The 82,765-nt window shown below is 70.3% G+C and carries 83 protein-coding genes, 1 pseudogene and 1 riboswitch; of the genes and pseudogenes, 37 read left to right on the forward strand and 47 right to left on the reverse strand.

Annotation, left to right across the window (positions count from 1 at the left end):
• Positions 1–149 precede the first annotated feature (149 nt).
• Complete coding sequence (locus tag HBH26_RS16400) at positions 150–527, forward strand: glycine zipper 2TM domain-containing protein (protein ID WP_168135725.1); 378 nt, start codon at positions 150–152, stop codon at positions 525–527.
• A gap of 100 nt (positions 528–627) precedes the next feature.
• On the opposite strand, the gene HBH26_RS16405 is transcribed toward HBH26_RS16400, so the two are convergent.
• The gene (locus HBH26_RS16405; RefSeq protein ID WP_168135726.1) at positions 628–3,594 is read right to left on the reverse strand and encodes an L-glutamate gamma-semialdehyde dehydrogenase; all 2,967 of its coding nucleotides are present in this window, start codon (positions 3,592–3,594) and stop codon (positions 628–630) included.
• A gap of 112 nt (positions 3,595–3,706) precedes the next feature.
• Here HBH26_RS16405 and HBH26_RS16410 point away from each other — a divergent pair, with 112 nt between their 5' ends.
• From HBH26_RS16410 to HBH26_RS16430, 5 genes are all read left to right on the forward strand, one after another.
• On the forward strand, positions 3,707–4,141 hold the full coding sequence (locus HBH26_RS16410; protein WP_168135796.1) for a MaoC family dehydratase: 435 nt from the start codon (positions 3,707–3,709) through the stop codon (positions 4,139–4,141).
• A gap of 26 nt (positions 4,142–4,167) precedes the next feature.
• Positions 4,168–5,346 carry an acetyl-CoA C-acyltransferase gene (locus HBH26_RS16415; protein WP_168135727.1) on the forward strand — a complete coding sequence of 393 codons (1,179 nt, stop codon included), beginning with the start codon at positions 4,168–4,170 and terminating at the stop codon, positions 5,344–5,346.
• Positions 5,347–5,818: 472 nt separating this feature from the next.
• Positions 5,819–6,340 carry a pyridoxamine 5'-phosphate oxidase family protein gene (locus tag HBH26_RS16420; RefSeq protein WP_168135728.1) on the forward strand — a complete coding sequence of 174 codons (522 nt, stop codon included), beginning with the start codon at positions 5,819–5,821 and terminating at the stop codon, positions 6,338–6,340.
• 75 nt (positions 6,341–6,415) lie between these two features.
• Positions 6,416–7,297 carry an alpha/beta hydrolase family protein gene (locus HBH26_RS16425; RefSeq protein ID WP_168135729.1) on the forward strand — a complete coding sequence of 294 codons (882 nt, stop codon included), beginning with the start codon at positions 6,416–6,418 and terminating at the stop codon, positions 7,295–7,297.
• Positions 7,294–7,704, forward strand: coding sequence for a cupin domain-containing protein (locus tag HBH26_RS16430; RefSeq protein WP_168135730.1), 411 nt, complete (start codon positions 7,294–7,296; stop codon positions 7,702–7,704). The genes HBH26_RS16425 and HBH26_RS16430 overlap by 4 nt, the downstream gene beginning before the upstream one ends.
• Before the next feature lie 6 nt (positions 7,705–7,710).
• On the opposite strand, the gene HBH26_RS16435 is transcribed toward HBH26_RS16430, so the two are convergent.
• From HBH26_RS16435 to HBH26_RS16485, 11 genes are all read right to left on the reverse strand, one after another.
• Entirely contained in the window at positions 7,711–8,943 is a 1,233-nt protein-coding gene (locus tag HBH26_RS16435; protein WP_168135797.1) for a polyhydroxyalkanoate depolymerase, read from the reverse strand.
• 16 nt (positions 8,944–8,959) lie between these two features.
• A complete protein-coding gene (locus tag HBH26_RS16440; protein WP_168135731.1) occupies positions 8,960–10,627 on the reverse strand; it encodes a putative bifunctional diguanylate cyclase/phosphodiesterase in 1,668 nt (555 codons plus the stop codon).
• Positions 10,628–10,685: 58 nt separating this feature from the next.
• Entirely contained in the window at positions 10,686–11,579 is an 894-nt protein-coding gene (locus HBH26_RS16445; RefSeq protein WP_168135732.1) for an ROK family protein, read from the reverse strand.
• Positions 11,579–12,025, reverse strand: coding sequence for a MarR family winged helix-turn-helix transcriptional regulator (locus HBH26_RS16450; protein WP_168135733.1), 447 nt, complete (start codon positions 12,023–12,025; stop codon positions 11,579–11,581). Before HBH26_RS16450 ends, HBH26_RS16445 begins: the two co-directional genes overlap by 1 nt.
• Positions 12,026–12,178: 153 nt before the next feature.
• Positions 12,179–12,781 carry an ABC-type transport auxiliary lipoprotein family protein gene (locus HBH26_RS16455; protein ID WP_168135734.1) on the reverse strand — a complete coding sequence of 201 codons (603 nt, stop codon included), beginning with the start codon at positions 12,779–12,781 and terminating at the stop codon, positions 12,179–12,181.
• A 5-nt stretch (positions 12,782–12,786) separates the two neighbouring features.
• On the reverse strand, positions 12,787–13,749 hold the full coding sequence (locus tag HBH26_RS16460; RefSeq protein WP_168135735.1) for an MlaD family protein: 963 nt from the start codon (positions 13,747–13,749) through the stop codon (positions 12,787–12,789).
• Positions 13,749–14,657 (reverse strand): ABC transporter ATP-binding protein, encoded by a 909-nt coding sequence (locus HBH26_RS16465; RefSeq protein ID WP_168135736.1) that lies wholly within the window; start codon positions 14,655–14,657, stop codon positions 13,749–13,751. Before HBH26_RS16465 ends, HBH26_RS16460 begins: the two co-directional genes overlap by 1 nt.
• On the reverse strand, positions 14,657–15,754 hold the full coding sequence (locus HBH26_RS16470) for an ABC transporter permease (RefSeq protein ID WP_168135737.1): 1,098 nt from the start codon (positions 15,752–15,754) through the stop codon (positions 14,657–14,659). Before HBH26_RS16470 ends, HBH26_RS16465 begins: the two co-directional genes overlap by 1 nt.
• Positions 15,755–15,843: 89 nt before the next feature.
• A complete protein-coding gene (locus HBH26_RS16475) occupies positions 15,844–17,061 on the reverse strand; it encodes a DUF445 domain-containing protein (protein WP_168135798.1) in 1,218 nt (405 codons plus the stop codon).
• Between the two features lie 113 nt (positions 17,062–17,174).
• The gene (locus HBH26_RS16480; RefSeq protein ID WP_168135738.1) at positions 17,175–20,381 is read right to left on the reverse strand and encodes an efflux RND transporter permease subunit; all 3,207 of its coding nucleotides are present in this window, start codon (positions 20,379–20,381) and stop codon (positions 17,175–17,177) included.
• 12 nt (positions 20,382–20,393) lie between these two features.
• Positions 20,394–21,584, reverse strand: coding sequence for an efflux RND transporter periplasmic adaptor subunit (locus HBH26_RS16485; protein ID WP_168135739.1), 1,191 nt, complete (start codon positions 21,582–21,584; stop codon positions 20,394–20,396).
• A 184-nt stretch (positions 21,585–21,768) separates the two neighbouring features.
• Between HBH26_RS16485 and HBH26_RS16490 the strand changes: the two genes are divergently transcribed.
• The gene (locus HBH26_RS16490; RefSeq protein ID WP_168135740.1) at positions 21,769–22,497 is read left to right on the forward strand and encodes an SIMPL domain-containing protein; all 729 of its coding nucleotides are present in this window, start codon (positions 21,769–21,771) and stop codon (positions 22,495–22,497) included.
• Positions 22,498–22,562: 65 nt separating this feature from the next.
• Here the strand turns inward: HBH26_RS16490 and HBH26_RS16495 are convergent, their stop codons facing one another.
• The 3 genes from HBH26_RS16495 to HBH26_RS16505 form a co-directional block, all read right to left on the reverse strand.
• Positions 22,563–22,820 carry a GlsB/YeaQ/YmgE family stress response membrane protein gene (locus tag HBH26_RS16495; protein WP_168135741.1) on the reverse strand — a complete coding sequence of 86 codons (258 nt, stop codon included), beginning with the start codon at positions 22,818–22,820 and terminating at the stop codon, positions 22,563–22,565.
• A 157-nt stretch (positions 22,821–22,977) separates the two neighbouring features.
• Positions 22,978–23,277: a CtrA inhibitor SciP gene (sciP, locus tag HBH26_RS16500; protein ID WP_168135742.1), complete on the reverse strand. Its 300-nt coding sequence runs from the start codon at positions 23,275–23,277 to the stop codon at positions 22,978–22,980.
• Positions 23,278–23,378: 101 nt separating this feature from the next.
• On the reverse strand, positions 23,379–23,552 hold the full coding sequence (locus HBH26_RS16505) for a hypothetical protein (protein WP_168135743.1): 174 nt from the start codon (positions 23,550–23,552) through the stop codon (positions 23,379–23,381).
• Between the two features lie 135 nt (positions 23,553–23,687).
• On the opposite strand from HBH26_RS16505, the gene mnmA reads away from it, so the two are divergent.
• Both mnmA and HBH26_RS16515 read left to right on the forward strand, forming a co-directional pair.
• The gene (mnmA, locus tag HBH26_RS16510; protein ID WP_168135744.1) at positions 23,688–24,785 is read left to right on the forward strand and encodes a tRNA 2-thiouridine(34) synthase MnmA; all 1,098 of its coding nucleotides are present in this window, start codon (positions 23,688–23,690) and stop codon (positions 24,783–24,785) included.
• Complete coding sequence (locus HBH26_RS16515; protein ID WP_168135745.1) at positions 24,782–24,991, forward strand: UvrB/UvrC motif-containing protein; 210 nt, start codon at positions 24,782–24,784, stop codon at positions 24,989–24,991. The genes mnmA and HBH26_RS16515 overlap by 4 nt, the downstream gene beginning before the upstream one ends.
• 40 nt (positions 24,992–25,031) lie before the next feature.
• On the opposite strand, the gene HBH26_RS16520 is transcribed toward HBH26_RS16515, so the two are convergent.
• The 5 genes from HBH26_RS16520 to pdxH all read right to left on the reverse strand — a co-directional run bounded on the left by HBH26_RS16520 (position 25,032) and on the right by pdxH (position 28,320).
• Entirely contained in the window at positions 25,032–25,511 is a 480-nt protein-coding gene (locus HBH26_RS16520; protein WP_168135746.1) for a hypothetical protein, read from the reverse strand.
• 182 nt (positions 25,512–25,693) lie between these two features.
• The gene (locus HBH26_RS16525) at positions 25,694–25,924 is read right to left on the reverse strand and encodes a hypothetical protein (RefSeq protein WP_168135747.1); all 231 of its coding nucleotides are present in this window, start codon (positions 25,922–25,924) and stop codon (positions 25,694–25,696) included.
• Positions 25,925–26,006: 82 nt separating this feature from the next.
• Positions 26,007–26,801, reverse strand: coding sequence for a PhzF family phenazine biosynthesis protein (locus tag HBH26_RS16530; protein ID WP_338057441.1), 795 nt, complete (start codon positions 26,799–26,801; stop codon positions 26,007–26,009).
• Positions 26,798–27,706, reverse strand: a complete 909-nt coding sequence (locus HBH26_RS16535) for a cation diffusion facilitator family transporter (protein ID WP_168135799.1) — start codon at positions 27,704–27,706, stop codon at positions 26,798–26,800. The genes HBH26_RS16530 and HBH26_RS16535 overlap by 4 nt, the downstream gene beginning before the upstream one ends.
• A gap of 35 nt (positions 27,707–27,741) precedes the next feature.
• Positions 27,742–28,320, reverse strand: coding sequence for a pyridoxamine 5'-phosphate oxidase (gene pdxH, locus HBH26_RS16540; RefSeq protein ID WP_168135748.1), 579 nt, complete (start codon positions 28,318–28,320; stop codon positions 27,742–27,744).
• A gap of 238 nt (positions 28,321–28,558) precedes the next feature.
• On the opposite strand from pdxH, the gene HBH26_RS20485 reads away from it, so the two are divergent.
• From HBH26_RS20485 to ligD, 4 genes are all read left to right on the forward strand, one after another.
• Entirely contained in the window at positions 28,559–29,095 is a 537-nt protein-coding gene (locus HBH26_RS20485) for a TonB-dependent receptor plug domain-containing protein (RefSeq protein WP_209308634.1), read from the forward strand.
• 23 nt (positions 29,096–29,118) lie between these two features.
• Entirely contained in the window at positions 29,119–31,764 is a 2,646-nt protein-coding gene (locus HBH26_RS16545) for a TonB-dependent receptor (RefSeq protein WP_239024882.1), read from the forward strand.
• Positions 31,765–31,885: 121 nt separating this feature from the next.
• Entirely contained in the window at positions 31,886–32,770 is an 885-nt protein-coding gene (gene ku, locus HBH26_RS16550; RefSeq protein ID WP_168135749.1) for a non-homologous end joining protein Ku, read from the forward strand.
• Between the two features lie 96 nt (positions 32,771–32,866).
• The gene (gene ligD, locus HBH26_RS16555) at positions 32,867–35,362 is read left to right on the forward strand and encodes a DNA ligase D (RefSeq protein WP_168135750.1); all 2,496 of its coding nucleotides are present in this window, start codon (positions 32,867–32,869) and stop codon (positions 35,360–35,362) included.
• 24 nt (positions 35,363–35,386) lie between these two features.
• On the opposite strand, the gene HBH26_RS16560 is transcribed toward ligD, so the two are convergent.
• Positions 35,387–35,740 (reverse strand): DUF2794 domain-containing protein, encoded by a 354-nt coding sequence (locus HBH26_RS16560; protein ID WP_168135751.1) that lies wholly within the window; start codon positions 35,738–35,740, stop codon positions 35,387–35,389.
• Positions 35,740–36,438 (reverse strand): serine O-acetyltransferase EpsC, encoded by a 699-nt coding sequence (gene epsC / locus HBH26_RS16565; protein WP_168135752.1) that lies wholly within the window; start codon positions 36,436–36,438, stop codon positions 35,740–35,742. Before epsC ends, HBH26_RS16560 begins: the two co-directional genes overlap by 1 nt.
• A gap of 140 nt (positions 36,439–36,578) precedes the next feature.
• On the opposite strand from epsC, the gene HBH26_RS16570 reads away from it, so the two are divergent.
• Positions 36,579–37,352, forward strand: a complete 774-nt coding sequence (locus tag HBH26_RS16570) for a sulfite exporter TauE/SafE family protein (protein WP_168135753.1) — start codon at positions 36,579–36,581, stop codon at positions 37,350–37,352.
• Positions 37,353–37,405: 53 nt separating this feature from the next.
• Positions 37,406–38,323: a hydrogen peroxide-inducible genes activator gene (locus HBH26_RS16575; RefSeq protein ID WP_168135754.1), complete on the forward strand. Its 918-nt coding sequence runs from the start codon at positions 37,406–37,408 to the stop codon at positions 38,321–38,323.
• A 109-nt stretch (positions 38,324–38,432) separates the two neighbouring features.
• On the opposite strand, the gene proS is transcribed toward HBH26_RS16575, so the two are convergent.
• Positions 38,433–39,959, reverse strand: a complete 1,527-nt coding sequence (proS, locus tag HBH26_RS16580; RefSeq protein ID WP_168135755.1) for a proline--tRNA ligase — start codon at positions 39,957–39,959, stop codon at positions 38,433–38,435.
• 64 nt (positions 39,960–40,023) lie between these two features.
• Here proS and HBH26_RS16585 point away from each other — a divergent pair, with 64 nt between their 5' ends.
• The gene (locus tag HBH26_RS16585; protein WP_168135756.1) at positions 40,024–40,926 is read left to right on the forward strand and encodes a DMT family transporter; all 903 of its coding nucleotides are present in this window, start codon (positions 40,024–40,026) and stop codon (positions 40,924–40,926) included.
• On the opposite strand, the gene HBH26_RS16590 is transcribed toward HBH26_RS16585, so the two are convergent.
• The 4 genes from HBH26_RS16590 to HBH26_RS16605 all read right to left on the reverse strand — a co-directional run bounded on the left by HBH26_RS16590 (position 40,905) and on the right by HBH26_RS16605 (position 44,039).
• Entirely contained in the window at positions 40,905–41,924 is a 1,020-nt protein-coding gene (locus tag HBH26_RS16590) for an FAD:protein FMN transferase (RefSeq protein ID WP_239024879.1), read from the reverse strand. The two genes, HBH26_RS16585 and HBH26_RS16590, sit on opposite strands and share 22 nt — an antisense overlap.
• 78 nt (positions 41,925–42,002) lie before the next feature.
• Positions 42,003–42,845, reverse strand: a complete 843-nt coding sequence (locus tag HBH26_RS16595; RefSeq protein ID WP_168135757.1) for a DUF4198 domain-containing protein — start codon at positions 42,843–42,845, stop codon at positions 42,003–42,005.
• Positions 42,846–42,974: 129 nt separating this feature from the next.
• A complete protein-coding gene (locus HBH26_RS16600) occupies positions 42,975–43,448 on the reverse strand; it encodes a DUF2271 domain-containing protein (RefSeq protein ID WP_168135758.1) in 474 nt (157 codons plus the stop codon).
• Between the two features lie 12 nt (positions 43,449–43,460).
• A complete protein-coding gene (locus HBH26_RS16605; protein WP_338057446.1) occupies positions 43,461–44,039 on the reverse strand; it encodes a PepSY-associated TM helix domain-containing protein in 579 nt (192 codons plus the stop codon).
• Here HBH26_RS16605 and HBH26_RS21245 point away from each other — a divergent pair.
• From HBH26_RS21245 to HBH26_RS16615, 3 genes are all read left to right on the forward strand, one after another.
• Positions 43,975–44,109 carry a hypothetical protein gene (locus tag HBH26_RS21245; protein WP_338057443.1) on the forward strand — a complete coding sequence of 45 codons (135 nt, stop codon included), beginning with the start codon at positions 43,975–43,977 and terminating at the stop codon, positions 44,107–44,109. The two genes, HBH26_RS16605 and HBH26_RS21245, sit on opposite strands and share 65 nt — an antisense overlap.
• Before the next feature lie 158 nt (positions 44,110–44,267).
• Complete coding sequence (gene uvrB / locus HBH26_RS16610; RefSeq protein ID WP_168135759.1) at positions 44,268–46,454, forward strand: excinuclease ABC subunit UvrB; 2,187 nt, start codon at positions 44,268–44,270, stop codon at positions 46,452–46,454.
• Between the two features lie 169 nt (positions 46,455–46,623).
• Positions 46,624–47,364, forward strand: coding sequence for an energy transducer TonB (locus HBH26_RS16615; protein ID WP_168135760.1), 741 nt, complete (start codon positions 46,624–46,626; stop codon positions 47,362–47,364).
• A gap of 19 nt (positions 47,365–47,383) precedes the next feature.
• Here the strand turns inward: HBH26_RS16615 and HBH26_RS16620 are convergent, their stop codons facing one another.
• Together HBH26_RS16620 and HBH26_RS16625 are read right to left on the reverse strand one after the other, a co-directional pair.
• A complete protein-coding gene (locus HBH26_RS16620) occupies positions 47,384–47,527 on the reverse strand; it encodes a hypothetical protein (protein WP_168135761.1) in 144 nt (47 codons plus the stop codon).
• Positions 47,528–47,539: 12 nt separating this feature from the next.
• Complete coding sequence (locus HBH26_RS16625; protein ID WP_168135762.1) at positions 47,540–47,908, reverse strand: PRC-barrel domain-containing protein; 369 nt, start codon at positions 47,906–47,908, stop codon at positions 47,540–47,542.
• 99 nt (positions 47,909–48,007) lie between these two features.
• On the opposite strand from HBH26_RS16625, the gene HBH26_RS16630 reads away from it, so the two are divergent.
• The gene (locus tag HBH26_RS16630; RefSeq protein WP_168135763.1) at positions 48,008–48,487 is read left to right on the forward strand and encodes a hypothetical protein; all 480 of its coding nucleotides are present in this window, start codon (positions 48,008–48,010) and stop codon (positions 48,485–48,487) included.
• Positions 48,488–48,856: 369 nt separating this feature from the next.
• Here HBH26_RS16630 and gcvPB read toward each other — a convergent pair whose 3' ends face one another.
• The 5 genes from gcvPB to HBH26_RS16655 all read right to left on the reverse strand — a co-directional run bounded on the left by gcvPB (position 48,857) and on the right by HBH26_RS16655 (position 54,610).
• Complete coding sequence (gene gcvPB, locus HBH26_RS16635) at positions 48,857–50,431, reverse strand: aminomethyl-transferring glycine dehydrogenase subunit GcvPB (RefSeq protein ID WP_209308635.1); 1,575 nt, start codon at positions 50,429–50,431, stop codon at positions 48,857–48,859.
• Between the two features lie 117 nt (positions 50,432–50,548).
• On the reverse strand, positions 50,549–51,922 hold the full coding sequence (gcvPA, locus tag HBH26_RS16640; protein WP_168135765.1) for an aminomethyl-transferring glycine dehydrogenase subunit GcvPA: 1,374 nt from the start codon (positions 51,920–51,922) through the stop codon (positions 50,549–50,551).
• A gap of 123 nt (positions 51,923–52,045) precedes the next feature.
• Positions 52,046–52,417, reverse strand: a complete 372-nt coding sequence (gene gcvH, locus HBH26_RS16645; protein WP_168135766.1) for a glycine cleavage system protein GcvH — start codon at positions 52,415–52,417, stop codon at positions 52,046–52,048.
• The gene (gcvT, locus tag HBH26_RS16650; protein ID WP_168135767.1) at positions 52,417–53,592 is read right to left on the reverse strand and encodes a glycine cleavage system aminomethyltransferase GcvT; all 1,176 of its coding nucleotides are present in this window, start codon (positions 53,590–53,592) and stop codon (positions 52,417–52,419) included. Before gcvT ends, gcvH begins: the two co-directional genes overlap by 1 nt.
• Before the next feature lie 160 nt (positions 53,593–53,752).
• Positions 53,753–53,854: riboswitch (glycine riboswitch) on the reverse strand.
• Between the two features lie 84 nt (positions 53,855–53,938).
• A complete protein-coding gene (locus HBH26_RS16655; protein WP_209308636.1) occupies positions 53,939–54,610 on the reverse strand; it encodes a hypothetical protein in 672 nt (223 codons plus the stop codon).
• Between the two features lie 101 nt (positions 54,611–54,711).
• Between HBH26_RS16655 and ispH the strand changes: the two genes are divergently transcribed.
• The 3 genes from ispH to rnhA all read left to right on the forward strand — a co-directional run bounded on the left by ispH (position 54,712) and on the right by rnhA (position 57,169).
• Complete coding sequence (gene ispH, locus HBH26_RS16660; RefSeq protein ID WP_168135768.1) at positions 54,712–55,674, forward strand: 4-hydroxy-3-methylbut-2-enyl diphosphate reductase; 963 nt, start codon at positions 54,712–54,714, stop codon at positions 55,672–55,674.
• A 95-nt stretch (positions 55,675–55,769) separates the two neighbouring features.
• Positions 55,770–56,723, forward strand: coding sequence for a homoserine kinase (thrB, locus tag HBH26_RS16665; protein ID WP_168135769.1), 954 nt, complete (start codon positions 55,770–55,772; stop codon positions 56,721–56,723).
• Positions 56,720–57,169, forward strand: a complete 450-nt coding sequence (gene rnhA, locus HBH26_RS16670; protein ID WP_168135770.1) for a ribonuclease HI — start codon at positions 56,720–56,722, stop codon at positions 57,167–57,169. The genes thrB and rnhA overlap by 4 nt, the downstream gene beginning before the upstream one ends.
• A gap of 140 nt (positions 57,170–57,309) precedes the next feature.
• Here rnhA and HBH26_RS16675 read toward each other — a convergent pair whose 3' ends face one another.
• On the reverse strand, positions 57,310–58,395 hold the full coding sequence (locus HBH26_RS16675) for an FAD-dependent oxidoreductase (RefSeq protein ID WP_168135771.1): 1,086 nt from the start codon (positions 58,393–58,395) through the stop codon (positions 57,310–57,312).
• Entirely contained in the window at positions 58,392–59,330 is a 939-nt protein-coding gene (locus tag HBH26_RS16680) for an alpha/beta fold hydrolase (RefSeq protein ID WP_168135772.1), read from the reverse strand. The genes HBH26_RS16675 and HBH26_RS16680 overlap by 4 nt, the downstream gene beginning before the upstream one ends.
• 51 nt (positions 59,331–59,381) lie before the next feature.
• Between HBH26_RS16680 and HBH26_RS16685 the strand changes: the two genes are divergently transcribed.
• Genes HBH26_RS16685 through HBH26_RS16720 form a run of 8 tightly spaced genes read left to right on the forward strand, consistent with a single transcriptional unit; the run spans position 59,382 to position 66,973 of the window.
• Entirely contained in the window at positions 59,382–59,861 is a 480-nt protein-coding gene (locus tag HBH26_RS16685; protein ID WP_168135773.1) for an A24 family peptidase, read from the forward strand.
• 45 nt (positions 59,862–59,906) lie between these two features.
• Positions 59,907–60,929 carry a Flp pilus assembly protein CpaB gene (gene cpaB / locus HBH26_RS16690; protein ID WP_168135774.1) on the forward strand — a complete coding sequence of 341 codons (1,023 nt, stop codon included), beginning with the start codon at positions 59,907–59,909 and terminating at the stop codon, positions 60,927–60,929.
• 1 nt (position 60,930) lies between these two features.
• Complete coding sequence (locus HBH26_RS16695) at positions 60,931–62,658, forward strand: type II and III secretion system protein family protein (protein WP_168135775.1); 1,728 nt, start codon at positions 60,931–60,933, stop codon at positions 62,656–62,658.
• A 29-nt stretch (positions 62,659–62,687) separates the two neighbouring features.
• Positions 62,688–63,323, forward strand: coding sequence for a CpaD family pilus assembly protein (locus HBH26_RS16700; protein ID WP_338057445.1), 636 nt, complete (start codon positions 62,688–62,690; stop codon positions 63,321–63,323).
• Positions 63,320–64,609, forward strand: coding sequence for a pilus assembly protein CpaE (locus HBH26_RS16705; RefSeq protein ID WP_168135777.1), 1,290 nt, complete (start codon positions 63,320–63,322; stop codon positions 64,607–64,609). Before HBH26_RS16700 ends, HBH26_RS16705 begins: the two co-directional genes overlap by 4 nt.
• Before the next feature lie 3 nt (positions 64,610–64,612).
• Positions 64,613–65,587 carry a type II secretion system F family protein gene (locus HBH26_RS16710; protein WP_168135778.1) on the forward strand — a complete coding sequence of 325 codons (975 nt, stop codon included), beginning with the start codon at positions 64,613–64,615 and terminating at the stop codon, positions 65,585–65,587.
• A gap of 4 nt (positions 65,588–65,591) precedes the next feature.
• Positions 65,592–66,596 carry a type II secretion system F family protein gene (locus HBH26_RS16715; protein WP_168135779.1) on the forward strand — a complete coding sequence of 335 codons (1,005 nt, stop codon included), beginning with the start codon at positions 65,592–65,594 and terminating at the stop codon, positions 66,594–66,596.
• Positions 66,597–66,646: 50 nt separating this feature from the next.
• Entirely contained in the window at positions 66,647–66,973 is a 327-nt protein-coding gene (locus HBH26_RS16720; RefSeq protein WP_168135780.1) for a hypothetical protein, read from the forward strand.
• A 203-nt stretch (positions 66,974–67,176) separates the two neighbouring features.
• Here HBH26_RS16720 and ppdK read toward each other — a convergent pair whose 3' ends face one another.
• The 4 genes from ppdK to HBH26_RS16740 form a co-directional block, all read right to left on the reverse strand.
• A complete protein-coding gene (gene ppdK / locus HBH26_RS16725) occupies positions 67,177–69,879 on the reverse strand; it encodes a pyruvate, phosphate dikinase (protein WP_168135781.1) in 2,703 nt (900 codons plus the stop codon).
• 84 nt (positions 69,880–69,963) lie between these two features.
• Complete coding sequence (gene glyS, locus HBH26_RS16730) at positions 69,964–72,033, reverse strand: glycine--tRNA ligase subunit beta (protein WP_168135782.1); 2,070 nt, start codon at positions 72,031–72,033, stop codon at positions 69,964–69,966.
• Positions 72,034–72,037: 4 nt separating this feature from the next.
• Complete coding sequence (locus HBH26_RS16735) at positions 72,038–72,307, reverse strand: hypothetical protein (protein ID WP_168135783.1); 270 nt, start codon at positions 72,305–72,307, stop codon at positions 72,038–72,040.
• Positions 72,295–73,176 carry a glycine--tRNA ligase subunit alpha gene (locus HBH26_RS16740; RefSeq protein WP_209308637.1) on the reverse strand — a complete coding sequence of 294 codons (882 nt, stop codon included), beginning with the start codon at positions 73,174–73,176 and terminating at the stop codon, positions 72,295–72,297. Before HBH26_RS16740 ends, HBH26_RS16735 begins: the two co-directional genes overlap by 13 nt.
• Positions 73,177–73,259: 83 nt before the next feature.
• On the opposite strand from HBH26_RS16740, the gene HBH26_RS16745 reads away from it, so the two are divergent.
• The 3 genes from HBH26_RS16745 to pth all read left to right on the forward strand — a co-directional run bounded on the left by HBH26_RS16745 (position 73,260) and on the right by pth (position 75,726).
• Positions 73,260–74,141 (forward strand): TraB/GumN family protein, encoded by an 882-nt coding sequence (locus HBH26_RS16745; protein ID WP_239024880.1) that lies wholly within the window; start codon positions 73,260–73,262, stop codon positions 74,139–74,141.
• 249 nt (positions 74,142–74,390) lie between these two features.
• Positions 74,391–75,077 carry a 50S ribosomal protein L25/general stress protein Ctc gene (locus HBH26_RS16750; protein WP_168135785.1) on the forward strand — a complete coding sequence of 229 codons (687 nt, stop codon included), beginning with the start codon at positions 74,391–74,393 and terminating at the stop codon, positions 75,075–75,077.
• Positions 75,078–75,156: 79 nt separating this feature from the next.
• Entirely contained in the window at positions 75,157–75,726 is a 570-nt protein-coding gene (pth, locus tag HBH26_RS16755) for an aminoacyl-tRNA hydrolase (protein WP_168135786.1), read from the forward strand.
• Positions 75,727–75,837: 111 nt separating this feature from the next.
• Here pth and HBH26_RS16760 read toward each other — a convergent pair whose 3' ends face one another.
• Both HBH26_RS16760 and HBH26_RS16765 read right to left on the reverse strand, forming a co-directional pair.
• Positions 75,838–76,584, reverse strand: coding sequence for a TorF family putative porin (locus HBH26_RS16760; protein ID WP_168135787.1), 747 nt, complete (start codon positions 76,582–76,584; stop codon positions 75,838–75,840).
• Positions 76,584–76,991 (reverse strand): hypothetical protein, encoded by a 408-nt coding sequence (locus HBH26_RS16765; RefSeq protein ID WP_168135788.1) that lies wholly within the window; start codon positions 76,989–76,991, stop codon positions 76,584–76,586. Before HBH26_RS16765 ends, HBH26_RS16760 begins: the two co-directional genes overlap by 1 nt.
• Positions 76,992–77,171: 180 nt before the next feature.
• Here HBH26_RS16765 and HBH26_RS16770 point away from each other — a divergent pair, with 180 nt between their 5' ends.
• The gene (locus tag HBH26_RS16770) at positions 77,172–77,756 is read left to right on the forward strand and encodes a TIGR02466 family protein (protein ID WP_168135789.1); all 585 of its coding nucleotides are present in this window, start codon (positions 77,172–77,174) and stop codon (positions 77,754–77,756) included.
• A gap of 283 nt (positions 77,757–78,039) precedes the next feature.
• On the opposite strand, the gene HBH26_RS16775 is transcribed toward HBH26_RS16770, so the two are convergent.
• Together HBH26_RS16775 and HBH26_RS16780 are read right to left on the reverse strand one after the other, a co-directional pair.
• On the reverse strand, positions 78,040–78,336 hold the full coding sequence (locus tag HBH26_RS16775) for a hypothetical protein (protein WP_168135790.1): 297 nt from the start codon (positions 78,334–78,336) through the stop codon (positions 78,040–78,042).
• Positions 78,337–78,387: 51 nt separating this feature from the next.
• Positions 78,388–78,837 carry a DNA/RNA non-specific endonuclease gene (locus tag HBH26_RS16780; protein WP_168135791.1) on the reverse strand — a complete coding sequence of 150 codons (450 nt, stop codon included), beginning with the start codon at positions 78,835–78,837 and terminating at the stop codon, positions 78,388–78,390.
• 93 nt (positions 78,838–78,930) lie between these two features.
• Here HBH26_RS16780 and ychF point away from each other — a divergent pair, with 93 nt between their 5' ends.
• On the forward strand, positions 78,931–80,031 hold the full coding sequence (gene ychF / locus HBH26_RS16785; RefSeq protein ID WP_168135792.1) for a redox-regulated ATPase YchF: 1,101 nt from the start codon (positions 78,931–78,933) through the stop codon (positions 80,029–80,031).
• Here ychF and HBH26_RS16790 read toward each other — a convergent pair.
• A complete protein-coding gene (locus HBH26_RS16790; RefSeq protein WP_168135793.1) occupies positions 80,021–81,754 on the reverse strand; it encodes a bifunctional metallophosphatase/5'-nucleotidase in 1,734 nt (577 codons plus the stop codon). The genes ychF and HBH26_RS16790 overlap by 11 nt on opposite strands.
• Before the next feature lie 85 nt (positions 81,755–81,839).
• On the opposite strand from HBH26_RS16790, the gene HBH26_RS16795 reads away from it, so the two are divergent.
• A complete protein-coding gene (locus HBH26_RS16795; RefSeq protein WP_168135794.1) occupies positions 81,840–82,289 on the forward strand; it encodes a MaoC family dehydratase in 450 nt (149 codons plus the stop codon).
• A 9-nt stretch (positions 82,290–82,298) separates the two neighbouring features.
• Here the strand turns inward: HBH26_RS16795 and HBH26_RS16800 are convergent, their stop codons facing one another.
• Positions 82,299–82,562, reverse strand: coding sequence for a hypothetical protein (locus tag HBH26_RS16800; protein ID WP_168135795.1), 264 nt, complete (start codon positions 82,560–82,562; stop codon positions 82,299–82,301).
• 95 nt (positions 82,563–82,657) lie between these two features.
• Positions 82,658–82,765 (reverse strand): annotated as a pseudogene (locus HBH26_RS16805) (IS5 family transposase); the annotation flags it as partial.

The following is an 82,765-nucleotide window of genomic DNA, read 5'->3' on the forward strand; positions in this document are numbered from 1 at the left end:
TCTTGGGAAAGAACGGCCGCAGCCGCTCCATCTGCTCGTCGGTCAGCCAAAACAGGTCGCTCATTCCGGTCTCCTTGCGGAGCCTGAATCAGATCGCAACGCTCACATCAATGGGTCCTGACCCTAGTCGAGGCGAAAGGAATTCCACGATGAAACTTGCCCTCCTCTCCGCCGCGCTGTTCGCCACCGTCGCGGTGCCGATGACGACCGCCCCCGCCGACGCGCAGCGCCGCGACCGCGAGTGGCGCGAAGACGATCGCGACTGGAACCCGCGCGACAGCTATCGCCGCGGCAATTATCGCGAGCGCCGCCTGGGCGCCAACGACCGCGTCTACCGCGGCGACGACGGGCGCGTGTACTGCAAGCGCAACGACGGCACGACCGGTCTGGTCGTCGGCGGCCTGGCCGGCGGCGTGCTGGGCAACGTGGTGGGCGGCGGAACGCTCGGCACGCTGCTGGGCGCGGGCGGCGGCGCGCTGCTCGGCCGCTCCGTGGAGCGCAACAAGAACCCGGTGCGCTGCCGGTAATCCCCTCGCACCCCCGCGCAGGCGGGGCCCACGGCCACGGGCGTCAGCGTTCGCGGCCCCTGGGCTCCCGCCTTCGCGTGAGCACCCGAGGCGCGACGCCTCAAATCCCCCCTTCGTCCAGGCTCAGCAGCGTGGCGTTCCCGCCCGCGCTGGTCGTATCCACCGACACGGCCCGCTCCGCGCAGAAGCGGTAGAGATAGTGCGGCCCGCCCGCCTTCGGCCCGGTGCCGGACAGCCCCTCGCCGCCGAACGGCTGCGATCCCACCACCGCACCGATCATCGAGCGGTTGACGTAGAGGTTGCCGACCGCCGCCTCCGCCTCCGCCACCTCGCCCGCGCGCGCGATGCGGCTGTGCAGTCCCATCGTCAGGCCATAGCCCTTAGCGTTCACCCGCGCGATCGTCTCGCTCAGCGTTCCGGCCTTCCACGTCGCGACGTGGAGCAGCGGGCCGAACCATTCCTGCGTCAGCGCCTCCACGCTCTCCAGCCGGATCAGCGTCGGCGGCACGTAGAGGCCGTCCTGCGGCACCGCGACCGTCTTCAGCCACCGATCCTGCACCGACTGGCGGTAGGACATCAACCGGTCGTAGGCGGCGCGGTCGATCACCGGGCCGACGTCGGTGCGCGGATCGGCAGGATCGCCGATCGTCAGCAGGTCCATCGCGCCCTTCAGCATCGCGATCAGCCCGTCGGCGATATCTTCCTGCACCAGCAGCAGTCGCAGCGCGGAGCAGCGCTGGCCCGCGGAGCGGTACGCGCTGGTGACGACGTCGGCGACGACCTGCTCGGGCAAGGCGGTGGAATCGACGATCATCGCGTTGATCCCGCCCGTCTCCGCGATCAGCGGCACGATCGGGCGCGCGTCGTCTTCCAGCAGGGCGCGCGCGATCCTTCTCGCCGTTGCGGTGGAGCCGGTGAAGGCCACGCCCTGCACCCGCGCGTCGGCGGTCAGCGCGGCGCCCACCTCCGGCCCGCCGGGGACGAGGATCAGCGCGTCCTTCGGCACGCCCGCCTCGTGCGCCAGCGCGACCGCGGCGGCGGCGATGGCCGGCGTCTGCGGCGCGGGCTTGGCGACGACGGTGTTCCCCGTCACCAGCGCGGCGACGGTCTGACCGAGGAAGATCGCGAGCGGGAAGTTCCACGGCGCGATCGTCGCCCACACGCCGCGTCCGTCGAGGTGGAGCGTGTTGCGCTCGCCCGTGGGCCCCGGCAGTTCGACCGCGTGCAGCTTCGCGCGCGCCTCGGCCGCGTAGTAGCGGCAGAAGTCCACGGCCTCGCGCACCTCGCCCAGCGCGTCGGCGATGCTCTTGAACGCCTCCTGCACGCAGATCGCCATCAGGCGCTCGCGATCGCGCTCCAGCAGGTCGGCGAGCCGGTCGAGACAGGCCGCGCGCTCGTCCACGGGAGTCGCCTGCCACGTGGGGAAGGCGGCGTGGGCGCGGGCGATCGCGCCCGAGACGTCGACCGTCGCCGGTGCGGCGATCCCGACCGGCTTCGCGACCTTCGCCGCGATATCGTCCAGCACCGCGGGATCGGCGAGATCGATGCCGTCCGAGTTGCGCCGTCCGTCGCCGAACAGCGCGGCGGGCAGCGGGATCGACGGGTGGCGCGTGCCGCCCACCGCCGCGATCTTCGCCACCGGATCGGCCAGGATGTCGTCCTCGCTCAGCCGCTCGTCGGCGAGCTGGTGGACGAAGCTGCTGTTCGCGCCATTCTCCAGCAGGCGGCGGACGAGGTAGGCCAGCAGGTCGCGGTGCCCGCCCACCGGGGCATAGATGCGGCAATGGTAGCCGTGCTCGCGCACCAGCCGCTCGTACAGGCCGTCGCCCATGCCGTGCAGTCGCTGGAACTCGAAGTCGCGGCTGTTGCCTGCCCACTCGACGATGGTCGCGACGGTCAGCGCGTTGTGGCTCGCGAAGGCCGGGCGGATGTTCGGCGCCTCCAGCATGTCCTTCGCGACGGCGAGATAGGAGACGTCGGTCGCGGCCTTGCGCGTGAACAGGGGATAGTCGGACAGGCCCTCGACCTGCGTCCGCTTGATCTCGCTGTCCCAATAGGCGCCCTTGACGAGGCGCACGTTCATCACCCGGCTGAGCCCGTCCGCCCAGTGGACCACCGGCCTCGCGCGCTTGCCATAGGCCTGCACCGCCATGCCGAAGCCCTCCCATCCCTTCAGCGACGGCAGCGCCGCGACGGTGCCGATGATGTCCAGGCTCATCTCCAGCCGCTCGCTCTCCTCGGCGTCGACGGTCAGGGCGATGCCGTGGCCGGCGGCCTGTACCGCCAGCGCCTCCAGCAACTGCGTCAGCGCCGGCACGCAGGTGTCGCGCTTCGCGACCTCGTAGCGCGGATGGAGCGCGGACAGCTTCACCGACACCGAGTGGCCCGCGGCGGGATCGCGCCCGACCGCGTCGATCGCGTCGACATAGGCGCGGAAGTAGCGTTCGGCGTCCTCGGTGGTGCGCGCCGCCTCGCCCAGCATGTCGAAGCTGGCGGTGAAGCCGCGGTTCTCCGGCTTTCGCATCCGCCGCATCGCCTCGTCGATGGTGCGACCCATCACGAAGATCTCGCCCATCATCCGCATCGCCGCGCCCACCGCCTGGCGCACGAACGGCTCCCCCGCGCGGCTGATGAGCCGGCGCAGCGGCCCCGCCTCCCCCTCGCCCACCAGCACGCGGCCGACCACCAGGCCCCAGGTCGCGGTGTTGACGAGGCGCGAGGCGGACTGGCCGGTGTGCGCGCGCCAGTCGGCATCGCCCAGCTTGTCGGCGATCAGCAGGTCCGCGGTCTCCGGATCGGGCACGCGCAGGAACGCCTCGGCCAGGCTCAGCAGGGCTACGCCCTCCGACGAGTTGAGCCGATATTCCTGCAGGAACCGGTTCACCCACCCCCGCGCCTGCGCGGCGCGCAGGTCGGCGAGCAGGCCCGACGCGGTCGACAGCGTGCGGCCGCGCGCCGCCGAATCGCTCCGCGCCCGCTCCAGCAACGGTTTTAGAACATCGGGTTCGCTCGCCCGATGCAGCGCGCGCAGGGCGGCAAGGGTGTCGGACGTTACGGCAGCGGGCATCTTCAAGCTTTCGGTTCGTTTGGCCTTGCGAGCCGGGGGGCGGCGCGCCTATTGCGTGCCGAGCGCTCTAGCGCGTCCGGCAAGGGGAGGAAAATCCGTGACCGCCGACGAGATGAAGGCCGCCATCGGCCAGGAGACGGTGTCCGAGTGGATCACCGTCTCGCAGGAGATGATCGACAAGTTCGCCGATGCCACCGGTGACCATCAGTTCATCCACATCGACCAGGAGAAGGCGAAGCTGACGCCGTTCGGCACGACGATCGCGCACGGCTTCCTGACGCTGTCGCTGCTGCCGCAGATGGCCATGAAGAACGCCGACGCCCCCCGGCTGGACGGCGTGAAGATGGGCGTCAACTACGGCGGCAACAAGGTCCGCTTCCTCGCCCCCGTCCCCTCCGGCTCGCGCGTGCGCGGCCGCTCGAAGATCACCGAGTTCGAGGAGAAGCGGCCGGGCCAGTACCAATATACGACCGAAACGACGGTGGAGATCGAGGGCAGCGAGAAGCCGGCGATGATCGCCGAGTGGATCACCCAGGTCTTCGTCTGATCGCCATCTCATAAAGGACTGATTCCATGCGCTCCGCCGTTATCGTCTCCACTGCCCGCACACCCATCGGCCGCGCCTATCGCGGCGCGTTCAACAACCTGCCCTCGCCCACGCTCGCCAGCCACGCGATCAAGGCCGCGGTGGAACGCGCGAAGATCGACGGCGCGGAGGTGGACGACGTCGTCTTCGGCTCCGCACTTCAGCAGGGGCATCAGGCCGGCAACATCGCGCGCACCTCGCTGCTGCGCGCTGGGTTGCCGACGAGCGTCAGCGGCATGTCGCTCGACCGCCAGTGCGCGTCGGGCCTGATGGCGATCGCCACCGCGGCCAAGCAGGTGATCGTCGACGGCATGGACGTGGCGATCGGCGGCGGCGTCGACTCCATCTCGCTCGTGCAGACGCCGCAGATGCGCGTCGCTCCCGACAAGGAGCTGGTGGCGATGCACAAGGACATCTACATGCCGATGCTGCAGACCGCCGAGGTGGTCGCCAAGCGCTACGGCATCAGCCGCGACGCGCAGGACGAATACGGCCTGCGCTCGCAGCAGCGCACCGCCGCGGCGCAGGCCGCGGGCAAGTTCGACGACGAGATCGTGCCCGTGACGGCGACGATGGCGATCACCGACAAGGAGACCAAGGAAGTCTCCTATAAGGAAGTGACGCTCTCCAAGGACGAGGGCAACCGCGCCGACACCACGCTGGAAGGCCTCAAGTCGCTGAAGCCCGTGCTGGGTCCCGACCTGAACATCACCGCCGGCAACGCCAGCCAGCTGTCCGACGGCGCCTCGGCCAGCGTGCTGATGGAAGAGAGCGTGGCGGCCAAGAAGGGGCTCACCCCGCTCGGCCGCTACGTCGGCATGGCGGTGGCCGGCACCGAGCCCGACGAGATGGGCATCGGCCCGGTCTTCGCCATTCCGAAGCTGCTGGAGCGTAACGGGCTGAAGATGGACGACATCGGCCTGTGGGAGCTGAACGAGGCGTTCGCCGTGCAGGTGCTCTACTGCCGCGACAAGCTGGGCATTCCGGACGAGCTGCTGAACGTGAACGGCGGCGCGATCTCGATCGGCCACCCCTACGGCATGTCGGGTGCGCGCATGACCGGCCACGCGCTGATCGAGGGCAAGCGCCGCGGCGCGAAGTACGTCGTCGTCACGATGTGCGTCGGCGGCGGCATGGGCGCGGCGGGGCTGTTCGAAGTGCTGTGATTGAACCGGCAGCCGGTTTCCGCTACATGGAAGCCCGGCATTGACATGGTGCCTTTCTGTGCGAGCCCCGGTCGTTGCAGCGGTCGGGGCTCTTCACGTTTGGGGCTCGGGTTGCAGCCCGAGCCCCGCCCGTGCACTTACTTCCGGCTGACCTCGATGACCTTCACGATCAGGGTCGCGAAGGCGAACAGAGCGCCCAGAACCAAGCACAGATCGGCAAGAGACATGGTGTCGTTCCTTTCCGTGCGCTGACGGCAGGATTGCCGCCGCCGTGACCTTGGCCCTGCCGGAACCTGTCCGCGACCGCCGCCACTTCCCTCCGCTGACGCGCTGTTGGAGGACGTAGGACAGCCAGGCTTTCACTTTCTCTTTGATTTGCATCACCTTACCCGCCGTCGATGGCACGTGTGCCGCACAGGCAACCATCGCCCGCCCCTCTCGTTCTCCGGTGGAGACAGAGGAGACGATCACGATGGCGCAGGACCCGAAGAAGGACGAAGGCAACGCGGACCCGCAGCAGCTGAAGACCGACCTGTGGAAGAAGATGGCGGACAGCCCGTTCGTGATGGTCGGCCCCGCGGACGGATCGACGCACAGCGAGCCGCTGACCGCGCAGCTCGACAAGGACCAGGTCGACACCTTGTTCTTCTTCATCGGTAAGGACAATCGCGTTGCCGGCAAGGACAAGCTGATGCTGCAGTTCGTGTCGAAGGGGCACGATTACTTCGCCTGCCTGTCCGGCAACGGGCGGATCGACAACGATCCCGCGCTGATCGACAAATTGTGGGACAAGCAGGTCGAGGCGTGGTTCCCCGGCGGGAAGAGCGACCCCAATCTGGCGCTGCTGCGTGTCGACATCGACTCGGCGGAGCTTTGGGAGACGGACATGTCGCTCAGCGGGCGCGTGAAGATGCTGTTCGGCGGCACGATCAAGCCGAGCGAGAGCGGCAGCCACGCCAAGGTGCAGACCACGGCGGAGGGTAGCCCCGCCTGATCGGGCTTCAATCGCCCTTGCGGCGCCCCCGCGTTGCGACGATGATGCCTCCCATCGCCAATGATGGGGGGCATCATGCGTCTGAAGACTTCACTCGTACTCGCCGCGGGCCTGTTCGCCGCGCCCGTCCTCGCACAGGACGGCATGAAGGAATTGCGCGCCGAGCAGGCGGCGGTGCCCAAGCCGACGCTGGTCGAACGCTACGGCACCGACGACCTGCGGTCGGGCGAACTGCGGCTGCCCGCGGGCAAGGGGCCGTTCCCCGTCGTCGTGCTGATCCACGGCGGATGCTGGACCGCGTCGTTCGACACGCGCGCGGGCACGACCCCGCTGGCGCAGGCGCTGCGCGCGCGCGGGATCGCGGTGTGGAACATCGAATACCGCCGGCTCGGCGATCCCGGTGCTGGCTGGCCCGGCACGTTCGACGACGTCGCGAAGGGGGTGGATCACGTCGCCGTGCTGGCGAAGAAGCATCCGCTGGACCTGAAGCGCGTCGCGATCGCCGGCCATTCGGCGGGCGCGCATCTCGGATTATGGGCGGCGTCGCGCCCGCGGCTGGCGGCACCCCATGGACCGGGTGCGATCCGGCCGGTGTCGGTGGTGGCGATCGACGGGCCGGGCGCGCTCGCTCCCTTCGTCGGAATCGACCAGCAGGTCTGCGGCCAACCCGTCATCGTGCCGTTGATGGGCGGAACGCCGGCGGAGAAGCCCGACGCCTATCGCATCGCCAGCCCGGCGGACCATCTGCCACTCGGCACGCGGCAGCTGCTGGTCGAGGCGGAACTCGGGCTGCTGATGAAGCCCTATGCCGCCGCGGCGAAGGCGAGCGGCGACACGGTGGAGGAACTGGTCCCGCCGAACGCGAACCATTTCGACATCATCACGCCCGGCTCGGCCAACGGGAAGGCGGTGGCGGACTGGATCGCGGCGCAGGCGTTCGCGGGCAAGGGCAAGTGATCCGCGCGTCCGTCGCGGCGCTGGCGCTGCTGGCCGCGGCCGACGTGCCGCCGGACCTGGACGCCGTCGCCGCGGCGCCGCGCAATCACAAGGTGCTGCTGGAGAACGACGAGGTGCGCGTTCTCCAGGTCGAGGTGGCGCCCGGCGAGACCGAGGCGATCCACGAGCATCGCTGGCCCAGCGTGATCCACATCCAGCAGCCGCAACCGGGGATCGACGTCCGCTACGCGGTGAAGGACGGGCGGCTGGTGGAGGTCGAGCGCGGGCGTATTCCGGACGGTCCCGCGCCGCCCGCGATCTGGGTGCCGTCCGAGCCGCCGCACGCCGTCACCAACCTGGGCAAAGCGCCGTTCCGGCTGTACCGGGTCGAGCTGAAGCGCGCGAAGGGCATGCCACCGCGGCGCTGATCCCGCTCACCCGTGGGCGGCGATCCATTCCTCCACCACCGGAGCGATGCGGTCGCGCCACTTGCTGCCGTTGAAGATGCCGTAATGGCCGACGCCCTCGGCCATGTGGTAGCGCTTCTTCTCCGCCGGCAGGCCGGTGGCGCAGGTGAGCGCCGCCTTCGTCTGGCCCAGGCCGGAGATATCATCGCGCTCGCCCTCGATCGCCAGGATCGCGATGTCGTCGATCGCGGACAGGTCGACGCGGCGGCCGCGGTGGAACATCTCGCCCTTGGGCAGCGAGTGGTTCTGGAAGACGACGTCGATCGTCTGGAGATAGAATTCTGCGGTCATGTCGCAGACGGCGCGATATTCGTCGTAGAAGGACTTGGTGGCGTCCGCACTCTCGCCGTCGCCGGCCACCAGATGCTTGAACATCTCCCAGTGGCTCATCATGTGATTGCCCAGGTTCATCGTCATGAACCCGCTCAATTGCAGGAAGCCGGGATACACGCGCCGCCCCGCGCCGGGATAGGTCATCGGCACCGTGGCGATCACGTTCTGCTCGAACCAGGCGAAGGGCCGCTCGGTCGCCAGCGTGTTGACCGCGGTGGGCGCCTCGCGCGTGTCGATCGGCCCGCCCATCATCGTCAGCGTCTTCGGCCGGCACGGGTGCCGGTCCGCGCTCATCAGCGCCGCGGTCGCGAGGCTGGGCACCGAGGGCTGGCAGACCGCCAGCATGTGCGTGCCGCCCTGCCCCTCGTTCGCGCCCATGGCTTCGAGGAAGGCGACGAGATAGTCGACGTAATCGTCGAGGTCGAAGCGTCCGTCCTCCATCGGCACCATCTTCGCGTCGCGCCAGTCGGTGATGTGGACGTCGGCGAACGGCAGCATGCGCTCCACCGTGCCGCGCAGCAGCGTGGCGTAATGGCCCGACATGGGCGCGACGATCAGCAGCTTGGGCCCGCCCTCCACGCCGTCGCGCCTGAAGCGCTTCAGCTGGCCGAACGGCTTCTGCAGCACGATCTCCTCCACCACCGCGACCTGGCGACCGTCGATGGTCGTGTGGTCGAGGCCGAAGGCGGGTTTCCCGCGAGAGGCCGCGGCATGGGCGAACACCTCCAGCGCGCTGGCCATCACCGGGCCGCCGCCGAGATAGGCGAAGGGATTGGCCGGGTTGTTCAGCCAGTCCGCACTGACGCTGGCCCAGGCGCTGGCGGAGGCCAGCCAGGTCCGCTGAACCTCGTAGGCGTCGTAGAGCATGTTCTTCATCGCCTCGTTATGCGCTTCGCTGCGGTGCAGCGCAATCGGGCGCGTCCTGTATGATCGAACGGGCGATGGCGCATTTCGACGCATCGTCGCGGGTCAGCGGATACCCGAAATGGAAGCCTTGCAGGTGCGAAACGCCGGTCGCGCGTAGCAGGTCGACCTGCGCCGGCGTTTCCACCCCCTCCGCCACCACGTCGAGGCCCAGCGCACCGGCCAGGTGCACCACCGCCTGCACCGCGGCGGCCGCGGCGGGTTCGCGCACCATGGCATCGACGAAGCTGCGGTCGATCTTCAGCACGTCCAGCGGGAACTTGCGGATGTTGTAGAGCGAGGAATAGCCGGTGCCGAAATCGTCCAGCGCGATGCGGAAACCCATCTGGCGCAGGCGATACAGCGTGTCCGCGGCGTGATCGACGTCGTCGAAAATCGCCGTCTCCGTGATCTCGATCTGCAACCGCGACGGCGCGACGCCCGCGCGCTGGCACCGCTCCACCACGTAGCCGACGAAATTGGGACGGCGGAACTGGCGCGGGCTGAAGTTGACGGAGACGTACTGCCCCGGCCAGTCGGCGACGGCGGCCAGGCTGCGTTCCAGCACCCAGTCACCCAGCGCATGGATCAGCGCCGTCTCCTCCGCCACCGGGATGAAGGTGGCGGGGCTGATCGTGCCCCATTCCTCCGTGTCCCAGCGCAGAAGCGCCTCGAACCCCGCGACGTCCAGCCCGTCGCGCGCCAGGATGGGCTGGAACACCATCGCCAGTTCGCCGCGGCCGATCGCCTGCGCCAGCCCGCTCTCGATGCGGTGGCGTAGCCGCAGCGCCTCGTCCAGCGCCTCGTCGAACAGACAGACGTGGTTCTGCCCCTGCGACTTGGCGTCGCCCAGCGCCAGATCGGCGCGGCGCAGCAGGTCGTCGGCGTCGGCGTCCTGCGCGCCGCCCAGGATCACGCCGGCACAGGCAGCGCCCTCCAGCAGATGCCCCTCCACGTCGAAGCTGGCGCCGCACGCGCGGACCAGCCGCTCGCATTCCATCGCCGCGGCAGGGGCGCCGGCGGCATCGAAGAGCAGGCCGAACTCGTCCGCGCCCAGCCGCGCGACCAGGCCGCCGGGCAGGCCGTCGCACAGCGCACGGGCGGTGGCGCGGATCAGGCCGTCGCCGATGCGGTGGCCCAGCGTGTCGTTGACCAGGCGGAAGCGGTCGAGGTCCAGCATCGCCACCGCGAACCGGCCTCCATCCAGAATGCGTGCGGCCACAGCCTCGCGGAAGTGGCGGCGATTGGGCAGCCCGGTCAGCGCATCGTGGCGCGCGTCGTGCGCGGCGCGGCGCTCCTTCTCCGCGAGCGCCTCCGTCGCCTCGGCCAGCGCACGCTCGGCGGTGCGGCGCGCGTCGATCGCGGCGATCAAGGCGGGCAGCGCGGCGGCATCGGGCAGGTGCGTCACCTCCGCCGCGACCGGTAGCGAGGTGACGGCGATCAGGTACAGCGCGGGATCGAGCGCGCGCAGCGGCGCCAGCGCGGCCACCGCGGCACCGTGCAGGATCGCGACATCATAGGCGGCGGCGCGTGCCAGCGCGACCGCCCGCGCGGTGTCGGGCGCGTGGACCAGCGCGTGCGCGCCGCCCAGCCGCGCCGCATGCGGTCGCAGCCCGGCCTCCGCCTCGTCCACGATCAAGATGCGCATGGCTGGCCCCCCATATTGCCACGGAGTAACCCGGGAGGGTTAAGCGCGCGTAAAGGGGCTACCCGGCGTCCAGTGCCATCCGCCCCAGCACGATCGCGCCCAGCGGTCCCGCCCGCGCGCCGAGCGCGGCGGGGACGAGGAAGGTGTCCATGTCCTCCACCTCCGGCAGCGCGACATAGCCGCCCAGCGACGCCGCGGTGGCGCGGCGCAGGCGCGGCAGCAGGAAGTCGTTGCCGACGAGCACGCCGCCGCCCAGCACGATGCGCCGCGGAACGCCCGTCAGCACCATCGTCGCGAACAGGTGCGCCAGCGCGTCCACCACCGGCGCCCACGCCGGGTGGTCGGCGGTCAGGTCCTCGCCCTTGATACCGGTGCGCGCGGCGATGGCGGGCCCTGCCGCCAGCCCCTCGACGCAGGCGCCGTGGAACGGACAGGAGCCGCCCCAATCATCCCCCGCCAGCCGCGGCGGGCGGACGTGACCGAGCTCCGCGTGGGTCAGGCCGTCCACCGGGCGGCCGTGCGCGATCATGCCCGCGCCCACCCCGGTGCCCACGGTGACGTAGCCGAGATCGGCAAGTCCCCGGCCGGCGCCCCAGCGCGCCTCCGCCAGTGCGGCGCCGACGACGTCGCTGTGGAAACCGGTCGGCACGCCGTAGCGCGCGGCCAGCCGCCGCGCGACGTCGGTGTTCGCCCAGTGCGGCTTGGGGGTGGAGGTGATGTGGCCGTAATGCACCGACGCGCGATCGATCGACACCGGGCCGAAGCTGGCGATGCCGATCGCCGCGACGCCGCGCCACTGGTCCAACGCCGCCTCCAGCGCGGGCAGCGTCTCCTCCGGCCGGGTGGTCGGGATGCGCACCTCCTCCAGCACGCGGTCGGGCCCGCTTGCCAGGATCGCGATGCACTTCGTGCCCCCCAGTTCGACGCCCGCGATCAGCGGCGCTTCGGCCATCACCCGTTCTCCTCCGCCACCGCGGCGTCGATCCGCCGCAGCATCTCCGTCAGCTGCCGCAGCTCGCCCGCGTCGAAGCGCGCGAACAGCCGCCGCTCCAGCTCCAGCGCCTTGGGCGCCACCTGCTCGTACAGCGCGTGCCCCGCGGCGCTGAGCGACAGGTGGCGCGAGCGGCGGTCGGCGGCATTGGGGGCGCGCTCCAGCAGCCCGCGCGCGGCGAGCGCGATGGCGGCGCGGCTGACCGTCACCTTGTCCATCCGCGTACGCTCGCCGATGTCGGCCTGGGTGATGCCCGGCGCCTCCGCGATGACGGCGATCAGCCGCCATTCCGGAATGGATAGGCCGAACAGCGCGTCATAGGTGCGCGCGATCCGCTCGCTGACGCGGTTCGACGTCACCGACAGCAGGTAGGGCAGGAAGCGGTCGAGGCGCAGGCGGTCGGCCATGACGCCGGGAGCTATCACGCGCCGGGTGGAGGGGGAATGGGGCTTGATGCGGGCGTCATGGCGATCCACCGGCCGTCATGCCGCGCCGATGACGGCATCCACCGGGCCGCCAGGGACGAGCCCGGCATGACGGATGATGGGATGACCGCGCGCCTAGCCGCCCCGCACCCAGTCCGCCACCTGCGTCGCTACCGTATTCGCCGCCTGGTTCAATGCCGGCCCCGCCGATGCCGCGTCGATCGCCGCTACGGGCACGCGCGCTTCGAAGCGGCGCTTCTCCACGGTCGTCTGCCCGGCGCGGGTCAGCGACGCGTCGAACGTGACCACCGCCTCGCGCGTCGCGGCGTCCAGGCCGAAGTAGCGCAGCTCGCCGCCCAGATTGGCGCTCGGATCGTCGAACGACTGCGCCGGGGTCAGCACCACCATGCCCGCGCGCGCGGTGACGGTGTCCGATACCAGCCGCGCGAACAGCCGCGTCGGCGGCTCGCTCCACTGCGCGTCCTTCACGTAGGCGAGCGCGGTGTCGCCGGTGCGTACCGGCACGCGGGTGTTGGCGATGGCGGCGGGGCTGGAGGGCACCTGCACCACGATCGCACGCCCCGTGCGCGAGGATTGCGCCTGCCCCGCCTCCGGCTGGGACGCGGCGTTCAGCGTCAGCAGCCGCTCGGGCGGATCGGCGCCGAAGCTGATGCAGGCGGCGAGCGGGAGCAGCGCGCCGACAGGCAGCAGCCGCAGAACCGGACGAAAGCTGGTCATCGCGCTCATTTCCCCTTGTAGTCCGGCAGCTTCTGCTGGCCGATCAGCGATCCTGCCCCGCCCTGCTCGACCCGCTCGGCGATGGCCGACAGCGAGGCGGAGGTGGCGCGAAGGTCGCGGACCAGCAGGTTGACCTGCGGAATGGTCTGCTTCGAGAAGGTGGTGAGGCCCGGCCGCGCGTCGGCGACGGCGGCGTTCAGCGCGTCGGTCGACTGCTTGATGCCGCTGATGGCGCCGTTCAGGTTCTGCATCGCCGGCGCCACGTCGCGGGCCAGCACGCCGTTGGTCGTGCCAGCCAGCTCGCCGATCTGCTGCGCGGCGTCGCCCGCCTGCTGGATCGCGACACGGGTCTGCGCCAGCGTCGCGGCGATCTCCGGCCCGCGGTCGGCCAGTGCGTCGGTCAGCCGGTTGGTGTTGTCCAGGATGCCCGCGATCGACGCCTGGTTGCGGTCGGTCAGCAGCCCGGTCAGCCGCTCGGTCAGCGTCGACAGCCGCTCCAGCAGCTGCGGCGCGCTGTTCAGGATCGCGCCGATGCCGCCGGTCTTCGTCGGGATGACGGGCACGCCCAGCGGGCATTGCGTTTCCGGGTTGACCTCCGGACAGGCGATCGGCGGCGCGCCCTTGGTCGCACCGTCCAGGCTGACCGTGCTGGTGCCGGTGAAGCTGCCTTGGATCGTCGCCGTGGTGCCGCGCAGGATCGGCGTGTCCTCATTCACGCTGACGCGCACGCGCACGTACTGCGGATCGGGTCGCCACAGGGAGATCGACTTGACCTGGCCCGACGGCACGCCCGAGAAGGTGACGGCCGACCCCTTCGCCAGCCCGTCCACGGCCTGGCGAAAGAAGATGTCGTACTCCCGCTCGCTGCCGCCGGCCAGCCGCGCGATCCACACGGTGAAGATCGCGACCATGGCGAGCAGGATCAGCACCACGGCGCCGACGAGGACATGGTTGGAGCGGGTTTCCATCAGCGGTTTCCTTCGGCGTCGGTCGTCGCGCGACGCGCATTGTTGTCGGCCAGCCCGCCTTGCGAGCGCTCGCCGGTCGCCTTCTCCGTCACCTCGGTCGGGTGTGCGTGGGCCTGGGCCGCGGCGCTGGCGTCCTCCTTGCTCGCGACCGCGGCACGGCCGCGCGGGCCGTTGAAATATTCCTGGATCCAGGGGTGATCGAGCGCCAGCAGCTCGTCGATCGTGCCGACCGCGATCACCTTCTTGTCGGCCAGAACGGCCACCCGATCGCAGATGGCGTAGAGCGTATCGAGATCGTGGGTGATGAGGAAGACGGTGAGGCCCAGCGTGCGCTGCAACGCCTTCGTCAGGTCGTCGAACGCCGCCGCGCCGATCGGATCGAGCCCCGCCGTCGGCTCGTCGAGGAACAAAAGTTCGGGATCGAGCGCCAGCGCGCGGGCGAGGCCGGCGCGCTTCTTCATGCCGCCGGACAGCTCGGCCGGATATTTGGGCCCCGCGTCGCTCGGCAGGCCCGTCATCACCACCTTGTACGAGGCGATCTCGTCCAGCAGCGCGAGGTCCAGCTCGGGATAGAATTCGCGCAAGGGAACCTGCACGTTCTCCGCCACCGTCAGCGTGGAGAACAGCGCCCCGCCCTGGAACAGCACGCCCCAGCGCTTGCGGATCTCCACCGCCTCGGTCTCGTCGCGGCCGATCGTCGGCTCGCCGAACACCTCGATCTCGCCCTCGGCAGGGGATTGCAGCCCGACGATGGAGCGCATCAGCACCGACTTGCCCGTACCCGACCCGCCGACCACGCCCAGGATCTCGCCCCGACGCACGTCCAGATCGAGGCCGTCGTGGATCGTCGCGTCGCCGAAGCGGTTGGTCAGTCCGCGGACGCGGATGATCGTCTCGTCGTCGGCCATCAGATCCAGCCGATCTGCTCGAAGAAGACGGCGAAGAAGGCGTCCACCACGATCACCATGAAGATCGCCTGCACCACCGCCGACGTCGTGCGCAATCCCACCTGCTCCGCATCGCCCTCCACCTGCATCCCCTGGTAGCAGCCCGCAACGGCGATGATCGCGCCGAACACCGGCGCCTTGATGAGGCCGACGAACAGGTCGGTGATCGGCACCACCTCGCGAATCCGCGCGACATAGGTGACCAGCGGGATGTCCAGGCTGAGCCAGCACAGGATGCCGCCGCCGATGATCGCGATCACGGCGGAATAGAAGCCGAGCAGCGGCATCAGCACGATCGCCGCGATCGTGCGCGGCAGCACCAGCGCCTCCATCGGCGAGACGCCGATCGTGCGCATGGCGTCGATCTCCTCGGTCAGCTTCATCGTGCCGAGCTGCGCGGCGAAGGCGGAGCCGGATCGTCCCGCCACCATGATCGCGGTCATCAGCACGCCCAGTTCGCGTAGTGTGATGCGGCCGACCAGATTGATCGTGAACGCCTCCGCCCCGAACTGCCGCAGCTGCACCGCGCCCTGCTGTGCGATGACGATACCGATCAGGAAGCTCATCAGGCCGATGATGCCGAGCGCGCTGACGCCGACCACCTCGAACCGCTGCACCGTGGCGTTGAAGCGGAAGCGCTTGGGGTGGCGCAGCACGTTGAAGAAGGCGATCAGCGTCGCCCCCATGAAGCCGATCAGGCCCACCGCGGTGCGGCCCGAATGCGCCACCGCGTCGCCGATCTCGCCCAGCACGCGGCGGAAGGAGGAGGTGGAGACCGGGCGCATCTGCACCGGCTGGTCCGCCGCCTCCACCTGGTCGAGCAGGTGCTGCGCGTCGCCCGACAGCCCCTCGATCCGCGCGTCATGCTCGCGCGCGAAGCGGTGGACCACCCACGCGCCGATCGTGTCGATGCGGTCGACGCCGGACAGGTCGATCCTCGCCACCTGCCCGTCGTGGCCGCGCAGCCGGTCGGGCAACGTGCCGAGCCGCGCGAGCGACAGATCGCCGGAGAACCGCAGGACGTCGCCCTCGGCACTGAAATCGGCGGCCGCGCTCATGCGGCGATCCTTGCGGCAATCCCCATCGTCCCGCAAGCGCACAGGGGCGAGGATCGTTCCACAAACGGAATCACCGAAACGGTCGGCCTTCAGAGCAGCACGTCCACCGCGTGGATCGTCGTGCCGACCAGGCCGCCGACCAGGGTGCCGTTGATGCGGATGAACTGCAGGTCCTTGCCCACCGCGTTCTCCAGCCGGGTCGTGATCGTGTGCGCGTCCCACCCGCGCACAGTTTCCGACACCAGGCGCACGATCGTGTCGCCGTAATCCGCGGCGGCGCCCACCGCGGCGCGGCGCACGAAACGGTTGATGGTGCGGCCGAGCCGCGGGTCGTCCTGGAACGTCTCGCCCAACTGGCGCAGCGCCTCGCCGAACTTCCCCGCCAGCAGCCGTTCCGGATCGCGCGCGACGCGCAGCATGGCGGCACGCGCCTGTTCCCACAGCCCGTTGATCCAGTCCTGCATCGCCGGGTTTTCCAGCAGCTCGATCTTCAGCGCCTCCACCCTGGCGCGCAACGCCCCGTCGTGCTGGAGATCGCGGGCGAGATCGGCCAGCCCCTCCTCCGCCTTGGCGCGCAGCGGGTGATCGCGGTCCTCCGCCATATCGGCGATCAGCTTGTCCAGTCCGTCGATGATCTTGTTCGACAGCGTCTCGTCCAGCCCGGTCCAGCGCAGGATCGATCCGGCGCGGTCGTGCACCATGGCGCGCACGAGGTGCTCGTTCGCCGCCAGCGAGGCGCGCGCCCAGCGGATCACCTGGTCCACCACGGGCTGGTGCTTGCCGTCGGCCAGCGCCGCGTCCAGCGCGCGCCCGATCATCGGCGACACCTCGGTCTCGCGCACGCGCGTCACCATCATGCCGCGCACCATGCCGCCCAGCCGCTCCTGGTCCAGCGCCTGCAGGATCTCCACCGCCAGGCGCGACGATCCGCGCGCCAGCCGGCCGGCCCCCGTTCCCCCCATGCGGTTGGGATCGGCCAGCCACCGCCCCGCCACGCCCGCCACGTCGATCCGCCCCATCCGTCGCGCGACGACGGCGGGGATCAGGAAATACTCGCGAAGGAACTGCGCCAGCTGATCGCCGATCCGGTCCTTGTTGCGCGGGATGATGGCGGTGTGGGGGATCGGCAGCGCCAGCGGATGGCGGAACAGCGCGGTGACAGCGAACCAATCGGCCAGCCCGCCCACCATCGCCGCCTCCGCGAAAGCGCGCACAAAGCCCCAGGCCGGGTGCCCGTGCTCCAGCTGGCGCGTCGCGAGGAACACCGCCGCCATTGCCACCAGCAGCCCCGTCGCCACCAGCCGCATCCGGCGAAGCGCGGCGGGCGCGGGCTGGCGGGGGATGGCGCGGGTCACGGCCGTAACAATCCGCAACTCGGGCGAGGGTTCAACGGCCCCGCGCCGTCATGCGGGCGCGCTCCTCACTCCGCCGGTTCGTCGCGGAAGCCGATCCGCCCCACCGGCGCTGCGATCGAGCCCTTGGGCGCGTCGTGGTCGATCGCGGGGGCGCCGTCGTCGCCAGGCCGGTACGTCAGCAGGCGACGGCCCAGCCACGGCCCGAGCCGCCGTTCCACGCCGATCGCGAGCGAGAAGCTGGCGGGGACGATCAGCAGCGTCAGCAGCGTCGACAGGATCAGCCCGCCGATCACGACCACGCCCATCGGCGCGCGCCATGCCCCGTCGCCCGACAGCGACAGCGCGGTGGGGATCATGCCCGCCACCATCGCCACCGTCGTCATGACGATCGGCTGCGCGCGCTTGTGCCCCGCCTCGATGATCGCGGCGCGCGGCGCCACGCCGGTCGCCATCTCGTCCAGCGCGAAGTCGATCAGCAGGATCGAGTTCTTCGCCACGATGCCCAGCAGCATGAGGAGGCCGATGAACACCGGCATCGACAGCGGCATCCCCGCGATCATGATCGCCAGGAGACCGCCCAGCGGCGCCAGCAGCAGCGAGCCCATGTTGACCAGCGGCGGAAGCAGCCGGCGATACAGCAGCACGAGAACGGAGAAGACGAGGAACACGCCCGCCATCACGGCGAACACGAAGTTGATGAGCATCTCCAGCTGCCACTTGGCCTGGCCGACGTTCAGCTCCTGCACGCCCACCGGCAGGTTCTGCATCACCGGCAGCTGCTTGATCCGCTTCATCGCCTCGCTGGTGACGAGCCCGGGGGCGAGGTCCGAGCCGACGGTCAGCTGGCGCTGCTGGTTGATGCGGGTGATGCGCGTCGGGCCGCTGCCGAAGCCGATGTCGGCGACCAGGCTGAGCGGCACCGACCCGCCCGTCTGCGTCGCCACGGGCAGGTTCTGTATCGTGTCGAGCCGCGTGCGTGCATTCTCCGCCAGCGCGACGCGGATCGGCACCTGACGGTCGGACAGCGAGAATCGCGCGCTGTTCTGGTCGAGGTCGCCCAGCGTCGCGATGCGGATCGCGTTGGAGAGGGCGGACGTGGTCACGCCCAGCTGCGCGGCGAGGTCCAGCCGCGGCTTGATGAGGATCTCCGGCCGGTTGAGGTCGCCCGCCACGCGCGGCGCGACCAGCATCGGCAGGCGCGCCATTTCCTGCACCAGACGGTCCGCCGTCTGCCGGAGCACGACGGGGTCGTCGCCGCCCAGCGTGACGGAGATGTCGCGGTTGTTGTCGCCGAAGCCGAATTGCGACTGGAAGTTGACGCGCGCGTCGGGGATCTTCGCCAGTTCCGGCGCCAGCCGCCGCTCGAACGCGGTGGATTTCTCCGCGCGGTCTTCCTTGTACGTGGCGACGACGCGGCCGGTGCCGACCAGCGTGCGGGTATAGAGGCTCTCCACCGCCGGTTCCTTGTCCAGCAGCGCGTAGACGCGGTCCACCGCGGTCTGCGTGGTCGACAGCGTGGCGCCCGGCGGCATGGTGATCGTCACCACGCTGCGCGGCTGGTCCACCGCGGGCTGGAACGTCATCGGGATCTGCGTGAACAGGAATGCGGTCAGCGCGAACGCACCCGCACCCATCGCCATCACCCAGGCGCGGTGATCGCGCAGGTAGCCGGTCACGCGGCGGAAGCCGCCGCGGGCGCGGATCAGCGGCGCCCTGCCCTCGTCCAGCGTCCACAGGAGGATACGGTGATAGGCGTCCATCAATCGCCCGCCACCGTGTTCGGCATGGCCGAACGCCTTCAGGAAATAGGCGGCGATCATCGGCGTGATGAGGCGTGCGACGGCCAGACTCATCAGCACCGCGACGACGACCGTCAGGCCGAAGTTCTTGAAGAACTGACCCGACACGCCCGGCATCAGGCCGACGGGCAGGAACACGGCCACGATCGCCATCGTCGTCGCCAGCACGGCGAGGCCGATCTCGTCCGCGGCGTCGATCGACGCCTGATACGCCGTCTTGCCCATGCGCATGTGGCGGACGATGTTCTCGATCTCCACGATCGCGTCGTCGACCAGCACGCCCGCCACCAGGCTGAGCGCCAGCAGCGTCATGCTGTTCAGCGTGAAGCCCATCAGGTCCATGAACCAGAAGGCCGGGATCGCGGAGAGCGGGATCGCGAGCGCGGAGATGACGGTCGCCCGCCAGTCGCGCAGGAACAGGAAGACGACCACGACCGCCAGGATCGCGCCCTCCAGCATCGCGTGGATCGCGCTCTTGTATTGCTCCAGCGCATATTTGGAGCCGTCGACGCGCAGGCGGAACGTCACCTGCGGATTGCGCTTCTCCAGCGCCTCCAGCTTGGCCTTGGCCTCGCGGAAGACGGTGACGTCGGACGCGCCCTTCGCGCGCTTGAAATCGAACGACAGCGCCGGGCGCCCGTCCACCGCCGCGGCGCTGCGCTGCTCGGCATAGAGGTCGCGCACGGTCGCCACGTCGGTCAGGCGGATGGTGCGGCCCGCGCCGACGCTGATCTGGGTCTGCCCCAGGTCGTAGGCGGTCTGCGCGTTGCCCAGCACGCGCACCGCCTGCTCCGCGCCCGCGATCTCCGCGCGACCGCCCGCGGCGTTCAGGTTCACCTGACGCAGCTGCTGGTTGATCTGCGACGCGGTGAGGCCGTAGGCGGCGACCTTGGCGGGATCGAGGATCACGCGGATCTCGCGGTTGACGCCGCCGATCCGCTCGACCGAGCCCATGCCGGGCACCGACAGCAATTCCTTGGCCACCGTGTTGTCGATGTACCAGCTGAGCTGTTCCAGCGTCATGTCGGTGGCGACCGCGGTGTAGCTGCCCAGGTCGTTGTCGTTGATCTTCACCCGCTGCACCTGGGGTTCCAGGATGCCCTCGGGCAGGTCGGCGCGGATCTGCGTCACCGCGTCGCGCGCCTCGTTCACCGCGCGGTCGACCGGCGTGCCGATGTCGAGCTGGACGAAGGTGGTGCTGTTGCCTTCGGAAACGAACGACTGGATCTCGTCCACGCCCTCCAGGCTGCGCACCGCCGATTCGACGCGCTGCGTCACCTGCGTCTCCAGCTCGCTCGGCGCGGCGCCCGGCTGGCTGATCGAGATGGTCACCGCCGGAAACTCGATGTCCGGCTCCTGGTTGATGTCCATCCGGATGAAGGCGATGATCCCGGCCACCGTCAGCATCATGAAGAGGACGATCGACGGAACGGGGTTCCGGATCGACCAGGCGGAGATGTTGCGGAAGCCCATCCTGTGCGCTCCTCAGCGGGCCGGTTTCTGCAGGATGGGGTTCACCTTCTGCCCCGGGTTCAGGAACGCGCCGGCGGATAGCACGACCCGCTCGCTGCCGGTCAGGCCGCTCGCCACCGCCACCTTGTTCGCGTCCACCACGCCCAGCGTCACGTCGCGGCGCTGCACCTTGTTCTCGCCATCGACGATATAGACGTAATTGCCCTTGGTGTCGCTCAGCAGCGCCGACTGCGGCAGTTCGGGCAGCTGCGAGCTTCCCGCCACGATCGTCGCCGACGCGAAGCCGCCGGGGCGCAGCGCCGGATCGTAGCGCAGCGCGACGCGGGCGGTGCCCTGGCGCGTCTGCGGGTCGATCACGGGCGAGACCTGCCACACCTCGCCCGGGAAGGTCCGCGTGTCGCCGACCGGCGTCACCTCCGCGCGCGACCCCACGCGCACGCCGCGCAGGTCCGCCTCAGACAAGAGCACGCGCATCTCCATCTCGCCGCCCTTGGCCATGCGGAACAGGACGCCGCTGGCGCTGCTGACGATCTGCCCCGGCTCCACGCCGCGGGTCAGCACCAGCCCCGCCGCGGGGGCGCGGATGTCCAGCCGGGCGTTGCGCGCGCGCTGTTCCGACGCGGTCGCCTGCGACACCTTCAGCCGCGCCGCCGCGGCGTCGCGAGTGGCGATGCGGCGCTGCACGTCCGCCTTGGAGATGAAGCCGCGGTCGACCAGGCTCTGCGCCCGCTCCAGTTCCGCCTGCGCGAGCGTCAGGTCGGATCGTGCGACGTTGATCTGCGCGCCGAGCGAGGCCGCGGTCTGCGTCTGTACCGAACGGTCGATCGTGGCCAGCACCTGGCCCTCGCGCACCCACTGCCCGGCCTCGACCAGCACGCGGCTGACCATGCCGCCCTCGCCCGCGACGCCCACCGGCATCTCGCGCCGCGCGGCCAGCGTGCCGGTGCCGGTGGCGCGGCGATCCGCCTCCTGCGTGCCGGGGACGACCACCGTGACGCTGGTCGCGGCGGGCGCGCGCGGCGCCTCCGCCGGCTTGGCGCGGCCCATGAACCACCACGCCGCCACCGCGACCAGCACGGCCGCCGCGATCGCGATCATCCAGCGCCGCCGACGCCGCGCCGGATCCGGCCCCTCGCCGATCACGTCGCCCCCCTCGGCGATCAGAAGGTGTTCCCGCTCCAGTTTCCCGCCCTCGTAGTTCATTGTCGCCCCACAGTACCCAGGCTGTGTTACGCGAATAAAGCACCGGCCGCAAGCGGCGCGGCGGCATGCCCGATTTCGCGTCTGTTCTCAACATGCCGCATCGTTCAGCTTGCGTTGCATCAACTTACGGCAGAAGCGCGCCCGTCGCCGACGATCCCGTCGCCGACCATGGAGTTGCCTGCCGATGCGCCTCGCCTTCGCCTTCCTGCTCGCGTCCGCCGCCCTGCTGCCGGCGGCCGCATCCGCGCAGGTACCCGTGCCGATGCAGACGGTCGTGCCCGACGGCACGATCCTGGACGTCACCGCCACCGGCGAGGTCGAGATCGCACCCGACGTCGCCACCATCCGCGCGGGGGTGACGACGCAGGCGCCGACCGCCGCCGCGGCGGCGCAGGAGAATGCGCGGCGCATGGCGGGCGTGATCCGGGCGCTGCGCGGCGCCGGCCTCGCCGAGCGGGACCTCGCCACCAGCGACGTCTCGCTCCAGCCGCAATATCGCTACGCGGAGAACCAGCCGCCCGTGGTCACCGGCTACCAGGCGGCGAACAGCGTCGCCGTCCGCTTCCGCGACATCGCCAAGGCGGGCGGCGTGCTCGACGCGCTGGTGAAGGCGGGGGCGAACCAGATCGACGGCCCGGCACTGTCGCTGGCCCAGCCCGATGCGGCGCTCGACGCCGCCAGGGCGGACGCGCTGAAGCGGGCGCGGGCGCGCGCCGATCTCTACGCGCGCGCCGCCGGGCTGCGTGTCGAGCGGATCGTCGCGATCGACGAGGCTGGCGAGAACGACGGCGGCACCCCGCGCCCGCCGATGTTCCAGGCGCGCGCCGCGATGGCCGACGCGGCACCGACACAGGTCCTGGCCGGCGAGACGACCGTCAGCGCCACCGTCAACGTGCGCTTCCTGCTGAAGTAGAAAAGGAGACGGCCGCCCGGGATAGCCCGGGCGGCCGCCTGTCCGCTTCGTCGGCGATGCGGCGCTTAGCGCACGCGACCGCGACGGAAGAGGTTCACGATCGCCAGCAAGATTACCGCACCCAGCAGCGAGACCAAGAACGAGTAGATCGTGAGCGGCGCATTGTTGATCGAGCCGCCCGTGAAGAGCAGGCCGCCCAGGAATGCGCCGACGATGCCGACGACGATGTTCAGAAAGATGCCCTGCTGGGCGTCGGTGCGCATGATGATGCTGGCAAGCCAGCCGATGACGCCACCGATGATGAGCCAGATAATCAAACCCATGGTCCAACTCCCCTGCATTGACGCCCAGTACGCGGGCTGCGGGGGTTAGACGTTTCATGGCCGATGTTGTTCCGTTGCCGTAACCTCGCTGATATCGATCAGCGGGGGGGGGGGGACGCGGCCGTCGCCCGCGCGCGACACGGCGCGGGCGTGCCCGTCAGAACTTCTGCTGCCGCTCGTACAGCGACTTGTAATGCTGGATCCGCGTCACGCGCAGGCCGGGCATGCCCGACCGGTCGATCGCGCGCTGCCAGCCGGCGAATTCCTCCACCGTCAGGTTGTAGCGCTGGCACACGTCGTCGACGGTCAGCAGGCCGCCGTTGACGGCCGCCACCACCTCCGCCTTGCGGCGCACGACCCATCGGGTGGTGTCCGCCGGCGGTAACGTGTCCAGCGTCAGCGGTTCGCCGAGCGGGCCGATGACCTTTGCCGGCCGGATCTTCTGGTTCTCGATCATTCCTTACCTCGGTTCGGGGCGGGGGGCCCCCTCTCCACTGTCTGTCCGTACTGGGCCGCGGGCGTTGAACATCGCTTAAAGCGCCGCGGTAAACGCGCTCTTCACTCCTCGCGCGCGGCGGCCAGCGCCTCCGCGGCGACGGCGTTGAAGGCGCCGGATCCCGGAGCCAGCCGGCGCGCGCGCGCCTCCAGCGCGGTGACGCCCGCCTGCGCGGCGAGCGCGGTCGGCGTGGCGCGCTGGTGCGCGCGCTGGCGTGCGAGAAGCGACGTCGTCATGATGGCGGTGCGACCCTTTTTCCCTTTTCCCGCCACCGTCCTAGCCGCGGGGGACTGAAGGGCGCGTAAAGGCGCGCGCAACGCTTCCTTCAGAGAGCTTTACGCCCCGCCAACCAACGCTGTATCGGCACGCGCATGGACGGCGTGGATTTCCAGCTTCCCGCGCGCGCGCGGCGGATCGTCGTCGCGATGTCGGGCGGGGTCGACAGCTCGGTCGTCGCGGCGCTGGCGGTGCGCACCGGCGCCGAAGTGGTGGGCGTGACGCTCCAGCTCTACGACCACGGCGAGGCGACGAAGCGCGCGGGCGCCTGCTGCGCGGGCCGCGACATCCGCGACGCGCGCGCGGTGTGCGACCGCTTGGGCATCGCGCACTACGTCCACGATCACGAGACGCGGTTCAGGGAGGATGTGGTCGACCGCTTCGCCGACGAATATCTCGCCGGACGCACGCCCATCCCCTGCGTCCAGTGCAACATGGGACCCAAGTTCACCGACCTGTTCGCGCTGGCCAGGGACCTGGGCGCCGACTGCCTTGCCACCGGCCACTACGTCCGCCGCGTCGAGGGGCCCGCCGGGCCGGAGCTGCATCGCGGCGCCGATCCGGCGCGCGACCAGAGCTACTTCCTGTTCGCGACCACGCGTGCGCAGCTCGATTTCCTGCGCTTCCCGCTGGGCGCGCTGCCCAAGGCGCGGGTGCGCGAGATCGCGGGCGAGATCGCGCTGCCCGTGGCGCAGAAGCCGGACAGCCAGGACATCTGCTTCGTCCCCGACGGCGACTATGCCGCGCTGGTCAAGAAGCTGCGGCCGGAAGCGGAGACCCGCGGCGACATCGTGGACCTGGCGGGGCGCAAGCTGGGCGAGCACCGCGGCCTCGTCCACTTCACCGTGGGCCAGCGCCGCGGGCTGGAGATCGGCGGGACGAAGGAGCCGCTGTACGTCGTGCGCCTGGACGCCGCGGCGCGGCGCGTGGTCGTCGGCCCGCGCGCCGCGCTGGCCGTGGCGGCGGCGCGGCTGGAGGGGATGAACGTGCTGGGCCCGCTGGACGGTGCACTGACCGCCAAGGTGCGGTCGATGGCGCGCCCGGTGCCCGCGCGGATCGAGGGCGATCGGCTGGTCTTCGACGAGGCCGAGTACGGCGTCGCGCCGGGGCAGGCGGCGGTACTCTATGCCGGCGACCGCGTGCTGGGCGGCGGATGGATCGCCGCGACCGAGGCGGCGTTGCAGGCGGCATGACCGCCGAAGAACTCCGAACGGAAATGGAGACCGCCGCCGCATCGCTGGATTTCGAGCGCGCCGGCCGACTGCGCGACCGCCTGTCGATCCTGCGCATGACCGGCGTCGACCCCGGCGAGGACATGCCGCCGCTGGCCCGCCAGCGCCCCGGCGCGATGGGGCTGGGCACCAGCCAGTCGCGCCCAGCCACGGCGGAGGACGAGTAGCGAGCCGCGCCAGCGCAGGCGAGCGATCGCCCCGTTTGGCTTATTTGGCCAGCGCGTCCACCCGGTCCCAGGTCATCAGCTTCACCGACCCCGTCAGGCCGCCGCCCGTCCCGTCCAAGTTCGTCAGACCGCCGAGCACGCCGGCGTAGCCGACCCATTGCCGCGTCTTCGCGTCGTAGACGGAGGCGAGCACCTCGGCGCGCCCGCTTCCGAGCTGGCGCGCGCCCCGCAGGCTGACGAGGGCGACGGCATCATCGCCGTTGACCTGCGCGGAGGACAGCAGCTGGTCGACGCTGCGGACGCCTGCCGGGTCGGACACGGCCGACTCGATCTGCGAACCTGCCACGCAGACGCGCGCGTCGCGACAGACGCGCTCGCCGTCCTTCAGCCCGGTCAGGATGAAACGACCGCCCACCCGGCGCTCCAGCGCGGTGACGAGTGCCCATCGGTGCTGCGATGGCAAGGTCACCGTCAGCGGGGTGGCGGTCGCCAGCGTGGCGACCAGAAGAGAGACGATCATGAAATGTCCTCCTGCTTCGATGCCTCGAACATCCGCGCGATGTTGATCGAAGTAAAGGGTTCAACGCCACGAACACATTTCGATACAATGCGGCCCAGCGCTGTGCCGCGCCGGGCCGAGGTTCGCCTAGGGAGCATTTCCAGGCGGAACTGGTGACCGCGGGGGAGCCGCGGCGGAAATGGTCAGAGCGCGTTGTCGGTCGGGGTCAGCGCGTTCTCGGCGGTGGCGCCGTTGTCGAGCAGCGCGGCGTCGTTGGCGAACGCGGCATTCTCGTCCAGTGGCAGTTCCTCGTTCAGGACCGTCTCGTTGGCGAAGGCGTCGTTGGCCGCGACCTCGTTCGTGGTGCTCGAACCGCAGGCGGCGAGCGGACCCGCCAGCGCGGCAACGGCCAAAGCGGCAACGATCTTCTTCATGCCCATCCCCTTCGCATCGACGGCCGGGCGCCGCCTTCGCCGCTCAATCTACATTGATCGGATAGGGATTCAAGCGGGTCGTTTACGGCAGCAGGAACGTGCCCTCGATGACGGTCACGCACGCGCCCGTCAGCACCACGCGGTCGCCCGCCAGGCGGCAGCCGACACGCCCGCCGCGGGCACTCGCCTGATAGGCGGAGAAGGCGTCGCGCCCCAGCACGCCGGCCCAGTAAGGCACCATCACCGCGTGGGCGGACCCGGTGACCGGATCCTCGGGAATGTCGAAATAGTGCGTGAAGACGCGGCTCACCACGTCGGCGCTCTTGCCGCGCGCGGCGACGATCAGCACGTAGGGGCCGAGCGCCGCCACCGCCGAGCCGTCCGGTCCCGCCGCGCGTACCGCGGCCTCGTCCGCGACGACGACCAGCGCGTAGCCCTTCTCGTGCCACAGCGTCTCCACCGGATCGACGCCCAGCGCGGCGACGATGTCGGGCATCTGCCTCGCCGCGGGCGTCCAGGCGGGCAGCGCCATGGCGTAGCCCGCCCCCTCGCGCGCGACCTCCAGCACGCCCGCCTGGCGGGTGCGGAAGGTGACGCGGTCGCGCACGCCATCGCTGGACAGGACGAAATGCCCGCTCGCCAGCGTGGCATGGCCGCACAGCGCCACTTCCGCCACCGGCGTGAACCAGCGCAGTTCGAAATCCGCCTCGCCGCTCGCGTCGGGCACGAGGAAGGCGGTCTCGCTAAGGTTGTTCTCGCTTGCGATCCGCTGGAGCACGGCGTCGTCCAGCCACGCCGACAGCGGCATCACCGCCGCCGGGTTGCCCGCGAACGCCTCCTCGGCGAAGGCGTCGATCTGCGCGAAGGGGATCCTCACAATCTCTTTCCGAACCAATGCGGGGTCACGTCGGCCTCCACCAGCGGATTGTCCGTATCGACATGCCCTTCGGGATCGAGGTGGATCAGCGTTTCCACCCGCGGGAACACGTCGCGCAGCGCGTCCTCCACCCGTTCGACGATCTGGTGCGCGGCGGCGACGGTCAGCCGCGGGTCCACTTCCATGTGGAATTGCGCGAAATCGTGCGTGCCCGAGCGGCGCGTGCGGAAATCGTGGATGCCGCGGATGCCCGGCTGGCGCGCGGCGACCTCGATGAAGGCGGCGCGCTGCGCCTCTGGCCATTCCTTGTCCATCAGCATGTCGATCGCCTGGCTCGACGCCTGGAACGCGCCCCAGGCGAGCCACAGCGCGATGGCGATGCCGAACACGGGGTCCGCGCCGGAAACGCCGAGATATTGGTCCAGCACCAGCGCGGCGATGACGGCGCAGTTCAGCAGCACGTCGGACTGATAGTGGACGTTGTCCGCCAGGATCGCGACCGACCCGGTCTTGCGGATGATGCTGCGCTGATAGGCCAGCAGCGCGAAGGTCGCGACGATCGCCAGCACCGACACGGCGATGCCCAGCCCCGCGTCCTCGTTCACCTGCGGATCGCCGAACCGCTCGATCGCGCGCCACGCGATCCCGATCGCCGACGCGGTGATGAGCACGACCTGGAACAGCGCGGCCAGCGCCTCGGCCTTGCCGTGGCCGAAGCGGTGGTCGTGGTCGGCCGGCTCCGCCGCCAGCTTCACGCCGTAGAGCGTGACGAGGCTGGCCAGCAGGTCCAGCCCCGTGTCGGCCAGGCTGCCCAGCATCGCCACCGATCCGGTGTGCCAGGCGGCATAGCCCTTCACGACCAGCAGGCTGAGCGCCATCGCCACGCTGGCCAGCGCGGCGCGCATGGCCAGCGGCACGACGCGGCGGCGTTCGTCTCTGGTCACGGGTAGAGCAGCCCTTCGGTCCAGCCGTCGCCCGCCCGCGCGAACAGCCGCCGCTCGTGCAGGCGGTGGGCGCGGTCGGACCAGAATTCGATTCGGTCGGGCACGACGCGGTACCCGCCCCAGAACGGCGGCCGCGGCACCTCGCCCCCCTCGAAGCGCGCCTGCACCTCGGCGAAGCGCGCCTCGAACGTGGTACGCGCGTCGAGCGGGCGCGACTGGTCGGACGCCCAGGCGCCGAGCTGCGAATCGCGGCTGCGCGAGGCGAAATAGGCGTCGCTCTCCGCATCGCTCGCGCGCGCCACCGCACCCTCCACCCGCACCTGGCGGCGCAGCGACTTCCAGTGGAAGAGCAGGGCAGCCTGCGCGTTGGCGGCGAGATCCGCGGCCTTGCGACCCTCGCGATTGGTGTAGAAGACGAAGCCGTCCGCGCCGTGCCCCTTCAGCAGGACCATGCGCACCGACGGGCGGCCCTCCGCATCGGCGGTGGCGAGCGCCATCGCGTTGGGATCATTGGGCTCCGCGGCGCGCGCTTGCGCGAACCAATCGTCGAACAGGGCGAAGGGATCGTCGGCCATCGGCGCCCTCTTACGCGAAAGCGGACGGCGTATCCATCCGGCGCGCGGCCCGGTGCTGGATCCGGCATGGGACGCGGCCGCGTTACCATTACCATGGCCGCAGGCCTCAACGAGGAGAACGGGCATAATCGTCTCTGCGAAAGTTGACCAATCATCAATTATAGCGCTATCATTGCCTGACAGAAACGGACCCGCGTCGTCATACAGGCAGCCGGTCCGATCGGAGGAGGGGATAGTGATGAAGGCCTCGACGACCATCCATTCGGCACGCGCGCTGATCGCGCTGCTGCTCGCTACCAGCGGCACCGCGGCGCTCGCCCAGACCACCCAGCCGACGCAGGGCGTGGCGCCCGGCACGACGGCGGACCAGCCTGCCGGCGAGGGGGCCGGGCAGACGCAGCCGACGCAGATCGATGCGGCCGGCGCCCCCGCCGAAGCCGCCGATCCGTCCGCCACCGGCAACCAGGACATCGTCGTCACCGGCTATCGCGCCTCGCTGCAAAGTCAGACGAACGCGAAGCGCAATTCGGTCGGCTTCACCGACACCATCTTCGCCGAGGATATCGGCAAGTTTCCCGATACGAACATCGCCGAATCGGTGAACCGCATTCCCGGCATCACCATCAGCCGCGAAGTGACGGGCGAGGGCGCGAACGTCGCGATCCGCGGCCTGGGCACCAATTTCACCCGCGTGCTGCTGAACGGCGCGCCCGTCGCCATCGCCTCGGTCCGGTCGATGCGCAGAGCACCAACCGCGAAGTCGACCTGGACCTGATCCCGACCGAGCTGTTCACCCAGCTGACCGTCAGCAAGTCGCCGGTGGCGAGCCAGGTGGAGGGAGGCGCCGCGGGCACCGTCAACCTGCGGTCGGCGCGGCCGTTCGACAATCCCAAGCCGTATATCAGCTACGGGCTGCAGGGGTCCAAGGTGTCGGGCGCCGACAAATGGGGCTATCGCGGCTACGCGCTGGCCAGCGCCACGTTCGGCGACTTCGGCCTGCTGGTCGGCGGCGCCGCGGTGAAGAACCGCTTCCGCGTCGACGGCTATGAGACGATCGGCTTCACCAATCCGAACCTGACCGCGGCGCAGAACAGCGCGGCGAACCGAAACGCGACGGGCGGCGGCAACTTCACCATCCCGTCGACCGTCCCGGTGAACGCGGGCGCCGGCCTCGTCGCTGGGACGCCGATCGACCAGGCGTTCCTGCTCGCGCGCAATCCCGGCGCCACGATCACGCAGATCGACAACGGCCTGCTCCCCCGCCTCAGCCGCCCGCGCACCGAAGTGGGTGAGCGGACGCGCTACAACGGCCTGGTCTCCGCCGAGTGGCGGCCGAGCGACGACTTTCACCTCTACGTCGACGGCTTCTACGCCAAGCGCGACACCGAGTTCACGCGCACCGCGATGAACTGGGCGGTGCGCAACGGCGCCGCGATCCCGCTGAACACCACCTACGACCGCGAGGATTGCACCGCCGGCTGCACGGTGACGAGCGGCACCTACGCCAATTCGCAATTCTTCCTCGAGTACCGCCCCTACAAGGACACGCAGGATTATTGGGGCGTGAACCCCGGCGCGGACTTCGTGCTGAACGACTGGATCAAGGGCGACATCCAGGCGAACTATACGAAGAGCAATTTCCGCCGCGAGAGCCCGACCGTGCTGGTCATCACCCCGCCGAACGCCGGCGTGGTGGTCGATTACGTCAACGGCGGTGGCATTCCCGACGTGACGGCGAACATCGATCTCAACAACCCCGCCAATTTCGGCTGGAACGGCGGCGGGCGCGTCAACCTGAACGGCGAGGAGCGCGAGACCGAGACGAAGGGCGTGCGCGGCAGCCTGCTGTTCGGCGACGCGGCCACCTTCAGCGTTCGCGTCGGCGCCGCTTATGACGACACGCGTCGCCGCATCACGCCGTTCGACAACACGCCGGCGTGGCAGAACGCGATTTGCGGCAACAACCCCAGCGTGAACCTGCTGGCGCCCAACACCAACACCACGCCGTGCACCGGGCTGAACCAGCCGGGCACGCAGGTGCCGGGCGTCCCCTTCGCGCCGGGCTTCCCCGCCTATGCCGGCTACGGCACCAACGCCACCGCGGGCGGGCCGCCGATCGTCTACGCCGGCTCGCTGATCCCCACCGCGGCGGTGCCCAGCTTCCTGCTGCCGGGCAGCAACGGCTACGTCACCGTGGACTGGAACAAGTTCAAGGCCGCGACCAACTACGACGCGCTGCTTGCCGGCGCGCAGGAGACGGGCGCGGGCAGCAGCGGGGCCAGCGGCGGCCTGATCCGCGAGAAGGTGACGGGCACCTTCGTCGAGGGCAACGGCATCATCGACATCGGCGACGACGACCGGCTGCGGCTGAACGGCGGCCTGCGCTACGTCCGGACCGAGCAGCTGGTCGGCGGGCGCGTCAGCGTGCCCGATCCGCGAAACGCCACCATCGCCGACGGCGGGCGCTATCCCAATTTCCTCACCTTCCCGACGACGCGGACGCTGTACTCGAACTTCCTGCCGTCAGCGTCGCTCGCCTACGAATTCGGCCGCAAGGCGGTGGCGCGCGCGTCGATCTCGCGCACCATGTCGCGGCCCGATCCCAACGCGCTGCTGCCGGGCGCCAGCTTCGTGCAGCCGTCGGCGGACATCGGCACGGTGGGCAACAACGAGCTCGACCCGTACATCTCCGACAACATCGACCTGGGGTTCGAATATTATACCGGGGGCGAGGGCGTGATCGCGTTCGCCGCATTCCGCAAGTCGATCACCGGCTTCACCGTGAACGGCGTGCGCAACGTGCCCTTCTCGTTCCTGGAGCCGTTCGGCATCAACATCGATTCGCTGACGCAGGCGCAGCGGGAGGCGCTGGCCGCGCGGGCGCAGCCGGGGCAGGCGCTGCGCGACGTGCAGATCCAGATCCAGCAGCAGGTCAATTCCGACGGCAAGCTGAAGGTGAACGGCCTGGAATTCCAGCTGACCCAGCCGCTCGACTTCGTGACGCGCTACATCGGCGTCACCGGCTTCGGCTTCCAGGGCAACCTGACGCTGATCGACCAGCGCGGCGACGGCGCGGGTGCGCCGGCGACCGCGCTGGGCGTGGCGCCGACCACCTATACCGCGACCGGCTATTACGAGGGCAACGGCATCTCCGCCCGGTTGACCTACACCTTCAACGAAGGCTCGCAGGGCACGCTGCCGGGGCAGAACGGCCTCATCAACGGCGGCGGCGCGATCTTCGGGCGCGACTACGGCCAGCTCGACTTCTCCGGCAACGTCGACTTGGGCGCGATCCTGGGCAACGACCGGCTGCCGACGCTGGTCGTGAACGTCATCAACATCACCAAGGAAGCGCAGGGCAGCTACTTCCAGTTCGAGAACGCCACCTTCAACGAATACAATCCCGGCCGCACCGTCCTCGTCGGCATCCGCGGCCGCTTCTGATCCCTTCCCCTCCCCCTCGCGGGGCGCGTGCGGACACACCCGCACGCGCCCCTTTTTTGTCGGCGGGAACCCCGGGGGGCCCGGCGGATTGAATCGCCCTCGCAACGAGGGTGCTAAATCCATGGCCGCGCGCGCTTATTGGCAGGGGCAGATCAGGCTGGCGCTGGTGTCGATCCCGGTCGAGATCTACTCGGCCACCAAATCGGGCGCGCAGGTCTCCTTCCACCAGATCCACGAACCGTCCGGCCAGCGCATCAAATACGAGAAGGTCGCGCCCGGCGTCGGCCCGGTCGATCCCGACGAGATCATGAAGGGGTTCGAGGTCGAGAAGGGCGAGTACGTCCTGCTCGACCAGGACGAGATCGACGCGGTGAAGCTGGAATCGAAGAAGACGCTGGAGCTCACGCAGTTCGTCGACGCCAGCGACATCGATGTCCTCTATTACGAGAAGCCCTATTTCGTCGTGCCCGCCGACGACCTGGCCGAGGAAGCGTTCATCGTGCTGCGCGAGGCGTTGAAGCGCACGAAGAAGGTGGGGCTGGGCCAGCTGGCCATGCGCGGCCGCGAATATGTCGTCAGCCTGAAGCCGTGCGGGCGCGGCATGGTGCTGGAGACGCTGCGCTACGCCGACGAGGTGAACAAGGCGCAGGGCTATTTCCGCGACATCGGCGATGCCAAGCCCGAGCCCGAGCTGCTGGAGCTGGCCGAGGCGCTGATCGAGAAGAAATCGGGCGCGTTCGATCCGCGCGAATTCCACGACCGCTACGTCGACGCGCTGAAGGACCTGATCGAGCGAAAGAAAAAGGCCAGGGGGCGCAAGATCATCGAGGACAAGGACGACGGCGGCGGCCGGTCGGGCAGCAACGTGGTCGACCTGATGGCGGCGCTGAAGAAGTCGATGGAGGGCAAGGCGGCGCCGGCGGCGGCGAAGAAGGCGCCGGCGAAGAAGCCAGCCGCCGCGGCCAAGGCGCCTGTCCGCAAGCCTGCGGCGAAGAAACGTGCCTAGCCACCCGTTGCTCCTTCCGTTCACCCTGAGCGAAGTCGAAGGGCACGCGCAACGCATGTGCTTGGACTACGCTCAGCACGAACCGAGGATCGGGTGATGGCGGTGCAGGACCCCCTCGCCCGCTACAATGCCAAGCGCGACTTCACGAGGACCGCGGAACCCGCCGGTACGCTCGCGCCCGGTCACGGCAATTCCTTCATCGTGCAGAAGCACGACGCCACTCGCCTCCACTGGGACTTCCGGCTGGAGATAAACGGCGTGCTGAAGAGCTGGGCGGTCACGCGCGGCCCCAGCCTCGACCCCGCGGAAAAGCGGCTCGCCGTCCGCACGGAGGACCATCCGCTCTCCTACGCCACGTTCGAGGGCACGATCCCCAAGGGCGAATATGGCGGCGGGACCGTCATGCTGTGGGATCGCGGCACCTGGGCGCCGATCAAGGGCAAGAGCGCGAAGGACCTGGAAAAGGGGCACCTCCACTTCGTCCTCGACGGCGAGCGGATGAGGGGGGAGTGGCTGCTGATCCGCCTCAAGCCAAGGGCCAAGGAGAAGAACGAGAACTGGCTGCTGCGCAAGATCGACGACGCGGAGGCCGGCGGCACCGACGTGTTGGTCGAGACCGCGCTGACCTCCGTCGCGACCGGCCGAACGATGCAGGAGATCGCCGACAACATATCCTCCCCGGCACGGGGAGGGGGACCAGCGAAGCTGGTGGAGGGGGCGGGCCGCAAACGGGTCCGTCGTGGCAAGCCCCCCTCCACCACGGCGCCTTCGCGCCGCGGTCCCCCTCCCCGTGCCGGGGAGGATATGCCAGCGTTCCAGTCGCCCCAGCTCTGTACCCTGGTCGACACCGTCCCCACCGGCACCGACTGGATCCACGAGGTGAAGTACGACGGCTACCGCGCGCTCGTCGCGACCGGCGGCGGCAAGGCCCGGGTGCATACCCGCTCCGGCCTCGACTGGACCGACAAGTTCCGCGACATCGCGGCGGCGTGCGCCGGCCTGCCGCCGGCGCTGGTCGACGGGGAGATCGTCGCGTTCAAGGACGGACGCCCCGATTTCTCCACGCTGAAGGACGCGATCTCGAGCGCGGGCGAGATGACGCTGTTCGCCTTCGACCTGCTGTCGCTGAACGGCGAGGACCTGACCGCCCTGCCCAATGTCGCGCGCAAGGAACGGCTGCGCGCCCTGATCGGCGACGACCCGCGGCTCCAGTTCGCCGAGCATATCGCCGGCGCGGGCGAGCCATTGTTCGAGACGCTGTGCCGCGAAGGCTATGAGGGGATCGTCAGCAAGAAGGCGGACGCGCCGTACCGGGGGCGCCGGACGCAGGCATGGCTGAAGATCAAGTGCACGAGGCGGCAGGAGTTCGTGATCGTCGGCTGGACCCCATCGGACAAGTCCCGCGGCTTCCGCTCGCTGCTGCTCGGCGTGCACGAGGGCGGCACGTTGCGCTACGCCGGGAAGGTCGGCACCGGCTTCTCGCAGGAGCTGATGAACGAGCTGCGCGCGAAGCTGGACCGGATCGCGCGCAAGACGCCCACGGTGGACGCCCCCCGCGCCGCCGTGCGCGGCGCGCAGTGGGTATCACCGAAGCTGGTCGCGGAGATCGCCTTCACCGAGACGACGCCCGACGGCGTGCTGCGCCACCCCAGCTTCCTCGGGCTGCGCGGCGACAAGCCGGCGAAGGACGTGGTGGTGGAAAGGCCCGCTCCCCTTCCCGCCCCCGCCGCGCCGGCGGTGAAGGTGTCCAACCGCGACCGCGTGATCTTCCCGGAGAGCAAGGTCACCAAGGGCGACCTCGCCGACCATTATGCCGCGGTGGCACCGGTCATGCTGCCCTGGGTCGCCGAGCGGCCGGTCAGCCTGGTCCGCTGCCCGCAGGGGCGCGCCAAGCACTGCTTCTTCCAGAAGCACGACGCCGGGAGCTTCGGCGACGCGGTGCACCAGGTGCCGATCCGCGAGAAGGACGGCGGAACGGAGGATTACCTGTACGTCCGCGATACCGCCGGCCTGGTCGCCTGCGTGCAGATGGGCACGATCGAGTTCCATGGCTGGGGCAGCCGCGTCGACGCGCTGGAGAAGCCCGACCGGCTGGTGTTCGATCTCGATCCGGACGAAGGGCTGGACTTCGCCGACACGAAGAAGGCGGCAGAGCATCTGAAGAACCAGCTCGCCGAATTGGGCCTCGCCAGCTTTCCGTTGCTGTCGGGCGGCAAGGGCGTCCACGTCGTCGTGCCGCTGACGCCCGCTGCCCAATGGCCCGCGGTGAAGGACTTCGCCGACCGCTTCGCGCGCGCGCTGGCGGCGGCGGAGCCCGATCGGTTCGTGGCGGTGATGACCAAGGCCAAGCGCAAGGGCCGCATCTTCATCGACTGGCTGCGCAATCAGCGCGGCGCGACCGCGATCATGCCGTACAGCGCCCGCGCCCGCGCCGGCGCGCCGGTGGCCGCTCCCGTCAGCTGGACCGAGCTTCGCGACATGGACACCGCGGCGCGCTGGCACGTCGGCGATGCCGCGGAACTGCTGGAGCGCGCGTCGACGCGGGCGTTGCAGGGGTGGGGCGTGGCGGACCAGGTGCTGCCCGACCTGTAGGCCATGGCCGGTGGCCCCCTCGGGTCAGTCCTCCACCAGCTTCATCAGTCGCCGTTCCACCGGCGCCAGCACGGGCGCCAGCTCGTGTCCCCGCTTCACCACCTGCCCGGCCTCGCCCACCAGCGCCCACATGCCCTGGCGCGCGCGCAGCGCGGGGCGCTTTTCGATGCGGAACTCGGGCCGCTCGGCGGCGCGGCGGAACGCGGCGAAGATCGCGGCGTCGCGGCCCAGCTCGATCGCATAGTCGCGCCAGTGGCCGGCCGCGACCATGCGGCCGTAGAGGTCGAGGATGCGGGTCAGCTCCGGTCGGTCGAAGCCGATCTGCGTGGGCGGCGCACCGGCACCGGGCGACCGCGGGGGAAAGGGGATGACGCCCATCAGGCCCGGTCGCGCTCCTCGCCCAGCCCGCGCCCGCCTTCGCCGCGTTCCGCCAGCAGCGCGTCGAGGCGGCGGCGCATCGCGTCCAGCTCGCACCGCAGGATCTCCACCTTCTGCGTGGCGGGATCGAACATCTCGCTGCATGGCGTGCCGTAGGGGACGAAACGCGGCTCGGCGCGGGCGCCGTCCACCATCGTCGGGCGGGCGGGGATGCCGACCATCACCGCGCCCGCGGGCACGTCCTTCGTCACCACTGCATTGGCGCCGACGCGTGCGCGCGGCCCCACGGTAATGGGGCCGAGCACCTGCGCGCCCGAGCCGATGATGGCACCGTCGGCGATCGTCGGGTGCCGCTTCCCCGCGACACCGTCGTCCGGACTGGTGCCGCCCAGCGTCACGCACTGGTAGATGGTCACGTCGTCGCCGATCTGCGCGGTCTCGCCGATCACGACGAAGCCGTGGTCGATGAAGAAGTTGCGGCCGATCGTGGCGCCGGGATGGATGTCGATCGCGGTCACGAACCGCGACCAGTGGTTCACGATCCGCGCCGCCAGGTACCAGCGGCGGCGATAGAGCGCGTGCGCGACGCGGTGATAGGCGAGCGCCCACACGCCGGGATAGGTCAGGATCTCCCACCGCGAATGCGGCGCCGGATCGCGGGCGCGGATCGAATCGAGATAGGTCAACAGTCGCGCCATGCCGGTCCCCTTGCCGGCATGAAATAAGACACCGCGGCGACAAGTTCCATATCTGCGCTATCGACGACCGTCAGGCGAATTGCCTAGCGCTCCGGGGGAAATTCCGGAAACAACGACTCCGATCCGTCATTGGAGCCTGCATGACGCCTCTCGCCGACATGGATTTCGCCGCCCTGCTGCCGTTCATCGCCGTCGGCTTCGGCGCGCAGCTGGTCGACGGGGCGTTGGGCATGGCCTTCGGCGTCATCTGCAACGTGCTGCTCGTCGCCGTCATCGGCCTGCCGCCTGCGCGCGCGTCGGCCAACGTCCATATCGTCGAGACCTTCACGACCGCCGTGTCGGGCATCAGCCACGCGATCCACGGCAACATCGACCGGCGGCTGTTCCTGCGGCTGCTGATCCCCGGCATCATCGGCGGCGTCACCGGCGCGTACCTCATCACCAATGTCGATGCGGAAATGGTGAAGCCGTACGTCCTCGGCTACCTGGTAGCGGTGGGCGTGTACCTGCTGGTCCGCGGGGTGATGTTCCCGCCGCCGGAGCGGAAGAAGCCCAAGGTGGTCGAGCCGCTCGGTCTCGTCGGCGGGTTCCTCGATGCCGCGGGCGGGGGCGGCTGGGGACCAATCGTCACGTCCAACCTGCTGGTGCAGGGGGTGGAGCCGCGCCGCGTAGTCGGGACCGTCAGCGCGGTGGAATTCTTCCTGACCGCCACCGTCTCCGCCGCCTTCATCTATCACCTGGGCTGGAAGGACTTCGCCACCGCCACGGTCGGCCTGCTGATCGGCGGCGTGGCGGCAGCGCCGGTGGGCGCCATCGTCGCCAAGCGGGTGCCGACCAAGGTGCTGCTGGTGCTGGTCGGCGTGGTGCTGACGATCACCAGCACCTACGGCTTCGTTCGCGCCGTGCTGATGTAGGTGCATCGGCGGCGCGCATCGTCTATCCGCCGCGACGCGACGGAAGAGGACGAATGGCGGCCACCTACCTGCCCACGCTGAAGCAGCTGCAATATCTGGTCGCGCTGAAGGACCAGGGACATTTCGGCCGCGCGGCGGAGGCGTGCTTCGTCACGCAGTCGACGCTGTCCGCCGGGCTGCGCGAGCTGGAAACGCTGATCGGCGTCACGCTGGTGGAGCGGACGCGGCGCGTCGTGCGCTTCACGCCGCTGGGCGAGCGGATCGCCGCCAAGGCGCGCACCGTGCTGCGCGAGGCGGAGGAGCTGGGCGACATGGCGCGCGCGGCGGGTCGCCCGCTGTCGGGCGAGATGCGGATGAGCGTCATCCCCACGATCGCGCCCTTCCTGCTGCCCCGCATCCTGCCGCGTCTGCGGCGCGACTATCCCGACCTGAAGCTGTTCCTGCGCGAGGAGCCGAGCGGCCCGGCGTGCGAAGCGCTGCACAACGGCCGCGCAGACTGCGTGCTGCTGGCGCTGCCCTATGCCTGCGGCGAGGTGACGGTGATGAAACTGTTCGACGACCGCCTGTTCCTTGCCTTTCCGGAAGGCGAGCTGCCCGCCACCCCCGCGCCGATCGCCGCCGGCGACATCGACGAAACGCGGCTGCTGCTGCTGGAGGACGGGCATTGCCTCAAGGACCACGCGCTGGCGGCGTGCAACCGCGCGGAGCTGCGCGCGGAAGCGACGATGCTGGGCACGTCGCTGCACACCATCGTGCAGATGGTCGACAATGGCCTGGGCGTCACCATGCTGCCGGGGATCGCGCTGGACGCCGGCATCCTCGACCACACGCGCATCGTCGCGCGCCCGCTGGAGGCGGACCAGCCGACGCGTACGCTGGCGCTGGTGTGGCGCCGCGCGTCGCCGCGGGAGCGCGATTTCCAGCTGCTGGGCGAGGTGCTGCGGCAGGTGGAGGTGGAGCGGGCGGCCTAGCGGTCGCCCTCACGCTTTCCACCCGGCGTTGCCGGGTGGGCCCCCTCCCTCTCCCATCACACGGGGAGGAAGGCGCGAAGCGCCGGAAGGGTGAGGGTGATAGCCGGACCTAATACGCCCGCCCGACCAGCACCCGCTCCACCGCCGGCTCGCCGGTGAAGATGCAGGCGCCGTCCGCCGCCGCCTGCCCCGCGGGGGCGTTGCGCAGCGTCAGTTTCAGCGCCTTCAGCCGCTCCACCACCTTGTCCAGCGCAGCGCCGGTGGGGCGCGCCCATTGCACCTCCAGCCAGCCCGGTGCCTTCGCGCCCTCGGCGAAGTGCGACTCCACCTCGGCGAAGTCGGACACGGGCCGGATGTTCGCCTTCAGCCGCTCCGTCGCCTCGTTGCGGAGCGTCCGCTGCACCTCTTCCAGCAGCGCGCCCACGGCGAGGCCGTCGCGCGGCGTGGCGACGCTGTCGAGTTTCCCGTCCTGGCGGTACAGCCGGTCGCGGCGGATGACGGACACGTTGCCCGCCGCCATGTCGCGCCCGCCGACCTCGATCACCACCGGCGCGCCCTTCTTCACCCAGCTCCAGCGCTTCGTCGCCGCCTTCACCGGCTTCAGGTCAAGCAGCGCGCGCACCGGCTCGCCCAGCGCGGTCTGCGCCGCGAGCGCCTGCTGCAATTCGCGGCAATAGGCGACCAGCGCCTCGTCCTCCGGCACGTCGCGCAGCATCGGCATGATCACGACCTGCCACGGCGCGATCTTCGGCGGCACGCGCAGGCCGTCGTCGTCGCCGTGGACCATGATGACCGCGCCGATCATCCGCGTCGACACGCCCCAGCTGGTCGTCTGCGCGTGCTCCAGCTCGCCCGACGCGTTCTGGAAGCGGATGTTCTGCGCGCGCGCGAAATTGCTGCCCAGGAAGTGCGAGGTGCCCGCCTGCAGCGCCTTGCCGTCCTGCATCATCGCCTCGATCGACCAGGTCTCGACCGCGCCGGGAAAGCGCTCGTTCTCCGGCTTCTCGCCCGCGACGACCGGCACGGCGAGATCGTCCTCGGCGAAGGAGCGGTACACCTCCAGCATCCGCAGCGTCTCCGCCCGCGCCTCGTCCGCGCTGGCGTGGGCGGTGTGCCCCTCCTGCCACAGGAATTCGCTGGTGCGCAGGAACATCCGCGTGCGCATCTCCCACCGCACGACATTGGCCCATTGGTTGATGAGCACCGGCAGGTCGCGCCACGATTGCACCCAGCGCGCGAAGGCGTGGCCGATCACCGTCTCCGATGTCGGGCGCACGACCAGCGGCTCTTCCAGCTTCGCGGCGGGATCGGGCACCAGTCCGCCCTTGCCGTCGGCGACCAGCCGGTGGTGCGTCACCACCGCCATCTCCTTGGCGAAGCCTTCGACGTGCGCCGCCTCCTGCTCGAAATAGGAGAGCGGGATGAACAGCGGAAAATAGCAATTCTCGTGCCCGGTCGCCTTGATGCGGTCGTCGAGCAGGCGCTGGATGCGCTCCCATATGCCGTAACCCCACGGCCGGATGACCATGCAGCCGCGCACCCCGCTCTCCTCGGCGAGATCGGCCTCGGTGATGACGGCCTGGTACCAGGCGGCGAAATCCGCGTCGCGGGTGACGGAAAGGGCGTGCTTGACCATGATCGCGCCGGTGACACGCCGCCGCGGGTTTCGCAACCTCGCCCGGCGGGGCTAAGGCCGGGGGATGCCGTCCGACCGCCTGCTTCCCGCCATCCTGCTGCGGCTCGCCTCCGTGCTGCTGTTCGCGCTGATGAACGTCGGGATCAAGCTGGCCGAGGCGGGCGGCGCCGCGCTGGGCGAGATCCTGTTCTGGCGACAGGCGGGGGCGGCCATGCTGGTCGGCGGGGTGGTGCTGGCCGGGCCCGGGCTGGCCGCGGTGCGGACGGAACGGATCGGCGCGCACGTACTGCGCTGCGCGATCGGCCTCGTTGCGATGACGCTGACCTTCACCACGCTGACCATGCTGCCGCTCGCCGAAGCGACGACGATCGGCTTCTCCATGCCGATCTTCGCGACGATCCTGGGTGCGCTCGTGCTGCGCGAACCGACGGGCGCGTGGCGCTGGGCCGCGGTTCTGGCGGGGTTCGCCGGCGTGGTGATCGTCGCCGGGCCGGGCGCGGGCGGAGGCGTGCCGACGACCGGCATCCTGACCGGCATCGGCGCGGCGCTGGGCACCGCCACCGTGTCCGTGCTGCTGCGCACGCTGGGCAGGACGGAGCGGCCATTGGCGACGGTGTTCTGGTTCTCTGTCCTGTCGCTGGTACCGCTGGGCATCGTGTACGCACTGTCGGCCCAGGCGCACGCGCCGACGATGTGGATGCTGCTGATCGGCCTCGGCATCCTGGGCGGGGCGGGGCAGCTGGCGATGACCTCCTCGCTGACGCTCGGCCCCGTCTCCGTGGTGGTGCCGATGGACTATACCGCGCTTTTGTGGGCGACCTTGCTGGGCTGGATCGTCTTCGACCGGCTGCCCGCCGCCGCGACCTGGGCGGGGGCGCCGGTGATCGTCGCGTCGGGGCTCGTCATCGTGTGGCGCGAGCATCGTCGCCGCCGCTCCGAGACGCGTCAGGCGGTGACGGAGGGCTGATCGTCCAGCATCGCGGCGAGTGCGGGCGTGAGGTGCTCGCCGTCGCGTGAAAGGAAGCGCGCCGCCAGTCGTTCTCGCGCGGCGAGGCGGGCGCCCTCCTCCGGCCCCAGCACCAACAGCGCGCTGGCCCAGGCGTCGGCCGACATCGCGTCGGCGTGGACGACGCTGACCGCGACCAGTCCATGGTCGGCAGGGCGCCCGGTGCGCGGATCGATGGTGTGCGCGCCGCGGACGTAATCGCCCGAGGTGGCGACGGCGAGGCCGTGGAGCGCGACGCGTAGCGGCGCGGCCGCGACGCCCGCCGGCGTCTCCAGGTCCACCCACCAAGGCTCGCCCGAGGGCTGCACGCCCCAGCCGGCCAGCTCGCCACCGATCTCGACCAGCCCGTGCGCGACGCCGTGGTGGCGCAGCAGCGCCGCGACCGCATCGACGGCATGGCCCTTGGCTATGCCCGACAGGTCGAGCGCCACGCCGCCGGGCTGGAGCATCCGCCGCGCGGCGGGATCGTACGAGAGGCGCGCGTGGCCGGACACGGTGAGCGCCGCCGCGACCGCCGCCTCGTCCGGCACCGGCTGCGGGCCGGGCGGGCCGTAACCGTGAAGGTCGACCAGCGCGCCGATGGCGGGGTCGAACGCGCCCCCGCTCGCCCGCGCGATCCGCATGCCGGCAGCGACGACGTGCGCGAAGTCGGCCGGCAGCGCGTGCCAGCTGCCCGCGGGCGCGCGGTTGAAGCGCGAGAGCAGCGAGGCCGACGCCCAATGGCTCATTTCCGCTACCAGCTTTTCCAGCCGCCACGCGACCAGCGCCGCGGCCTCGGCCGGCGGATGCACGGCGAGGACGCGCCACGTCGTTCCCATCGCCTCGCCGCCAAGCGCGGCGACCGCGGCGTAGGGATCGAGCGCGGCGAAGGCGGCGGGATCGATCGCGGGCGGGAGGGCGATGCGGACGGACATCATCGTTTCACCCTCTGCCTCGTCATGCCCGGCCTGTCCCGGCATCCAGGGCGCCATTCGCCGGCGCGTGCGGGCCGTGCAACCCTGGATCCCGGGATAGGCTCGGGATGACGCAGGCGGACCTTACGGCGTCAGCACTTCCACCGTCGTCGTGTACGCCAAGCGCCGCTCGGTGACGCGCGGCTGGCTGCTCTTCGCGTCGGTCAGCGTGGCGTTCAGCCAGTACATGCCGGCGGAGGGCCAGGTGATCGTCGCCACTCCCTGCGCGTCGGTGGTCACGTCCATGCCGCCTTCCGCGTCGCGGTAGCGCTTGCCGCCGGGGATGGCGGTCACCTTCAGCCCCGCGGCGGGCTTTCCGTCGACGAGGAAGCGGAACTTCGCCGCCTCGCCCGCGACCAGCTCGTCGGGATGCGTGATCGGCGCCAGTTCCAGCCCGCGGCCGGTCGTCTTTAGCACCGTCGTCGTCGGCTCGCCCGCCGTGACGAAGATCTCGTTGCGGCTGATCGTCTCCGTCAGCTTCACGTCGGTCGCGTTGGCGGGAATGTCCGCGACGGTCAGCGGCGCGGGGGCGCCGGGCTGGGGCGGGCCGCGGCGCCCGCCGACGCGCTTCTCCTCGCCGTTCACCTTGAAGCTGCCGATCACGCCCGACATTTCGCTGCCGATCTTCCACGTCCCCGGCTTGTCCAGCTTCACGTCGAAGACCGAGCGATAGCGGCCGGTGGCACCGTTCTGAAGCTGGCCGGGCGTCCCGTCCGGCTGCCACACCTTCACGTTCTCCAATCGGCCGGGCTGGTGATCGAAGAAGAACAGGTCGTTGGAGACCGCGGCGTCGACCGTCACCCAGCTGTCGGTGCCGGAGAAGACGGTGCCAGACGGCAGGAACCACATCCGGTGCGCGGAAACGCCCGCCGGGATGGTAAGGAGCGCGGCGGCACCGGCGAGGAGCGAGAGGAAGCGAGGTTTCATCTTTGGGATCCCTTTTTTGGACCATCCCCCCGGTTCGCGGTGAGGAAGGGCTGAGCGTGTCGAAGCCCTGTCTCGAACCGCCCGTGCTCCGAGACGTCGGGGCGGACGGGAGCGGGACAATTATCGCGTCTAGCGGATCGTCACCGCGCCCAGCTCCGCCTTGCCGGCACCACCACCCCGCGGCGAGGGCACGGTCAGCGGCACGCTCACCAGCTCGCGCCCGCCGGTCTCGCGCGCGGCCTCGACGTTCAGGACGTAGGCGCCGGGCTTCAGGTCCGCTGGCAGCGGGATGGCGTGGCTTCCCGGCGCGCGCGTGGCGCCGGACACGCCGCTGGCGGGCATCTTCAGCGCGCGGCCGCCCTTGCGCCACCAGGCGCGCAGGTCCGACAGCCACTTGGTCCCCGGCTCCTGGCCACCCTTCTTCACGTCGTACCACACCGCCAGCGTCCGCGCCGGGCCGCCGCCCTGCGGCTCGAGCCACACGGCGACGTAGGGCCGATGGTATTCGGCGACGTTCAGCCGCGGGATCGTGACCGTCACGGTCGATGCCGACGCCGGAAGCGCGATCGCCCCGGCGGCGAAGGCATAGGTGAGCGGACGCATGGATTTCCCCCGTTAGTGGATGAAGAAGACGGCGATCAGCGCCGGGATGGCGAGCCCCGCGCCGACCAGCGGCCAGGTGGACGGGCGGTGGCGCGCGTGCAGCTGGAGCAGCAGCAGCCCGGTGAGCGTGAAGACGACGCAGGCGGCGGCGAAGACGTCGATGAACCAGAACCAGGCGCTGCCCGAATTGCGCCCCTTGTGCAGGTCGTTGAGGTAGCTGATCCAGCCGCGGTTCGTCACTTCCGAGGTGATGGCGCCGGTCGCGCGGTCGATGCTGACCCAGGCGTCGCCGCCGGGGCGGGGCAGCGCGACATAGACCTCGCTCTCCGACCATTCCGCCGCCCGGCCCGCGGGATCGAGGCCGACGCGGTCCACCACCGCGGTCGCGACGCGCGCGGGCAGCGGCGCATCGGTGGCGGCCGGTGCGGGCGCGAGCAGGCGCGTCATGGGAGCGGGGAGTTGCGCCGCCTTCTGCGACACCTTGGGATCGGCCGCGATCGAGGCGGCGTGGTTCAGCGTGATGCCGGTGATCGCGAACAGCATCATCCCGACCAGCGAGATCGCCGCCGACACCCAGTGCCAGGTGTGCAGCTGCTTCAGCCAGAACGCGCTGACGCGGCGCTTCGGCTTGGCGGTCTTCGTCGTGGCGAGGGGGGCGTGAATCAGTGCGGCTCCGACGGGGTCCAGCCGCTTCTGCGCTATTGCGAGGCATTGTCAACATTGTTCGCGCGATCGCCAGTGCGACACACGCGATGCGACACGCATCGTGACGCGAACAAGCCCTTCCCTCGTTCCCGTTTCGCCCCCATCTTGGCCGTCATGGCGATCCAGATCCGCACCAACCTGTCCGAACCGGAAACGAACGAGACCTTCGTCCCCCACCGGCCGCAGCGGCCGGAGAAGGTGGAGGGCGGCAAGCCGTTTCGTCTGGTCAGCGACTATCAGCCCTCCGGCGACCAGCCGACTGCCATCAGAGAGCTGGTCGACAGCGCCAGGGCGGGAGAGAAGGACCAGGTGCTGCTGGGCGTTACCGGCTCGGGCAAGACATTCACCATGGCCAAGGTGATCGAGGCGATGCAGCGCCCCGCGCTGATCCTCGCACCGAACAAGATCCTCGCCGCGCAGCTGTACGGCGAGTTCAAGAGCTTCTTTCCGGAGAATGCCGTCGAATATTTCGTCAGTTACTACGATTACTACCAGCCCGAAGCCTATGTGCCGCGGTCGGACACGTACATCGAGAAGGAAAGCTCGGTGAACGAATCGATCGACCGGATGCGCCACTCCGCGACGCGCGCGCTGCTGGAGCGCGACGACGTCATCATCGTCGCGTCGGTCAGCTGCCTCTACGGTATCGGTTCGGTCGAGACCTATTCGGCGATGATCTTCGACCTGAAGAAGGGGCAGAGCGTCGACCAGCGCGAGATCGTACGCAAGCTGGTCGCGCTTCAGTACAAGCGCAACGACGCCGCGTTCCAGCGCGGCAATTTCCGCGTGAAAGGCGACAATCTCGAGATCTTCCCCTCGCATTACGAGGACAGCGCGTGGCGCGTGTCCTTCTTCGGTGACGAGATCGAGGAGATCGTCGAATTCGATCCGCTGACCGGGCAGAAGAACGCGAGCCTGGGCTCGATCCGGGTCTACGCCAATTCGCACTATGTGACGCCCGGGCCGACGATGAAGCAGGCCGCCGACGCGATCAGGCACGAATTGTCGGAGCGGTTGAAGGAGCTGGAGGCGGAGGGCAAGCTGCTGGAGCGCCAGCGCTTGCAGGAGCGCACCAACTTCGACCTGGAGATGATCGCCGCCACCGGCAGCTGCAATGGCATCGAGAATTACAGCCGCTTCCTGACCGGCCGCCTGCCCGGCGAGCCGCCGCCGACGCTGTTCGAATACCTGCCGGAGAATGCGCTGCTCTTCGTCGACGAAAGTCATCAGACGGTGCCGCAGGTCGGCGCGATGGCGCGCGGCGACCATCGGCGCAAGATCACGCTCGCCGAATACGGCTTCCGCCTGCCCTCCTGCATCGACAACCGCCCCCTGCGCTTCAACGAATGGGACGCGATGCGCCCGCAGACCGTCTGCGTGTCGGCGACGCCGGGTTCGTGGGAGATGGAGCAGTCTGGCGGTGTGTTCGCGGAGCAGGTGATCCGCCCCACCGGACTGATCGACCCGCCGGTAGAGATCAAGCCGGTCGAAGAGCAGGTGCAGGACTGCATCGTCGAGTGCCGCAAGACCGCCGAGGCGGGCTATCGCACGCTCGTCACCACGCTGACCAAGCGGATGGCGGAGGATCTGACCGAGTACATGCACGAGGCGGGACTGAAGGTCCGCTACATGCATTCCGACGTGGAGACGCTGGAGCGTATCGAGCTGATCCGCGACCTGCGCCTCGGCGTCTACGACGTGCTGGTGGGCATCAACCTGCTGCGCGAGGGGCTGGACATTCCCGAGTGCGGGCTGGTCTGCATCATGGACGCGGACAAGGAAGGCTTCCTGCGCAGCGAGACCTCGCTGATCCAGACGATCGGCCGCGCCGCGCGCAACGTCGACGGACGCGTCATCCTCTACGCCGATCGCATCACCGGCAGCATGGAACGCGCGATGAACGAGACGTCGCGCCGCCGCGAGAAGCAGCAGGCGTACAACGAGGCGCACGGCATCACCCCGCAGACGATCCGCCGCAACATCGGCGACATCATCGCGCACGTGGCGTCGAAGGATGGGGTCACCGTCGAGATCGACGAGGGGCCGACGCACATGGTCGGCCACAATCTGCGCGCCTATATCGAGGAGCTGGAGAAGAAGATGCGCAAGGCCGCGTCGGACCTGGAGTTCGAGGAAGCCGGCCGCCTGCGCGACGAGATCCGCAGCCTTGAGCAGGAGGAACTGGGCCTGCCGCCTTCCGAGCACAAGGCGCCGGTCATGGGGCGCTCGAACGAGGGCAAGCCGGGGACGCGCAAGACGCGGTTCGGCAAGACTGCGCGCAAGTTCGGCGGGCGGCGCTAGGGGCCGCTTCGCAGGTCGGCCGTTTGACGCGGCGGCGCGGCGCCTGCGTGTCGCCGACGCGAGACGGTGCGGCGGTCGGCGCTCTTCCCTGCGCCCCGGCGTGAGCCGAGCTTCTTCGATAGTCGCGCAGCCACTCGCCATTCAGCCGGGCGTGCCTACATCGGCCGCCATGTACGCCGTGCCGCGCCAGCAACGCATCGGGTCGGGCATCGCCGCCGGGATCGTCACCGCGGCGATCGGCTGGGCGCTGCTGAACGGACTCGCCGGCGCGGCGGTGCGCGAGAAGGTGGGGGAGACGCTGGCGCTGTTCCGCGTGCCCCCTCCCCCGCCTCCCGAGCGCGTCGTGCCGAAGAAGCAGAGCACCGCGCGCCCGTCCGGCCGTGCCGCGCCGCCGAACCTGCGCAGTCAGGCAACGCCGGTGGTCGCGCCGCCGCCGATCGTCGAGGTTCCCCTACCCCCGCCGCCGGTCGTCGCCGCGCCCAAGCCGTTCGCCGGCACGCAGGCGACGCAGGGCGCCGCGCCGACCGTGGGGCCGGGGACGGGCGCTGGAGGCGTGGGCGATGGCACCGGATCGGGCGGCTGGGGCGACGGTGACGGCGGCCCGGGCGACGAGACGCCGCCGAGATGGCGCCGCGGGCGGCTGACCGACGCGGACTATCCGAAGGGAGTGGGCGAGGCGGGCTTCGAGGGCACCGTCTCCGTCCGCTTCCTCGTGTGGACCGACGGGCGGGTACGCGAATGCCGGGTCGACCGGTCGAGCGGCAACGCCGTGCTCGACGCGACCACCTGCCGCCTGATCCAGCAGCGTTTCCGCTACGATCCCTCGCGCGACGCGCAAGGGCGCCCGGTGCCCGCGTGGATATTGGAGAACCACAGCTGGGTGATCGAGGCGGCACCGGAGGAGCGCTGACCCCGACCCGGTCGCCGTGTCAGCGTGCGTCCTTGTCCTCGCGCGCAGGCTCGGCATCGACGGTCTGCGGCGGGGTAGCGGTGTCGCTGTTCTGCGGCGCGTCGGGGTCGGTCAACAGTTCATCCACCGCGCTCTCGACCGCGTTCGGCTTCTTCTGTGTCATGCTCGTCTCTCCTCAGCCGGCGGTCAGCGGTTCGGGCGTCACGCCGTAGTAGCTGGCAACGCGATCGGCATAGGCCTGGTCGAACACCGGCGCGTTGTTCGCCCAGCTTGGCCCGCCTTCCAGCAGGCGGCGGTCGATCGTCACGACATATTGGTCGCGTACGGGATCGAAGCGCAGCAGTTCAAACGGCAGCGGGTAGAAGCTCTTGCCCATGCCCAGGAATCCACCCAGGCTGAGCACCGCGTGGGTGGTGCGGCCCGATCCCTTGTGCGTCATGAAGGCGTGGACGGCGCCGAGGTGGTCGCCGTCGCGCCCCTCCACCTTCATCGCGCCGGCGAGGTTCGCCTGCACCAGCAGCAACGTCGGTTCGGTCTCGGCCATCGTCGGTCCTCTTGCTTCAGGATAGGATGTGAACCGACCGCGGCGGGTTGCGGTTCCGGCGCGGTTGAGGCGGCGCGGCGGGTGCGGCATAGCAGGCGGATGCCGCTGCGTTTTTCCCGTCTGCTCGTCCTTGCGACGCTTGCCGCCGCCGGCTGCGTGCCGCGCGTGGCGCCGCCCCCGCCGCCCGCGCCCGCGCCGATCCCCGCGCCTGCCCCCACGCCGACGCCGCTGGCGGCCGACTGGCAGGACTGGCCGGTGACGCCCGGAACGTGGCGCTACGCGCGCGGCACGGGTGCCACCTTCGGCGGGGGGCAGGCGAGCGTGCGCTGCACCGGCGGTGCGATCCGGCTGGCGGGCGCGACGGGGGGCAGCGGCGCGGTGACGATCCGCACCACATCGGCGACGCGCGTCCTTCCCGCGGCGGCGGACGGCAGCGTCACGCTTCCCGCGCGTGATCCCCTCCTCGACGCCATCGTCTTCAGCCGCGGGCGCTTCACGATCGAGCGCGTGGGAGCGGCGACGCTGGTGCTGCCGCCCTGGGCCGAAGTGGCGCGCGTGGTGGAGGATTGCCGCGGCTGACCCGCCAGCGGCGCGGCGGCGGATTCTGATTCAACGCCGCAATTTTTACAAGACTTGTTTCGCGGCGGCGCCATGCGCATCTTGTGCGTGCGGCCGGTCAGGTCGCGCTCGTTATCAACCAGCGAAAGGAGGTGATCCGATGTCTCATGGTTCAGCAATGGGGTCGGTTCAGTTCGTTCGGGGGACGCGCCGCTAGGGTTCGCCGGGTCGCGGCGGGAGGTATCCTCCTCCAGTCAACGTCGCGGCACACAGGACCCACGCGGCCCGCATGGTCTCCCGGGCTGGAGCTCTCCGGCCGCTGACCATGTCAGGAGGTTGTCGGAACCCTCGCGTGGGGTTCCGGCAACCTCTTTTCATATCCGGCGCCCTTTACTCCGCCGCCTCGGCCACCGGCGCCGGCTCCTTCCACACCAGCACGGGCTTCCTCGCCGCCAGCGTCTCGTCCAGCCGCGAGCGGGGGGCGAAATGCGGCGCGGTCTTCAGCGACGGGTCGCCCGCCTTGGCCCGCTCCGCCACCGAGCGCAGCGCGCCGATGAACTGGTCGAGCGCCGCCTTCGACTCGGTCTCGGTCGGCTCCACCAGCATCGCGCCGTGGACGACCAGCGGGAAGTACATCGTCATCGGGTGGAACCCCTCGTCGATCAGCGCCTTGGCCGCGTCGATGGTCGAGAAGCCGTCGGCGAAGCCCTTATCGGAGAAGATCGCCTCGTGCATGCACGGCCCGCTCGCGGCGAAGGGTGCGTCGAGCACGTCCTCCAGGCTGCGCAGCACGTAATTGGCGTTGAGCACCGCATCCTCCGCCACCTGGCGCAGCCCGTCCGCGCCGTGGCTGAGGATGTACGTCAGCGCGCGGGTGAACATGCCCATCTGCCCGTGGAAGGCGGTCATGCGGCCGAAGCTGTCGGGATGCCGGTCCTCGACCGTCTCCTCCTCGACCAGCGTGATATAGCCATCGCCGTGCCGCTCGGTGAAGGGCAACGGGCCGAACGGCGACAGCGCCTCCGACAGCACCACCGGGCCCGATCCCGGCCCGCCGCCGCCGTGCGGCGTCGAGAAGGTCTTGTGCAGGTTGATGTGCATCGCGTCCACGCCAAGGTCGCCGGGGCGGACGCGGCCGACGATCGCGTTGAAGTTCGCGCCGTCGCAATAGACGTAGCCGCCGGCGGCGTGAACGGCGTCGCTGATCGCCTTCAGGTCGCGCTCGAATAGGCCGCAGGTGTTCGGATTGGTGATCATCACCGCGGCGACGTCCGGCCCCAGACGCGCCGTCAGCGCGTCGAGGTCGACCCGGCCGTCCGGCGTGGCGGGGATATCCTCCACGGTGAAGCCGGCGAAGGCGGCGGTGGCGGGATTGGTGCCGTGTGCGCTCTCCGGCACCAGCACGACCTTGCGATGCCCCTCGCCGCGCTTCTCCAGCGCCGCCTTGATGCACAGGATGCCGCAGAGTTCGCCGTGCGCGCCCGCCTTGGGCGACATGGCAACACCGTGCATCCCGGTCAGGTCGATCAACCAGAACGCGAGCTGGTTGATGACCTCCAGCGCGCCCTGCACCGTGTCGACGGGCTGGAGCGGATGGACGTCGGCGAAGCCGGGCAGCCGTGCCATCTTCTCGTTCAGCCGCGGGTTGTGCTTCATCGTGCAACTGCCGAGCGGGAAGAGGCCGAGATCGATGGCGTAATTCTGCCGGCTGAGCCGGGTATAGTGGCGCACCGTCTCCTGCTCGCTGAGGCCGGGAAGGCCGATCGGCGCCTTGCGCGTCAGGTCGCCGAGCCGATCGTGCGCGACGTCGCCCTCGGCGAAGTCGACGCCCGTCGTCTTCGTCGAGCCGATCTCGAAGATCAGCGGCTCTTCGAGCATGAGCGCCTTGTTGCCGGTGAAGGTGGGGGCAGCGCCCTCGCCCTTGGCCGGCGCGGTGGGCTTCCAGCCGGATTGATTGATGCTCATCAAGCCGATCCTTCCAAATCCGTTCGCCCTGAGCCTGTCGAAGCCTGTCCTGAGCTTCGCCGAAGGGGGCATGTTCCAGGCACGTGCTTCGACAAGCTCAGCACGAGCGGTGTTTCCCTAGGCGGCCAGCGCGCCTTCCAGCGCGCCCTCCAGCGCGGTGGCGAGCGCCTCGATGTCCTCGTCCGTCACCGTTTCCGTCACCGCAACGACCAGCCCGTTCTCCAGCGCGGCGACGCCGGGGTAGAGTCGGCCGAGCGACACGCCGGCCAGCACGCCCTCGTCGGCCAGCCGGCGCACGATCGGGCGCGCCTCGCGGCCGAGATCGACGGTGAATTCGTTGAAGAAAGTATGGTTGACGACGCGCACGCCCGGCACCTTCGCCAGCCGCGCCGCCGCGCGGCAGGCGCCGGCATGGTTCAGCCCCGCCAGCCGCCGCAACCCCGCCTCGCCCAGCAGCGTCATGTGCACGGAGAAGGCGAGCGCGCAAAGCCCCGAGTTGGTGCAGATGTTCGACGTCGCCTTCTCGCGCCGGATATGCTGCTCGCGCGTGGACAGCGTCAGCACGAAACCGCGCCGCCCGTCCGCGTCCACCGTCTCGCCGCACAGGCGGCCGGGCATCTGGCGGACGTACTTTTCCTTGCAGCCGAACAGGCCGACGTACGGCCCGCCGAACTGGAGGCCCACGCCGATCGACTGGCCCTCGCCGACGACGATGTCGGCGTCCATCTCGCCCGGCGCGCGGATCGCGCCCATCGCCACCGGCTCGGTGACGACGGCGATCAGCAGCGCCTTGTTGGCGTGGCAGGCGTCGGCGAGCGGCGTCAGGTCGGCGATGCGGCCGAGGATGTCGGGATATTGCACGACGACGCAGGACGTGTCGGCGTCGATCTTCGCGATCAGCGCGTCGATATCGGTCTCCGCCGACAGTTCCGGCAGCGCCACGTCCAGCGCGTCGCCGGTGTATTTGGCCATCGTCTTCGCGACGGAGACGTAGTGCGGATGCAGCCCGCCGCTCAGGATCGCCTTTGCCCGCTTGGTGATTCGGCGCGCCATGCCGATCGCTTCCCAGCACGCGGTCGAGCCGTCGTACATCGACGCATTGGCGACGTCGGTGCCCAGCATCCGCGCGACCTGCGTCTGGAATTCGAAGAGCATCTGCAGCGTGCCCTGCGCGATCTCCGGCTGGTAGGGCGTGTAGGCGGTCAGGAACTCGCCGCGCTGGATCAGGTGATCGACGCTGGCGGGCACGTGATGGCGATAGGCGCCCGCGCCCAGGAAGAAAGGCACTTCCCCCGCGACGGTGTTCTTGCGCCCCAGCGCGGTCATGTGGCGTTCCACCGCCAGCTCGCTGGCGTGCAGCGGCAGGCCGCGGATCGGCCCGTCGAGCCGCGCCTCCTTCGGCACGTCGGCGAACAGCGCGTCGATGGACGGCGCGCCGATCACGGACAGCATTTCCGTGCGGTCGGCGGGGGTGAGCGGTAGGTAGCGCAACTCTATTCTCCGACCCGCAATCACGAACGCCCCGTCACCCCGGCCTCGTGCCGGGGTCCAGAGCCACGCAGCGCGGTTCTCGCGGCTCTGGATGCCGGGACGAGCCCGGCATGACGAAGGAGATCACAGCTTCGCGACGAACGCCTCGTAGGCGGCCTCGTCCATCAACTCCTCCAGCTCCGACGGGTCGGACAGCTGGATGCGGAAGAACCAGCCCTCGCCTTCCGGATCGCTGTTGACGAGGCTCGGATCGTCGGCGAGCGCGGCATTGCCCTCCACCACGTTGCCCGACACGGGCGAGTAGACGTCGCTGGCCGCCTTCACGCTCTCGACCACCGCGGCCTCGTCGCCCTTCGTCAGCTGGCGCCCCTCGTCGGGCACCTCGACGAACACGATGTCGCCGAGCTGGCCCTGCGCATAGTCGCTGATGCCGACGGTCCCGGTGTCGCCGTCGACGTCGATCCACTCGTGATCCTCGGTGAAATAGCGGCTCATCACTTCACTCCTCGGAAGTAGCGGTGGGGAACGAACGGCATCGCGGCGACGGTCGCCTGGTGGACCTTGCCGCGCTGCGCGAGTTGGATGGTCGTGCCCGGTGCGGCGAGCGCGGCGGGGACATAGGCCATGGCGATCGGCGCGCCGACGCTGGGCGCGAAGCCGCCGGAGGTGACGCGGCCGACGGTAGAGCCGTCGGCGTCCACCACGGTCGCGCCCTCGCGCACCGGCTGGCGCCCCTCGACCAGCAGGCCGACGCGCTTCAGCACCGCGCCGCCCTCGCGCTCCGCCGCGATCCGCGCGGCGCCGGGGAAGTCGCCCGCCTCGCGCCGCCGCTTCGACAGCGCGAAGCCGAGGTCGGCCATCACCGGCGTCGTCTCCTCATCAAGGTCGTGGCCGTAGAGCGGCAGTCCCGCCTCCAGCCGCAGCGAGTCGCGGGCGCCGAGACCGATCGGTTTCACCTCCGGCTGCGCCAGCAGCGCGTCCGCCAGCGCCTCCACCGCCTCGGCCGGCACCGAAATCTCGCAGCCGTCCTCGCCGGTATAGCCCGAGCGGCTGATCCACAGGTCATGGCCCTGCCACGCGAACGCCGCCGCCTGCATGAACACCAGCGCGTCGACGCCGGGCACCACGCGGGCGAGCGCCGCCACCGCCTCGGGCCCCTGCACCGCCAGCAGCGCGTGATCCTCCATCAGGTTCAGCGTCACGTCGTCGGGCAGATGCTCGATCATGTGCGCGATGTCGTCATATTTGGTCGCGCCGTTGACGACCATGTAGATCCGGGCGTGGTCCTGCCGCGTCAGCATCAGGTCGTCGAGGATGCCGCCCTGCTCCGTCAGCAGCAGCGAGTAGCGCGCCTTGTTCATCGGCAGCCCGGCGATGTCCGCGGGCAGCAGCGCCTCCAGCGTCGCGACGACGTTCTCGCCGGTGAAGGTCAGCTGGCCCATGTGGCTGACGTCGAACAGGCCGGCGCTCTCGCGCGTCCACAGATGCTCGGCCATGATGCCCTCGTACTGGACGGGCATGTGATAGCCGGCGAACTCCACCATCCGGCCGCCGCGCGCGCGGTGCCAGGCGTCCAGCGGCAGCGTCTGGACCGGCGGGGGCGCGCCCTCTTCCGCGTCGGTGTCGCCCGACAGGGTGGTGCCGCGGGCCTGGAGGTCGGTGTCGCTCATCGTGCAGTCTCCGCGTCGAAGGGGCGTACCGACGAGCGGAGAAGCCCCGCGCGGCGATCCGGTTCCCCCTCTGTCACGGAACCTGAGAGCTTTCCCCCGCGGCGCGCGAGGTTACCCCTTCGGTGGCCCTCACCATGGCGAGGGCGCTTTCCAGAGCGTCGAGACACGCGCGGTCCCTGGTGCCTGAGAGATTCCGGGGTGGTTGCTCCTTCGGCGGCGGTTCCCGCCTGAAAGGCGGCCCGCGCTCTCCCGCGCGCGACGCTGCCGGTCGCCCGGCATCGACACCGGCGCTGTGGCGGGCACCGGGAGCCGAGTCAATATCCTCCCCGGCACGGGGAGGCCATTCTCACCGTGTGGCGTTGTACTTCAGCTGGTCCTGCGTCAGCTGGAAGCCGACCAGCGCCTCGAAACTGGCGGCGAGGACGGCGGCGCGCACTTCGGGCGTCGCCAGCGGATCGACCGCGGCGTCCTGGTCGCCGGCCTTGCGGCGGCGCGTCAGGCGGTCGCGCACGTCCTGCGGCAGTGTCGCCTGCGCGCGTGCGACGACGGTGGTCGCCTCCCCGTTGGCGGTCGCGATCGGCTGCCCCGCGTCGAAGCGCAGCGCGACCTGGCCGACGCGCTTGGCCACCACCTGGCTGCCGCCGCGGGTGATCGCGACGAAATACGGCAGCGACAGGTCTCGCGCGCCGTCCGCGCTGGTGCGGCGCGCGCGCACGTCGAAGGTGACGCGGGTCACCACGTCGTCGCCCGCGTCGCTGCACGTCGCGCGCACGTTGCTGATCGTTGCGACCGCGTCGATCGCGCGCGAGTCCGTGGAGGTGCCGTTGAACAGCGTCACATCCCCCGTCCCCGCGGGAATGCCGACGATCGGGCAGGCGGAGCGGACCGCGGTGATGCCGACGCCCTGCGACACGTCGATGTCGCCCGTCTTCGCGCATCCTCCCGCAGCGAGGGCGAGGGCGAGCGGCACGGCGAGGGAGCGGAACGTCACGGGCGGGGTGTCCTTACGGCAAGCCATACACGCGCCATCGGGCGCGCGGCCGTTCATAGGAACCGCCTTTGGCGGGGGCAATAGGAAGCGCCTTTCGCGCGAGCCGGCATTGGCGTAAGCGCGGGCGCATGGCCGACCTATCGAACGACCGCCGCCCGCTGGAACTGCTGATCGCCGCGCCGCGCGGCTTCTGCGCCGGGGTGGACCGCGCGATCCGCATCGTCGAGCTGGCGATCGAGAAGCACGGCGCCCCCGTCTACGTCCGGCACGAGATCGTCCACAACCGCTTCGTGGTCGACACGCTGAAGGCGAAGGGCGCGATCTTCGTCGAGGAGCTGGACGAGGTGCCCGACAACGCCCCCGTCGTCTTCAGCGCGCACGGCGTGCCCAAGTCGGTACCCGCCGACGCGCAGGCGCGCGGGCTCGACTATCTCGACGCCACCTGCCCGCTGGTCAGCAAGGTGCACCGCCAGGCCGAGCGGCTGGTCGCCGCCGGGCGCCACATCGTCTTCATCGGCCACGCCGGCCATCCCGAGGTGATCGGCACCTTCGGCCAGGTGCCCGCCGGCGCGATGACGCTGGTCGAGACGGTGGCCGACGTGGAGGCGCTGGTCCCCGCCGACGCGCACAACCTCGCCTTCCTGACGCAGACCACGCTGTCGGTGGACGACACCGCCGCGGTGGTCGCCGCGCTGCAGCGCCGCTTCCCCGCGATCGAGGCGCCGCGCGGCGAGGACATCTGCTACGCCACGTCGAACCGCCAGGCGGCGGTGAAGGCGATCGCGGCGTCGTGCGACGCGATGCTGGTGATCGGCGCGCCCAATTCGTCCAATTCGCTGCGGCTGGTCGAAGTGGCCGAGCGGCAGGGCATCCGCGCCGCGCTGATCCAGCGCGCCGCCGACCTGGACTGGTCGATGCTGGACGGCGTCGGTACGCTGGGCATCACCGCGGGCGCCTCCGCGCCCGAGCTGCTGGTGCGCGAGCTGGTGGACCTGCTCTCGACGCGCTTCGACGTGACCGAGCGCGAGGAGGAGACCACGCGCGAGACGATCGCGTTCAAGCTGCCGCGCGGTCTGGAGGCGGCGGCTTAGGGCCATCTTCACCGTTCGTGTCGAGCGAAGTCGAGACACGGGTCGGGCAGCATGCCCACGGTTCTCGACTTCGCTCGAACCGAACGGGGCTCCGGTTGGCCGTCTACACACAAGTTTCCGCCGAGGCGCTGGCCGCGTTCCTGTCGCGCTACGACGTGGGCGACCTCGTCTCCGCCAAGGGCATCGCCGAGGGCGTGGAGAACAGCAACTACCTGGTCGACACGACGCGCGACCGCTTCATCCTGACCTTGTACGAGAAGCGCGTGGCGGCGGGCGACCTGCCGTTCTTCATGGCGCTCCTCGACCATCTCGCCGGCAAGGGCCTGCCGGTGCCGCCGGCGGTCAAGGACCGCGACGACCGCGAGATCCAGCAGCTGGAGGGGCGCCCCGCCTGCCTGATCCGCTTCCTTCCCGGTGTGTCGCTGTCGCAGCCGACGCCGGCGCAGGCGCTGGCGGCCGGATGCGCGCTGGGCGGGGTGCACGCGGCAGTGGCGGATTTCGAACCGACGCGCGCCAATTCGATGGGGATCGCGCAATGGCGCCCGCTGCTGGAGCGCTGCGGCCGCGACATGGACGCGATCCGCACGGGCCTGTTCGACCGCGTCGCCGCCGCGCTGGACGCGGTGGAGCGCGACTGGCCGCGCGACCTGCCCGTCGGCGCGATCCACGCGGACCTGTTCCCGGACAACGTGTTGATGCTGGGCGACGAGGTGACCGGCCTCATCGACTTCTACTTCGCCTGCACCGATATCCGCGCCTATGACGTGGCGGTGATGCACACGTCCTGGACCTTCAATGCGCGCGGGCTGAACCCGTCGGCCGGGGTCGGCGCCGCGCTGCTCGACGGCTACGACCGCAGCTTCGGCCTTTCCGCCGCGGAACGAGCGGCGCTGCCCGTACTGGCGCGCGGCGCCTGCATCCGCTTCCTGCTCAGCCGCGCGTGGGACTGGCTGAACACGCCCGCCGACGCGCTGGTGATGCGCAAGGACCCGCTCGCCTACCTTGCCCGGCTGGACTGGTACGTGGCGAACGAAAGGGCGTTCGCGTGACCGAGCTGCCGCGGGTGGAGGCGTTCACCGACGGCGCGTGCAAGGGCAATCCGGGCCCGGGCGGCTGGGGCGTGCTGCTGCGCATGGGCGACAAGGAGCGCGAGCTGTCGGGCGGCGAGGCGCTGACCACGAACAACCGCATGGAACTGACCGCCGCGATCGAGGCGCTGACCGCGCTGAAGCGGCCGTGCCACGTCGCGCTGTCCACCGACAGCCGCTACGTGATGGACGGGCTGACCAAGTGGGTGAAGGGCTGGCAGCGCAACGGCTGGCGCACCGCGGACAAGAAGCCGGTGAAGAACGTGGAGCTGTGGCAGGCGCTGGTCGCGGCGTGCGGGCGCCACCGCGTCGAGTGGCAGTGGGTGAAAGGCCACGCCGGCCACCCGGGCAACGAGCGCGCCGACCGGCTGGCGAGCGACGCCGCGGTGGCGGCGGGGCGGCGGTAGCTTCTGCCGGCGGCGGACACATTCCGCCGTCATGCCCGGCTGGTCCCGGCATCCACGCGGCCGCGAACGATCAAGCCGTCCATCCAGCGGAGCGGTGGATGCCGGGACGAGCCCGGCATGACGACGCGCCGGGAAGGCGCTCAGCGCGCGAACCGCCGGGGCAGGTAGCGCTCCGCATCCAACCCCGCCGGCGGCGCGTCGCCCAGCAGCAGCGCCGCGGCGAGCGCGGCTGCGGCGGGCGCGGTCTGGATGCCGAACCCGCCCTGCCCGGCGAACCAGAAGAATCCCGGCACCGTCCCGTCCATGCCGTAGACCGGCAGCCGATCGGGCGCGAAGCTGCGCAGCCCCGCCCAGCTGCGCTCCACCCGCGCGACGCGCCAGTCGACCGCCTGCTCCAGCCGGTCGATCGCCAGCGCGACGTCCAGCTCCTCGGCCTGGACGTCGTGCGCCTCCACCGGGTGCTCGTCGTGGGGGCTGAGCCACAGCCTCCCGCCCGCCTCGGGCTTGAAGTAGAAGTCGCCGCCCAGGTGCGCCACCATCGGCACGCCCGCCGCGGGCGCGGGTTCGGTGCGCAGCTGCACCATCGTGCGGCGATAGGGGCGGATGCCGAGCGGGGCGACGCCCGCCGCCGCCGCCACCGCGTCCGCCCAGGCGCCGGCTGCATCGACCAGCACGGAAGCGGCGAAGCCGCCCGCGCGCGTCTCGATCGTCCAGCGCCCGTTCGCCCGCGCAGCGGAAACCAGCGCGGCGTCGGTAACCACCCGGGCGCCCGCGCGCCGTGCCTCCGCCAGCGCGTGCTGATGGTAGCCGGCGGCGTCGATATAGGCGCAGCTCGGCTCCAGCACGCCGACGCGCCAGTCCTCGCGCAAGCCGGGTACGTGCGCGCGCGGATCGACCCGTTCCAGCGCCACGCCCGACCCGGCGAACTCGGCCAGGAAGGCGTCGGCGCGCCCCGCCTCGCCGTCGCGGCCGACGTGGAGCGAGCCCAGTCGCTGCAGGAAGCCGCCGGCCGCCAGCGCCTCGCCCGACAACGTCGTCAGCGGCTGGATCGCGGGGCCGCCGTACGTCTCCGACCAGAAGGCGGCGGAGCGGCCGGTGGCATGGTAGCCGGGCTGCGATTCGGCCTCCAGCAGCAGAACGCGCGCGCGCGTGCCGATCGCCGCGGCCAGCGTCGCTCCCGCGATGCCCGCGCCGACGATGGCGATGTCGAACGCCGCCGCGCTCACCCCGCCGCCCCGACGAGGAAGGCGTCGATCGCGCCGAGTGCGCGGCTGCGGACGGGGTCGGCCTCGCGCAGGATCTCGTGCGCGCAGTCGGCGCCGAACCGCACCAGTCGTGCCGCCGGCAGCCGCGCCGCGACCAGCGCCGCCGCGCGCGGATCGACCAGTCGGTCGCGATCGGCCACCAGCATCAACACCGGGGTCTCCACGGTCGCCAGCCGCGGATCGCCGCGGAGCGCGGCGGTGGCGGAGAAGGCGTGGGCGAGCCAGGCCCAGCTGGGCGGGCCAAGCCGGATCGCGGGATCGCGCGCATACCACCAATCCTCGTCGTCGAAGCGGGTGAGATCGGCCGTCAGGCGGCGCTGACGGCGCGCGCGGGCGCCAGCGTCCGCCCGCTCGCGCCACGCCGCGCGCGCGGGATCGCCGCGGTCGCGCAGGAACCTGGCCAGCCGCTCGCCCAGCCCCGCGCCGATCGGCGAGCGCAGACCGAGCATCGGGGCGACCAGCACCGCCGCATCCGGCGCAATCCGCCGCTCGACCAGCGCGCGCAGCGTCAGGAAACCGCCCATGGAATGGCCGATCACCACCCGCGGACCGGGGTGCGCGGCGGCCCACGCGTCGTGGAAGGCGGCGAGATCGTCCAGCAGCGGCCTGAAATCGGCGACGTGGCCGACCCGCGGATCGGGGGACAGCCGTCCCGACCCGCCCTGCCCGCGCCAGTCGAACGAGGTGACCGACCAGCCGGCGCGATGCCAGTGATCGAGCGCCTCGAGATACTTCTCGAACACGTCGGCGCGTCCGCCGAGAAACAGGATCGCCCCGCGCGGGCTCGCCGCGGGCCGGTCGAACCGCCGCAGCGCCCAGCCGTCGGCAGCGCGCCACACATCGATCGTCGCGTCGGCGGGGTAGGATCGCCGGGGGTCGGGGAGCGGGTTGGTCATCGGCCCGCTAAGGTTACGGTTTCCTAACGCGGCTCGTCTACCCGTGGCGGGATGACGTGGAACATTCTCGCCTGGCTGCTTCCCGCCGTGATGGGCGCATTGCTGCTGTCCGCCGGAATAGAGGACGCCCGCACGCGCGAGATCGCCAACGCCAAGAACGCGGCCATCGCGCTGCTGGCGCCGCTGTGGTGGGTCGCGATCGGGCTGGATCCGTGGCCCGGCATGGCGATCCAGCTGAGCGTCGCCGCGCTCGCCTTCGCCTTCTTCGTCGGCGCCTTCGCGCTGGGCCAGATGGGGGGCGGCGACGTGAAGCTGATCGGCGCGCTGGCGCTGTGGCTGACGCCCGCGAACCTCATCTCCATGCTGATGGTGATGGCGATCGTCGGCGGCGTGCTGACCGCCGTCTTCCTGATCGAGCATCGCGTGAAGGGCGGCGGGGACCGGCGCGCGATCGAGGTGCCGTACGGCGTCGCGATCGCGGTCGCGGGCCTGCTTTGCCTGCGCGAACCGCTTCTTAACCAGTTCCTGTAATGATGAACGCCGTCAAATTCGGCCTTTCCCGAGGCAAGGGGCACAATGGACACTCGTAAGGTCATCCTGCTCGTCGGCGCGCTGTTCGTCGCTGCGGTCACCGCGTTCGTCGCGCGGTCGCTGGTCGCCGGCGCCGCCGCACCCGAGGCCGCGGCGGTCGTCGCGCCCGCCCCCGTCGTCGACGGGCCCGAGGTGCTGGTCGCCACGCGCGCGCTGCCCGTCGGCACCATCCTCGACGCCGCCGCGCTGAAGTTCCAGCCGTGGCCCAAGGAGATGGTCGAGAACGCCTATTTCAAGAAGGAAGGCACCGACCTGTCGAAGCTGATCGGCACGGTGGTGCGCAACGCCATCACCGCCGGCCAGCCGGTGACGCAGGGCGCGCTGGTGAAGCCGGGCGACCGCGGCTTCCTGGCCGCGGCGCTGGGCGCGGGCATGCGCGCGGTGACGGTGCCCGTGTCGGCGCAGACCTCCGTCGCTGGCTTCGTGTTCCCGGGCGACCATATCGACCTCATCCTCACGCAGTCGGTGACCGGCGGCGGCGACGGCCCCCCGCTGAAGACCAGCGAGACGGTGGTGCGAAACCTGCGCGTGCTCGCCACCGACCAGCGCACCAGCGACGAGAAGGACTCGAACGGCAACACCGTCGTCAGCACCTTCTCCACCGTCACGGTCGAGGCGACGCCCAAGATCGCCGAGCAGATCGCGGTCGCGCAGACGATCGGCAACCTGTCGCTGTCGCTGCGCTCCATCGCCGACAATGCCGGCGAGCTGGAGCAGGCCATCGCCTCGGGCGCGGTCAGCGTCGGCGACGGCAAGGATCCGAAGGCGGAGAAGGCGATGCTCGCCCGCCTCGCCAGCACGCCCCAGGCGGGCAACGCCACCTATGTCGTCGGTGCCGACGTGTCGCGCTTCCAGCGCCGCACCGTTCCGGCGGAGGTGCAGGGCGCGAGCGCCCCGGTGGCGGCGGCCGGCCCGGCGATGGGCACCCCGGCGGTGAAGAAGGGACCGACGGTCCGCGTCGTGCGCGGCAACACCGTCACCGACATTTCCCAGGAAGGGAAGAACTGAGATGCGCCTGAACTCCATCCTCTCGCGCGGTGCGGCGCTGGCGGCGATGGCCGGCATCGGCCTGGCGCCGGTCGCCACTGCCGCCGCCCCGGCGAAGCGCGCCGCCGGACGCCCGGCTCGCGCCGGCCTTCCCCCCGCAGGCGTCGCCCGTCCGCAGGTGGAGAAGCGCCTGTCGGTGGGCGAGGGCGAGCTCATCACCCTGCCCGCCAGCGTGGTGGACGTGTGGACGTCCAATCCCAACGTGGCCGACGTCTATGTCGCCAACGCGCGACAGATCCACCTGTTCGGCAAGGATTTCGGCGACTCCACCGTGTTCGCGACCGACGCGTCGGGCTCGGTCGTCTATTCCGCGCTGGTCCATGTCGCGCAGAATTCGACCTCGCTCGACCGGATGCTGAAGGCCGCCATGCCGGAAGCGGACGTGCGCGTGACGCAGGTGGGGCAGATCGCGGTGCTGAACGGCACCGTCGCCTCGCCCGAGGACAGCGCGCAGGCGCAGCGGCTGGTGCTCAGCCTGCTGAACCCCGGCGTCGACCTGAACTCGGACGCGGCCAAGCTGAAGATCGGCGTCGTCAACCGGCTGCGCACCGCGACGCCGCTGCAGGTGAACCTGCAGGTGAAGTTCGCCGAGGTGAACCGCCGCTTCCTGAAGAACATCGGCAGCAACCTGCTGACCCGCGACACGACGGGCGGGTTCCAGTTCGGCATCGCGTCCGGCCGCGCGCCGGGGACGATCGGCAATTTCGACACGTCGAAGCTGCCGCTGGTCGACGCCTCGTCGCGCTTCGGCTTCCCGGCGGGCACGCTGTCGCTGCCCTTCGATCCGCGCACCGGCCAGTTCGTGCTGCCCAATTCGGGCAGCCAGTACAGCTTCACCAAGGACGATACCGGCACGCGCTCGTCGATCGGGCTGGCGGGCAAGCTGCTCGGCCTCGACGTGCTGTCCGCGATCGACCTGGGCGAACAGAACGGGCAGGTGACGACGCTCGCCAACCCCAACCTGACCGCGCTGTCGGGCGAGACCGGCACCTTCCTGGCGGGCGGCGAGATCCCCATTCCGATCAGCCAGGCGCTGGGCACGGTCACGGTCGAGTACAAGGAGTTCGGCGTCAGCCTGGCCTATACGCCCACCGTGCTGTCGGACGGCCGCATCTCGCTGCGCGTCCGGCCGGAGGTGTCGCAGCTCGACTATTCCAACGCAGTCCCCTTCGGTGGCACGCGCATTCCGGCGCTGACCACGCGGCGGGCGGAGACGACGGTGGAGCTGGGATCCGGACAGAGCTTCATGATCGCCGGCCTGATGTCGAACGTGCACAACAACTTCTTCGACAAGACGCCCGGCGTCGGCGACCTTCCCGTGCTGGGCGCGCTGTTCAAGTCGAACGCCTTCCAGCGCAACGAGACCGAGCTGGTCATCATCATCACCCCGTATCTGGTGAAGCCGACCAACGCGAACGACATCGCGCTGCCGACCGACGGGTACAAGGCGCCGACCGACCTTCAGCGCGTTCTGCTGGGCCAGTTGCAGTCCGGACAGACCGGCGGCGACCGGCCCAAGCCGGTGATGCAGGTCGCACCCGCGACGGCGCCGGCGATCGGCGCGGTGGCGCCCGTCCCGGCCGCGCCGCCCTCCTCGCCGCCCTTGGCCATCCCGGCCGAGCACCGCGCGCTGAAGCCCGCCGATCGCAAGGGCGCCGCGACGCCCGCGCCCGGCTTCTCGATCAACTGATCCTGTCGAAGAGGACGACCATGTCCGTCATGTCCCGCCCCCTCCCCCTCCTGCTCGCACTGCTGCCCCTGGCCGCGTGCGGCACCGCCAACCGCGGGCTCGAATCTGTCCACCAGCCGGTGGTCCAGCGCAGCGACTATGCCATCGACGTCGCCGCAGGACCGGCCGGCCTCGCTCCCGGCGAGCAGCAGCGGCTGGGCGGTTGGATGGACGCGATGCGACTCTCCTACGGCGACAGCGTCGCGATCGACGATCCCAACGGCCTCGCCCGTGCCGCGCACGAGGACGTGCAGGCGGTGGCGGCGCGCTACGGCCTGCTGGTCGCCGACGCCGCGCCCGTCACCGGGGCGCCGGTGGCGCCCGGAACGGTGCGCGTCGTCGTCAGCCGCACCCGCGCCAGCGTGCCCGGCTGCCCCGACCACAGCCGCATGAACGATCCCAACTTCGACGCGCACACCGGCTCCGACTATGGCTGCGCGACCAACACCAACCTGGCCGCGATGATCGCGAACCCCGCCGACCTGGTGCGCGGCGCGCCCGGCGTCCCGGGATACGAGAACGAAACCGCCGCGCGCGCGATCGGCACGCTGCGGGCGGCCAAGCCGACCGGTGAGGGCGGCGGCTGGCTGAAGGGCAAGGGCGAGAGCGCGGGAGGCAAGCAGTGAACGCACCCTGGAAAGCCGGCGCGGGCACGCGCGCGCCGTTCCTCGCCTTCACCTGCGACGACGCGTCGGCGGACGCGGTCCGGCCGATCGCGTCGGAAATGGGCTGGTCGCCGGAGAACGTGTACAAGGGCGGGCTGCGCAACGCGGTGCAGACGCTGTCCGTCTCCTCCTCGCCGCACATCCTGTTCGTCGACCTGGCCGAATCGGGCGACCCGCTGACCGACATCAACGGCCTGGCCGAGGTGTGCGAGCCCGGGACGATCGTGATCGCCGCGGGGCAGGTGAACGACGTGCGCCTGTACCGCGACCTGATCGCGAGCGGGATCCAGGACTATCTCCTCAAGCCCTTCAATCCCGACGTGCTGCGCGATGCCTTTGCGCAGGCGCAGGCGATCCTCAGCACGCCGAAGCTGGCCGACACCAGCGGCGACCGGCCGCATTGCGCGACCGCGGTGATCGGCGTGCGCGGCGGCGCGGGAGCATCGACGATCGCGACCTCGCTCGCGTGGCTGATGAGCGACCGGGAGGGCCGCTCCACCGCGCTGCTCGACCTCGACGTCCATTTCGGCACCGGCGCGCTAGCGCTGGACCTGGAGCCGGGCCGCGGGCTGACCGACGCGATCGAGAACCCGAGCCGGATCGATGGCCTGTTCCTCGAGCGCGCGATGGTGAAGGCGAGCGACAAGCTGGCCGTGCTGTCCGCGGAAGCGCCGATCTCCTCGCCGATCGTCACGGACGGCGCCGCCTTCTACCAGTTGCAGGAGGAGATGCGCGGCGCCTTCGAGTGCACCGTCATCGACATGCCGCGCCACATGCTGGTGCAGCACCCGCACCTGCTGTCCGACGTCGACGCCGCGGTGCTCGTCACAGAGCTGACGCTGGCGGCGGCGCGCGACACGATCCGCCTCCTTTCCTGGCTGCGCACCAGCGCGCCGCAGGTGCAGGTGACGGTGCTGGTGAACAAGGCGCATGCCGGCGCGCAGCCGGAGATCGCGCGCAAGGACTTCGAAGGGTCGATCGAGCGCAAGATCGACGTGACCATCGCGTTCGACCAGAAGCTGGCGGCGCAGGCGGCCAAGCTGGGCAAGCCGATCGCGGAGGCGGGCAAGACCGGCAAGACCGTCGCGCCGCTCCACTCCCTGGTGCGTCAGCTGCTGACCGCGGGCGAGGACGACGGCACGAGCGAGACCGCGCGCAAGGGCGGCCCCTCGCTGCTCGCCAAGTTCACCGACCTGAAGGGCCTCGTCGCCAAGAAGGACGGCGGCAAGGGTACGAAGAAGGGCTGATCCATGCCGATCCTGCCGCTGATCCTGCTCGCGACCGGCGCCCTCATGACGCTGGGCCTGATCGTGTTCGCCTTCGCCGGACCCAATGCCGAGAAGGCGGGCACGCGTCGGCTGGGTGCGCTGCGCGAGCGGCATTCCGCCTCCCCCGCCAACGCGATGGAGGCGCAGATGCGCCGCATCACCGGCAAGAGCGCGACCAAGGCCGACGAGGCGTTCACCCGGCTGCTGCCCAATCCGGCGCAGCTGGAGAAGCGGTTGAACATGACGGGCAAGGACTGGACCGTCGGCAAGTACGGCGTCGCCACGCTGGGCCTGACGGTCGGCGTCGCGCTGCTGCTGCTGCTGAAAGGGCTGCCGTTCCTGCTGGCGCTGTTCGTCGGCCTGTTCGTCGGCGCCGGGCTGCCGCACCTGGTGGTCGGCAAGGTCATCAAGAAGCGCATCGCGAAGTTCAACGCCAAATTCCCCGACGCGATCGAGCTGCTGGTGCGCGGCCTGCGCTCGGGTCTGCCGATCTCGGAGACGATGGGCGTGGTCGGCGCCGAGGTGGACGGCCCCGTCGGCGAGGAGTTCCGCGCGGTCAGCGACAAGATGAAGATCGGCCGCACCATGGACGCGGCGTTGCAGGAGACCGCGGACCGGCTGGGCACGCCCGAATTCCAGTTCTTCGTCATCACCATCGCGATCCAGCGCGAGACCGGCGGCAATCTGGCGGAAACGCTGCAGAACCTGGCCACCGTGCTGCGCCAGCGGATGCAGATGCGGCTGAAGATCCGCGCTATGTCCTCCGAATCGAAGGCGTCGGCCTATATTGTCGGCTCGCTGCCGTTCATCGTGTTCACGCTGATCTTCTTCATCAACGGCGCCTATATGCAGAACTTCTTCATCGACCAGCGGCTGATGGTCGCGGGCATGGGCGGTCTGGTGTGGATGTCGATCGGCGCCTTCATCATGGCCAAGATGGTCAATTTCGAGATCTGATCCGATGGAACCGGCCAGCCCCAAGATCCTCGGCGTCGACGTCTACTACGTCGCCACTCTCCTCTCCGCCTGCGCGGCGGCGGCGGTAATGTTCGCGATGTACCTGGCGCTCAGCGTCCGCGATCCGATGACGAAGCGCGTGAAGGCGCTGAACGACCGGCGCGAGCAGCTGAAGGCGGGCATCACCGCCTCCACCAGCAAGCGCCGCGCGAAGCTGGTGCAGAAGAACGAGACGGCGGACCGGCTGCGCGGCATCCTGTCGTCGCTGAAGGTGCTGCAGGACGAGCAGGTGAAGGTGGCGCAGCAGAAGCTGCTCCAGGCCGGCATCCGCAAGAAGGAATGGGCCGTCGCCGTCATCTTCGGCCGGATGGCGCTGCCGATCGTGATCGGCGGGTTCATGCTGCTCTACGTCTACGGGCTGGACGCCTTCCCGACCTGGGGACCGCTGAAGAAGTACGGCCTCGTCGCCGTCACCTTCATCATGTCGTACAAGGCGCCCGACATCTACCTGAAGAACAAGATCACCAAGCGGTCGCAGGCGATCCAGAAGGGGCTGCCCGACGCGCTCGACCTGCTCGTCATCTGCGCCGAGGCGGGGCTGACCGTCGACGCCGCCTTCCACCGCGTGGCCAAGGAGCTGGGCAAGGCCTATCCCGAGCTGGGCGAGGAATGCGCGCTCACCGCGATCGAGCTGGGCTTCCTGACCGACCGGCGGCAGGCGTTCGAGAACCTGGCGCACCGCGTCGCGCTGGATGCGGTGAAGGGCGTGGTGACGACGATGATCCAGACGGAGAAATACGGCACCCCGCTCGCCAGCGCGCTGCGCGTCCTCTCCGCCGAGTTCCGCAACGAGCGCATGATGCGCGCGGAGGAGAAGGCGGCGCGGCTGCCCGCGATCATGACGGTGCCGCTGATCCTGTTCATCCTGCCGGTGCTGTTCGTCGTCATCCTCGGCCCGGCCGCCTGCTCGATCAGCGACGCCTTCTCCGGCGGGGGGCCGGGTTCGTAGGAACACCGGCCCGCGGCTGTCGTTCTTCCTGCGTAACAGGAGGGACGACGATGCTGTTCACGACGACCACGCAATGGGTCGCGCTGGCCGTGGCCCTGGTCGCGGGCTGGCTGTTCGGGCTGGCGAGCCATCCCGGCGGCGCCCGGTGGAAACGCCGCTACCTGACCGAGCGGGACGCGCACGCCGACACGACGAAGCGCGTGACCGAGCTGGAGCGCGACAACGCCCGGCTGGCGAAGGCCGCGCCGGTCAGCGCGAACATGACCGCGCGCCCCGCGGCGGAGCCGGCCTATCGCGACGAGCGCCCGTTACCCGGGGACGATCGCCCGTTGCGTGAGGGCGAACGGCCGTACCGCGACGAGGACCGGCGGATCTGAACGCATCGCAGGTGCGCCGCCCCCTGCGTGTGGGGACACGAGGATGGGCGGCTGTGCTTCGACTTCGCTCAGCACGAACGGATGGTCAGCATCGCTGTTCGAGACGCGGGGTCGGCTCTGCCCCGTTCGGCCTGAGCGAAGTCGAAGGCCACCCGCAACAAGCGCCGCGCTTCGACTTCACTCGGCACGAGCGACAGTAGGGATTATCGCGCCCGCAGCGCCGCCTGCGCCGCCGCCAACCGCGCGATCGGGACGCGGAACGGGCTGGCCGACACATAGTCCAGGCCCACCTGCTCGCAGAAGGCGATCGACGCCGGGTCGCCGCCATGCTCGCCGCAAATGCCGAGCTTGATGTCGGGCCGGGTAGCGCGGCCGCGCTCGGCGGCGATCTCCACCAGCTCGCCCACGCCCTCCACGTCGAGCGACACGAACGGGTCCTTGGCGTAGATGCCCTTGTCGACATAGGCCCCCAGGAACCGGCTGGCATCGTCGCGGCTGACGCCCAGCGTCGTCTGCGTCAGGTCGTTGGTGCCGAAGGAGAAGAACTCGCCCGCCTGCGCGATCTCGCCGGCGCGCAGGGCTGCGCGGGGCAGCTCGATCATCGTGCCGACCAGATAGTCGATTGTCCGCCCGCGCTCGGCGAACACGTCCTTCGCCGCCTGATCGACCACCGCCTTCATCAGCTCCAGCTCGCGACGCGTCGCGACCAGCGGGATCATCACCTCGGGGATCGGCGCGTCCCCGCTCTTCTCCGCCACGTCGATCGCCGCCTCGAAGATCGCGCGCGCCTGCATCTCGTAGATCTCGGGATAGGTCACGCCCAGCCGGCAGCCGCGATGGCCCAGCATGGGATTGAACTCGTGCAGCTCGGCGGCGCGGCGCTTCAGCTGGTCGACGGCGATGCCCGCCGCCTCGGCCACCTCGGCGAACTCCGCCTCCTCGTGCGGCAGGAATTCGTGCAGCGGCGGGTCGAGCAGGCGGATGGTGACGGGCAGGCCCGCCATGACCTCCAGGATCGAGACGAAGTCGCCGCGCTGCTCGGGCAGCAGCTTGTCGAGCGCGGCGCGGCGCCCCTTCTCGTCTTCCGCCAGGATCATCTGTCGCACCGCGGTGATCCGGGCGGCGTCGAAGAACATATGCTCGGTGCGGCACAGGCCTACGCCCTCGGCACCGAAATCGCGCGCGGTGCGGCAGTCGGCCGGGGTCTCCGCATTGGCGCGCACCTTCAGGCGGCGACCCTCGTCGGCCCATTCCATCAGCGTGCCGAAGTCGCCCGCCAGCTCTGGCTGGATCGTCGCGACCTCGCCCGCCATCACCTCGCCGGTGGCGCCGTCGATGGTCAGCGTGTCGCCCTCGCGCACCTCGCGGCCCGCGACGCGCAGCACCTTGTCCTTCGCGCTGATCGACAGCGCGCCCGCGCCCGAAACGCACGGCCGACCCATGCCGCGCGCCACGACCGCGGCGTGGCTGGTCATGCCGCCGCGCGCGGTCAGGATGCCCTTGGCCGCGTGCATCCCGTGGATGTCCTCGGGCGAGGTCTCCGTCCGGACGAGGATCACCGCCTTGCCGTCAGCGGCCCAGCGCTCCGCCGTGTCGGCGTCGAACACCGCCGCACCGCTCGCCGCCCCGGGGCTGGCGGGCAGTCCCTTGGTCAGCACGTCGCGCGCCGCCTTGGGGTCGAGCGTCGGGTGAAGCAGCTGGTCGAGCATCGCGGGATCGACGCGCAGGATCGCCTCCTCGCGCGTGACCAGCCCCTCCTCCGCCATGTCCACCGCGATCTTCAGCGCCGCCTTCGCGGTGCGCTTGCCCGAGCGGGTCTGGAGCATCCACAGCTTGCCGCGCTCGACGGTGAATTCGATGTCCTGCATGTCGCGGTAATGCGTTTCCAGCCGGTCGAACACGGCGGCCAGCTCCGCGTAGACCTCGGGCATCGCCTCCTCCATCGACTGCGGCTTCGCCCCCGCCGCCTCGCGCGCCGCCCGGGTCAGATATTGCGGCGTGCGGATGCCGGCGACCACGTCCTCGCCCTGCGCGTTGATGAGGAACTCGCCGTAATAGGCGCGGTCGCCCTTCGACGGGTCGCGCGTGAAGGCGACGCCGGTGGCCGAGGTGTCGCCCATGTTGCCGAAGACCATCGCCTGCACGTTGACCGCGGTGCCCCAGTCGCCCGGAATGTCGTTCAGCCGGCGATAGACCTTGGCGCGCTCGGACTGCCAGCTGCCGAACACCGCGCCCACCGCGCCCCACAATTGGTCGTGCACGTCCTGCGGGAACGGCTTGCCCCATTCCTTCTCGACCAGGCCCTTGTACTCGGCGACCAGCGCCTTCAGGTCGTCCGCCGACAATTCCGTGTCGAGCGTGAAGCCCTTGTCCTCCTTGGCGATCTCCAGCGCTTCCTCGAACGCGCCGTGGTCCAGTTCCAGCACGACGTCGGCGTACATCTGGATGAAGCGGCGATAGCTGTCCCAGGCGAAGCGCGCGTCCTCGCTGGCGGTCGCGAGCCCCTCCACCGTGGCGTCATTGAGGCCCAGGTTGAGGACGGTGTCCATCATGCCGGGCATCGAGACGCGCGCGCCCGAACGGACGGAGACGAGCAGCGGGTCTGCGGCGTCGCCGAAGCGCTTGCCCGTCACCTGCTCGATATGCGCGATTCCCCCGGCCACCTCGGCGCGCAGGCTGTCGGGAAAGCGCTCGCCCTCCTCGTAATAGCGGGCGCACATCTCGGTGGAGATGGTGAAGCCCGGCGGGACGGGCAGGTCGATCGACGCCATCTCGGCGAGGTTCGCGCCCTTGCCGCCAAGCAGGTTCTTGTCCCCGCCCCCGCCATCGGAGACGCCGCCGCCGAAGCGATAGACGTAGCGCGTGTCCGCCCCCGGTGCCGCCGCACCCCGTGCCGCCGTCGCCATGTCCACGTCTCCTCGCATTCGTATGTTGTGCACCGCAACACACGCGCAAGGGCGCGATTGCAAGCGATTGTTCTTTCGGTAGCGCTACCCCTCGATCTTCGAGAAGTCGGCGACGCCGTGGACGGCGGTGCGGACGCGATCGAGCAGAACCAGCCGTGCCGCGCGCTTGACCGGGTCGGCGTCGTTGACGGTGACCGCGTCGAAGAAGGCGTCGATCGGTGCGCGCAGCGACGCCAGTGCGGCCATGGCGGCGGCGAAGTCCTCGCGCGCGACCGCGTCCGCGGCGGCAGGCTCGGCGGTGTCCAGCGCGGCGACGAGCGCGGCCTCGGCGGGCTCGGGCGCGGGATTGGCGGCCGCCCCGTCGGGCACCCCGCCCTCCTTCTTCAGGATGTTCGCCGCGCGCTTGTATCCGGCGAGTAGATTCGTGCCGTCGTCCGTCGTGACGAACGCCTGGAGCGCATGGACGCGCGCGAGCAGGCGGACGAGGTCGTCTTCACCACCCAGCGCGAAGATTGCGTCGATCAGGTCGTGGCGGACGCCCGCCTCACGCTGCTGCACCTTCAGGCGGTCGGCGAAGAAGGTCAGCACGTCCGGCGCCACCGCGGTCAGAAGCGGGAAGCGCAAGCCGTTGTCGAGGATCAGCGCGAGCACGCCCAGCGCCGACCGCCGCAGCGCGAACGGGTCCTTGGACCCGCTCGGCTTCATGTCGGCGGCGAAGAAGCGCGTGATGCTGTCCAGCTTGTCCGCCAGTGCCACCGCCACGGTCACCGGAGCGGTGGGTACGTCGTCGCCTTGCCCGACCGGCTTGTAATGGTCGCGGATGGCGGCCGCGACGCGGGGGTCCTCGCCCTGCGCGGCGGCGTAATAGCCGCCCATGACGCCTTGCAGCTCGGGAAACTCGCCGACCATGCCGGTGACCAGGTCCGCCTTGCAGAGACGCGCGGCGCGTGTCGCGAGGGCGGCGAGATCCTCCCCGAGCGAGCTCGGACAGGATACGACAATCCCCTCCTCCACCAGCCACCGCGCCAGCGACGCCACCCGCTCCACCTTGTCCGCGACCGTCCCCAGCTTCTCGTGGAAGACGATCTTCGAGAGCTTCGCCGCCTGTTCCTCCAGCGGCACCTTCAGGTCGGTCTGGTAGAAGAAGCGCGCATCGGACAGGCGCGCGGCCAGCACCTTGCGGTTGCCCTCCACGATCTTCCCGCCGCCGTCCGCCGCGTCGATGTTGGCGGTGCAAACGAAGGCGTTCGCCAGAGTAGGTGCTTTGGATGCCTGGGAGGCATCCAAAGCACCTACTTCCGCGCCGTCGACGCAGACGAAATACTTCTGGTTGAGCCGCGCGGTCAGCTGGATCACCTCGGGCGGCACGTCGAGATAGGCGGGGTCGAAGCGGCCGAGCAGCGGCATCGGCCACTCGGTCAGACCGGCGTTCTCCGCCAGCAGCCCCTCGTCGCGCACCAGATCCAAGCCGGCCTTCGCCGCGGCCATGGTCGCACCCAGCGCAATGATCGATTCGCGCTCGGCCTGGTCGACGACGACGTGGCAGGCGCGCAGCTTCTCGACATAATCCGCGGCCGAGCCGATCGTGATCGCGCCCGGGTGGTGGAAGCGGTGGCCGACCGTCGCCGCGCCGCTCTCGACGCCGGCAATCGTCACCGGCACGATCGCGTCGCCGAACAGCGCCACGATCCCTTGCAGCGGGCGGACCCAGCGCAGCGCCTCGGTCGAGCGCGAGGCGTCGCCCCAGCGCATCGACTTGGGCCAGGGAAAGGCGCGGATTACGGCGGGGATCGCTTCCGCCAGCACGCCCGCGGTGTCGCGCCCCGGCTTCTCGCTGACGGCGAAGAGCACGCCGTCGCGCTCGACCAGTTGCTCGCGCGAGAGGCCGGTCTTGCGCAGAAAGCCTTCCAGTGCCTGCGGCGGGGCGCTCGCCTTCGGCCCCTTCACCTCCTCAGCTACCGCCCCGGTCGCATCCGGCAGGCCGCGCAGGATCAGCGCGAGGCGGCGCGGGGTGGCGTAGGTGACGGTCTCCGCCGCAGCGAGGCCCGCCTTGGCCAGCTCGGCGGAGAACAAGCGCGCGAGATCCTCCCGCGCCTTGGCCTGCATCCGGGCGGGAATCTCTTCGGAGCGGAGTTCGAGGAGGAAGTCGGTCATGTCATCAGTTCACGCGAAGCCGCGAAGACGCGAAGGTTGCCCGGTTCACGCGGAGGCGCGGAGACGCGGAGAAGAAGGGTGACTGCGGCAGCAGCCTTTCGATGATGCGATGCGCGTGATGGCCACGCGCGAACCAGCACCGCGCCTCCGCGCCTCCGCGTGAACGCACCTTCTTCGCGTCTTCGCGGCTTCGCGCGAACGAAGAGGGCGCGTTGCCGGAGAGGGCCTGGGCCCCGGCCTGCGCGGGGGAACGGGAAGGCGTCACGCCGCCCATCCGTGCTTCTCCATCCACGCCGCGCAGCTCGCCTTGGCGAGGTCGCGGACGCGGCCGATGTACGCCTGCCGCTCGGCGACGGAGATGACGCCGCGGGCGTTCAGCAGGTTGAAGACGTGGCTCGCCTCGATCGCCTGCTCGTAGGCGGCGATCGGCAGCTTCGCGGAAAGGCTGTTCTCGCACTCCGCCGCGGCCTTGCGGAACAGGTCAAACAGCGCGTCGGTGTCCGCCACCTCGAAATTCCATGCCGACATCTCGCGCTCGTTCTCGAGGAAGACGTCGCCGTAGCTGACGCCCGTGTCGTTGAAGGCGAGGTCGTACACGCTGTCGACGTTCTGGATGTACGTCGCCAGCCGCTCCAGCCCGTAGGTCAGCTCGCCCGCCACCGGCTTGCAGTCGAACCCGCCCATCTGCTGGAAATAGGTGAATTGCGTCACCTCCATCCCGTCGCACCATACTTCCCAGCCCAGCCCCCACGCGCCCAGCGTCGGCGATTCCCAATCGTCCTCGACGAAGCGGATGTCGTGGCGCGAGAAGTCGATGCCGATCGCGGCGAGGCTGCCGAGGTAGAGTTCCTGGAGGTCGGGCGGCGACGGCTTCAGGATCACCTGATACTGGTAGTAATGCTGGAGACGATTGGGGTTCTCGCCGTAGCGGCCGTCGGTGGGACGGCGGCACGGCTGGACGAAGGCGGCGTTCCACGCGTCCGGCCCCAGCGCGCGCAGCGTCGTCGCCGGGTGGAACGTGCCCGCGCCCATGCGCATGTCGTAGGGTTGCAGGATCACGCAGCCGCGCGTGCTCCAGTAATCGTGCAGGCGCAGGATCATGGCCTGGAAGCTGAGCGGCTTCGTGTCGGAGGCGTCGGTCATGGTGCCCGCGGCTGTGGCGGATGGCTCGCATTGAGGCAAGGGGCCGCCTATGTACCCCGGTGTCCCAGTCACGGAGCCCGTTCTTGCGCCATCCCCTGCTGCTCGCCCCTCTCCTCGCGCTGGCGGCGCCCGCCTGTGCCCAGCCCGCGCCCGCGCAGGACGCCGATCCCGCCTTGTGGGTGGTGAAGGACGACGACACGACGATCTACCTGTTCGGCACCATTCACGTGCTGAAGCCCGGGCTCAGCTGGTTCGACGAGGCGGTGAAGACCGCGTTCGACGACTCGCAGACGCTGGTGCTGGAGATGGTCGAGCCCGACGCCGCGACGCAGCAGAAGGTGGTCGGGGCCAAGGCGTTCGCGCCGGACGCCGCGCCGCTGACGCAGCGGATCCAGCCGAAATACCGCACCACCTTCACCCAGGCGATCGGCAAGACCGGTCTTCCTGCGACGATGTACGACAAGATGCGGCCCTGGTTCGCCGCGGTGTCGCTGTCCGTGCTGCCGGTGCAGGAACTGGGCTACCAGCCGCAGAACGGGCCTGAGGCGGTGCTGACGCAGGCGGCCAGGGCGGCGGGCAAGCCGGTCGAGGGACTGGAGACGTTCGAAGGACAGCTGTCGATCTTCGACGCGCTGTCGGACAAGGCGCAGGTGCAGCTGCTGGAGAGCACGCTGGACGAGCTGCCCACCGCCGCGACGACGATGCAGAAGATGGTCGCCGACTGGTCGAAGGGCGATCCGGACGCGCTGGCCAAGGACATGAACGAGACGCTGAAGGATTCGCCCGAGGTGGCCAGGGCGCTGCTGACGGAACGCAACAAGCGCTGGGCCGGGTGGATCGCGCAGCGGATGACGCAGCCCGGCACCGTCTTCGTGGCGGTCGGCGCAGGGCACCTCGCTGGGCCGGAGAGCGTGCAATCGATGCTGGGCCAGTACAAGCTGAAGGCGGTGCGGGTGAAATATTGAGCAGGTCCTCCTCGAGCTCGGCTCGGCGAGGGGGACCGCTCGCGAAGCGAGTGGTGGAGGGGCGGATACGGCACGGTTCCGTATCCCCCTCCACCACGCCCTGCGGGCGCGGTCCCCCTCCCCAAGCGAGCTTGGGGAGGACAGGATTGCGTTTTCCGCACGATCCGCTATGCGCGCCCGCTTCCCGTCATGGTCATCCCTGGAGGCGTGGCGGGAGCGATTGAACTCACTTCGTTTCGGAGAATACAGATGAGCGACACGCTTACGCTCGCTGCCGAGACGCGTGACCGGGTTGGCAAGGGAGCCTCCCGGGCGCTGCGTCGTGACGGCCGCGTCCCCGCCGTGATCTACGGCCAGAACAAGGATCCGCTGTCGATCCACCTGGAGGAGAAGGCGCTGGTCAAGGCGCTGGGCACCGGCCACTTCATGACCACGGTCGTGACGATCAACGGCCAGCGCACCCTGCCCAAGGACGTGCACTTCCACCCGGTGACCGACCGCCCGGTCCACGTCGACTTCCTGCGCATCGGCGCGCACGAGACCGTGACCGTGCAGGTTCCGGTCGTCTTCACCGACGAGGACGAATCGGGGTACGCCAAGCAGGGCGGCGTGCTGAACGTCGTCGCGCACGAGCTGGCCGTCACCTGCGACGCGGCGAACATCCCGACGGAGATCGCGATCAGCCTGAAGGGGCGTGAGATCGGCGAGACCATCCACCTGTCCGACATCACGCTGCCGCAGGGCGTGACCGCGGCCAGCGAGGACGACACGCTGACGATCGCGACCGTCGTGCCGCCGACCGTACCGACCGCCGAGGACGAGGCCGCCGACGCCGAAGTGGCCGAGGCGCAGGCCGCCGAACACGCGGAGGCGGAAGCCGAGGCCGGCGACGACGCCGCCGAGGGCGACGGGGCCGAGGGCGACAAGGCGGAGTAACTTCCCCCTCGTCCGATGCTTTCCGGAGGGGCAGGGCGGCGGCAACGCTTCCCTGCCCCTTTCTTCAAGGAAGACGCGCGTGCAGCTTTGGGTGGGTCTCGGCAATCCCGGCGCGCAATATGCGCTGCACCGGCACAATGTCGGCTTCATGGCGGTCGACGCGATCGCCGCGGTGCATGGCTTCGCCGCACCGGCGAAGAAGTTCCAGGGCTGGCTGAGCGAGGGCAGGATCGGCGGCACCAGGGTGCTGCTGCTGAAGCCCGCCACCTTCATGAACGACAGCGGGCGCAGCGTGGGCGAGGCGATGCGCTTCTACAAGCTCGCGCCCGACGCGCTCACCGTCTTCCACGACGAGCTCGACCTGGCGCCCATGAAGGTGAAGGTGAAGCAGGGCGGCGGCACCGCCGGGCACAACGGGCTGCGCTCGATCGGCCAGCACCTCGGGCCGGATTTCCGCCGCGTGCGGATCGGCATCGGCCATCCGGGGCACAAGGACCGCGTGACCGGCCACGTCCTCGGCAATTACGCCAAGGCGGAGATGGACCCGCTCAGCGACCTGCTCGGCGCCGTGGCGGCGGAGGCGCCGTGGCTGGCGGCAGGCGACGATACGCGCTTCATGAACGACGTGGCGCTGCGAATGCAGGATTGAGGCCGATCCGCGACCTCACCCTCTCCCTTCAACGGCTGCGCCGCTCCCCCCTCTCCCGGCGGGAGAGGGAACAGGCGCGAAGCGCCGGAGGGTGAGGGCGACACTCGATCGCTACAGATCGATCCGCGCCGTCGCCGCGAGGCGCGTGCCGACGTGACGGTCGGTGAAGGCGGTGGGCGTCACCGGCGTGTCGATCGACGTGCCCGTCACCGCCGCGCCCAGCGTCAGCGGACCGACGACCCGCTCCGCCCCCAGCCGCCAGTCGGTATAGTCGCCGCCGCCGGGCCGCAGCCGCGTCGCGCGCTCGCGCCCGCCGTTCGCATCGCCGTCGCCGATGCTGCGGCCGACATGGCCGTAGACGGTCCACGGCGTGCCCGGCACCCCCGCCGCCGCGCCGGCGCGCAGGTACAGGTTGTCGCCGCCGATCGCGCGCTGCGACGGCGCGTAGCTGGCCGACAATGCGAGGTCGAGCGGGCCGATGAGATAGCCACCGCTCGCCTCCAGTTCGAGATAGTTGAGCCGCGCGCGATCGAGGAAGGCATGGTGCACCATGCCCGCACCGGCGCGCCAGCCGCCCATCTCACGCGTGTAGCGCGCGGCGAGGTCAAGCCCCACGTCCGCCCCGCCGTGCCGCCGGCTGTCGCGCAGCGTCGTGCCCCGCGCCTCGACCCGCACGTCGCCCAGCGGCACGGCGGCGGCGACGGACAGCGCGGGGCGCCCGTCGCTCCAGCTGAGGCCGCGCACGCGCGCGTCGGTGGCTGCTTCCACAGCCAGCGTCGGCCCCGCCACGGATTGCGCGGCGGCGGGAACGGCCGGGACCACCAGCGCGGCGACGAGGACGACCCGGCCCGCCCGCATCAATTCGCCGCCAGCCCGTGCGCGGCGTCGATCGCGGCCAGCGTTGCGGCGCGATCGGCGTGGGCGGCATCGACCAGCCGGGCGGCGGCGTCGCGGACCCGCGCGTCGCTCACCTCGGTCCGTCCCATGCAGGCACCAGGGCGATCGCCCTGCACCGTCTCCGACGCGGGCAGCAGCGTGGCGATGCCCTCCCCGCCGCCCGGCCGCGCGATCTCGCGCTGCACGCGGACCGTGGCGGTCCAGCGGCAGCGCTGCATCCCGGCGCGAGCGCCGACCGCGGCACCGACGGTCTTCGTCCGCGTCTCGACATGCGCGCGATGGGCGACGTCGTAGCGTGCACCGCGATGCTCGACGGTCGCATTCTGGTTCGCCGTGGCGGCGATGGAGGCGAGCGCGATCAGGATCATGGCTTCTTCTCCTTTCACATGCGGCGAAACTGCCCGACGATTGAGCAGCTGCCCATTGGATAGGCAAGAGCTAGGTATCGCGGATTGCCGTGGCATGGAGGCAACGTATCGGATTGTTGCCGCGGCCGATTTCGCGCTTCCCCATTGCCGCGCGCACGCCCGCATGATTGAGCGGGCGCCATGCCGACGCGTCAGCTCTTCCCCACCCACTTCTACGAATCGGCGATCGACGATCCGGCGCTGGTCGACGATCTCGCCGCGTCCGCCGCGGCGCTGGCGAGCGAGGATCGCGCGGGGCGCGCCTGGTCGAAGGCGCACGGCTATCGCGGCTACACCAGCTACGCCTCGCTGGACGACCTGCCGCTGCGCGACCCCGCCTTCGCCGAGCTGAAGCGGCACCTCGACCGGCACGTCGCGGCCTTCGCGCGTGAGGCGGGGATGGAGCTCGGCGCCCGTCGGCTGAAGCTCGACAGCCTGTGGATCAACGTGCTGAAGCCCGGCGGCACGCACTCCGGCCACCTCCACCCGCACAGCGTGGTCTCCGGCACCTTCTACGTCGCGGTGCCGCCGGGATCGGGCGCGCTGAAGCTGGAGGATCCCCGCCTGCCGATGCTGATGGCCGCCCCGCCGCGCGAGGGCACGTTCGTCTACGCCGAACCGCGCGCGGGCGATGTCTTTCTATGGGAGAGCTGGCTCCGCCACGAGGTGATGCCGCACGCGGGAAAGGGCGAGCGGGTGAGCGTCAGCTTCAACTATCGCTGGTGATCACCGCCCCACGGCGCAGCACTTCCACGGCGGCTCGCCATCCTCGCGGTCGAGCGACACGATCGCACCCGGCGCGGGGTCGTCGATCATGACGGGATCGACCTGTCCGTCCGCACATCGCCACAGGCTGACGAGGTGCGCCGGCAGCGCGAGGCCGATCCCGCGTTCGAGTGCGGCGATCCCGTCCTCGCTGGCGGCGGGGCGGAGGAAGGCGTCGACAGCGGATCCGTTGGACCGGCGGTAGTCCAGCCAGGCGTCTCAGCCGGTAGCGAACGCGGTCATGTCAGTCCGCGTAGCCGACGTCGAACTTGAACGTGCCGTCGCCGGACAAGGTGACGGTGCAGGTCGAGAATGCAGGCTGTGTCGGCCAGTTCTTCTGCAGGTCCACCAGCGCGTCGTCGATGGTCGACGCCGCCAGCGTCGGCACCGCCACCGCGCTTTCGAGTCCCGAGCCATCGACGCAGGTCAACGTCACGCGTGAGAAGCCGTCGCCCAGCGATGCCGTCAGCACCGCACGTTCGAACGGGCGCGGGCAGAGGGCCGCGATTTCGGTAGCGATCTGCCGTTTCCGGCTGCCCATCGATCGTCGCCTGCACCACGAACTTGGACGGTCTTTGCCCTTCAGCGTAGATCACGTCCACCCGCACGTCGCCAGATTGCCTTCCTTCAGCGCGGCCTCGAAGCCAGCCTCCATGCTGCGCCAGGCGCCCATGTTGTAGTTCCCGTTCATCGCCACGAGGTCCAGCCTGTCGCCGGGACCGTTGAAGATGGAGGCGATCAGGTGCCCGCCCTGATCCGCGGGCAGGCGATCCTCGCAGCCGGATACGCGCTGCTGATAGCCGTTGCGGTCGGCCACCTCCAGGTCGAGCTTGCCCTGCGCGCTGGTGACGCGGCCCTCGGCGTCGGTCGCATAGTGATAGCCGTTGACGTGGTAGTCGGCATCGGGGTCCAGCCGGCAGGCATTCAGCTCCTTCGGCCAGTCGCCCTTCGCGCCACCCTCCCCGCGGATGGTGACGCGGCCGGTGGCGGCGTCGACCTCGCGCGTCAGGCGGGGCGGCACGTCTCGCCCGCGCCGGATCACGGCTGTAGTCGATCCGACTAAGCCGGGCGTTGCGGGGCGGCGGCGCAGGGCGTACAGGGCCCGCTTCTCCCCTCTTCAGGACACGAGCACGCGATGGGCTTCCGCTGCGGCATCGTGGGCCTGCCGAACGTCGGCAAGTCCACCCTCTTCAACGCGCTGACCGAGACCGCCGCGGCGCAGGCGGCGAACTATCCCTTCTGCACGATCGAGCCGAACGTCGGCAACGTCGGCGTGCCCGACCCGCGTCTCACGAAGCTGGCGGAAATCGCGAAGTCGGCCAAGATCATCGAAACGCAGCTCGGCTTCGTCGACATCGCGGGCCTCGTCCGCGGGGCGAGCAAGGGCGAAGGGCTGGGCAACCAGTTCCTCGGCAACATCCGCGAGGTGGACGCGATCGTCCACGTGCTGCGCTGCTTCGAGAACGACGACATCCAGCACGTCGACAATCGCGTCGATGCGATCGCCGACGCGGAAACGGTCGAGACCGAGCTGATGCTGTCCGACCTCGACAGCCTGGAGAAGCGCGTGCCGAACCTGGCGAAGAAGGGGCAGCAGGGCGACAAGGAGGCGAAGCTCGCCGCCGTCGTGCTCGGCCGCGCGCTCGACCTGCTGCGCGACGGCAAGCCCGCGCGGCTGACGCCGGTGGCCGACGCGGAGGAGAAGCGCGTGCTGGACCAGGCGCAGCTCCTGACCGCCAAGCCCGTCCTCTACGTCTGCAACGTCAACGAGGAGGACGCGGCGAACGGCAACGCCTATTCGGCGCGCGTGTTCGAGAAGGCCGCCGCGGAAGGCGCGGAGGCGGTGGTCGTCTCCGCCGCGATCGAGGCGGAGATCGCGACCATGCCGGCGGAGGAGCGGGCCGAGTTCCTCGCCGAGCTGGGCCTGGAGGAGACCGGCCTCGCCCGCGTGATCCGCGCGGGGTACAAGCTGCTGCACCTGCTCACCTTCTTCACCGTGGGACCGAAGGAGGCGCGCGCCTGGACCGTGGAGGCGGGTGCCAAGGCGCCGCAGGCCGCAGGCGCGATCCACTCCGATTTCGAGCGCGGCTTCATCCGCGCCGAGACGATCGCCTTCGACGATTACGTCGCCTGCGGCGGCGAGGCCGGCGCGCGCGACGCGGGCAAGCTGCGCCAGGAAGGCAAGGAGTACGTCACCCGCGACGGCGACGTGATGCTGTTCCGCTTCAACGTCTGACGGCGTCGATCCGAACGATCCGGTCGGCGGCGGGGGGCGTCAGCGTCCCCGCCGCCGCGACATAGCGTTCCAGCGCGTCGAGGTCCTCCGTCCCGCCGGGCAGGTCGGCCCCTTGCGCGAAGGCGGTGAAATTGTCCCCGCCGGTCGCGAGGAAGTTGCTGATGCCGACGCGGTAGACGCGCTCGTCCGCCACCGCCGCGCCGTCCAGCCGCAGGTCCAGGATCCGCTGCCCCTCCGGACGGGTCAGATCGTAGCGATAGGACAGGCCGCGCGAGGGCATCAGCATGTTCGGATCGGCCACCGTGTTGGTGCCGCTGGCGAACTGCTGCTCCAGCACCGCGCGCACCTGCCGCCCGGTCAGCCCCTTCACCTGCAGCGCGTTGGCGAAGGGCATCACGGCGTAGAGCTGGCCGTAGGTCACCGCGCCGCCAGGCCCCGGTACCAGGTCGGCGCGCAGCCCGCCGCTGTTCATGAAGGCGATCTCCGCTCCCGCGCCTGCGCGAAGTGCGTCGGCGACCAGGTCGCCCAGCACCGATTCGCCCGCGGCATTGCTCTCGCGCAGCGCCGGCGCGGAGAGGCGGCCGACGACGCGCCGCGCGATCGGATCGGCAGCGGCGACATAGCGGGCCATCAGCGCGGACACGCGCGGCTCCGCCGGGTAGACGGGGAACCGCGACTGGACGGGCACCGCGCCGGCCGCGCCCTCGAACCCCACCCCTTGCACGATCACATTGTCGGCGCGTCGCGCGACGACGCGGTGCCTGACGGGGTCGATCGACAGCGCGATGTCGGTCAGCAACGTGCCGTACTTCCCCGCGCTGGTGACGAGGAACGGGCGCGCCGGGTCGATCCGCGCATAGTCGCAGATATAGGCGTTGTGCGTGTGGCCGGAGACGATCAGGTCCACCGCCGGGTCCAGCCGGGAGAGGATCGGCAGCAGGTCGCCCGACACGCCGCCACAGCTCTTGTCGTCGTAGCCGACCTTCGTCGCGAGCCCCTGGTGGATCAGCACGACGATCGCGTCCGCCCCCTTCGCACGAAGCGAGGGTACCAGCGCGTTGATCGTCGTCGCCTCGTCCTCGAACGTCAGCGACGCGACGGCGGAGGGGACGACGAGCGTCGGCGTCGTTTTCAGCGTCAGGCCGATGAAGCCGACCGTCACCGCGTGGCGCCCCTTGCCGAAGCGGCGCAGCGCGGTGGCGGGGAACAAGGTGTCGCCGCCGGGGGTGCGCACGTTGGCGGCGAGATAGCGGAAGCGCGCGCCATCGAAGCGGCGGTCGACGCGGCACGGCTCGCGCACCGTGTGCTTCGCGCAACCGCCTTCCTGCAACCGCTTCAGCTCCGCCGGCCCGCGATCGAACTCGTGATTGCCGACCGCGTTCAGGTCCAGCCCGATCAGGTTCATCGCCGCCACGGTGGGCTCGTCGAGGAATTGCGAGGAGACGAAGGGCGAGGCGCTGGTCAGGTCCCCGGCGGAAACGACGATATGGTTCGGATGGGCGGCCTTCAGCCGCGCCACGGCGGAGGCGAGATAGGCCGCGCCGCCCGCGGGCACCCTGGCATCTCCCGCAGCGATCGCCAGCTTCGGCGGTTCCAGCGCCCCGTGAAAGTCGTTCAGCGCGACGACGTGCACGTCCACCGGCGCCGCGGTGCGCTCCGCCACGCGGGTCGTCGCGCAGCCCGCCAGCAGCGCGAGTGCGAGGAGAATGAAGGGTCGGCGCATCCTGATTCCTCGCACGGCGGGTCACGATCGCCTTTGCACCGCGGCGGCCAGGCTGTCACGATGGCGCGCGAGAGGGGATGCCGGCATGCAGTATTTCGAGGATATCATCGTCGGCGCGCGCCATCGGATCGGGGCGCGCGAGGTGACGCGCGAGGAAGTGATCGACTTCGCCCGCCGCTACGATCCGCAGCCGTTCCACCTGTCCGACGAGGCGGCGGCGGGGACGCACTTCGGGCGGCTGTCCGCCAGCGGCTGGCACACGTGCGCGATGACGATGGCGATGCTGGTCGAGAACCTGTCGAAGAACCGGCAGGCGGGCCTGGGATCGCCGGGCGTGGACGAGCTTCGCTGGCTGAAGCCCGTCTATCCCGGCGACACGCTGTCGGTGGAGACCGAGGTGCTGGAGAAGCGAGTCTCCGCCTCGCGGCCGGAGATGGGCATCTACAAGAGCCGCATCACCGTCACCAACCAGGACGGCGTCGCCGTGATGACCATGGTCTCGAACGGGCTGATCGCAACGCGCCCGGCGGGATAGCGCCAGCCGCTAGGGCCGCTGCCGGCGCGGCTGGAAGGCGCGGCTGGGGCGCGGCGTGCGCACGCCCTCCGCGCGGTTCTGGCGGCGCAGGTCGCGGAAGTCCTGCCGGACGTCGCGACGGTACTCGCGGCGGGCGTCGCGGCGCTGGTCGCGGAACTGCTCGCGATTGATCGTGCCGTTGCGATAGTCGCGGCGGGCATCGCGCACGTCGCCGCGATAGTCGCGCCGCTCGCGCCGGACGTCGCGGCCGAAATCCTGCCAGTTGCTGCGCACGTCGCGGTCGTTCCAGCCGCCGCGACGACCCTGCCAGTAGCGCTGCTGCGCGCCGTTCCAGCGATGCGGACGACGGTAGGGTCAGGACTCGTTGATCAGAGCCAGAAGATGACTGTCGCAGCGAGGGCGACGGCGGAAAAGAAGGCTGTGGGGCAGCGATCGTAGCGGGTGGCGACGCGCCGCCAATCCTTGAGGCGGCCGAA

This window comes from Sphingomonas corticis, assembly GCF_012035195.1.
GTDB lineage: Bacteria > Pseudomonadota > Alphaproteobacteria > Sphingomonadales > Sphingomonadaceae > Sphingomonas > Sphingomonas corticis.

Excerpts from the sequence above, each read along its gene's own strand:
- HBH26_RS16400 (WP_168135725.1), top strand. The coding sequence starts at position 150 with ATGAAACTTGCCCTCCTCTCCGCCGCGCTGTTCGCCACCGTCGCGGTG.
- HBH26_RS16405 (WP_168135726.1), bottom strand. The coding sequence starts at position 3,594 with ATGCCCGCTGCCGTAACGTCCGACACCCTTGCCGCCCTGCGCGCGCTG.
- HBH26_RS16410 (WP_168135796.1), top strand. The coding sequence starts at position 3,707 with ATGAAGGCCGCCATCGGCCAGGAGACGGTGTCCGAGTGGATCACCGTC.
- HBH26_RS16415 (WP_168135727.1), top strand. The coding sequence starts at position 4,168 with ATGCGCTCCGCCGTTATCGTCTCCACTGCCCGCACACCCATCGGCCGC.
- HBH26_RS16420 (WP_168135728.1), top strand. The coding sequence starts at position 5,819 with ATGGCGCAGGACCCGAAGAAGGACGAAGGCAACGCGGACCCGCAGCAG.
- HBH26_RS16425 (WP_168135729.1), top strand. The coding sequence starts at position 6,416 with ATGCGTCTGAAGACTTCACTCGTACTCGCCGCGGGCCTGTTCGCCGCG.
- HBH26_RS16435 (WP_168135797.1), bottom strand. The coding sequence starts at position 8,943 with ATGCTCTACGACGCCTACGAGGTTCAGCGGACCTGGCTGGCCTCCGCC.
- HBH26_RS16440 (WP_168135731.1), bottom strand. The coding sequence starts at position 10,627 with ATGCGCATCTTGATCGTGGACGAGGCGGAGGCCGGGCTGCGACCGCAT.
- HBH26_RS16445 (WP_168135732.1), bottom strand. The coding sequence starts at position 11,579 with ATGGCCGAAGCGCCGCTGATCGCGGGCGTCGAACTGGGGGGCACGAAG.
- HBH26_RS16450 (WP_168135733.1), bottom strand. The coding sequence starts at position 12,025 with ATGGCCGACCGCCTGCGCCTCGACCGCTTCCTGCCCTACCTGCTGTCG.
- HBH26_RS16455 (WP_168135734.1), bottom strand. The coding sequence starts at position 12,781 with ATGACCAGCTTTCGTCCGGTTCTGCGGCTGCTGCCTGTCGGCGCGCTG.
- HBH26_RS16460 (WP_168135735.1), bottom strand. The coding sequence starts at position 13,749 with ATGGAAACCCGCTCCAACCATGTCCTCGTCGGCGCCGTGGTGCTGATC.
- HBH26_RS16465 (WP_168135736.1), bottom strand. The coding sequence starts at position 14,657 with ATGGCCGACGACGAGACGATCATCCGCGTCCGCGGACTGACCAACCGC.
- HBH26_RS16470 (WP_168135737.1), bottom strand. The coding sequence starts at position 15,754 with ATGAGCGCGGCCGCCGATTTCAGTGCCGAGGGCGACGTCCTGCGGTTC.
- HBH26_RS16475 (WP_168135798.1), bottom strand. The coding sequence starts at position 17,061 with ATGCGGCTGGTGGCGACGGGGCTGCTGGTGGCAATGGCGGCGGTGTTC.
- HBH26_RS16480 (WP_168135738.1), bottom strand. The coding sequence starts at position 20,381 with ATGGGCTTCCGCAACATCTCCGCCTGGTCGATCCGGAACCCCGTTCCG.
- HBH26_RS16485 (WP_168135739.1), bottom strand. The coding sequence starts at position 21,584 with ATGAACTACGAGGGCGGGAAACTGGAGCGGGAACACCTTCTGATCGCC.
- HBH26_RS16490 (WP_168135740.1), top strand. The coding sequence starts at position 21,769 with ATGCGCCTCGCCTTCGCCTTCCTGCTCGCGTCCGCCGCCCTGCTGCCG.
- HBH26_RS16495 (WP_168135741.1), bottom strand. The coding sequence starts at position 22,820 with ATGGGTTTGATTATCTGGCTCATCATCGGTGGCGTCATCGGCTGGCTT.
- sciP (WP_168135742.1), bottom strand. The coding sequence starts at position 23,277 with ATGATCGAGAACCAGAAGATCCGGCCGGCAAAGGTCATCGGCCCGCTC.
- HBH26_RS16505 (WP_168135743.1), bottom strand. The coding sequence starts at position 23,552 with ATGACGACGTCGCTTCTCGCACGCCAGCGCGCGCACCAGCGCGCCACG.
- mnmA (WP_168135744.1), top strand. The coding sequence starts at position 23,688 with ATGGACGGCGTGGATTTCCAGCTTCCCGCGCGCGCGCGGCGGATCGTC.
- HBH26_RS16515 (WP_168135745.1), top strand. The coding sequence starts at position 24,782 with ATGACCGCCGAAGAACTCCGAACGGAAATGGAGACCGCCGCCGCATCG.
- HBH26_RS16520 (WP_168135746.1), bottom strand. The coding sequence starts at position 25,511 with ATGATCGTCTCTCTTCTGGTCGCCACGCTGGCGACCGCCACCCCGCTG.
- HBH26_RS16525 (WP_168135747.1), bottom strand. The coding sequence starts at position 25,924 with ATGAAGAAGATCGTTGCCGCTTTGGCCGTTGCCGCGCTGGCGGGTCCG.
- HBH26_RS16535 (WP_168135799.1), bottom strand. The coding sequence starts at position 27,706 with ATGCGCGCCGCGCTGGCCAGCGTGGCGATGGCGCTCAGCCTGCTGGTC.
- pdxH (WP_168135748.1), bottom strand. The coding sequence starts at position 28,320 with ATGGCCGACGATCCCTTCGCCCTGTTCGACGATTGGTTCGCGCAAGCG.
- HBH26_RS20485 (WP_209308634.1), top strand. The coding sequence starts at position 28,559 with ATGAAGGCCTCGACGACCATCCATTCGGCACGCGCGCTGATCGCGCTG.
- ku (WP_168135749.1), top strand. The coding sequence starts at position 31,886 with ATGGCCGCGCGCGCTTATTGGCAGGGGCAGATCAGGCTGGCGCTGGTG.
- ligD (WP_168135750.1), top strand. The coding sequence starts at position 32,867 with ATGGCGGTGCAGGACCCCCTCGCCCGCTACAATGCCAAGCGCGACTTC.
- HBH26_RS16560 (WP_168135751.1), bottom strand. The coding sequence starts at position 35,740 with ATGGGCGTCATCCCCTTTCCCCCGCGGTCGCCCGGTGCCGGTGCGCCG.
- epsC (WP_168135752.1), bottom strand. The coding sequence starts at position 36,438 with ATGGCGCGACTGTTGACCTATCTCGATTCGATCCGCGCCCGCGATCCG.
- HBH26_RS16570 (WP_168135753.1), top strand. The coding sequence starts at position 36,579 with ATGACGCCTCTCGCCGACATGGATTTCGCCGCCCTGCTGCCGTTCATC.
- HBH26_RS16575 (WP_168135754.1), top strand. The coding sequence starts at position 37,406 with ATGGCGGCCACCTACCTGCCCACGCTGAAGCAGCTGCAATATCTGGTC.
- proS (WP_168135755.1), bottom strand. The coding sequence starts at position 39,959 with ATGGTCAAGCACGCCCTTTCCGTCACCCGCGACGCGGATTTCGCCGCC.
- HBH26_RS16585 (WP_168135756.1), top strand. The coding sequence starts at position 40,024 with ATGCCGTCCGACCGCCTGCTTCCCGCCATCCTGCTGCGGCTCGCCTCC.
- HBH26_RS16590 (WP_239024879.1), bottom strand. The coding sequence starts at position 41,924 with ATGCCGGGACAGGCCGGGCATGACGAGGCAGAGGGTGAAACGATGATG.
- HBH26_RS16595 (WP_168135757.1), bottom strand. The coding sequence starts at position 42,845 with ATGAAACCTCGCTTCCTCTCGCTCCTCGCCGGTGCCGCCGCGCTCCTT.
- HBH26_RS16600 (WP_168135758.1), bottom strand. The coding sequence starts at position 43,448 with ATGCGTCCGCTCACCTATGCCTTCGCCGCCGGGGCGATCGCGCTTCCG.
- uvrB (WP_168135759.1), top strand. The coding sequence starts at position 44,268 with ATGGCGATCCAGATCCGCACCAACCTGTCCGAACCGGAAACGAACGAG.
- HBH26_RS16615 (WP_168135760.1), top strand. The coding sequence starts at position 46,624 with ATGTACGCCGTGCCGCGCCAGCAACGCATCGGGTCGGGCATCGCCGCC.
- HBH26_RS16620 (WP_168135761.1), bottom strand. The coding sequence starts at position 47,527 with ATGACACAGAAGAAGCCGAACGCGGTCGAGAGCGCGGTGGATGAACTG.
- HBH26_RS16625 (WP_168135762.1), bottom strand. The coding sequence starts at position 47,908 with ATGGCCGAGACCGAACCGACGTTGCTGCTGGTGCAGGCGAACCTCGCC.
- HBH26_RS16630 (WP_168135763.1), top strand. The coding sequence starts at position 48,008 with ATGCCGCTGCGTTTTTCCCGTCTGCTCGTCCTTGCGACGCTTGCCGCC.
- gcvPB (WP_209308635.1), bottom strand. The coding sequence starts at position 50,431 with ATGAGCATCAATCAATCCGGCTGGAAGCCCACCGCGCCGGCCAAGGGC.
- gcvH (WP_168135766.1), bottom strand. The coding sequence starts at position 52,417 with ATGAGCCGCTATTTCACCGAGGATCACGAGTGGATCGACGTCGACGGC.
- gcvT (WP_168135767.1), bottom strand. The coding sequence starts at position 53,592 with ATGAGCGACACCGACCTCCAGGCCCGCGGCACCACCCTGTCGGGCGAC.
- HBH26_RS16655 (WP_209308636.1), bottom strand. The coding sequence starts at position 54,610 with ATGGCTTGCCGTAAGGACACCCCGCCCGTGACGTTCCGCTCCCTCGCC.
- ispH (WP_168135768.1), top strand. The coding sequence starts at position 54,712 with ATGGCCGACCTATCGAACGACCGCCGCCCGCTGGAACTGCTGATCGCC.
- HBH26_RS16680 (WP_168135772.1), bottom strand. The coding sequence starts at position 59,330 with ATGACCAACCCGCTCCCCGACCCCCGGCGATCCTACCCCGCCGACGCG.
- HBH26_RS16685 (WP_168135773.1), top strand. The coding sequence starts at position 59,382 with ATGACGTGGAACATTCTCGCCTGGCTGCTTCCCGCCGTGATGGGCGCA.
- cpaB (WP_168135774.1), top strand. The coding sequence starts at position 59,907 with ATGGACACTCGTAAGGTCATCCTGCTCGTCGGCGCGCTGTTCGTCGCT.
- HBH26_RS16695 (WP_168135775.1), top strand. The coding sequence starts at position 60,931 with ATGCGCCTGAACTCCATCCTCTCGCGCGGTGCGGCGCTGGCGGCGATG.
- HBH26_RS16700 (WP_338057445.1), top strand. The coding sequence starts at position 62,688 with ATGTCCCGCCCCCTCCCCCTCCTGCTCGCACTGCTGCCCCTGGCCGCG.
- HBH26_RS16710 (WP_168135778.1), top strand. The coding sequence starts at position 64,613 with ATGCCGATCCTGCCGCTGATCCTGCTCGCGACCGGCGCCCTCATGACG.
- HBH26_RS16715 (WP_168135779.1), top strand. The coding sequence starts at position 65,592 with ATGGAACCGGCCAGCCCCAAGATCCTCGGCGTCGACGTCTACTACGTC.
- HBH26_RS16720 (WP_168135780.1), top strand. The coding sequence starts at position 66,647 with ATGCTGTTCACGACGACCACGCAATGGGTCGCGCTGGCCGTGGCCCTG.
- ppdK (WP_168135781.1), bottom strand. The coding sequence starts at position 69,879 with ATGGCGACGGCGGCACGGGGTGCGGCGGCACCGGGGGCGGACACGCGC.
- glyS (WP_168135782.1), bottom strand. The coding sequence starts at position 72,033 with ATGACCGACTTCCTCCTCGAACTCCGCTCCGAAGAGATTCCCGCCCGG.
- HBH26_RS16735 (WP_168135783.1), bottom strand. The coding sequence starts at position 72,307 with ATGGGCGGCGTGACGCCTTCCCGTTCCCCCGCGCAGGCCGGGGCCCAG.
- HBH26_RS16740 (WP_209308637.1), bottom strand. The coding sequence starts at position 73,176 with ATGACCGACGCCTCCGACACGAAGCCGCTCAGCTTCCAGGCCATGATC.
- HBH26_RS16750 (WP_168135785.1), top strand. The coding sequence starts at position 74,391 with ATGAGCGACACGCTTACGCTCGCTGCCGAGACGCGTGACCGGGTTGGC.
- HBH26_RS16760 (WP_168135787.1), bottom strand. The coding sequence starts at position 76,584 with ATGCGGGCGGGCCGGGTCGTCCTCGTCGCCGCGCTGGTGGTCCCGGCC.
- HBH26_RS16765 (WP_168135788.1), bottom strand. The coding sequence starts at position 76,991 with ATGATCCTGATCGCGCTCGCCTCCATCGCCGCCACGGCGAACCAGAAT.
- HBH26_RS16770 (WP_168135789.1), top strand. The coding sequence starts at position 77,172 with ATGCCGACGCGTCAGCTCTTCCCCACCCACTTCTACGAATCGGCGATC.
- HBH26_RS16775 (WP_168135790.1), bottom strand. The coding sequence starts at position 78,336 with ATGGGCAGCCGGAAACGGCAGATCGCTACCGAAATCGCGGCCCTCTGC.
- ychF (WP_168135792.1), top strand. The coding sequence starts at position 78,931 with ATGGGCTTCCGCTGCGGCATCGTGGGCCTGCCGAACGTCGGCAAGTCC.
- HBH26_RS16790 (WP_168135793.1), bottom strand. The coding sequence starts at position 81,754 with ATGCGCCGACCCTTCATTCTCCTCGCACTCGCGCTGCTGGCGGGCTGC.
- HBH26_RS16795 (WP_168135794.1), top strand. The coding sequence starts at position 81,840 with ATGCAGTATTTCGAGGATATCATCGTCGGCGCGCGCCATCGGATCGGG.